Here is a 111,638-nt window from a genome sequence, read left to right as displayed (position 1 = left end):
CTGAGCATCGACGAGGAAGCCTTCGTCGGCAGCGGCATCCACGCCTTTGCCCACATCGTCGAGCGCTTCCTGGCGCTGTACGTGCACGCCAACAGTTTTACGCGCTTGGTCGTGGTCTCCAACAAGTCGGGCGAGGATTTATGGACATGTTCACCCCGAAGCGGCGATTTGAGCCTGCTGTAATCCAGTGCCTATTCCAGGCGCCCTGGCGCTTCGACTATTTCCAGGCAGTGCGCATGCTCGAGCTCTGGCTCAGGAAACATGGCCTGCCGCAGCAGGGCGTGGTCGCCAACTACCTGCGCTTCCAGAACTCGACCTCGCTCGGCTTCCCGCCCAGCCAGCTGGAAGCGATCGGCACCGAGCCGCCCGAGCTCCTTCGCGACGCACGTTCGCTAGGTGAAGCGCTGCAGGCGGGCACGCTGCGCTACGTGCGCGTCACACCTGCCTTCATGGGCTTGCTGGGCGGCCACGGCGTACTGCCGGCCCATTACACCGAGCGCATCGCCGAGCACCAGGCTGCGCAGCGCGACGAGGGCGCGCGGGCCTTGCTGGACACCTTTTCGAACCGCTCGCTGGCGCTGTTCTACCAGGCATGGTGCAAGTACCGGCTGGCCCTGAAATACCAGGCCGATGGCAAGGATGGCTTCCTGCCCCTGCTGCTGAGCCTGGCGGGCGTGGGCAGCGCATCGCTGCGCCGGCGCCTGGCGCACGAGGACGATGGCGCGGTACTGGACGAATCGATCGGCTATTTTGCCGGCTCGCTGCGGCACCGGCCGGCGTCGGCGGTGCAGATGGCGCGCGTGCTGTCCGAATATTTCGGGCAACCGGTGCATGCCGAGCAGTTCGTCGGCAGCTGGTACGACGTGCCGCTGGCGCAGCAGACCGTGCTGGGCTGCCCGACCGCGGTGCTGGGCAGCAGCGCCATGGCCGGCGGCCGGGTGTGGCAGCGCGACCTGCGCCTGCGGCTGGTGATCGGCCCGCTCGACCATGCGGGTTTCACCGCCTTCCTGCCCGGCGGGCGCGCGGCGCGGGCCCTGGCCAGCCTGGTGCGGATGTTCACCGGGGTTACGCTGGAATACGAGGTGGAGCTGGTGCTGCGGGCGGCGGACGTGCGCAGCGTCACGATGGCACCCGGACAGCAGCGCGGGCGGCTGGGGTGGGATGCCTACCTGGTGGAGGGACCGCAAACGCGGGATCGGCATGATGTCCACTACGACATCCACGCTACGTGAGAACGATCCGTAAACGTAAAAACGTCGTCCCCGCCTGCGCGGGGACGACGTTCTGAAGCCGACGCTTAACGAATCAGGCCGCCGAACCGATGATCTGGTTGAAGGTCGCGCTCGGACGCATCGCAGCCTTCACCTTGGCCGCATCCGGCTGGTAGTAACCGCCGATGTCGACCGGCTTGCCCTGCACTTCCAGCAGCTCGGCGACGATCTTCTGCTCGTTGTCCGCCAGTTGCTGCGCCAGCGGCTTGAAGAAGGCGGCCAGTTCGGCATCCTCGGTCTGCGCGGCCAGTTCCTGGGCCCAGTACAGCGACAGGTAGAACTGGCTGCCGCGGTTGTCCAGTTCGCCGGTCTTCGGCGACGGCGACTTGCGGTTGTCCAGCAGCTTGCCGGTGGCCGAATCGAGGGTCTTCGACAGCAGCTTGGCGCGTGCGTTGCCGGTCTTGATGCCCATGTCTTCCAGGCTCACTGCCAGCGCCAGGAACTCGCCCAGCGAATCCCAGCGCAGGTGGTTTTCCTCGGTCAGCTGCTGCACGTGCTTCGGTGCCGACCCGCCGGCGCCGGTTTCGTACATGCCGCCGCCAGCCATCAGCGGGACGATCGACAGCATCTTGGCGCTGGTGCCCAGTTCCAGGATCGGGAACAGGTCGGTCAGGTAGTCGCGCAGGATGTTGCCGGTCACCGAGATGGTGTCGAGGCCGCGTGCCACGCGCTCCAGGGTGTAACGCATCGCGCGCACCTGCGACATGATCTGGATGTCCAGGCCTTCGGTGTCGTAGTCCTTCAGGTAGGTCTTGACCTTCTTGATCAGCTCGTTCTCGTGCGGACGGTACGGGTCCAGCCAGAACACGGCCGGCATGCCCGAGTTGCGCGCGCGGGTGACCGCCAGCTTGACCCAGTCGCGGATCGGCGCGTCCTTGACCTGGCACATGCGCCAGATGTCGCCCTGCTCGACGTTCTGGCTCATCAGTACTTCGCCGGTGGCCAGGTCGGTGATGTTGGCGACGCCGTCTTCCGCGATCTCGAAGGTTTTATCGTGCGAACCGTATTCCTCGGCCTGCTGCGCCATCAGGCCCACGTTCGGGACGGTGCCCATGGTGCGCGGGTCGAAGGCGCCGTGCCATTTGCAGAAGTTGATGATCTCCTGGTAGATACGGGCGAAGGTCGATTCCGGAATGACTGCCTTGACTTCCTTCAGGCGGCCGTCGGCGCCGTACATCTTGCCGCCGGCGCGGATCATTGCCGGCATCGACGCGTCGACGATCACGTCGTTCGGCGAGTGGAAGTTGGTGATACCCTTGGCCGAGTCGACCATCGCCAGCGCCGGACGGTGTTCCTGGCAGGCGTGGATGTCACGGATGATTTCTTCGCGCTGCGAATCGGGCAGGGTGGCGATCTTGTTGTACAGGTCGGCCATGCCGTTGTTGACGTTCACGCCCAGGCTGTCGAACAGGGCGCCGTGCTTCTCGAACGCATCCTTGTAGAAAGTGCGCACGCAGTGGCCGAACACGATCGGGTGCGAGACCTTCATCATGGTCGCCTTGACGTGCAGCGAGAACAGCACGCCGGTGTTCTTGGCGTCTTCGATCTGCTGCTCGTAGAAGGCCAGCAGGGCCTTGCGGCTCATGAACATCGAATCGATGATCTCGCCGTCCTGCAGCGAGACCTTCGGCTTCAGCACGATGGTCTGGCCGCTCTTGGTCACCAGTTCCATCTTGACGTCGCGCGCCTTGTCCAGCGTCATCGACTTTTCGCCATGGTAAAAATCGCCACCGGTCATGTGCGACACGTGGGTGCGCGAGGCCGGCGACCATTCGCCCATCGAGTGCGGGTTCTTGCGTGCGTATTCCTTGACGGCCTTCGGTGCGCGGCGGTCGGAGTTACCTTCGCGCAGGACCGGGTTCACGGCGGAACCGGTGCACTTGCTGTAACGGGCCTTGATCGCCTTTTCTTCGTCGGTCTTCGGATCGGCCGGGTAGTCCGGCAGGTTGTAGCCCTTGGCTTGCAGTTCCTTGATGGCGGCCTGCAGCTGGCCCACCGAGGCGCTGATGTTCGGCAGCTTGATGATGTTGGCTTCCGGGGTCAGCGTCTTCTTGCCGAGGTCGGCCAGGGCGTCGGGGACGCGCTGCTCCGGGGTCAGGTAGTCGGCGAAGTTGGCCAGGATACGGGCGGCAACGGAAATGTCGCTCTGCTCGATCGTGATGCCGGCCGGCTTGGTAAAGGTTTCGATGACCGGCAGGAATGCGTGGGTCGCCAGCAGGGGCGCCTCGTCGGTCAAGGTGTAGATGATGGTCTGATCGCTGCTCATGCGCATTTTCCTCGGTTGGTACTCAAAATTCATGGCCTGCTCGCCAGACGTCGATCCTAACCGATCCCGGATCGCAAACATAGCGGGGTTTGGAGGCCAAGTCTTATATAAGACAGAAGACAAGCGCCATATTATGCCCGACCTTTGGTGCGGATACCACCTTTTACGCACCCGGCCGCTTCAGGCGTCGCCATTCCGGCATCCATGGCGCGCCCATGCCGCACCACCACAGTGCAGTTTTGATCATGTTTTCTTGGCACGTTTCTTGATACGAAGAACCTGTCGATACAGGAGGAGCAGCATCATGGCGGCATATTTCAACGAAATGGTCGGTGGCGAATCGGCCCAGGTCCGCGCGCACTACCAGGCCTTCGACGCCTGGCTGCAGCGCCAGCCGCCGGAGCGCATCGAACGCAAGCGCGCCGAAGCCGACCTGACCTTCCGCCGCGTCGGCATCACCTTTGCCGTGTACGGCGACGGCGCCGGCACCGAGCGCCTGATTCCCTTCGATACCATCCCGCGCATCATCCCCGCGCACGAGTGGACCGCGCTGCAGGCCGGCCTGGCCCAGCGCGTCAAGGCGCTCAACATGTTCGTGCACGACATCTACCACGACCAGAACATCATCAAGGCCGGCATCATGCCGGCCCAGCAGATCGTCCAGAACGCCCAGTACCGCCCCGAGATGCAGGGCATCAGCGTGCCGTCCGACATCTACGCCCACATCGCCGGGGTCGACATCGTGCGCGCCGGCCAGGGCGAATTCTATGTGCTGGAAGATAACCTGCGCGTGCCCTCGGGCGTCTCCTACATGCTGGAAGACCGCAAGATGATGATGCGCCTGTTCCCGGAACTGTTCGCGCACCACCGCATCGCGCCGGTCGAGCATTACCCGGACATGCTGCTGGAAAATCTGCGCTCGGTGGCGCCGACCGGGGTCAACGATCCGACCGTGGTCGTCATGACGCCGGGCATGTACAACTCGGCCTATTTCGAGCACGCCTTCCTGGCGCAGCAGATGGGCGTCGAGCTGGTCGAAGGCAAGGACCTGTTCGTCGACGCCGACCAGGTCTGGATGCGCACCATCCGCGGCCCCAAGCGCGTCGACGTCATCTACCGCCGCCTCGACGACGATTTCCTCGATCCGCTGGCGTTCCGCCCGGATTCGAGCCTGGGCGTGCCGGGCCTGCTGTCGGCCTACCGCGCGGGGCGGGTCACGCTGGCGAACGCGATCGGGACCGGCGTCGCCGACGACAAGTCGATCTACCCCTTCGTGCCCGACATGATCAAGTTTTATCTGTCCGAGGAACCGCTGCTGAACAACGTGCCGACCTGGCAATGCCGCAAGCCGGACGACCTGTCGTACACGCTGGCCAATCTCGACAAGCTGGTGGTGAAGGAAGTGCACGGCGCCGGCGGCTACGGCATGCTGATCGGCCCGGCCGCCAGCAAACAGCAGATCGAGGATTTCAGGCGGCGCTTGAGCGCCAAGCCGGAAGGCTACATCGCCCAGCCGACGCTGGCCCTGTCGGCCTGCCCGACCTATGTGGAAAACGGCATCGCGCCGCGCCACATCGATCTGCGGCCGTTCGTCCTGTCGGGCAAGACCATTTCGATGGTGCCGGGCGGACTGACCCGGGTGGCGCTGCAGGAAGGTTCGCTGGTGGTGAACTCGTCGCAGGGCGGCGGCACCAAGGACACCTGGATTCTCGAGGAATAAGGAGCAACAAGCATGCTGAGCCGAACCGCAGACCACCTGTACTGGATGGCGCGCTACACCGAGCGTGCCGAAAACACCGCGCGCATGCTCGACGTGGCATTGCAGACGGCGATGTTGCCGCAATCGCAGTTCGACGCCGAACAGGCCTGGCGCGCCATGCTCGGCATCTCCGAACTGCAGGGCGCCTTCGATGCCGAATACGCGACTCTGGATGCGAAAAACGTGCTCGCCTTCATGGTCAGCGACACGGCGAATCCCTCGTCGATCGTGTCCTGCCTGACGGCGGCGCGCGAAAACGCGCGTGCGGTGCGCGGCGTGCTCACCACCGAAGTGTGGGAAACGCAGAATGCGACCTGGCTCGACCTGCGCGAGCGCGTGGCCCACGACGGCGACCCCGGCGAATTCTTCGAATGGGTCAAGCACCGCTGCCACCTGGCGCGCGGCGTCACGCTGGGCACCATGCTGGCCGACGAGGCGATGGTGTTCATCAGCCTCGGCACCTTCCTGGAACGGGCCGACAGCACCGCGCGCATCCTCGACGTCAAGTACCACGCCGTCAAGGGCAATGCGACCCACGAGATGCTGACCCAGCGCGAGTTCTATTATTGGGCCGCGCTGCTGCGCTCGGTGGCCGGCTTCGAGACCTACCGCAAGGTCTACCGCGATTCGATCACGCCGGCGCGCGTGGCGGAACTCCTGATGCTGCGCGCCGACATGCCGCGCTCGCTGCTGGCCTGCATGGAACGGGTCGTCCACAACCTGAAGGCGGTGCGCAACGACGTTTCCGCGGACACCGAAAGGCTGGCCGGCAAGATGCATGCGGAACTGCAGTTCGCGCGCATCGAAGACATCCTGGAAACCGGACTCGACCAGACCCTCGGCCGCTTCATGGAAAACATCTACAAGCTGGGCAACGGCATCAGTCGCGATTTCCTGGTCCCGCTGGGCGAGTGATGCCCCCTGGTTGCGCACGGCTTCGGTGCAGTCGAGTACCGAAGTGGTGCGCCACTTGTGCGCGGAATGCGACACGGCGGGGGTGAAGACAGTCACCATGGCGCAGCCTGCATTGTGCCGGCCTGAAATGCCCGTGTAGAATAAAAATTTCAATTAGGAAATCCCAGCCATGACTTATTGTGTAGGCATGCGCCTGGAGGCCGGCCTGGTCTTCCTGGCCGATTCGCGCACCAATGCCGGTATCGATCAGGTCAGCACGGCGCGCAAGCTGAGCGTCTTCGAAAACCCGGGCGAGCGCATGATGGCCCTGATGACGGCTGGGAACCTGTCGATCTCGCAAGCGGTGCGCCAGACCGTTTCCAGCTACGTCAGCCAGGATGGCACTACGATCTGGACCGCGCCCACCATGTACGAAGCGGCGCGCATCGTCGGCGAGGCCGTGCGCAGCGTGCACAAGGAAGACGCCGCCAAGCTGACCGCGTTCGGCGTCGATTTCAATATCAGCCTGATCTTCGGCGGCCAGATCGGCGCCGAACGCTGCCGCCTGTTCTATATCTACTCGGCCGGCAATTTCATCGAGTCGCACGACGAGAACCCGTATTTCCAGATCGGCGAAGCCAAGTACGGCAAGCCGATCCTGGACCGCGTGATCACGCCCCAGACCTCGCTCGACGATGCCGCCAAGTGCGCGCTGGTGTCGATGGATTCGACGCTGCGCTCGAACGTCGCGGTCGGCCTGCCGCTCGACCTGCTGGTGTATGAAAACGGCAGCCTGGCGCTCACGCGCTTCGTCACCATCGACGAACAGAACCAGTATTTCCAGCGCCTGCGGATCGCCTGGGGCCAGCAGCTGAAAGCCGTGTTCGAAGGCATCGACGCGCCGGTCTGGGATGCCGCGCCCGCCATCACGGACAAGGTGCCGTCCTCGGTCACCCCGCACAGCCGCCCGGTACGGGTGCCGCTGCCGGCCGGGCTGACGCCCTTGCAGGCATCGAAACCGCTGCAATCGCTGGCCGAGCAGCCGGCCCTCAACACCCAGCACTGAGCGCAGCACGAGCTCGGCACTGAGGCTGGACCGTCCGCGCACACGCTGTCGTGCGCGTATGGACAAGGGAAAAAATCGGAGTATGGTTGAGGCAAAGCCAGCCTGAGGAGGCCGCGATGTCGATCAAGCCCTTGTCTTTTACGCTACCCCTGGCCGCCGGCCTGCTGGTCTCGTGCGGCGGCGGTGGTGGCGGCGGTGGCGGCACAGGTGGCGGCACGACGCCACCTGTCGCTACTCCCTCCCCGCAACCGGTGACGATCAACCTGGCGCTCGGTCCCTTCGCCAGCGGCCTGAACGCGCCCACCTACCTGACCGCCCCGCCCGGCGATACGCGCCAGTTCGTCACCGAGCGCGCCGGCCGCATCCTGGTCATGCGCAGCGGCAGCGCGCTGGCCCGGCCTTTCCTCGACATCCGTACGAGCGTCAGCACCGCCGGCGAAGGCGGCCTGCTGTCGATGGCCTTCGATCCCGGCTATGCCACCAACGGCCGCTTCTACGTCTACCGCACCGATCTGAGCGGCGACATCGTGGTCGAGCGCTATACGGTCTCGAGCAATGCCGACGTGGCCGATCCGGCCTCCGCGCTGACCATCATCCGGATCCCGCACCCGACTTACCAGAACCACGTGGGCGGCACGGTCGCGTTCGGCCCCGACGGCTACCTGTACCTGGGCACCGGCGACGGCGGCGGCGCCGGTGATCCGAACCGCAACGCCCAGAACCTCGGGTCGCTGCTGGGCAAGCTGCTGCGCCTGGACGTCAGCGCCGCTGGCGCCGCCGAACCCTATCGCATTCCGCCGACCAACCCCTACGTCAGCGGGGCCGGCAACCGTGGCGAGATCTGGGCCGCCGGCCTGCGCAATCCGTGGCGCTTCAGCTTCGACCGCGGCGCGGTCGCCGGCGGCCAGATCTATATCGCCGACGTCGGCCAGGATGCGCGCGAAGAGGTCGACGTCGAAGCGGCGACCCAGGCCGGGCTGAATTACGGCTGGCCGCGCATGGAAGGCACGGCCTGCTACGGCGCGCAGACCTGCGACCAGAGCGGCCTGACCCTGCCGGTATTCGACTATCCCCATACGAGCGCCACCGGCAGCCCCTGTTCGATTACCGGCGGCTTCGTCTACCGCGGCAGCGCCATGCCGGAACTGGCCGGACACTATTTTTATTCGGACTATTGCGCCGGCTTCGTGCGCAGCTTCCTGGTAAGCGGCAGGACCGCAACCGAGCAGCGCGACTGGAATCTCGCCAACGTCGGCCGCATCGTCTCGTTCGGCCAGGATGGCCAGGGCGAGCTGTATCTATTGACCGATAACGGCGCCATCTGGACCATCATCAAAGCGCGCCAATAAGGCCAGTCCTACAACAGTAGGGCACGCGCGCCGATTGGAATGGTCGCCCAGGTGGCTACCATCATGTCTACTCACAGTATGCAAAGGAGATCATGATGGCTGGAAATCAACACAACGACTGGGGTCACAGCGACGTCGGCAGCAACAAGGTGGCCGACAAGAGCGGTGTCGGCTTCACCGGTAACGAGCAATCGGGTCAGCAGCAGGGCAATGCGGGTGGCACGCCGGCAGGCGAAGCCAACCGCCAGAAAGACGATCTGGGCCAGGATGCCGGCGCTTCCAGCGGCCAAGCCTGGCGTCCGGACGTGCCGGACCAGAGCGGCGTCGGATTCACGCCCGAAGACGGCGCCAATGCCGGCAGCGGTAGCCAGAACCGCCAGAGCGGCGCCCGCGCCTCGTCGTCCGGTGTCTACACCAACTTCCAGCATGCCAACCCGGAAAGCAACGTCAACCCGCCGGGCGCTCCCCAGAACAGCCACGGCAGCGCCACCGGACCGCTGCCGGGCGGCGTCGAGGGACAGTACCAGGCCAGCCGTAACGCCCAGGCCGGCATGGGAGCCGCGGCCGCAGGCGGCAACCCGGGCACGCGCCAGGGCGCCGACGACGACGCTTCCAGCCAGGGCATCCATGGTGCCGGCCCCGACGGCGGCGCGCCGGCCGGCAACGGTTCGCGCTGAGCTGAGCTAAGCTGCGCAGCCGTCAACGCAGGAATGGACCCACATCTTCGCGGGTCCAGCCGCCACTGCCCGGCACCTTGGTCACCTTGACCAGCCTGGCGCCGGACTGCGCAAACAGCGTGTAATCGGCACCGTCTCCGTCCGGTGACGGCGCGATCGCCTCCACATCCGACAGGATCGCCACCGGGACGCTCCAGGCGTCCGGATCGGCCAAGTAGACCTGGGGTGCGCCGGTGCAGATCACCTGGCCCGCCCTGTTCAATCCCCATACCGTAACCCACTCGCCGGTGGCCGCCGCAAACAGGCTGCGCATGCCGTCGAAGGCCGGCGCGCTGCCGAGCGCCAGCGCCTGTGCGCCTTCGTTCTGGTTGGTGGCGGAAAAATAATACAGCGTGCCCTGCGCGGCGACGTACAGGCCGGAGGTATTGTCCGCATTGCGGCAGGCGGCGATCGCGTCGGCGCTGCGGCCGCGCGGCAGTTCCAGATGGCGTGCCCAGCGCGGCTGCATCGGATTGAAGGGGTTGTACAGCGGCGCGTACAGCAGCTGCGCGTCGGTCCCGGCCATGCCTGCCAGGTACAGCCCGTCCACGTCCCAGCCGCCGCGGCAGCGCCCGAGGCAGGATGCCAGCACGCGGCCGCCGTCGAGCGGCAGCCTGTGCTCGATCCAGCGCGGCCCCGCGCTGTGGCTGGCGCCGCGGCCGAGATCGATCGCATAGCGTGCCGGCCGGCGCGCGCCGTCCGCATCGAGCACGGCGTCGACCACCACGAAGGCGCGGTCGCTGGCGTCGCCGATCTGCACCCGGGTAATCGCCAGCCGCCCCGGCACCGGACCCGTATCGAAAGGGCAGGCGGTCCAGGCTGGCGCCGCGCCCTGCACCACGCTGTGCGCCGCCGTGGCCGGCAGGTCGGCCGCCGGATTCGACAGGCTCAGGTACAAATGGTCGCCCGCGCCATCGCTCACCACCAGCGCCAGGTGCAGCATCTGCATGCGCCAGGGCACCGCCACCGACAGTGCGCTGGCGAAGGCCGTGCTGCGGCCACCCGGCAGGTCGCGCGCGATGCGCGCACTGCTCAAGTCGTGGCACTGCCACCCGCGCACCGGATAAAAGACTTCGCGCGTCATGCACAGCTTGCCGGCTTCGATATGGAACAGCAGCGCGCTGCCGGCGGCGGGCTGGCGCACTTCGAATCGGGGGGCTGGCGGGGGCTTGGCCAGGGGGGCGTGCATCGGTTCACCTGTTGTTTCGGGTCGATCGACAATCGTGATGCAGTCGTCGGGCATGCACGGACAAACGCGTGGCGGCGCTTGCCGTGTTGCGCGCTTCTTCTTTTGCAAATCACATGCCACCCCAAAAACCGGTGTACCGGGCTCATTGAAGACTGGATCGGCCGTCAAAACGACCAAATTGACATGTCAACAGCCACGCTTTACATTGTTTTTTACACGTGGAAATAATGGATTTACAACAGCGATGTTCGACTCGGACCACACTTTTACCTCGCCGCTGACCGGCACCCCGTATGCCGGCGCACCGGTGCTGACGCTGACCGTGCTCTGGCATCCGGACCTAGCGCGCATCGGCGAGCAATACCTGCAGGTGGACGCCGAGCAGGCGCTGGAAGTGAGCCGCTTCTTCCCGCCCTTCGCCCATCCCGGCCGCGATGGCCTTGGACTCGGCCACGGCAGCGTCTCGCGCCAGCCCTTGCGCCTGGCGCGTGAAACCGGCGGCCGGCTGGCGCTGACGCCGCCCGACAGCCGCATGACGGTCGAAGTGAACGGTAGCGAGATCGCGCAAGCGGTCATGCTCGAACGGGCGCAGCTCGACCACGGCATCGTGCTCGGGCTGGGCCGTTCGATCCTGCTGTGCGTTCACTGGACCGACCGCCTGCCGCGCGATAACCCGGTGGCCGGCCTGCTCGGCGTCAGCGCGGCCGCGATCCAGGTCCGCGAACTGATCCGCACCGTGGCGCCGACCGAACTGCCGGTGCTGCTGCTGGGCGAGACCGGCACCGGCAAGGAAGTGGCGGCACGTGCGATCCACGCCCTCGGCCAGCGTGCCGATCGGCCGCTGGTGGCGGTCAACATGGCGGTCATGAACGAAGGCCTGGCGGCGGCCGAACTGTTCGGCACCGCGCGCGGCGCCTACACCGGCGCCCAGTCGGCCCGCAGCGGCTTGTTTGCCGAGGCCGACGGCGCTACCCTGTTCCTCGACGAAATCGGCAACACCCCGGCCGCGGTACAGCCGATGCTGCTGCGCGTGCTGGAAAGCGGGCAATACCGCGTGGTCGGCGGCGACACCGAGCGCCGCAGCAGCGCGCGCGTGATCGCCGCCACCGACCAGGATCTGTCGGGCCAGGATTTCAGCCAGGCCCTGCTGCGCCGGCTGGAGCGTTTCGTGATCACCTTGCCGCCGCTGCGTGCGCGGCGCGAGGATATCGGGGTATTGATCGTGCATGCGCTGGCACAGGCGCGCAGCGCCGGTGGCGCCGCGTTGCCGGCATTGCCGTTCGCCTTCGTCAGCGCCTGCGCCAACTACGACTGGCCCGGCAATGTGCGCCAGCTGTCGCACGTGCTGGCGCGCGCCCTGCTGCTGGCGCAGGCGGGACAGCTGCCGCTGTTCGAGGCGCTGGTGGGCGTGCGCCATGCGGCGTGGCCGGCATCGCTACCGGTATCGACAGCGGCGGCGCCAGGTCCGGCGGCAGTGCCGGCCAGGCGGCGTGCCCTGGACGAATTCAACGATGAGGAAGTGGTGGCGGCACTGCACAACAATGGTTGGCAGGTGCAGGGGGCGGCGGCCGAACTCGGGATTTCGCGGCCGTCGATGTACAAGCTGATCGAAGCGCACCCGGCGATCCGGCGGCCCGAAGCGATCGGGCAGGAAGAATTGCAACAGGCCATGGCGCAGGGCGGCGCCGACATCGAGCGCTGCGCCGCCCTGTTGCTCGTGCCGGCCGAGGCCTTGCGGCGCCACCTGCGCGGGCTGGGCCTGCTGGGCTAGCGTAACATTGGATGGAAACCGCGCGCCTGCGCATGCACCCTGGTCATCATTATGGCCCCTTGTGCTCGGGGTCGTTCAACTTGGTGCCGTCGCCGACATTGGCTTCGGGATCGAACGAGAACACGCGATACGCGAGGCCGTTCGCGCGCTCGATCGCCACGGTCATGATGAACGACATCTGCCAATTGCCTTTGTTACGGTAGATCAGCTCGACATCCGAATCCCAGGTCATTTTCATGCGTCCACCCTGGGCGGCGCCATGGCCAAAACTCGCGGTTGCGCCCTGGCCATTGATCAACTCGGCCGGATCGAAGAAAGGCGATGGGTACGGGTATTCGCCGGCCAGTTCAGGGGCTGCACGCTTCGAGTACAGGATTGGACGCGTGATCAGGTGGCAATCGATGATATGCACGCCGACCAGCTCTTCCAGATAGCTGTTGGCGACCACGTTCAGGCGCATCCTCTCGCCCGTGTTGAACACGAACAGGCCGGTTTCCACGCCTTTCGACTTTTCCAGCGGCTGGTGTTCCGAGTCAAGGAAAGTCCAGTTCAGCTTTTCGCTTTGCTGGCAGATGTCAAAACTGACCATCAGATAATAATTTTTGTCCGACATTTCAGGATCCATTTAATTTTTCAACGGGGATAACGCGCATCGCGCCGCAGCGCGACGAAATCCGGTTCAGTGTCGATGGCACTGGCCGGGTAACCGAAGTGCTTGGCTTGCGCCAGCGCGTGCAGCGCCAGTTCGCGCTGGTGCAGCAATTCATAGACGAGCGCCGCGCGGAAATGGACACTCGGGCTGCGCGGCGCCGCGGCCAGTGCCTTCGTGATCAAGTCCATCGCCTCATCGGCGTCGGCGCTGCGCGCCGCATACAGGCCCATGCGCGACAACAGGGTTGCATCGGTAGGCGCACGGTTCAGCTTGATCGCAAGCAGCTGCCTGGCTTTGCGGTAGGCATCGCGTGCGCGGGCTTCACGCCCGGGTATCCACAACAAGGCATCACCCAGGTTGGCCCAGTTCAAATAAAAGTTGGGATTGCCCGCGGGCGGGGTGACGGAACGCTCGTAAGCCCTGGCCGCACCGACGTAATCGCCGCGCTGGAACAGGGCCAATCCCAGGTTCGCATACAGGGCGGCATTCGGACGCACCTGCAAACCCTGCTGCACCACCTGCAAGGCCTCGTCCTGGCGGCCCTGGCGCAACAGCGCGGCGTTCAGGTTGGCATAGGCCAGCGTCGAATCGGGCTGCAGCTTGATGCTGAGACGGAAGGCTTGTTCCGCGGCCTTGTCGTTGCCCTGCTCGTAGTACAGGGTGCCCAGCGCATCGGCAAACGCGCGCTGTTTCGGGAAACGGTGCAGCATGGCTTGGCCCCAGGCAATCGCCTCGTCCGTGCGGCGCATGTCGCCCAACAGGCCAACCTTGCGCAGGCATGCAAAATAATTGTTCGGATCGAGTACCAGCGCCTGCTCGATTTCGCGCAGCGCCTGCTCGCGCGCGCCCTGGTGCATCAACACCCAGGCACGCGCCACGTGGCTCAGCGCCAGTGTCGGTTCCAGCCGCATTGCCTGCTGGGCGGCCGCATCGGCACGACGCAGCCAGGTCTCGTCCTGGGTGTCGGCGGTGTAGCGTAAACTGGCCACCAGCGACATGCCGGCCACCGCAGCGGCATTGTTCGGATCCTTGGCCAGCAGGGCTTCGAAATCGGCGCGTGCCGCGTCCAGGCGCTCGGGCTGGTCGAAGGATTCCAGCGCATGCAGGGCGCGGGCGATGGTCGCCGAACGCGAGAACGGTGCCGGTGCCTGCCCATGCTGCGTCGCATACCAGCCGCCCAGGCCCAGCGCCAGCAACAGCGCGGCACCGAGCCCGGCCTTGCGCCAGCGTGTGCCGGACGGCATGCCGGCGGCCGCGGCTACCGGTTGCGCCCCGGTGTCCGCCTCTTGCCTGGGCGTGGATGCCGGCTCGGCGGCGGCTTGTGCCGCCGGCACGGCTGCTGTCGCCGCGCTGTCCGCCCGCAAGGCCGCCAGCCCGGCCATGACCTCCTGCATGCCGGCCAGGCGCTGTTCCAGCCGGCGCGCCGTCATCGCCCGCACCAGCGCGATCAGCGGCGCCGGCGTCGCCGCCGGGAACACCCATGATGCCGAGCTCGACTGCATTTGCGCGGCCGCCAGCGCCAGCCCGGACAGATTGCCGAAGGGGCGCTCGCCGCAGATCATCTCGTAGCACACCACGCCCAGCGCGTACACGTCGGACTGGCGGTTCGGCGCCTGCCCCAGCAGGCACTCGGGCGCCATGTAGGCGATCGTACCCTGCTGCTCGAGCTGCATGACGGAGGTGGTGGCCTGCGGATCGTCGTGGAAAGCCAGGCCGAGGTCGAGGATGCGCAGCCGCCCGCCGGCGTCGACCATCAGGTTCGACGGCTTCAGGTCGCCGTGCACCAGTCCGCACGCATGGGCCGCCGCCATGGCCGCCGCTGCCTGCTCGGCCAGATCCAGCACGGTGTCGAGGGCCAGCGGGCCATGCCCGAGCAGCTCGCGCAGCGTGGTGCCGGCGATCAGCTCCATGACGATCGCGTGGCTGCTGCCGTCTTCCTCGATCGAATGGATCCGGACGAAGGCCGGGTGCTCGAGCGAGGCGGCCAGGCGCGCTTCGCGCAGCAGGCTGTCCGACCGGCCGAGGACGGCGCCGCTCTTGAGGCGCTTGATCGCGACCTTGCGCCTCAGGTGTTCGTCCCAGGCTTCGCGCACTTCACCGAAACCGCCGGCGCCCAGTTGCCGGCCCAGGCGGTAATGCCTGAACGGCTGCGCCTGCTCAGGGGTGTCGTGTTCGGTGTCGGTGGAGGCGTCCATTTTGAATGAGCAGAACCAGTTATGGTCTACATTGAGGAATAACAAACAATCTACAGTCTGGCATAAGCCGCTGTGTAGAGCCACTAAAATCTTGCCCTAGCGCCACAAAATGACACCACGATCCGTCTGCGCCAGTGCAAAAAAAAAAGCCGCCCGGGCGGGCGGCTTCAGCATCCTGGCGGCGGCAAGCTGGCCGCCGCCAGGGCAGGGTAGCGGTTTACTTTTGTGCAACCACCGGCGTCGGCGTGGCGGCCGGCACTTGCGCCGCGGCCGGTGCCTGTGACGGATCGGCCACGTTCAGGTTGAACGCCTTCAGGCCCAGCACGCCGCTGCTGTACTGGCGGATCTGGTTGGCGAACGCCGCGTCCGGGTTCAGCTTGCGGCCGTACGACGGCACCATTTCATGCATCTTGGCTTGCCATTCGGGCGTCTTGAGCTGGTCGCGGAAAGCCGACTTCTCGAGCACCTTCAGCATGATCGGCGCGGCGGTCGATGCGCCCGGCGAGGCGCCCAGCAGCGCGGTCACGGAACCGTCGCCCGATGCCACGACTTCGGTACCGAACTGCAGGATGCCGCCCTTCTTCGGATCGTCCTTGATGATCTGCACGCGCTGGCCGGCGTTCTGCAGGGTCCAGTCTTCCATCTTCGCGTTCGGCAGGTACTCGCGCAGGGTGGCCAGGCGCTCTTCCGGCGTCAGCTGCACCTGCTGGATCAGGTACTTGGTCAGCGGGATGTTGTCCCAGCCGGCCTGCAGCATCGGACGGACGTTGCTGGTGTTGACCGAGGACGGCATGTCGATCCAGGAACCGTTTTTCAGGTACTTGGTCGAGAAGGTCGCGAACGGGCCGAACAGCAGGGCCGGCTTGCCGTTGACCAGGCGGGTATCCAGGTGCGGTACCGACATCGGCGGCGAACCGACCGAGGCCTTGCCGTAGACTTTCGCCCAGTGCTGCTTGATCACTTCCTGGTTGGTGGTGACCAGCCACTGGCCGCCGACCGGGAAGCCGCCGTAGCCCTTGGCTTCCGGAATCTGGGTCTTCTCGAGCAGCGGCAGCGCGGCGCCGCCGGCACCGATGAAGACGAACTTGGTGCGCACGTTCTGGGTGGTGTTGTCGGCCAGGTTCTTGATGCTGATGTTCCAGATGCCGTCGGCGCCGCGCTTGATGTCCTCGACCTGGTGGCGCAGTTTCAACGTCATGCCGGTGTCGGTCAGGTGCTTGACCATGCTGCGGGTCAGCACGCCGTAGTTGACGTCGGTGCCGATGTCCATGCGGGTGGCGGCGATGCGCTGGTTCTTGTCGCGGCCGTTCATCACCAGCGGTGCCCACTGGCGGATCTGTTCCGGGTCTTCGCTGTACAGCATGCCCTTGAACAGGTTTTCATGGGTCAGCGCGGCGTAGCGCTTGCGCAGGAAGTCGACGTTGTCGCCCCAGACAAAGGCCATGTGCGGCACGTTGTTGATGAAGGTGCGCGGGTTGCCCAGGTAATTCTTTTGCACCTGGTAGGCCCAGAACTGCTTCGAGATCTCGAACTGCTCGTTGATCTCGACCGCCTTGCTGGCGCCGACGCTACCGTCCGGATTTTCCGGCGTGTAGTTCATTTCGGCGAAACCGGAGTGGCCGGTGCCGGCGTTGTTCATGGTGTCCGAGCTCTCGGCGCCGACCGAATCGAGGCGCTCGACCATCTCGATGGACAGGTTGGGCTGCAATTCCTCGAGCAGGGTGCCGAGGGTGGCGCTCATCACGCCGCCGCCGATCAGGACCACGTCGAGCGGCTTGTCCGAGGAGGCGGGCGGGGTGCGGCTGCAGGAAGTCAGGGCCAGGCAGGAGAGGGCGACTGCTAACGATAGTGTCTTACGCATACGTCTTATTAACTAATTAACTAGCAAGCTGATTGAAGAAACGGGCTTCAATGGCTTTAGTACAGACGGAAGTCCTTTAGCTAAAGCATGGGGCAGAGCCACGAGGCTCGCGACACGACGCGTAACGAGGGCGACATCGCCGGCCAGGCCTGGGAACCGCTGTGCCAGGTGGGGCCGAACAAGAGGCGAACGAGACAAGAACGCTTCGACCACGAAGGCCAGGCATGCACGTTCTTGGCGTCCATTGAGCAGGACAAATCCCTTAAGGATGCGAAATTATATTCGTCCAAATACCTGAATAAAAATTATATTTGTGAATAACGGATATATTTAGCGTTTTATTCGTATTAATACGTATGGGTCGATATTTTTTGTCAGTGTCGACAAGCTTGTCAATTTGATTCCCTGATACATTCATCGTTGCCGTTTCAAACGCGCGCCTCTTTCAGAATTATTTTGTGACAATTTGACAGTGTGCGTGTGGAAAGTACCCGTTACCATTTCCCGCACCCTTATACCCAACAACACTGAACTACGCTTCCGCCCTGCCCACGCCGGCCAAGGCGTGCGTCATTAAAGAGAGAATAACTATGAACAAACCACTCCTGGTCCTTGCCCTCGGTTCCGCTATGGTGCTGTCCGCTTGCGGTGGTGGTGGTGGCGGCGGCGGCAGCACGGGCGGCAGCACCACCACGCCGCCGGTGACGACCACGCCGCCCGCGTCGACGCAATCGTCGATCACCGCCACCAATGCGACCAGCGCGGCCAGCAATGCCTACGCCGCCACGACCTCGGTCGGCTCATCCTCGACTCCGCTGACCGGTATCCTGACCGGCGTGAGCGTGACCAATATCAACAACAATGTCGTGGCGCCGCTGCTCAAGCTGGTCAATCTAGCCTATAGCGGTCAGCACTTGCTGACCGGTGTCACGGTCAGCAAAACCGACAATTGCAGTGGCGGCGGTACCTTGGTAACCACCGGTACGGTCAGCAACCCAGATACCTTCAGCAATGGCGACACCCTCACGATCACTGCCAATAGCTGCATTCAAGGCACCCAAACCGTGAGCGGCGCGTTAAAGATCAATTTTTCCGGTGTGACCGGAGACGTTAGCAAGCGCATCTTCGGCGTCACGATGGACAGCACCTTTACCGACTTCAACATCGTCAGCGGCACCAACAAGGTCGGCGTCAACGGCGACATGAAGATCGTACTGAACCAGACCACTGCCCCCACCGTAACCACGTCCGGCAACACCATACCGGGCAATAACACCATCGCGCTGTCGGGTAACTCACTTAAAACTACCGAACAGCAGGGTAGTGCGGCCGCTGTGGAACGCAACATCACTGCCTATACCGTTACCGGCAAGACCGAAAACGGCGTCAGCTCCAGCGCTGCCAACTTCGGCCTGTCCGGCACCAGCCCGAAACTCGGCACCTTCTCGTACACCGTCAAGAGCCTGGCAGATTTCGTCTTCAGCAGCCCGACCGCCACGGTACCGAGCAGCGGCTCGCTGATCGTCACCGGCAACGCCTCGTCGGTCACCGCGACCGTCGTCTCGAACGGCGTGCGCGTGGACTTCAGCGCTTCGGGCAACGGCACGATCACGAACACCGAAACGGTGGCGTGGGCTGCCTTCCTGTCGTCGATCTGATCGATCCGCTCGACTCCCGGCCGGCTTGAGCCGGTCGGACCGATGCCAGCCAGCCAGGACGCCATGCGCGTCCTGGCTGGCTGTGTCGTTTCATGTGCCCCGCTTTTCCTCACCCTATAATCAGCAAATGACATCGATCCTTCGCGCCGGCCTTGCCGCAGCCCTCTACGCTTCGCTGATCCATCCCGCCTGTGCCCAGTGGCAGGGCAGCATTGGCCCGAGCGTGCGCAACGTGACGCATACCGAAACCGCCCCCGGCGGGCGCCGCCTGGTGAAAGAAGACGGCTGGCTGCCCGGCGTGGCGCTGCAGGCCGGCTACCGCAGCGGCAACATCACCTGGTTCGGCGGCGCAGACTGGTACCACGGCAACATCGACTACCAGGGCCAGACCCAGAACGGCGCCGCAGCGTCTTCCAAGACGGCGACCGGGCTGGCGGCGGGGCGCATCGGCGCCGCCTACGCGCTGACGGGCGATTATGCGGTGCAGGCCGCGATCGAGGTCGACCGCTGGAAGCGCGACATCCGCGGCACGGCCGCCGCCGCCGGGCTGCAGGAAAGCTACCGCTCGACGCGGCTGGTGGCTGGTGCCAGTAAAGCCTGGCAGCCGGCGGCCGGCAAGGTCAGCGTCGATGCCGCCGCGGTGCTGGCTGCACCGGAACGCCTGCACGTCGGCTTTTCCGGCGTGCTCGATCCGGTGGCGTTCGACACCCGGCGTTCCTACGGCGTGCGCCTGGGCGCCGCCATGCGGCCAGCGGTTGCGCCCTGGCTCGAAGTGCGCGGCCGTTACGACTGGCTCAAGACGCCGCGCAGCGGCGATGCAAGCGTGACCGCCAACGGCCAGTACGCCGGCACCGTGGCCCAGCCCGAACACGAGCGCAAGGGGTTTACCCTGACCGTGGCGGCCGTGTTTTAAAAGCCAGCCTGCCCGCGCACAATTGAATTCGGGTAGGCGAGAGCTATGCCACACTGGGGCAACCAAGAAAGGCATGCTCAATGACGAAACGAAACGAAAACCTGGCCCTGGCCGCCGGTGCGCTGGGGCTGCTCGGCGGCTATGCGCTCGGCAGGATGGCGGCGGCATCGCGCACGCAAGCGCCTGACACGCTGCCACAGGCCAGCCTGCTCGATACCGTGGCGCTCGCCGTCGACGTGCTGGCGCCGACCTTCACCAAGGGCGTGATCATCCGCCGCCCCGGCGCCGTGGCGCTGGCCGAGCAATGGCAACTCGATACGCGCGCGGTGCAGCGCCTGCAAAAGCTGCGCAACAAGTACGGCCAGGGGCCGCTGATGCTGCCGCTGCCGATCCGCAAGCAAGCGGTCGTGCTGTCTCCGGAACACGTCTACCGCGTCCTCAACGAATCGCCAGACCCGTTTTCGCCGGCCAGCAGCGAAAAGCGCGCCGCGCTGTCGCACTTCGAGCCGGAAGGCGTGCTGATCTCGCAAGGCGCGCTGCGCACTGAGCGCCGCGAGTTCAATGACGCCGTGCTCGAATCGAACCAGGCGGTGCACCACATGGCCGAGCGCTTCCTGCCGGTGGTCGACGAAGAAGCCGCACGCATCCTGGCGGCGGCGCGCGCTAAAGGCGAACTCGACTGGGATGCCTTCGCCCAGGGCTGGTACCGCCTGGCGCGGCGCGTGGTGTTCGGCGACGGCGCCAGCGATGACCAGGAACTCAACGACATCACGGTCGCCCTGCGCAAGGCGGCCAACTGGGCCTTCCTGCACCCGAAGAAGAAGGCGACGCAGGCGCGTTTCTTCGCCCGTATCCAGCACTACCTCGAGCGCGCCGAACCCGGCAGCCTGGCCGCCGTCATCGCGCGCACGCCGTACAGCGCCGACACCAAGCCGGAGCAGCAGGTGCCGCAATGGCTGTTCGCCTTCGATGCCGCCGGCATGGCCACCTTCCGCGCGCTCGCGCTGCTGGCGACCCATCCGGAACAGGCGCAGGAAGCACGTGCCGAAATCCGCGCCAAGCCCGGCATCGAACGCAAATTCCTGCCGCTCCTGCGTGCGACCCTGCTGGAAGCGGTGCGCCTGTGGCCGACCACGCCGGCCATCCTGCGCCAGACCACCCGGGATACCGAATGGGAAGGCGGCACCATGCCGGCGCGTACCGGCGTGCTGGTGTTCGCGCCCTTCTTCCACCGCGACGACCAGCGCCTGGCGTATGCGCACCGCTTCACGCCGGCCTTGTGGCTGCATGCGCGCAGCGACCAGGAATGGCCGCTGGTACCGTTCAGCGCGGGGCCGGCGGTGTGTCCGGCGCGGCATCTGGTGCAGATGCTGTCGAGTGCGCTGCTGGCGGCGCTGATCGATGGACGCGAACTGGCGCTGGTATCGGGACAGAAAATGGTGCCGGGGCGGCTGCCGGGAACCTTGAACAATTATGGCTTGCGCTTTGCGCTGGATGCCCAGGGCTGATCAGGCACCGTCCCGGTCCGGCAGGCCGGCGGCGATCCGGGCCACCCGCGCCATGAAATCCTTGAGTGCGAACGGCTTGGTGAGCAGTCCCATGTACGGCGCCGGCGCACCTTGGTCCAGCGCGCTCGACTCGGCATAACCGGTGATCAGCAGCACGCGGGTCGCGGGGCTGGCGCCACGGACGGTCTCGGCCAGCTGGCGCCCGTTCACGCCGCCCGGCAAGCCGATGTCCGACACCAGCAGGTCGACGCGGTCGATGTGGCGCAGTTTCGCCAGCGCCGTGGCGGCATCGCCGGCTTCGAACACGGTGTGGCCGGCATCCCGCAACACCTCGGCCAATACCTGGCGCAGCGCGGCTTCGTCGTCGACCAGCAGAATGGTCATGCTGCGCGGTGTGCCGGGCTGGTCTGCCGCCGGCGCGGCGTCCGGCGTCACCGGCAGCGCGTCGTCACAACGCGCCAGGTCGATATGCACCGTGGTACCGCGTCCCGGCGCCGAGTCGAGGCTGACGTGGCCGTTGCTCTGGCTGACGAAGCCGAACACCATCGACAAACCCAGGCCGGTACCCTGACCCAGGGGCTTGGTCGTGAAAAAAGGATCGAAGGCGCGGGCGGCGGTATCGGCATCCATGCCGGTGCCGGTATCGCTGACGCTGATGCGGATGAATTCGGCGGCTGCAAGGCCGGCCGGGTGTTGCGGCAACTCGCGGCCGAGGTCGCAGGTGCGGATCAGGAGACGGCCGCCGCCGGGCATGGCATCGCGCGCATTGATCACCAGATTGAGCAGGGCATTCTCGAGCTGGTTCGGGTCGCACGACGTGACGCGCCATGCGCTGTCCAGTGCCAGGTCGATGGCGATCGCCGGCCCCACCGTACGCGCGATCATCTCGTTCATCGACGTCACCAGCTGGTTGACGTCGGTCGGCTTGGGGTCGAGGGTCTGGCGGCGCGCGAAGGCCAGCAGGCGATGGGTCAGCGTCGCGGCCCGGTTGGCCGAATGCGAGGCGCCGTCGAGGTAACGGTACAGCTTGTCGGCGCGCCCCGCCTTCAGGTGGAAACGGGCCAGCTCGATGTTGCCGACGATGGTGCCCAGCATATTGTTGAAATCGTGGGCGATGCCGCCGGTGAGCTGGCCGATGGCTTCCATCTTTTGCGCGTGGCGCAGCGCGTCTTCGGCCTGGCGCAAGGCTTCCTGGCCCTGCTTTTCCTCGGTGACGTCGCGTCCCGCCATGTACAGCAGCCTGTCGCGCGGCACGACCGTCCACGACAGCCAGCGGTAACTGCCATCGCGGTGCCGGGTGCGGATTTCGTAGCGCGTGACGGTCTTGCCGGCGGCCAGCTGCGCCATGACGCCGGCCAGTTCTTCGATCTGATCGGGATGGGCAAAACCCGAGAACGGCACCACTTGCAGCTCGCGTTCCGTCCAGCCGAGGGTCTCGGTCATCGCCGGATTACAGTTGAGGAAATAGCCTTCCGTGGTGGCGATGGCCAGGATCTCCTGCGCCATGTCCCAAAGCCGGTCGCGCTCGGCCGTGCGTTGGCTGAGCAGGTCTTCCAGCCGGTAGTTGGCCTCGTGCAACGCGGCTTCGGCGCGCGCGCGCTCGACCGCATTCCAGGTGCGTTCCGCCATGTCTTCCACCAGTTCGATTTCGTAGGGTGTCCAGGCGCGCGGCGCGCGGTCGTTGACGATCAGGATACTGGTCAGCCGGCCTTCGCGCAGCACCGGCACGCTGATCTCGGCCCGCGTGTCGAGGGCACGGAACTGGCACGCCGCCTGGGGGTCGGTTGTGCCAAGCTCGGCATCGATGTCCTTGTGCACGCTGGTGCGGCCGCTGCGTAGCGTGGCGAACAGGCTGGCGCCGAAGTTTCCCGTATCGAACATGCCATGCAATTCATCCAGCGAACCGTCGGTATGGTTCGAGTGAAAGACGCCATGGGCACCGTCTTCCAGGATTTCGCCGAACAGCACCCGGCTGGCCCCGAGTTCTTCGCCCAGCAGGCGGCTGCCGCGCCGCGCGACCTCGAGCGGATCGGCCAGTCCACGCAGCTGGTCGGCCATGCGCAGCTGGAAGGCGAGGCGGCGCTCGGTCGTCACCCGCCGCGTGGTGTCGGTACCGGTGCCGTACAGGCCGACGATGGCGCCGCCGTCATCGTAGATCGGCGAATAGGAAAACGTGAACCAGGTCTGTTCGTCACGGCCGTTCCTGAACATCACCAGCGGCATGTCCTCGATGTAGATCGACTCGCCGGCGAGGGCACGTTCAATCAGGGGCCCCAGCTGCGGCCACAATTCCGGCCAGGTGTCGCGAAAAGGGCGTCCCAGCGCCCGCGGGTGCTTGTCCTGCAAGAACTGCACATACGGCTGGTTGTAGACCAGGCCGAGTTGCGGTCCCCAGAACACGAACATCGCATGCTTGGCGTCGAGCATGAGGCGGACCACGGTCCGGATCGCGGCCGGCCAGGCCTCGGGCACACCGAGGACGGAGGCGGCCCAGTCATGCTGCGCCATGCGTAAAGCGAGTTCGTCGTTACCCGAGAACAGGGGAGCAGAAGCCATCGTGGACGAGAGGGGGCGCCGGTTGGCGCTGTCATGATGGGGTGATTCTACCCGACCTCTGCGCCAGAACCCGTTCCATGCGGTGGCGCCGCCATGCGTGTGAAGCGGCGACATCATTGGCGCATTACTATGGCGGATCATTGTCCCCATACAGAAGGTATCGATATGACCACGTTCCAACGCATCGTGCTGGCCTCGCGTCCCACGGGAGAGGCCACACCAGAGAATTTTCGGCTCGAAACGGTCGAGGTGCCCGCACTGAAGGATGGCGAGGTGCTGGTCCGCAACGAATACCTGACGGTCGACCCGTACATGCGCTCACTCATGAACGAAGGCAAAAGCTACCGGCCGCCGGCGCCACTGAATGCCACCATGCCCGGCGGCACGGTGGGCGAAGTGGTGGGGTCTAACAACCCGGCATTCGCCATCGGCGACAAGGTCGTCGCCCAGTTTGGCTGGGCGGAGATGGGCGTCTCGGACGGCAGCGGCATGCGCAAGGTCGATGCCGGCAAGGTGCCCTTGCAGGCCTATCTCGGCGTGGTGGGCATGCCGGGCATGACCGCCTGGTACGGCCTGAACCAGATCATGGCACCGCAACCCGGCGAGACCGTGGTGGTGTCGGCCGCCAGCGGTGCGGTCGGCAGCGCCGTTGGCCAGTTGGCCAAGCTGAAGGGCTGCCGCGTGGTCGGCATCGCGGGCGGCAGGGAGAAGTGCGATTACGTGGTCAACGAACTGGGATTCGATGCCTGTGTCGACTACAAGGCGGGCAAGCTGGCGGCCGACCTGGCGGCGGCCACGCCGGACGGGATCGACGCGGTGTTCGAAAACGTCGGCGGCGCGGTGCTGGACGCCTCGCTGGCGCGCATGAATCCGTTCGGCCGGATCGCCGTCTGCGGCCTGATCGCGGGGTATCAGGGCGAGCCTGTTCCACTCCATCATTTCAGCGCGGTGCTGGTCATGCGCCTGACCGTGCGCGGCTTCATCGTCGGCGAGCACATGGAATTCTGGCCCCAGGGCTTGGACGAGCTGGGCACGCTGGTCGCATCGGGCAAGCTCAAGTACCGCGAAACGATCGCGCAGGACCTGGCCAACGCGCCCGCGGCCTTCCTGGGCCTGCTGAAGGGCCAGAACTTCGGCAAGCAGCTGGTCAAGCTGAGGCGGTAAGAAATGCGGCACAGGTGAACAGCGCAGCCCTCTCCTTGATCGCGGCAATGTGAACGAATGCAAGTGACTGGTGCTACAGCCCCTGGCGATATACCGCAGGCGTTTGCCCGAACGTCTTTCGGAACAAACTGATATACACGCTGGCTGTGGAATACCCTAGCTCCAGGGCGATGGTATTCACGGGTACGTCTGCTGCCAGCATCTCAAGCGAGCGCATCAAGCGTGCGCGCTGGCGCCAGGCCGAGAATGTGAAACCGGTCTCGCTGACGAAGCGCCTGCTCAGGGTACGCGCGCTCATGGCCGACCACTCCGCCCACTGCTCTAGATCGCGCGGATTGGCGGGGTCGGCGATCAACGCGCTGGCGATCCGCTGGAGGCGGACGTCGTTGGGCAGAGGCAAGCCAAAAGGCTCCACCACCATGCTACGAATTTCATCAAGGATAACGGCGGCGACATGCGCATTGGCGAGGTCGAGTGGGCCCATCGGCCAGGCGGTGGCACGAAGCACCGCTTCGCGCAGCAAACCCGAAATACGCAAGGTGCAGGGCTTTTGTGGCAGGTCCACACACGCCGACTCGGCAACATAGGCGCCCCAGCCATGAAACGGGCCGTGCGAGCGGATCGAATGCGTGGCATGGGGTGGCATCCACACAGCATGGATAGATGGAACGATCCACATTCCGTCATCTAGTCCAACAGACAGCAAACCGCGTAGCGACGCAAACAATTGGCCGCGCGCGTGACTGTGCTTATCCGTAAAACGTTCCATGTCCGCGCTGGCAGTCAGCGCAAGCAGTACCGGCCCGTCGTCCGAATTAATGGTGTTGTAGTTGAATTTCAAGTCGTGTATGGCGGCTTTTCGTTATTCTTTGGCGCGGTTATTGTACTGCCGCCACGGGAGCGAAGCTTAAGATTGTGTTTCCCATCAATAGGAGACTCGCCGCATGACAGACCGTACCCCTTCCATCCCCACCCCGGCGTCCGCTATCGATCTAGACACGCTGTACGCTCCCCCTTCCGAACGTATCCAGAAAGCAGTACTCGATCATTTAGTCGATTTCCACATTGCCTACCTGAAGGTGGCGACATTCTTTTGCCTGGCCACCAGCGGCCCGCACGGCCTTGATGCCTCGCCGCGGGGAGGCCCATCGGGCTTCGTGCACGTGCTTGATCCTCATACGGTCGCGTATGCCGACTGGCCTGGCAACAACCGCATCGAGTCGATGCGAAACCTGCAAAGCGACAACCGTGTCGGCCTGTTGTTTATTTTCCCCGGACTGGAAATCTTCATGCGCATCAATGGCCGCGCGCGTGTCGTCACTGACAGTGACCTGCTCGCCGAACTCAAGGAAGGAGAGCGCGTGCCAAAAACGGCCACCGTGGTGCTGGTCGACGAGGTGCTGATGCATTGTGGCAAAGCCATCAACCGCGCTGGATTGTGGGAGCCGGAAGCGCAGTTGGAGCGCGACATGGTGCCAACGATCGGCACCATGATGGTGGCCTTGACAAAAATGGCTGATCCCGCGGCACAGTTCGATGCTGACCAGATCGCGCACATGAACGCGCATTATGCGCAGAGCGTGCGCAACGATCTGTACTGATGCTTTTTGGTCGGCCTGGGGCGCCTATGGCCAATCAAACAATGAACAAGTGTGGAAAAAATAAGCAGGTGGAGGTGATGTACGACTGCTCATGGTCGAAAGCTACCGGTCAACACGGCCGGTGATCTGTTTAACCCGGCGAGCTGCTATCCGGCAGTGAACGGCCAAATGCTGTCAGTCAACTCGCTGCCTCTTCTTGAATAGCAAGTCGTCACTTTCTTCTAGACTCAGAGTCATCTCCCATCGATCAAGTCCCGGCCCATATCCATCAGGAATAATACGCTCCGGCACAAAACCGAATCGCGCATAGAAACCTTGGGTGTGCTGGCTGGTGTCTAACCGAACTCTTGTAACGCTACCGAGAGCACTGGCTGTCTCCAGCCTCGCGATGGTCAGCATTTTCCCAATCCCAGTGCTGTGAAGATTGTTGGCAACCATACCCCAACAAAAGCTGGCCGACTTCGCATCCTTATCGACGTTGTGCCCGCCACAAGCAACGATGCTACCGTTGTCTTCGATGACTAGATAATCCCAAACAACAGCGTCATTGACCAAAAAATTTTTGAAATCCTCACGTTCCACAAGCGAGAAAAACCGCGGGGTGTTGCCATCGAAGATATGCAGACATGCCTGCATGTCCGAAGACTGATAACGTCGAATAAGCCTCATAACCTTGCTCAGTGGGCCGGACCGAACCAGCTGCCGTTGGAGAAGTCTGCTGTTGGCAGATCGCTGATGGTCAATACGACGCAGTGTACGACCTTGTTGCTACCTCGACAAGCCACCAGGGGACGGGATTGGCTGCGGTTTTTGTGGCAGTTAGTGGCGGACTTTATTAGTCCGCCACAGAGGGTATAAAAGGCGTGGTCGAACTTATTCCACCGTCACCGACTTCGCCAGGTTACGCGGCTTGTCGACATCGGTACCACGCGCCAGCGCCGTGTGATACGCCAGCAGCTGCAAGGCCGCCACGTGCAGGATCGGCGACAGCAGGCCGTAGTGCTCCGGCAGACGGATCACGTGCAGGCCGTCGCTCGAGGTGATCTGGGTGTCGACGTCGGCGAACACGTACAGCTGGCCGCCGCGGGCGCGTACTTCCTGCATGTTCGACTTCAGCTTTTCCAGCAGCGCGTCGTTGGGGGCGATGGTCACCACCGGCATCTCTTCGGTCACCAGCGCCAGCGGGCCGTGTTTCAGCTCGCCTGCCGGGTAGGCTTCGGCGTGGATGTACGAGATTTCCTTGAGTTTCAGCGCGCCTTCGAGGGCGATCGGGTAGTGGATGCCGCGGCCCAGGAACAGCGCGTTTTCCTTGCGCGCGAAATCCTCGGCCCAGGCGATGATCTGCGGCTCCAGCGCCAGCACCGCGCTCAGCGCGACCGGCAGGTGGCGCATCTGCTTGAGGTAATTCGCTTCCTGCTCGTCGTCGAGGCGGCCGTTGACTTGCGCCAGCGTCAGGGTCAGCAGGAACAGCGCGGCCAGCTGGGTGGTAAACGCCTTGGTCGAGGCGACGCCGACTTCGACGCCAGCGCGGGTGATGTAGGACAGCTTGCACTCGCGCACCATGGCGCTGGTGGCGACGTTGCAGATGGTCAGCGTGTGCTGCATGCCGAGGCTGCGTGCGTGCTTCAGCGCGGCCAGGGTGTCGGCCGTCTCGCCCGATTGCGAGATCGTCACCACCAGCGTCGACGGATGCGGCACGCTGTCGCGATAGCGGTATTCGCTGGCGATCTCGACGTTCACCGGCACCTTGGCCACCGACTCGATCCAGTACTTGGCGGTGAGGCCGGCGTAATAGCTGGTGCCGCAGGCCAAGATCAGGACGCGGTCGATTTCCTTGAACACGCGATAGGCCTGGTCGCCGAACAGTTCCGGCATGATGCCGGTGACGCCTTCCAGGGTGTCGCCAACCACGCGCGGTTGTTCAAAAATTTCTTTCTGCATGTAGTGGCGGTACGGGCCCAGTTCGGCGGCGCCGGTGTGCGCATGCACGGTCTTCACTTCGCGTTCGGCCGGGCGGCCTTCGGCGTCGACGATCCAATATCTCGCCAGCTGCAGGTCGACCACGTCGCCTTCTTCCAGGTAGATGATCTGGTCGGTGGTGCCGGCCAGCGCCATCGCATCCGAGGCGACGAAATTCTCGCCCTTGCCGACGCCGACGATCAGCGGCGAGCCCTGGCGCGCGGCCACCACGCGGTGCGGTTCTTCGCGGCAGAACACGGCGATCGCGTAGGCGCCATGCAGGCGCTTTACGGCCTGCTGCACCGTCTCGAACAGATCGCCGCTGTACATGTGGTCGACCAGGTGGGCAATGACTTCGGTGTCGGTCTGGCTCTGGAACACGTAGCCAAGGCCGGTCAGTTCGGCACGCAGCTCATCGTGGTTTTCGATGATGCCGTTGTGGACAAGCGCGATGCGGGCGTTCTCTTCACTCGGCGAGAAGTGCGGGTGGGCGTTGCGGGTGGCCGGGGCGCCATGGGTGGCCCAGCGCGTGTGGGCGATGCCGGTAAAACCCTGCAACTGGGTTTCGGCGATTTGCGTTTCGAGATCGGCCACGCGCGAGGTGCTGCGCGAACGCGCGAGGTGGCCGTCCACGTGCAGGGCAACGCCGCAGGAATCATAGCCGCGGTATTCGAGGCGCTTCAAGCCTTCGATCAGGATGGGGGTGATGTTGCGTTGGGCAACTGCCCCGACGATGCCGCACATGATAAATCTCCGAAAAGTTGTCTGATGTCACTACTGTAGAACAGTTGCCATGAAATAAGCTGTCGTACTTTAGTAAATTTTGAAAGAATATTTCATGCTATCCTGATGATGAAATTTCCTTTCATATTGTGAAGATATTTTTATAAAAATGCCGAAAGAAACGCAAACGCTGGACGAAATCGATCGTCGCATTCTCAACGTCTTGCAGGTTGACGCCTCGCATACCAATGCCGAGTTGGCAGCCCTGGTACACGTGTCGCCGCCGACTTGCCTGCGTCGCGTCAAGCAGCTGATGGATAACGGTGTTATCGAACGGCAAGTTGCGCTGGTGACACCGGAACAGGTGGGTGCGCGCCTGACTGCCATCGTCGAGATCACGCTGGACGTGCAGGCGGCCGATCGCATGGAAGAGTTCGAACGCGTGGTGGCGCTGGAAGCGGCCGTGCTGCAGTGCTACCGCGTTGCACCCGGCCCCGACTTCGTGCTGGTGGTGCAGGTGGCCGACATGCCGGCCTACCACGCGCTGGCACACCGTTTATTTACCACCCACAGCAACGTGCGCAACGTGAAGGCGTATTTCTCGACCTTCCGTAGCAAGTTCGAGACACGCATTATCGTATAAGTTGCCATTGCGCACGCTCAACCGTGCGCCACGGCAAACCGGTTCTACTGAAGGTTCTTCCTGTATCCGGCGAGGCGATCGTGCACACCGAAGCGATGGGCGGCGCATCGACGCTGCTGAGCTTATCCGGCATCCACAAGCACTACCCTCATGGCGGATCCGGCGTGCATGCCCTGTGCGGCATCGACCTGCAGGTCGGTGCCGGCGAGATGGTGGCCATATGTGGCCCCTCCGGCCACGGTAAAACCGCCTTGACCAATGTCATCGGCCTGCTCGAACCGCCCAGTAGCGGCCGCCTGCTGCTCGACGGCGTCGAGGCCGCCGGGCTGGGCGAGGCCGAACGTGCCGCCCTGCGCGTACGCCTCATCGGCCCCGTCTACCAGTGTTTTACATTGATACCGGGCCTGACGGCATGCGACAACGTCCTGTTGCCGCTGCTGTTGCGGCGCCGCCTGACGCGTGCGGAGCGTACCGATGCCCAGGCCCTGGCCACCGAACTGCTGGCCCGGGTCGGCCTGGCGTCGCACCTGCACCACCGGCCCGCGCGCCTCGATCCGGGCCAGTGCCAGCGGGTGGCGATCGCGCGCGCCCTGGTCACGCGGCCGCGTCTGGTGGTCGCCGACGAACCGACCTCGCGCCTCGACGGCAGCGCGCTGCGCATGGTGCTGGAACTGTGGACTGCCTGCCAGCGCGAGCAGGGCACGGCCTTCGTGATCACCACCCGCGACCAGCGCCAGCTGGTGCGCGCCTCGCGCACGCTGCAGCTCAGCGACGGCCGGATCGGCGCGCGCCAGGCCGACTTGCCGCGCCATTATCCGCGCACGGCATCGTCCTACGCTACGCGGGTGGGGGCATGACGCCGGCGCGCCTGGCGCTGTGCACGGTGCGCCGCGGCTGGCTGCGCGCCTGGGCCGCGCTACTGGCGATCGGCGCCGCCGCTTGCATGCTCGAGCTCGGTGTCGGATGGTTGCACGCGCTGTCGCTGGCCGCCTGCGCCAGCGCCGCCCACATGGCACTGCAGACGCTGGCGCGCCGGCGCGAACTCGCGACGCTGCGTGCGCTCGGCATGTCGAAACCTTCCCTGGTGTGGATGCTGGCGCTGGAAGCGCTGTGGATAACTTGCGGCGGCGCGTTGCCGGGACTGGCGCTCGGCGCCATCGCGGCCTGGGGTAGCGGGCGCAGCGTCGGTCCGTCGGAACAGGAGGCGGCGCTGCGCGCATCCGGCGCCTGGCTGCCGCTGGCGGCACTGCTGGCGCTAGCGGCGGCCTGCCTGCTGGCGGCGCTGGTGCCGGCGATCCGCGCCGCACGCCATGAGGTGGCGCGCGGGCTGGCGCTGCTGCCGCCCCAGCAGGACGGCTGACAGCCTGTGGACAAGGATGTGGACAGGATTGTGGAAGAGGGTAAGCAAGCCCTGTGCACAGCCTGTGGTTTTGCTGTGCACAAGTGGATTACGCGCTTTACTTCTTGACCTTGACCGGACGCTGCCAGCCTTCCACGGTCAATTGCTTGGGCCGCGAAATGGTCAGCTTGCCGGCCGGCGCATCCTTGGTCAGCGTGGTGCCGGCGCCCAGGGTCGCGCCCTTGCCGACGGTGACCGGCGCCACCAGCTGGCTGTCGCTGCCGATGAAGGCATCGTCTTCGATGGTGGTGCGGAATTTATTCGCGCCATCGTAGTTGCAGGTGATGGTACCGGCGCCGATGTTGACGCGCGAGCCGACGTCGGCATCGCCGACATAGGCCAGGTGATTCGCCTTGCTGTGGGCGGCGATCTTGCTGTTCTTGACTTCCACGAAGTTGCCGATGTGGACATCCTGGCCGAGTTCCGTGCCCGGGCGCAGGCGCGCGTACGGGCCGATGACCGATTGCTCGCCGACCACGGCATCTTCGAAGTGGCAGAACGGTTTGACCTGGGCGCCGGCCGCGACCGTCGTGTTCACCAGCACGCTGTGGGCACCGATCGTCACCCCATCGCCGAGCGTGACATTGCCCTCGAACACACAGCCGACGTCGATGGTGACGTCGCGTCCGCATTGCAGGGTGCCGCGCACGTCGATGCGCGCCGGATCCATCAGGGTCACGCCCCCTTCCAGCAGGGCATGGGCGATGTTCAGCTGGTGGCGCCGTTCCAGTTCGGCCAGCTGCACCTTGGAATTCACGCCCGCCACTTCCCACTCGGCCGCAGGTTGGGCCGACACCACCGGCACCCCGGCGGCCACGGCCTTGGCCACGATATCGGTCAGGTAATACTCGCCCTGGGCATTGTTGTTCTGCAAGGAATCGAGCCAGCCGCCCAGGTACTGGGTTGGAATGACCATGATGCCGCTGTTGATTTCCTTGATCGCGCGCTCGGCTTCGGTGGCGTCCTTTTCTTCCACGATGCGCACGATGCGGCCATCCTCGCGCACGATGCGGCCCAGGCCGAAGGGATTGTCCTGGACCACGGTGAGGATCGCCAGTTTATCGCTGCCCGCCGCTTCGACCAGGCGCTGCAGCGAGGCGGCGGTGGTCAGCGGCACGTCGCCGTACAGCACCAGCGTCGGCGCGCTCGGATCGATCTGCGGCAGCGCCTGCATGACGGCGTGACCGGTGCCCAGCTGCGGCTGCTGCAGGGCGGTATCGATGGCGAGACTGCTGCTGCCGTTCCACCCGGCAACCGCACTCGGCACCGCTGCGCCGCCGTGCCCGTAAATCACGCATAATTTGCCGGGCTGGAGGCTCAGTGCGGTGTTGATAACATGCTGCAACAGCGGCTTGCCAGCCAGCGGATGCAAGACTTTCGGCAGTGCGGATTGCATGCGCTTTCCCATGCCTGCGGCGAGGATGACAACGTTCATAAGCCGATCTCGGATGAATTGAATAAGTTGAAGTGATTACTAAATGAAAAAGTTTAACACGCACCCCCAATTGCTCCAGCGCGTGCGCCTGCTGTTTCTGGCGTTTGTCGTGGTGTTGGCCGCCGGCTGCAGCTCGATCCGGTTTACGTACAACCACGGCGACACCTTGTTGTACTACTGGTTGAATGCTTACATCGATATCGATAGTGACCAGTCCGACTGGGTCAAGAAAGACATCGACAGCCTGTTCCAGTGGCACCGCAGCACCCAGCTGCGCGACTACGCCGGGCTGATGACCAAGATGCAGCGCCAGCTCGGCGACGGCAACGTGACCCAGGACGAATTGCTGGCCGATTACCGCGACATCAAGGCGCGTACCGAATTGCTGGCCTTCAAAGCCTTGCCGCAACTGGCCGATCTGGCCATGTCGATCAAGCCCGACCAGATCGCCCAGATGGAAAAGAAATTCGCCAAGAATAATGCCGACTTCCGCAAGAAATTCATGAGCGGCAGCGTGCAGGACCAGCAGGATGCGCGTTTCAAGAAATCGATGGAACAATTCGAACTGTGGTTCGGCAGTTTCAGCCGCGACCAGGAAGCGGCGCTGCACAAGGCGTCCGATGCGCGTCCGCTGGATAACGAGATCTGGCTGCAGGAACGCACGCTGCGCCAGAAGAAAATCGTGGCGCTGCTGCGCCGCGTGCAGCAGGAAAAGATGAACAAGGAACAGACCATGTCGGCCATTCACAACCTGCTGCGCGACATGTTCGACCGCATGGATGCGCCCGACCGCAAAGCCTTCTTCGACGCTTATGTGGACAACACGGCGAAATTCATCGTCACGGCGATCCGCCTGACCACGCCGGAACAAAAAGCCCATGCGCAAAAACGCATGCAGGGCTGGATCAGCGATTTCAACGCGCTGGCCCAGGGCAAATAAGTTATCAAGTCAATCGACAACGCGGCCGTAATGGCCGCGTTTTGCATGGGGCCGTCGATGCGTCAAACGCGCATGCTATAGTCGCCCCATGCAAAAGAAGAAGTCCTCCTCCCCCTCGTATCCCCGCCGTCCCGGCCCGCCGCAACAAGTCCGCATCATCGGCGGCACCTGGAAACGCACCCCGCTGCCCGTCCTCGACGCCTTCGGCCTGCGCCCGACCCCGGACCGCGTCCGCGAAACCGTGTTCAACTGGATCACGCACCAGATCGACGGCGACTGGGACAAGCTCGACTGCCTCGACCTGTTCGCCGGCAGCGGCGCCCTCGGCTTCGAAGCCGCCAGCCGCGGCGCCAACGCCGTCACCATGATCGACACCCTCGGCCCGGTCGTGCGCCAGCTGGAAACGATCAAGGACAAACTGAAGGCCGATACCGTGCGCGTGCTGCGCGCCGATGCCTTGACCGCGGCGCGCGACTTGGCGCAGCGCGGCCAGCGTTTCGACCTGATCTTCCTGGACCCGCCTTACCAGCAGGATTTCCTGAGCCAGGCCTTGCCGCTGTGCGCGCCGTTGCTGAAGCCTGGCGGCCTGGTATATGCGGAGTCGGGCGACCGCCTGCCATTCGCGGAAACCGCCGCTGCAGAGGACAGCGTGCCCGCATGGCTGGCACAATGGGAACTGGTGCGTGGCGACAAAGCCGGCATGGTGCACTTCCACCTCTTGAAGTTGCACTAAAACACCGCAACATCCGCCCTGAACCGGGGCGGCTGCCGAAATTTCAGGCATAATGCGCGTCTATTCAGGTGCATTTTCCAGGGAGCCGCAATGGTTGTAGCCGTTTATCCAGGTACTTTCGATCCGCTGACCCGCGGCCATGAGGATTTGGTGCGTCGCGCATCGGGCCTGTTCGACACCCTGGTGGTGGGCGTGGCCGACAGCAAGAACAAGAAACCCTTCTTTTCGCTGGACGAGCGCCTGGAAATCGCCAACGAAGTGCTCGGGCACTATCCGAACGTGCAGGTCGAAAGCTTTTCCGGCCTGCTCAAGGATTTCGTGCGCAAGCACGATGCCCGGGTGATCGTGCGCGGCCTGCGCGCCGTGTCCGACTTCGAATACGAGTTCCAGATGGCGGGCATGAACCGCTACCTGCTGCCCGATGTCGAAACGCTGTTCCTGACCCCGTCCGACCAGTACCAGTTCATCTCGGGCACCATCGTGCGCGAGATCGCCATGCTGGGCGGGGATGTCTCCAAATTCGTCTTCCCTTCGGTCGACCGCTGGCTGCAGAAGAAAATCGCCGCGAATGCAGCAATCGCATCCGCAGCGGCGGCATCGACCGCTCCGAAGGCATAACGACCGAGTTATCCCATGGCTTTGCTGATTACCGACGACTGTATCAATTGCGACGTGTGCGAGCCCGAGTGCCCGAACGACGCCATCTCGATGGGCGCGGAGTTTTACCAGATCGATCCGCACAAGTGCACCGAGTGCGTCGGCCACTTCGACGAACCCCAGTGCCAGCAACTGTGTCCCGTCGCCTGCATCCCCTTCGATCCCGCGTGGCGCGAAAGCCGCGAACAACTCCAGGCCAAGTACGAACGCCTGACCGCTGCCAAGGCAGCCTGAAGCTTCAAAACATGCCGGTCCTTCGAGGCCGGCATTTTTTTGTCTGCCGTTTTCGCTGTCGATCCCAAGTCCGCTCCATGCAAGAGGCATAAGCATGCCAACTTTGATTGCGTGCGCAATTCAATTTTGATTGTGCTCGCAATATACAGGATATAAAGGGGTTTCTTGCTTCGTGCTATGCTGGTTCCATGAAAGACGAAACCGACCAGCACTCTGCGCTGCCGTCTTCGGTCAGCGAAAACATCGGCACCATTGCCGATTTTTATGCACGTCATGAAGAACATGTCACGACCACCCAACGTGCCATGGAAAAGGTCGCGCTGTTTCTCGGTAGCCCGGTTTACATCGCCGGCAACATCGGCTTCATCCTGTGCTGGATCCTGATTAACATCACTGCCACCGACCTGCATTTCAAGACCTTCGACCCGCCACCGTTTTCGCTGCTGCAAGGCATCATCACACTGAATGCCTTCGTCATCTCGACAACCGTGCTGATCCGCCAGAACCGCATGTCGCGCCTGGCCGATCATCACGCCCACCTTGACCTGCAAGTCAATCTGCTCACCGAAGAAAAGACCAGCAAGATCATCGAGCTGATCGACCAGCTGCGGCGCGACCTGCCGAATGTCCGCTCGGAAGTCGACAGCGAAGCCGAGGAACTGGCCAAGCCGGCTGATCCGAAAGCCGTGCTCGAAGCGATCGAAAGCAAGAACGACGCCCCCTACGGCGAAGCAGGCGAGCGCGCCCGCAAGTCCGATGAGTGAGACCAGGGTGTTGCCGATTGGCTGCGCTGTGGATAGAGTGCGCTAGAGCAGCATTTTGCTTGCTTGAATACACTAGAAGGAGACACCCCATGCGTTGGATGCACACCCTCGCCGTCGGCGCCGTTCTCAGCGTGACGATGGCCCTGCCTGCCGCCGCTGCCGTCGATGTCAGCGGTTATAAATTCGAGGACACGAACAAGGTCGCGGGCAAGGATTTGAAATTGAACGGTGCCGGCATGCGCACCAAGTTCGTCATCAAAGTCTATGCCGCCGGCCTGTATCTGCCGGAGAAATCGAAGGCGCTGGCCGAGATCCTGAAACAGGACGGCCCGCGCCGCATCACCCTGCAGATGGCGCGCGACGTCTCTTCCGAGGATTTCGGCAAGGCCTTCATGGATGGCCTCAACGATAACGTCGACAAGGCCGAAAAACAGAAGATCGTGGCCCAGATCGGCAAGTTCGGCGAAATGTTCGCCGGCGTCGACGGCCTCAAGAAGGGCGACGTGCTGCACATCGACTGGATTCCGGGCAGTGGCACCGTGTGCGAGCTGAACGGCAAAAAACTGATCGAAAACGTCCCCGACATCAATTTTTATAACGCGCTGTTGCGCATCTGGCTGGGCGACAAGCCGGTCGACCGCTCGCTCAAGCCGGCGCTGCTGGGCGACGTCCGCTAAGCTTTTACTTTTCCCATCAAAAACGCGGCCCCGGGCAACCGGTAGCCGCGTTTTTTTCGTCCCGATTTTTTGACTGCGTGGCTGCCATTTTTTCGGGGTGGGGATCCCCTGCACCCGCCATGTCGAGGGCGCCAACGCGCTCGATCTTCGATGTTATCGAAAGTGACCGTATCTCATCCATAATCCACGACTTTATATGAACTTCATTCAAACTCTACGATAATGACCCTATATTTCATCCATATTCCAGCAATTATTCTTGTTGATGATTTTCATATGGCCTCATACTAAAATATCCGGAAAACAGCAATAGCTCATCAATATCGACTATTTTAGCGCGATGATCTGTCATTGATCATTCATCTTTCAATTGATCACATAATCGAATTTATGCATACTACCTTTCGTATCGACTAATTGTTAAATCATCCGGGCGAAAAAATCCCACCAAAACCCGGGTAACCGGAAATCAGGGGCGGATGGCGAGAATGACTTACCCTGGCCGGTAGACGAGGCCAACGGTGGCAGGCTGAAGAGGAGATGGGAGCGGCGGCGCCGGCAGGCGAAAAAAAACGGCGCCCGTTACCGGACGCCGTTTTCTTGGAGGAAGCGAGTAAATTCTATCAGGAGCGCGAACCCATGGCCCGCACGCTTGGGGTATCGAGCTCGAGGTCGGCATGCTTGGCCGCGTTCAGCTTGCGGCGGGCCGCCAGTTGGTCCTTGGTCGGACGCGGGCGTACCACCAGCACCAGCGCACGGGCGATGCCGATCAACAGCGGGCGGAAGAACATCAGCACGGCGCCCAGTACGGTCAACTGCACCATGCCGGTCACCAGATGAGTAAAGGGAACGGCGGTCAGGGGCGCTTGGAACAGGGTGTCGGCGAAAGACATGGCTTATATATATAGGATATCGATGAGTTCCAGATCACTATAGTGCAACGCAACATATAAATCTAATTACGTTCCCTGATAGTGCTCATGCTGTTCGTGAATGGGAAATCAGGTACACTGTCATCACCTTGTTTACCCTTTAGCGCCGAATCGCCATGAGCTTTCTTACGCTTGACCTGAACCTGCTCCGTGTCTTCGACGCTGTCATGACCGAGCAAAACCTGACCCGAGCCGCCGGCCACCTGGCCATGACGCAACCTGCCGTCTCGAACGCCATCAAGCGCCTGCGCGAGAGTCTCGGCGACGAATTGCTGATCCGGACCGCCTATGGCGTGAAGCCGACGCCGCGTGCCGAAGCGCTGTGGCCCTCGGTGCGCCAGGCGCTGGCCGCGCTGGAAGCGGCCGTGATGCCGGAAACCTTCGACGTCTCCAAGGCCCAGGCCACCTTCCGCCTGGCCATGGCCGATGCCACCGCCGCGCTGTGGCTGCCGTCGCTGGTGCGCTCGATCGAAAAAGAGGCACCGGGCGTCAACATCCGCATGGTGCCGCTGACCACACGCGAGCCGCGCCCGATGTTGCTGCGCGGCGACATCGACCTGGCCGTCGGCTTCTTCCCCGGCGTCGCCGCCCAGCTGTCGTATGAAACCGGTTCGCCGATCCGCCACGAGCGCCTGTATTCGGGAGAATATGTGGCCGTGATGCGCAAGAACCACGCGCTGGCGCAGGGCAGGCTGGACCTGGACGAGTACTGCAAGGCCGACCACCTGCTGGTGAGCTTCTCGGGCCGTGCACACGGCCTGGTCGACGAGGCACTGGCCCAGATCGGCCGCGAACGGCGGATCCTGTTAACGGTGAATCAGTTCTTCACCGCCGGCCGCGTGGTCGCCAATTCCGACCTGGTCACCGTGCTGCCCAAGCACCTGATCGCCTCCACCGGCGCCGCCGACGCGCTGGTCTGGCGCGAACTGCCGTTCCAGCTGCCGGCCGTGCACCTCGACATGCTGTGGCACGAACGCGATGGCCGCAGCCCGGCCCACCGCTGGCTGCGCAACAACCTGGAAAGCATGTCGGCCTCGGCCCAGAAGACGCTGCCGCAAAAGTCGGAGACGAATGAGCGGATGGAGAAGGTGGCGTAATTCGTCATTCCCGCGGAAGCGGGAATGACGGCTATAAGGCTTATTTGATCGGCAACTTGGTCGTATTCTTGACCTCTTCCATCACCGCATACGTGTGCGTCTCGCGCACCCCCTTCTGCAGCAATGTCTTACCAAGGAACTCGCGGTAAGCCGCCATGTCCTTGACACGCGCCTTGACCAGGTAATCAAAGCCGCCCGCCACCATGTGGCACTCGAGCACTTCCGGAATCAGCTGCACGCTCTGTTTGAAGGCGTCGAACACCTCGGGCGTCGTGCGGTCCAGCACCACTTCGATGAAGACCAGCAGCGACACGTCCAGCAGCTGCGGATTCAACTGGGCCGTATAGCCCATGATGTAGCCGGACTCGTGCAACTTGCGCACCCGTTCCAGGCAGGCTGCCGGCGACAGGTTGACCCGTGCCGCCAGTTCGACGTTGCTGATGCGTCCGTCGCTCTGTAGCTCGGCAAGGATTTTCTTGCTGATCTTGTCCAGCATCTTGGTTCACTCTCCACTATAAATATTATTTGGTGAAATTCTCTCACCAAAAACTATCTATTGCTAGTCTTCTGTAAAAACAGAATTAATCAAGAAGAATTCTCTCTACAATCGAATCATGTTTCCGCATTCCGACTCGCGCCGGCCGTATTTACGGTGCGGCGCGTTTTGCCATGCGCAGCCAGCCCCCGATTGCTCCCGATTTTTCACTTTTTTTTCGAGTTTCCATGAACATTGCCGCCGCCCCGGCCACCACCTTCGTTCCTTTCGACGCCCTGCAGGCCGAGACCCGCAGCGCCCAGGCGCCCTTGCGCGCCGCGATCACCGCCGCCTACCGCCGCGACGAGACCACCGCGGTGGAATGGCTGCTGGCGCAGGGTGCACGTGCCCATGCGGATGCGCATGGCCTGGCGCATCGCCTGGTGAGCGCGGTGCGTGCCAAGCGCACCCGCGCGTCCGGCGTGGATGCGCTGATGCACGAATTCTCGCTGTCGTCCGAGGAAGGCGTCGCCCTGATGTGCCTCGCCGAAGCGCTGCTGCGCATCCCGGACAGCGAGACCGCCGACCGCCTGATCGCCGACAAGATCAGCAAGGGTGACTGGAAAAAGCACCTGGGCGAATCGCCGTCGCTGTTCGTGAACGCCGCCACCTGGGGTTTATTGGTCACCGGCAAGCTGGTGGGGTCGAGTAGTGAAAAAGGCCTGGGCGCGGCGCTGACGCGGATGATCGCGAAGGGCGGCGAACCGCTGATCCGCAAGGGCGTCGACCTGGCGATGCGCATGCTCGGCAACCAGTTCGTGACCGGCCAGACCATCGAGGAAGCGCTGAAGAACAGCCGCGACAACGAAACCCGCGGCTACCGCTACTCCTACGACATGCTGGGCGAAGCCGCGCTGACCGAGCTCGATGCGCAGAACTATTACGCCTCGTATGAAGCGGCGATCCACGCGATCGGCAAGGCCTCGAATGGCCGCGGCATCAAGGACGGTCCGGGCATTTCCATCAAGCTGTCGGCGCTGCATCCACGCTACAGCCGCGCCCAGTATGCGCGCGTGATGGCGGAACTGCTGCCGCGCGTGCGCCAGCTGGTGCTGCTTGCCAAGGAATACAACATCGGCATCAACATCGACGCCGAAGAAGCCGACCGCCTCGAGATTTCGCTCGACATGCTGGAAGCACTGGCCTTCGACCCCGACCTGGCCGGTTTCGAGGGCATCGGCCTGGTGGTGCAGGGCTATCAAAAACGCTGCCCGTTCGTGATCGATTTCGTGGTCGACCTGGCGCGCCGCAGCGGCCGCAAATTCATGGTGCGCCTGGTCAAGGGTGCGTACTGGGATGCCGAGATCAAGCGCGCCCAGGTCGATGGCCTGCCGGGCTACCCGGTGTACACGAGAAAGGTCTACACCGACGTTTCCTACCTCACCTGCGCGCGTAAGCTGTTGGCCGCGACCGACGTCATCTACGCCCAGTTCGCCACCCACAACGCCCACACCTTGTCCGTGATCTACACCTGGGCCAAGGCGGACAATGTACAAAATTACGAATTCCAGTGCCTGCACGGCATGGGAGAGACGCTGTACGACCAGGTCGTCGGTGCCGACAACCTGAACAAGGCTTGCCGCATCTATGCGCCGGTCGGTTCGCACGAAACCCTGCTGGCCTACCTGGTGCGCCGGCTGCTGGAAAACGGCGCCAATTCGTCGTTCGTGAACCAGATCGTCGACGAAAGCGTGCCGATCGAGACGCTGCTGACCGACCCGTTCGACGCCGCCCGTGCCGCCAACTGCCTGCCGCATCCGCGCATCCCGCTGCCGCAGGCGCTGTACCCGGACGGCCGTAAAAATTCCGGTGGCCTGGATCTCGCCAACGAAGACGTGCTGGCGGCCCTGGCAGGCGAACTGGGCACTGCGCGTCCCTACGTGGCAGCGCCATTGATCGATGGCCAGCGCGAAGCGGCGGGCAGCGTGAATATCGTGAATCCGGCGCAGTCGGCTGATATCGTCGGCCACATTACCGAAGCCACAGTCGGCGACGTCGATACCGCCCTGGGCGCCGCCGTGGCCGCCGCGCCGGCGTGGGAGGGTCTCGGCAACGCCGCGCGTGCCGACATCCTGCTGCGCGTGGGCGATCTGTTCGAACAGCACCAGGCCGAACTGATGGCGCTGGCGGTGCGCGAAGCCGGTAAATCGCTGCCGAATGCGATCGCCGAAATCCGCGAAGCCGTCGACTTCCTGCGTTATTACGCAACCGAGATCCGCAGCGCCAGCACCATCCGGGCGCTGGGACCCGTGACATGCATCAGCCCATGGAACTTCCCGCTGGCGATTTTTACCGGCCAGGTCGCGGCCGCACTGGCCGCCGGCAATACCGTGCTGGCAAAACCGGCCGAGCAGACGCCGCTGATCGCCTTCCGCGCGGTGCAGCTGTTCCACGAGGCCGGCGTGCCGGCCGGCGCGCTGCAGCTGCTGCCGGGCCGCGGCGAAACCGTCGGTGCCGCCTTGACCGGCGATGCGCGCGTAAAAGGCGTGATTTTTACCGGGTCGACCGAAGTCGCCCAATTGATCAACCGCACGCTGGCCCAGCGCGCCGTGCGCGAGGGCTGCGACATTCCGCTGATTGCGGAAACCGGCGGCCAGAACGCCCTGATCGTCGATTCCTCGGCGCTGCCGGAACAGGTGGTGCAGGACGTATTGAGCTCGGCCTTCGACAGTGCCGGCCAGCGCTGCTCGGCGCTGCGCGTGCTGTTCCTGCAGGACGATATCGCCGATAAGACGATCCACATGCTGAAGGGCGCGATGCAGGAATTGCGCGTTGGCGTACCGGACCGCCTGGCCACCGACATCGGTCCGGTGATCGATGCCGAAGCACAGGGCAACCTGCTGGGCCATATCGAGCGCATGAAGGCGAACGCGAAACAGCATTTCTCGCTGTCGCTGCCGGATGGCCTGGCGCAGCAGGGCACCTTCGTGCCGCCGACGGTGCTGGAAATCGGGTCGCTGGCCGAGCTGCAGCGCGAAGTGTTCGGTCCGGTGCTGCATATCGTGCGCTACCGCCGCGCCGACCTGGCGCAAGTGGTCGACACCATCAACGCCACCGGCTATGGCCTGACGCTGGGCGTGCATTCGCGTATCGACGAGACCATCGACTTCATCGCCACGCGCGCCCACGTCGGCAACATCTACGTCAACCGCAACATCGTCGGTGCCGTGGTCGGCGTGCAACCCTTCGGCGGAGAAGGCAAATCCGGTACCGGTCCCAAGGCCGGCGGTCCGCTCTACCTGAAGCGCCTGCAACAGGATGCGGCGCCGCTCCTCACCCACGAGCGTCGCAGCAATGCCGCGCTGGACGCGCTGTTGGCCTGGGCGCGCGCCAACGGCCATGCCGCGCTCGCCACGCTGGCCGACGGCTACATGCAGACCACGCTGAACGGCATCGAGCTGGAATTGCCGGGCCCGACCGGCGAGCGCAACCTGCTCGCCTTTGTCCCGCGCGGTACCGTCCTGTGCGCCGCCGCGTCGACCGCCGGCCTGCTGAACCAGCTGGCGGCGGTGTTCGCTACCGGCAACCGTGCGCTGGTGCTGGAAGAGGGCCGCGCGCTGCTGCCGGCCAACCTGCCGGCCGGCGTCCAGGCGCAGCTGCGCGTGATCGGCGCCGCCAGGCTGGAAGGCAGCGATATCGCGATGGCGCTGGTCGAGGCCGGCGCGTCGAGCACGCTGCACGACCGGCTGGCAGGCCGTCCGGGCGCCATCGTCGGCATCGTCGACACCCGCGAGAGCGCGCCGGTCGCCCTGTGGCGCCTGGTGGCGGAACGCGCACTGTGCGTCAACACGACCGCGGCTGGGGGTAACGCAAGCCTGATGACGCTGGGAGTGTGATCATCCGGGAGCCCCGAATTCTGTAGTCCCCGCGGGGGCCTCGAAAGCCGTCGCGAGCGGCAGCAGGTTTGCGAGGTCCCCGCCGTATGCAATGCATAACTTGGAGGAAGACATGCTAGTAGGCGTTCCCAAAGAAATCAAAAACCACGAGTACCGGGTCGGCCTGACGCCGCCCAGCGTGCATGAGCTGGTGGCGCGCGGCCACCAGGTGATGGTGCAGACCGGCGCCGGTGCCGAGATCGGCTTGTCCGACGCGCAATACCAGGCGGCCGGCGCCAGCATCGCCGGCGATGCGCGCGACATCTTCGCGCAGGCCGACATGATCGTGAAGGTCAAGGAACCGCAGCCGGGCGAATGCGCCATGCTGCGCCCGGGCCAGATCCTGTACACCTATCTGCACCTGGCGCCGGATCCGGAGCAGACCGCGGCGCTGATCGATGCCGGCGCGGTCTGCATCGCCTACGAAACCATCACCGGCCCCGGCGGCGGCTTGCCGCTGCTGGCGCCGATGAGCGAAGTGGCGGGGCGGATGGCGATCCAGGCCGGCGCCAGCCACCTGGAAAAATCGAAGGGCGGCATGGGGCTGCTGCTGGGCGGCGTGCCCGGCGTGGCGGCCGGCCACGTGGTCGTCATCGGCGCCGGCGTGGTCGGCACCAATGCGCTACAGATGGCGATCGGCAGCGGTGCCCGCGTCACCGTGCTCGATAAGAACGTCGACCGCCTGCGCCAGCTCGACCTGGTGTTCGGCAACCGCATTTCCACCCTGTATTCGAATGCGCACGCGATCGAGGAAGCGGTGCTGTCGGCCGACCTGGTCGTCGGCGGCGTGCTGGTCCCGGGCGCGGCGGCACCGAAGCTGGTCACGCGGGCGATGGTGGCACGCATGAAAAAAGGGGCGGTCATGGTCGACGTCGCGATCGACCAGGGCGGCTGCTTCGAGACCTCGCACCCGACCACCCATGCCGACCCGACCTTCATGGTCGATGGCGTCGTCCATTACTGCGTGGCGAACATGCCGGGCGCAGTGGCGCGAACCTCGACCTTTGCGCTGAACAACGCCACCATCGCGCACGCGATCGCGCTGGCCAACAAGGGCTGGCAGGAGGCGCTGCGCGACGATCCCCACCTCAAGAATGGCCTGAACGTCTGCCAAGGCAGGATCACGCACCAGGCCGTGGCCTGGGACCTCGGCTACGACTACATGCCGGCGGATACCTTGCTGGCCTGAACGCCGGCTCCCAGTTGGCGACAAAACTGGCGCACGATACAAAATGCATAACGCGCGGCCACCGATTTCACGAAACGCATGAAATCGGTGGCCGCGTTTTCATTGGCATTGTCGGAAATCGTGCGGATCACGCCGAACGGTATGCCGAGCTCGAAACACACCTGGGCCACGGCAGCGCCTTCCATCTCGACGGCCAGCAAACCCGGCAGAGCCTCGCCAAGGGCCTGTATGCGCTCTCTGCTGCCCACGAACTGGTCGCCGCTACCGATGAGGCCACGATGGATGCGCGGCGACTGGAGCGCGAATACGGCCCTTTCTTGGACATCGATGGTGGTCGCCAGTTCGGTGTCGAGGAAATCGCCGGCAGCTTGAAGCAATTGCAGCGCCATGGTCTGGTCGGACGCGAAGTGGCTGATGCCGGTTAACGGCACCTCATGACGTGGAAACAAGGGACTCGCATCCATGTCGTGCTGGACCAGCGATTCCGCGACCACGATGTCGCCGACATGCACCGATTTGTCGGCACTGCCGGCCACGCCCGTGAACAGGATGTGGGTAACCCCGAATTTTTCCACAAGCAGTGTCGCAGTCATGGCAGCTGCAACCTTGCCAATTCGCGATAGAACGCACACAGCGTCGATTTCCCACAGTTGTCCGACCCAGACCTCACGCATGCCATGGATGAGCTTGTAGGGGCTCTGCATGGCTTCTACGAGGCCCTGCTGTTCTTCGTGCAAGGCGCTGATGATGCCTAACCGCATAGTTGATCGTCCTGGAAGGGATTGAAGGTGATGTTAACGGTGTATACGCCGGACGCATACATGCTTGTTGTCGTGCTCATACGCCGGATGTATAGGTGCTTTATCGCTGACCTATGCGTCCGGCGTATACGCATGTTTACGCAGGTAGTCGTCGTTTATGCCGTTTGGCGTCCTGCGTCCTGCATTCCCTGCTTGCCGGTTTTTGTTTTAATAGACCAAAGATATATATAAAACTGGTAGTAGATAGTAAACGCGGCTCCTTCTGTGGATAAAGCCGGATTTGTCTACAGCATCAATGGTTTACGTGACGACGTATACGCTGGAAAAGGATTGTATCTAAGTTGAACCGTTCGTGGACAAAAAGCGGTGTTAACCAGAAAAGGCGTCTTCTGCACATCCAGTCCTGTGGATATGCAGGGCTTTCTCCACAGGCGCCAGCCTGAAGAGCTGGTTTTGTTGTCTTCAGAACCAGTTTTTCAGGGAGGACGCTCCCGTAAACCATGCCGGTCAACCCGCCAGCGCTTTGAACTGGTCGTCCTGGTTTTGCATGCATGTGCGACAACCCGTCTTCGATCAGCCGTTAACCACATTCCCTGCGATGAGTTCGCATCGCGTTCTTCCTGTAGACAAACAAAAGCATGCAGTCACGCGGCATGGCCGCAGCCGTTTGTCCACGCGCACCGCGTCTTTGTTTTAGTTAACTTGGATAAATATATAAATTGGTAGTGATAGTAAACGCCTGCCTATCTGTGGATAAGCCGGATTTTCTTCACAAGCTCAATGGTTTACCTGCGTTCGAACCAGCTGAACAAGCCTTGCGTCTGGCGAGGACGTTAACTGGACAAAAATCAGGCTGTGGACGGGCAGGGCAGTTCCGCACATTCGATCCTGTTGATATGCATGGGCTTATCCACAGCGGCGCTGATTTTTCTTGGTAAACACGGTTTTTCAGATGGCCGGCAAGGCCGTCGAAGCCCGAATGCAGTCCAGGCCGGCAGTTGGATCGGCGCCTGGATATGTTTCTTCGGTGACGCCCGCTTTTTGGTTAACCAATTCGACGGCGAAGTTGAGCAGCACGGTTCGCCAATGTTAACGCTGCCGCGAGGCGGCTTTTTTTTCGCACGCCTTCGGCATACGCGAAGCAGGTCGTCAGGTTTACAACCAAAAGCTTGTATACAGAATGATGGTAATAGTTAACACCCCCCATTCTCTGTGGATAAGCCCGGTTTTGTTCACAAGATCAAATGTTTACGTACCGTATAAGGCAGTGTGCTGTTCCTGTATGTGCCTGGTGGAAAAACTGGACAAAATTTTTGCTCGTGGAAAAACACGGCGTTCCTCACAATCGATACCTGTGGATATGCAAACCCTTATCCACAACGGATGAGTGCCTGTAAACCTTAATCATCTGGTAAGCTTGCCTCCACGAAGTTCTGATCTGCATCCTGAGCGGCATTACCTGATCGACGTATACGGATCGAGAGGCGCGGCATGGAATCGGCGGGAGAATACGATTACGTCATCGTCGGCGCCGGCACCGCCGGCTGCCTGCTGGCCAACCGCCTCACCCGCCAACCCGAGACCCGGGTCTTGCTGCTCGAAGCCGGCGGCAAGGATGACTACCTGTGGATCCACATCCCGGTCGGCTACCTCTACTGCATCGACAATCCGCGCACCGACTGGCTGTTCCGCACCGAACTCGAACCCGGCCTGGGCGGCCGTGCCCTCCTGTATCCACGCGGTAAAGTATTGGGCGGCAGTTCCTCGATCAACGGCATGATCTATATGCGCGGCCAGGCCGGCGATTACGACCGCTGGGCCGCGTTCACCGGCGATCCATCCTGGCGCTGGGATGCCGTGCTGCCGGTTTTTAAACGCAGCGAAGACCATCATGGCGGCGCCAGCGCCATCCACGGCAGCGGTGGCGAGTGGCGCGTCGAGCGCCAGCGCCTGTCCTGGAAAATCCTGGACGCCTTCCGCGAAGCGGCGGCCGAGAACGGCATTCCGAAAATCGACGATTTCAATGGCGGCGATAACGCCGGCTGCGCCTATTTCGACGTCAACCAGCGCCGCGGCATCCGCCTGAACACGGCCAAGGCCTTCCTGCGGCCGGCGGCGCGGCGCCCGAATCTGACCATCATGACCGGCTGCCACGTCGAGCGGCTGCTGATCGAGGACGGCGAACACGGCCAGGTCTGCCGCGGCGTGCGCTTTACGGGCGGGGGCAGGGCGTTCAGCGCCGCGGCGCGCCGCGAAACCCTGCTCGCCGCCGGCGCCATCGGCTCGCCGCACATCCTGCAATTGTCCGGCATCGGGCCGGCCGACTTGCTGCACGCGCACGGTATCCGGCCCCGGGTCGATGCCCCCGGCGTCGGCGCCAACCTGCAGGATCACCTGCAATTGCGCATGGTCTACCGCATCAGCGGCGCGCGTTCGCTGAACACCAGCGCCGCTTCCTGGTACGGCAAGATGATGATCGGGATGCAATACGTGCTGTCGCAGAGCGGGCCGATGTCGATGGCGCCGTCGCAGCTGGGGGCGTTTGCCCGCTCCGATCCATCCCAGGCCACGCCCAACCTGCAATACCACGTGCAGCCCCTGTCCCTGGAAAAGTTCGGCGATCCGCTACACGGTTTTCCCGCGTTCACCGCCAGCGTCTGCAACCTGCGCCCGAGCTCGCGCGGCCATGTGCGCCTCGCTTCGAACGACAGTCACGTCGCGCCGAAGATCACGCCGAATTACCTGAGCACGGCCGAAGACCGCAAGGTCGCGGCCGATGCGCTGGCGCTGACGCGGCGCATCGTGGCTTCCAGGGCGCTGGCGGCCTACCGGCCCGAAGAGTTCAAGCCGGGGCCGCATTACCGTACCGAGGAAGAGCTGGCCGAAGCGGCCGGCCTGATCGGCAACACGATTTTCCACCCGGTCGGCACCTGCCGCATGGGGCCCGCCGGCGATCCCTTGTCGGTGCTCGACAGCCGCCTGCGGGTCAAGGGCGTGGCCGGGTTGCGCGTGGTCGACGCCTCGGTCATGCCCTGGATCACCTCCGGCAACACGAATTCACCGACCCTGATGATCGCCGAACAGGCGGCGCAATGGATTCTCGACACCACCGCGCAGACGACAGCGGAGATGACAATATAAGGAGACGACCGGCATGGCCGACGCGGACATCATTCTCGAAACGCGCAAGCTCAGCAAGGAGTTCAAGGGGTTCACGGCGGTCGACGCCGTCGATCTGCAGGTGCGGCGCGGCCATATCCACGCACTGATCGGCCCCAATGGCGCCGGCAAAACCACCTGTTTCAATTTGCTGACGCGCTTCCTGGCGCCGACGTCGGGCAAGATTTTGTTCAACGGCCGCGACATCAGCCGGGTGCCGCCGGCGCGGGTGGCGCGCATGGGCATCGTGCGTTCGTTCCAGATTTCGGCGGTGTTCCCGCACCTGACCGTGTTGCAGAACGTGCGCGTCGGCCTGCAGCGCCGGCTCGGCACCAGTTATCAGTTCTGGCGCAGCGTGCGCTCGCTCGGGGTGCTCGACGAGCGCGCGCGCGAATTGCTGGCCGAGGTCGACCTGGCCGGCTTTGCCGACACCGTCACCGCCGACTTGCCCTACGGCCGCAAGCGTGCACTCGAGATCGCCACTACGCTGGGCATGGAACCGGAACTGATGCTGCTCGACGAGCCGACCCAGGGCATGGGCCATGAAGACGTGCACCGGGTGACGGCGCTGATCAAGAATGTGGCGCAGGGGAGAACGGTGCTGATGGTCGAGCACAACATGAACGTGGTGTCCGGCATCTGCGACCGTATCTCGGTGCTGCAGCGCGGCGCCATCCTGGCCGAGGGCAGTTATGCCGAGGTGTCGAAGAATCCACAGGTGATGGAAGCCTATATGGGCAGTGCCGATGCGGTCTTGCAGGGAGGGCACGGATGACGGCCGCGCTCGAATTGACGGGCGTCCAAGCCTGGTATGGCGAATCGCACATCCTGCACGACGTCAGTTTCAGCGTCGCCCGCGGCGAAGTCGTGACCCTGCTCGGGCGTAACGGCGCCGGCCGCACCACGACTTTGCGCGCCGTTATGGGCCTGACCGGTGCCCGCTCGGGCTCGATCAAGGTCGACGGCGTCGAGGCGATTTCCCTGCCGACCCACCGGATCGCCCATCTCGGCATCGGCTATTGCCCGGAAGAGCGGGGCATCTTCTCGGCGCTGTCGACCGAGGAAAACCTGATGCTGCCGCCGCGGCTGCAGGGCAGGAACGCCTCGGACGGCGTGGCCATGAGCGTCGACGACATTTACGGAATGTTCCCCAACCTGTACGAGCGCCGCCACAGCCAGGGCACGCGCCTGTCCGGCGGCGAACAGCAGATGCTGGCGGTCGCACGCATCCTGCGCACCGGTGCGCGCCTGCTCTTGCTCGATGAAATCTCGGAAGGACTGGCGCCGGTCATCGTGCAGGCGCTGGCGCGCACCATTCTCATGCTGAAGGAACGCGGCTACACGATCGTGATGGTGGAACAGAACTTCCGCTTCGCGGCGCCGCTGGCCGACCGCTTTTATGTCATGGAACACGGCCGCATCGTCAGCACGGTTGCGGCTTCACAACTGCAGGCCAGCATGCCGGCACTGACGGAACTGCTCGGCATCTGAACCGAGGCAAGAACACGACAAGCGATTTTTTTACAACGGAGACGAGAATGAACATCACAGCGATCGCCCTTGCCGCCAGCGCGGCCCTGTCCCTGCCGGCCCAGGCCCAAGTCTCGGGCGACACCATCAAGATCGGCATGATCACCGATTTGTCCGGCGTGTATTCCGACGTCGACGGCAATGGCGGCGCGGAAGCGGTGCGCATGGCGATCGCCGACATGGGGGGCGCCATCAACGGCAAAAAAATCGAGTTCGTGGTCGCCGACCACCAGAACAAGCCGGACATCGCCGCCAGCCGCGCACGCGAATGGTTCGACCAGCAGGGCGTCGACATGCTGATCGGCGGCACCAATTCCGGCGCCAGCCTGGCCATGGCGAAAGTCGCACGTGAAAAGAAAAAAGTGTTCATCGCGATCGGGTCCGGCACCGCACAATTGACCAACGAACAGTGCTCGCCCTACACCGTGCACTACGCCTACGACACCGTGGCGCTGGCGCGCGGCACCGGCGCCACCATGGTGAAGCAGGGCGGCAAGTCCTGGTATTTCCTGACCGCCGACTATGCCTTCGGCCAGTCACTCGAAAAGGACACCACCGACGTCGTCAAGGCCAACGGCGGCAGCGTCCTGGGCAGCGTACGCCACCCGCTGTCGGCTTCCGACTTCTCGTCCTTCCTGCTGCAGGCGCAGGGGTCCAAGGCGCAGGTGCTGGGCCTGGCGAACGCCGGCGGCGATTTCATCAACGCCGTCAAGGCGGCCAACGAATTCGGCCTGACCAAGAAAATGAAAGTCGCCGGGCTGCTGGTCTTCATCAATGATATCCACACGCTCGGCCTGAACACGACCCAGGGCCTGTACCTCACCGACGGCTGGTACTGGGACCAGAACGATGCTAGCCGCGCCTGGGCCAGGCGCTACTTTGCCAAGATGAAGAAGCAGCCGTCGATGCTGCAGGCGGCCGATTATTCGGCCGCCACCAACTACCTGAACGCGGTCAAGACGCTCGGCAGCGACGATGCCGACAAGGTCATGGCCCAGCTCAAGAAGACCCGCATTAACGACATGTTCACCAAGAATGGCGAGATCCGCCCGGATGGCCGCATGGTCTACGACATGTACCTGATGCAAGTCAAAACGCCAAAGGAATCGAAAGGGGCGTGGGATTACTACAAGGTGGTGGCGACGATCCCGGGCGCGCAGGCCTACACCACCAAGGCCGAAACCAAGTGCGCGCTGTGGAAGTAGGGCGATGGAACTCTTCGGCGTTCCCCTGCCGGCCCTGCTGAGCCAACTGCTGCTGGGCCTGGTCAACGGCTCCTTCTATGCGATGCTGTCGCTCGGCCTGGCCGTCATCTTCGGCCTGCTCAACGTGATCAATTTCGCGCACGGGGCGCTGTACATGATGGGTGCGTTCGCCGCCTTCATCGGCGTCACCAGCTTCGGCCTGAACTACTGGGCGATGCTGGTGCTGGCGCCGCTGGCGGTGGGCCTGTTTGGCATCCTGGTCGAGCGCGCCATGCTGCGCCGCCTGTACCGGCTGGATCACCTCTACGGTTTGCTGCTGACCTTCGGCATCACGCTGCTGCTGGAAGGCTTGTTCCGCTCCTTTTATGGGGTGTCGGGCCAGACCCTCGACGTGCCCGACATGCTGGCCGGCGCCACCGACCTCGGCTTCATGATCTTGCCGAACTACCGTGCCTGGGTGGTGGTGGCTTCCCTGGCGGTCTGCCTGGCGACCTGGTTCGTCATCGAAAAGACGCGCCTGGGCGCCACCCTGCGCGCCGGCACCGAGAACCCGAAACTGGTCGAAGCCTTCGGCGTCAACGTGCCGCGCATGGTGATGCTGACTTACGGCTTCGGGGTGGCGCTGGCCGGCCTGGCCGGGGTGCTGGCGGCGCCCGTCATCAACGTCACGCCGCTGATGGGTTCCAACCTGATCATTGTCGTGTTCGCCGTGGTCGTGATCGGCGGCATGGGTTCCATCCTCGGCGCCATTTTGACCGGCCTCGGCCTGGGCGTGATCGAGGGCTTGACCCGGGTCTGGTATCCGGAAGCGTCGGAAGTGGTGGTGTTCGTGGTGATGGTCATCGTGCTGCTGCTGCGTCCCGCCGGCCTGTTCGGCAAGGAAAAATAATGTCCAAGAAAATCGTCTATGCCCTTGTCCTGCTGGCGGCCCTGGCGGCGCCTTTCGTCGGCTACCCGGTATTCCTGATGAAGCTGCTGTGCTTCGGTCTGTTCGCGTGCGCGTTCAATTTGCTGATCGGCTATGCCGGCTTGCTGTCCTTCGGCCACGCCGCCTTTTTCGGCGGCGCCGGCTACGTGGCCGGTCATGCGCTGGCGACGCTGGGGCTGCCGTTCGAGCTCGGCATCCTGCTCGGCGTGCTGGCGGCGGCGCTGCTCGGCCTCGTGATGGGCGCGCTGGCAATCCGGCGCCAGGGCATTTACTTTGCGATGATCACGCTGGCGCTGGCACAGATGGTGTATTTTTCGGCGCTGCGCGCACCGTTCACCCACGGAGAAGACGGGCTGCAGGGCATACCCCGCGGCCGCCTGCTGGGTTGGCTTGAGCTCGGCAGCGACCTCACTCTGTACTACGTGGTGCTGGCGATCACCGCCGCCGGCTTCGCCCTGATCGTGCGCACGGTGCACTCGCCGTTCGGCCAGGTGCTGCGCGCGATCAAGGAAAACGAGGCGCGCGCGATCTCGCTCGGCTACGACGTCGACCGCTACAAATTGCTGGCCTTCGTGTTGTCGGCCGCGCTGGCCGGGCTGGCCGGTGCGCTCAAGGCGGTCGTGCTCGGCTTCGAGACCTTGACCGACGTCCACTGGACCATGTCCGGGCTCGTCATCCTGATGACCCTGGTCGGCGGCATGGGCACGCTGGCCGGACCGATCCTCGGCGCCTTCCTCGTCGTGGCGCTGGAAAACAAGCTGGGCGACCTCGGGAACTTCCTCGCCGGGGCGACCCATGTAGAATGGTTTGCGTCGCTGGGCGAATCGGTGGGCATCGTCACCGGGCTGATCTTCGTTGCCTGCGTGCTGTTGTTCCGGCGCGGTATCGTCGGCGAACTGGCCCATGCCTACTCGAGGAGACGCGCGTGATCGACGAATCCCTGATGCTGGATGTAAATGGCATCCGCATGCATACCACCATGACCGGGCAGGGGCCGCCGGTGCTGCTGCTGCACGGCTTTCCCGACACCCACCTCGTCTGGCGCAAGCAGGTCGGGGTACTGGCCGCCGCCGGCTACCGCGTGCTGGCGCCGGACTTGCGCGGCTACGGCCGCACGGATGCGCCCGGCAGCATTGTCGACTACACGCTGGAAAAGCTGCGCGGCGATGTGCTTGGTTTATTGGATGCGCTCAAGATCGACAAGGTCAGCCTGGTCGGCCACGACTGGGGCGGCCTGATCGGCTGGCAGCTGGCGGCACTGGCGCCGCAGCGCATCGAACGCCTGGTGGCGCTGTCGACCGGGCACCCGTCGGCCATCGCACGCGCCGGCCTGATCCAGCACTTGCGCATGACCTACGTGCTCGGTTTTATCTTGCCCGGCATCGCCGAGCATACGCTGCGCGCCGGCGACTGGTTCATGATGCGCCAGTTCACCGGCGAGCCTGGCCAGGCCGACCATTGGAAACGCGACCTGTCCCCACCGGGCCGCCTGACGGCGGCGCTCAACTATTACCGCGCGAATGTCGGGCTGGCGCTGCCCAAAGGTTATCCAAAGGTGCGCGTGCCGGTGATGGGGATCTGGAGCGATGGCGATCCGGCCCTGGGCGAAAAGCAGATGCGCGACTCGGCACGCTACGTCGACACCGAATTCCGCTTCGAGCGCATCCATGACGCAGACCACTGGCTGCAGCTGACGGCGCACGAACAGGTCAATCGCCTGCTGCTCGATTTTCTCGGCAGCCGCTCGCATTCGGCAGCGGCCGCCTGAGGTGGAGGAGGGAACAGCAAAGCTGACGGTTGCGATGTTTGCTTACCGTAAAATATCGCTTTTCCCTCCCTCCGCCTTCTCATGTTCGATTTCACCCTGCTGGCCTGCGCGGCCTTTCTTGCCGGTCTCGTTGATGCTGTCGTCGGTGGTGGTGGCTTGATCCAGATCCCGGCCATCTTTGCCGTGTTCCCGAAAGAGGTACCAGCCACGCTGCTCGGTACGAATAAGCTGGCATCGATGTGCGGCACCGTGGTGGCGGCGGCCAAGTACACGCGCCGGGTGAATGTAGCGTGGAGCACGGCGGCGCCGGCAGCGGTAAGCGCTTTCCTGTTTGCCTGTGTCGGTGCCTTTGCCGTGACACGCGTGCCGGGCGACTTCGTGCGCAGCCTGCTGCCCTTGATCTTGCTGGCGGTCGCGGTCTACACGTTCAAGAAAAAGGATTTCGGTTCGATTCACGCGCCGTTGCACAGCGGCATGAAAGAGCGTTGGCTGGCGATGGGTGTCGGCGCCGCTATCGGTTTTTATGACGGCTTCTTCGGCCCGGGCACCGGCAGCTTCCTGCTGTTCCTATTCGTGCGCTTTTTCGGCTTCGATTTTCTGGGCGCCTCGGCGGCGGCCAAGGTCGTCAACGTCGCCTGCAATGTGTCGGCTCTGCTGTGGTTCGGCTACAGCGGGCACCTGATCTGGAAGCTGGCAGGATTGATGGCTGTATGCCAGATTGGCGGTTCCCTGATCGGCACGCGGCTGGCACTGAAGCACGGCAGTGGCTTCGTGCGCAAGCTGTTCCTCGTGGTCGTCTCGGTGTTGATTGTAAAGACGGCTTATGACACGGTCAGGCATTTGGGGTTCTGACTGTTTCACGTGAAACAGCGAGGGGTCGATATGGACGTCGGTTCCATGGTTTCACGTGAAACAAAATGTGTCGTTTTCGAGCCCATGTCGAAGCCCGATAGAAAAAAGAATCTATAATCCGGGCTTAACTCCCGCAACTCCTCCTTGCAGCACAATCCATCATGCTATATCCGACAGAATTCGACGTGATCGTCGTTGGCGGCGGCCATGCCGGCACCGAAGCGGCACTTGCGTCCGCACGCATGGGGCAGAAGACCCTGTTGCTCACTCACAATATCGAAACCCTGGGTGCGATGTCTTGCAACCCATCCATTGGCGGCATCGGCAAGGGCCACCTTGTCAAGGAAGTCGACGCCATGGGCGGCGCGATGGCGATCGCCACCGACGAAGCCGGCATCCAGTTCCGCATCCTGAATTCTTCCAAGGGTCCTGCCGTGCGCGCGACCCGTGCCCAAGCTGATCGTGCCCTGTACAAGCAGGCGATCCGCTCGCGCCTGGAAAACCAGAACAACCTGTGGCTGTTCCAGCAGGCAGTCGACGACCTGATCGTCGAAGGCGAACGCGTGGTCGGCGCTACCACCCAGATCGGTCTGCAGTTCCGCGCCCGCGCCGTGGTCCTGACCGCCGGTACTTTCCTCGACGGTAAGGTGCACGTCGGCTTGCAGAATTATGCCGCCGGCCGTGCCGGCGACCCGACCGCGCTGTCGCTGTCGGCGCGCCTGAAGGAACTCAAGCTGCCGCAGGGCCGCCTGAAAACCGGTACGCCGCCGCGCATCGATGGCCGCAGCATCGATTTTTCGGTGATGAGCGAACAGCCGGGCGACCTCGATCCGGTCCCGGTCTTCTCGTACATGGGCAATGCCGCCATGCATCCGAAGCAGGTCCCGTGCTGGGTCACGCACACGAATGCCCAGACCCACGACATCATCCGTGCCGGTCTCGACCGCAGTCCGATGTACACCGGGGTGATCGAAGGCGTCGGCCCGCGCTATTGCCCGTCGATCGAAGACAAAATCCACCGCTTCTCGTCGAAAGAGTCGCACCAGATCTTCCTCGAGCCGGAAGGTCTCACGACCAACGAGTTCTATCCGAACGGGATCTCGACCAGCCTGCCGTTCGACGTGCAGCTGAACCTGGTGCGCTCGATGCGAGGCCTGGAAAACGCCTTCATCCTGCGTCCCGGCTATGCGATCGAATACGATTATTTCGACCCGCGCGGCTTGAAGGCGTCGCTGGAAACCAAGGCGATCGGTGGGCTGTTCTTCGCCGGCCAGATCAACGGCACCACCGGTTACGAAGAAGCCGCAGCCCAGGGCATGCTGGCCGGTATCAACGCCGCCCTGCAAACCCAGGGTAAGGAAGCCTGGACCCCTGGCCGTTCGGAAGCCTACCTCGGCGTGCTGGTCGACGACCTCACGACCCAGGGCGTGGCCGAGCCCTACCGCATGTTCACCAGCCGCGCCGAGTATCGCCTCAGCCTGCGTGAAGACAATGCCGACATGCGCCTGACGGAAATCGGCCGCAAGCTGGGCGTGGTCGGCGATGCGCAATGGGAAGCCTTCGAGCGCAAGCGCGAAGCTGTCGCCCTCGAGCTGGAGCGCCTGCGTTCGACCTGGGTCAACCCGCGCATCCTGGCCGCGGCCGAATCCGAACGCGTGATCGGCCAGGCGATCGAGCGCGAGTACAACCTGGCCGACCTGCTCAGACGGCCGGGCGTGGATTACGAAAAACTGATGAGCATGCAGGGCAACGAGGGCCAGCCGCTGGCCGGTCCCGGCGTCGCAGATCCTGCCGTGAAGGAGCAAGTCGAGATCCAGCTGAAATATTCAGGTTATATCGACCGCCAGGCGCGTGAAGTCGAACGCCACGACTACTATGAAAACCTCAAGTTGCCGGAAAACCTGAATTACCACGAGATCACGGCGCTCTCGATCGAGGTGCGCCAGAAACTCGACAAGCAGCGTCCGGAAACCCTCGGCCAGGCTTCGCGCATTTCCGGCGTGACCCCGGCAGCGATCTCGCTGCTGCTGGTGCACCTGAAAAAACGCGGCGCCAAGGGATTTACCCAGGCGCCGCCCACCGAGGAAGTCACCGGATGAAGAATTTCGATCGACAAGGCCTGCAGACGCTGCTGGCCGAAGGCATCCGCGACATGGGGCTGGACCTCAGTGCGGCGCAGCAGGACCGGCTGATGGATTACCTGGCCCTGATGTTCAAGTGGAACTCGGTCTATAACCTGACGTCGCTGCGCGACCCGGTGCAGATGGTGACTCACCACCTGCTCGATTCGCTGGCGGCGGTGCCCGCGTTCAAGGATGCCGTCAATGTGCTCGACGTCGGTTCCGGCGGCGGCCTGCCCGGCATCGTGCTGGCCATCGTACGCCCGGACATGAAAGTGTCGATGATCGACACCGTGCACAAGAAAACCGCGTTTTTGAACCAGGTCAAAGCGGAACTGGAGCTTGCCAACGTCACCGTGTACACGATGCAGGTGCAGCAGCTGCAGGCGAGCGACAAAACCGGCGGGGCATTCGACGTCATCACCTCGCGCGCTTTTGCCGACCTGTCCGATTTCGTCAACTGGTCTGCGCACCTGCTGGCGGAGCAGGGCAGGTACATCGCCCTGAAAGGCACGGCGCCAAAGGATGAGCAGGAGCGGGTGCCCCAGGAATGGAAGGTGACGAAAGTGGAGCCTTTGCAGGTGCCCCGGCTGGGTGCGGAACGCCACCTCGTTTATATAGAGCGCAGCTGAGCAAAACCGAACGAGCAAACGAAATTCCAAATAACTGTATAAACGATATAAACCGTTTATACAGTTAAAACCATACAAACCGTATAAATCGTTTTAACGATATGAACGGTATATATGTAAAGAGCATACATGGCGAAAATATTTTGCGTAGCAAACCAGAAGGGCGGGGTGGGCAAGACTACCACCAGCGTCAACCTCTCGGCCGGCCTCGCCAAGCTGGACCAGCGCGTGCTGCTGGTCGACCTCGACCCGCAGGGCAACGCCACCATGGGCGCCGGCATCAACAAGGCCGGACTGGAGGCATCCATCTATGAAGTGCTGCTGGGCGAAGCCGACGTGGCGGGTGCGCGCCTGCGCAGCGAGGCAGGGCGCTTCGACGTGCTGCCGGCCAACCGCGAGCTAGCCGGCGCCGAAGTCGAGATGGTGGAACTGGCCAACCGCGAGCGCCGCCTGAAGGAAGCGCTGGCGAAGGTCGACGCCGACTACGACTTCATCTTGATCGACTGCCCGCCGGCCTTGTCGATGCTGACCCTGAACGGCCTGGTGTCGGCGCACGGCGTGATCATCCCGATGCAGTGCGAGTACTACGCGCTGGAAGGCCTGTCCGACCTGGTGAACACCATCAAGAAGGTGCACGCCAACCTGAACCACGACCTGAAGATCATCGGCCTGCTGCGCGTGATGTTCGATCCGCGCATGACGCTGTCGCAACAGGTCTCGAGCCAGCTCGAGCAGCACTTCGGCGACAAGGTTTTCAAAACCATCATCCCGCGCAACGTGCGCCTGGCCGAGGCGCCGTCGTACGGCATCCCGGGCGTGACCTTCGATCCCTCGTCGAAGGGCGCGCAGGCGTACATCGCCTTCGGTGCCGAGATGGTCGAGCGCATCAAGACGATGTAACCCAGTCGAACGGAGCGGAATCCAATCATGGCAACCAAAAAACTCAAGGGGCTCGGCCGCGGTCTCGACGCCCTGCTCGGCGGCGGCATGGCCGACGACGCCCCGGCCGCGCCCGAACGCGCGCCGTCCACGCTGCATGTGACCCAGATCCAGGCCGGCAAGTACCAGCCGCGCACGCGCATGGACGACGGCTCGCTGTCCGAACTGGCGGCCTCGATCAAGACCCAGGGCATCATGCAGCCGGTGCTGGTGCGTCCGATCGCAGGGCAGGGCAGCGTCGCTTACGAAATCATCGCCGGCGAACGCCGCTTCCGCGCGGCCCAGCTGGCCGGCCTGGACGAGATCCCGGTGCTGGTGCGCGAAGTCGACGACCAGAACGCCGCCGCGATGGCACTGATCGAGAACATCCAGCGCGAAGACCTGAATCCGCTGGAAGAGGCACAGGGCATCGCGCGCCTGATCTCGGAATTCGATTTTACGCACGAGCAGGCGGCGAATGCCGTGGGCCGCTCGCGCAGCGCGGTGTCGAACCTGCTGCGCCTGGTGAACCTGGCGTCGCCGGTGCAGACCATGCTGATGGCGGGCGACATCGACATGGGCCACGCGCGCGCGCTGCTGGCGGTCGACAACGCCAGCCAGATCGCGCTGGCCAACCAGGTCATCGCCAAGCGCCTGTCGGTCCGGGAAACCGAAAAACTGGTGGCGCGCGCGCTGGAAGAGCAGAACGCGCCGGCGGCCAGCGCACGCCAGAAGGAAAAGTCGGGCGACATCGCCCGCCTCGAGGAAGAACTGTCGGACCGCCTGGCGACGCCGGTCGTATTCAAGATGGGCAAGGCGGGCAGGGGACAGATGATCATCGATTTCGCCGACCTCGACATCCTCGACAGCGTGCTGGCACGCCTGCGCACCTGACCTTTCGCGGGCACGCCAGAGCGCCCGCATCCCTCCCCACGCTTGTGCATAAAACCACAGTTGTGCACAAGCGTGGCGCAGAAAACAACAATGCCACGTATGTATCGGCGCAGCGCGCGGATTGTTGGCGATGTTGCAAAAAGACCGAATTTCGTAGGAAAGTTCCGATTTTCTTCACGATTTTCTTTGTCGTTTTTACATTCCTTCCTGGTATACGCTCGGACGGAACAGTTTGACTGTAGCTGTTATCACCCCTTATAATCCCGCTGATTCATGTAATTACCATTCCGTAATACGGTTCCACCACGGCTGGCGCGAAAGAACAACAACAATGCTGCGCTTGGTCTCCCTGCAAATGATCGCAACACTGATCACCGGCGTCATCGCCGGACTGCTCGGTGGGTGGAGTGCGATGTTATCGGCGGTACTCGGCGGAATCTGTTGTGTCGTACCCAACGGCATCATGGCCTTGCGCCTGTTCGCCGGTACGCAGAAAGTCGGCGGTGCCAACCCCGCCACTTTCTTCATCTGGGAATTTGTAAAGATTGCTTTAACGCTCGCGCTGCTGATCGCAACGGCGCGGCTGTATCACGATCTGAACTGGCTGGCACTTTTGTGCGGGTTCATCGTGGCGCTTAAAAGTTACATTATTTTATTATTTAGGCACTGACAATGATGAGTCCAACGGCAGAAACCGCGACGGCGCACGCGCCGAACGCAGGCGAGTACATTACCCACCACCTGGGTCACCTCACCAATATCCACCAAGGTTTTATCGTCGACTTCAGTGTCATCAACTATGACACCGTGTTCTGGTCGATCCTGATGGGCGTGGTCGGCGTGTTCGTCCTGTGGCTCGGCACCCGCCGCGCCACCTCGGGCGTACCGGGCCGCTTCCAGGGCGCCATCGAAGCCGTCGTCGAAATGGTCGAGGACCAGTCGAAGTCGATCATCCACGGCGACCGCCGCTTCATCGCCCCGCTGGCGCTGACCGTGTTCGTCTGGGTGTTCCTGATGAACTGCCTGGACTTCCTGCCGGTCGACATGTTCGCAGGCATCTTCCGCGCACTGGGCCTGGGCGAACCGCACTTCCGTATCGTCCCGACCGCCGACCTGAACGGTCCGCTGGGCATGGCGCTGGGCGTGCTGGCCGTGGTCCTGTACTACAACGTGAAAATCAAGGGTATCGGCGGCTGGATCCATGAACTGTTCGCGGCCCCGTTCGGCATCTACCTGGCACCGTTCAACTTCCTGTTGAACCTGATCGAATACGCAGCCCGCACCGTGTCGCTCGGTATGCGACTGTTCGGCAACATGTATGCCGGCGAGCTGTTGTTCCTGTTGATTGCGCTGCTCGGCGCCATGGCAACCCCGTTCGGCATCGTCGGACACGTGATTGCCGGTTCGATCTGGGCAATCTTCCACATCCTGATCGTGCTCCTCCAGGCATTCATCTTCATGATGCTGACGTTGGTGTATATCGGTCAGGCCCACGAGAGCCACTGACCGACGCGATCGCAAGACGTACAAGATAGTGGTAGTAAAGAAGTTGTAAATTTCTTAGTTTTTTAATTTTACTTTTGGAGTAATTCTCATGACTGACGTTTCTTTCGTTGCACTGGCTTGCGGTCTGATCATCGGCCTGGGTGCTATCGGCGCATGTATCGGTATCGCGATCATGGGCGGTAAATACCTGGAAGCCTCGGCTCGTCAGCCTGAACTGATGAACACCCTGCAGACCAAGATGTTCCTGCTGGCCGGCCTGATCGACGCGGCATTCCTGATCGGTGTTGGTATCGCAATGCTGTTCGTGTTCGGCAAGCCGTTCACCAGCTAATAGATTCTCAAGACGATGATCTGAAGCGCCGAACCCGAACCGGTTCGGCATCCGTTTTTGTAAGAAGGAATCTAACCGTGAACTTGAACGCAACCTTGATTGTTCAGTTCGTGGTCTTCTTCGTCCTGGTGTTCGTCACGATGAAATTCGTGTGGCCGCCGGTGATGAAAGCGCTCGACGAGCGCGCCGAGAGGATCGCGAATGGCCTGGCCGCAGCTGATCGTGGCAAGGCAGAAATGGCCGCCGCCGAAAAGCGCATCGCCGCCGAACTGGCCGCGACCCGTGACGAAAGCGCCAAGCGCATCGCCGACGCCGAAAAACGTGCCCAGGCGATCATCGACGACGCCAAGCAGACCGCCAACGTCGAAGCTGCCCGCATCGTCTCGGCTGCCCATGCCGACGCCGAGCAGCAGGTCACGCGTGCGCGCGAAGAACTGCGCGGCCAGGTGGCTGCCCTCGCCGTCAAAGGCGCCGAGCAGATCCTGAAGCGTGAAGTGAACGCAGCGGCCCACGCCGACCTGCTGTCGCAACTGTCGACCGAGCTCTGATCATGGCTGAACTCGCAACCGTCGCCCGCCCTTACGCCGAAGCGCTGTTCCGTGTCGCCCAGAACGGCGACCTGAACGCCTGGTCCGGCCTCGTCGCTGAACTGGCGCAGATCGGCGCCAACCCGGATCTGCAGGCTTTCGCCAGCAATCCGAACGTCACGCCGGCCCAGCTGGCCGAGACGATTGCGTCGCTGGTCAAGTCGCCGCTGAATGCCGAAGCGCACAACTTTATCGCGATGCTGGCCGAAAACGGCCGCATCGCACTGCTGCCGGAAATCGGAGCCCAGTACGCCGTGCTCAAAAATGCACTGCAGGGTGCCGCCGACGCGATCGTCTACAGTGCCTTCGACCTGTCGGCCGACCAGCTCAACCCGCTGGTCGCCTCGCTGGAAAAGAAATTTGGCCGCAAGCTGAACCCCACGGTCGAAGTCGACCCCTCGCTGATCGGTGGTGTGCGCGTGGTGGTCGGTGATGAAGTGCTCGATACCTCGGTCCGCGCCAAGCTGCAGCAGATGCACGCCGCGCTGGTAGCCTGAGATCGCACAGTCACCGCATCCGCGCCCTTGCCCTACGCATCAAGAAACTATTAGGAGTTAGCACTCATGCAACTTAATTCATCTGAAATCAGCGAACTGATCAAGAGCCGCATCCAGGGCCTCGAAGGTCAGGCTGATGTTCGCAACCAAGGCACGGTGATCTCCGTCGCCGACGGTATCTGCCGCATCCATGGTCTGTCGGACGTGATGCAGGGCGAGATGCTGGAATTCCCGGGCAACACCTTCGGTCTGGCGATGAACCTCGAGCGCGACTCGGTCGGCGCCGTGATCCTGGGCGCCTACGAGCACATCTCGGAAGGCGACACCGTCAAAACCACCGGCCGCATCCTGGAAGTGCCGATCGGTCCGGAACTGCGCGGCCGCGTCGTCAACGCACTGGGCCAGCCGATCGACGGCAAGGGTCCGGTCACCACCCAGCTGACCGCCCCGATCGAAAAGATCGCCCCGGGCGTGATCGCCCGCGAATCCGTGTCGCAGCCGCTGCAGACCGGTATCAAGTCGATCGACGCGATGGTGCCGATCGGCCGTGGCCAGCGCGAGCTGATCATCGGCGACCGCCAGACCGGTAAATCGGCTGTCGCAGTCGACGCGATCATCAACCAGAAGGGTCAGAACGTCACCTGCGTGTACGTCGCGATCGGCCAGAAGGCCTCGACCATCAAGAACATCGTGCGCTCGCTGGAAGAGCACGGCGCGATGGAATACACGATCGTGGTCGCCGCATCGGCATCGGAATCGGCCGCCATGCAGTACATCTCGGCCTACTCCGGCTGCGCGATGGGCGAGTACTTCCGCGATTGCGGCGAAGACGCGCTGATCGTGTACGACGACCTGTCGAAGCAAGCTGTCGCCTACCGCCAGATCTCGCTGCTGCTGCGCCGTCCGCCGGGCCGCGAAGCGTATCCGGGCGACGTGTTCTACCTGCACAGCCGCCTGCTCGAGCGTGCCGCCCGCGTGAACGCCGACTACGTGTCCGCCTTCACCAACGGCGCCGTGACCGGCAAGACCGGCTCGCTGACCGCACTGCCGATCATCGAAACCCAGGCGGGCGACGTCTCGGCCTTCGTGCCGACCAACGTGATCTCGATTACCGACGGCCAGATCTTCCTGGAGACCTCGCTGTTCAACGCCGGTATCCGTCCTGCGATCAACGCCGGTATCTCGGTGTCGCGCGTTGGTGGCGCGGCCCAGACGAAGGTCATCAAGAACCTGTCCGGCGGTATCCGTACCGACCTGGCGCAGTACCGTGAGCTGGCTGCGTTCGCGCAGTTCGCATCGGACCTGGACGAGTCGACCCGCAAGCAGCTGGACCGCGGCGCACGCGTGACCGAACTGCTGAAGCAGAAGCAGTACTCGCCGCTGCCGATCTCGCTGATGGCGGCATCGCTGTTCGCGGTCAACAAGGGCTATTTCGACAGCATCGACGTCAAGCGCGTGCTGGACTTCGAACATGGCCTGCACAACTACCTGAAGTCGAGCCACGCCGACCTGCTGTCGAAGATCGAACAGGCCAAGGCGCTGGACAAGGATGGCGAAGCGGCACTGGCCGCCGCCGTCGCCGACTTCAAGAAGTCGTTCTAAGCGCATTCTGACGGAATGCGGGATGGGGGGCGTCATGCCCCCGTCCTCACAAGGAGTAAGGGCTCATGGCAGCAGGCAAAGAGATACGTGGCAAGATCAAGAGCGTAGAAAATACGAAGAAGATCACCAAGGCGATGGAAATGGTCGCCGCATCCAAGATGCGCAAGGCGCAGGACCGGATGCGCGCCGCCCGTCCCTACAGCGAGAAGGTCCGTAACATCACGGCCAACCTCGCCACTGCGAACCCGGAGTACACCCACGCGTTCATGGCGCAAGCCAAGGACGTCAAGGCGAAAGCCGTCGGCTTCATCGTCGTCACGACCGACAAGGGTCTGTGCGGCGGCATGAACACCAACGTGTTGCGCCAGGTGACGCAGAAGACCCGCGAGCTGGAAGCCGCGGGCAATCGCATTGAAGTCGTTGCAATCGGCAACAAGGGTCTGGGCTTCCTGAACCGCATCGGCGTGAAAGTGGTTTCGCACGTGACGCAGATCGGCGACACCCCGCACCTGGAAAAGCTGATCGGCCCGATCAAGGTCATGCTCGACGCTTACCAGGATGGTCAGCTGGACGCGGTGTACCTGTGCTACACCAAGTTCATCAACACCATGCGCCAGGAACCGGTGGTCGAGCAGCTGCTCCCGCTGCCGGCCCAGCACCTGGAAGCCGACCGCGGCACCCACGCTTGGGATTACATCTACGAGCCGGACGCGCAAGTGGTCATCGACGAGCTGCTGGTGCGCTACGTCGAAGCGCTGATCTACCAGGGCGTGGCCGAGAACCTGGCGTCCGAGCAGTCGGCGCGCATGGTGGCGATGAAGGCCGCGACCGACAACGCGGGCAGCGTCATCGGCGAACTGAAGCTGGTCTACAACAAGACCCGCCAGGCGGCGATTACCAAAGAACTCTCCGAGATCGTGTCGGGCGCAGCCGCAATCAGCGGCTAAGCGGCACCGGCGATCTCCCGAAACGACATTAAAACTATATCTGAAGGAACGAACATGGCTGATGGCAAAATCGTTCAGTGTATCGGCGCTGTGGTTGACGTGGAATTCCCGCGCAACGCGATGCCGAAGGTGTACGACGCACTGAAAATGGAAGGCTCCGCACTGACCCTGGAAGTCCAGCAACAGCTGGGCGACGGCATCGTCCGTACCATCGCGCTGGGCAGCTCGGAAGGCCTGCGTCGCGGCATGATGATCCAGAACACCGGCAACCCGATCATGGTGCCGGTCGGTACCGCGACCCTGGGCCGCATCATGGACGTGCTGGGCAACCCGATCGACGAGCGTGGCCCGGTCAGCGCCGAGACCACCGCCTCGATCCACCGCAGCGCGCCGCAGTACGACGAGCTGTCGCCGTCGCAAGACCTGCTGGAAACCGGCATCAAGGTGATCGACCTGGTGTGCCCGTTCGCCAAGGGCGGTAAAGTCGGCCTGTTCGGCGGCGCCGGCGTCGGCAAGACCGTCAACATGATGGAACTGATCAACAACATCGCCAAGGCGCACTCGGGTCTGTCCGTGTTCGCCGGCGTGGGCGAGCGTACCCGCGAAGGTAACGACTTCTACCACGAAATGGCCGATGCCAAGGTCGTCGACCTGGACAACCTGCCGAACTCGAAGGTCGCGATGGTCTACGGCCAGATGAACGAACCGCCGGGCAACCGTCTGCGCGTCGCGCTGACCGGCCTGACCATGGCCGAAGCCTTCCGCGATGAAGGCAAGGACGTGCTGTTCTTCGTCGACAACATCTACCGCTACACCCTGGCCGGTACCGAAGTCTCGGCACTGCTGGGCCGTATGCCGTCGGCGGTGGGCTACCAGCCGACCCTGGCCGAAGAGATGGGCCGCCTGCAAGAGCGCATCACCTCGACCAAGACCGGTTCGATCACCTCGATCCAGGCCGTGTACGTCCCTGCGGATGACTTGACCGACCCGTCGCCGGCCACCACCTTCGCCCACCTGGACTCGACCGTCGTGCTGTCGCGTGACATCGCGTCGCTGGGTATCTACCCGGCCGTCGACCCGCTGGATTCGACCTCGCGCCAGCTGGACCCGCTGGTCGTCGGCGAAGAGCACTACGCCACCGCGCGCGCCGTGCAGGGCACCCTGCAGCGCTACAAGGAACTGCGCGACATCATCGCGATTCTGGGCATGGACGAACTGGCACCGGAAGACAAGCTGGTCGTCGCCCGTGCTCGCAAGATGCAGCGTTTCCTGTCGCAGCCGTTCCACGTCGCTGAAGTGTTCACCGGCGCGCCGGGCAAGTACGTTTCGCTGAAAGATACGATCAAGGGCTTCAAGATGATCGCATCGGGCGAACTGGACCACCTGCCGGAGCAGGCGTTCTACATGGTCGGCACCATCGAAGAAGCGATCGAAAAGGCCAAGAAGCTGGCTGCCGGTTAATTCCGACCGCCTCTTCAAAGGACACTTATGGCAAACACACTTCACGTAGACGTCGTTTCGGCCGAAGAGTTGATCTTCACGGGCGAAGCCGAATTCGTCGCGTTGCCGGGTGAATCGGGTGAGCTGGGTATCTACCCGATGCACACCCCCTTGATCACGCGCATCCGCCCGGGTGCCGTGCGCATCAAAGTTGCTGGCCGCTCGGACGAGGAATTCGTCTTCGTGGCCGGCGGCATCCTGGAAGTCCAGCCGAAAGGCGTGACCGTCCTGGCCGACACCGCGATCCGCGGCGCCGACCTGGACGAGGCGAAAGCCCAGGAAGCCAAGCGCAAGGCCGAAGAGCTGATGCAGTCCAAGGACACCCAGATCGACTACGCCAAGGCGCAAGCCGAACTGGCGGCGGCGATTGCCCAGCTGGCGGCCATCGCCAAGCTGCGTCACAAGGGACGCTGATCGCAGGCTATCTATGCCGCAAATAAAAGGGGCAGCGTCAGCTGCCCCTTTTTACTTTTTGCTTAAAATATAGATCAGCGATGCTATCTAATACGGTACAGACCGTAAAATTCACTACCATACGACCAAGTAACCATACTGTTATATCGACTGGCAGAAGAGCATAAAGATCGCAGTACGCGCTTTTTCTTCTGAGTCATCGAAGGCTCCTTACTCTGATAACGGTAAATGTTAAGTTCGTGTTCTGAGCAAACCTTACGTGCGAAAGAAAACACGCCTACCTTATCTAAAGCCACTGCTTTTCTTGGGTCGATGGTCGAGATGAGCAGCTCTATCCGGTTAATCTTCTTACGCACCGTATCTATTGCTGTTCGGGCGTTCGTAACTCCCGGATCTTTGATCCAGATCGGCTCATGGTGGAACAGCCGATTTCGGTAGTCACGAATCTCTTTGACTATATTGATCAGCTGCCTCCTGGCCTCGTTCGGCTTTTTGTCTACGTTTGAGAACTGTCGAAAAACGTCTGGCATGGATAATGGCCACAAATACTGTTGATGGGTAGTTTGAGTCTTTGATGCAAACGCATCATGTAAGACAAATTGCCACACACTAAAGTCTGTTGCAGCAATGATTTCTTCATGTTTCCATACAGGTCTCACTGTAGGTATCGGCATAATTCGTCGTAATCCTAGACGTTTCCGCTCCTTATCTTCCCACGACTTGTCCAACTTCCTCGCAGCTGAAGTAATTCCATCTTGAAACAACTGTGTCCCAATACCGTTAAAAGAAGAGAGTTTCCACCAGTATTGGCCGAACCGTTGAGTAGCCACGTTGTCAATGGCATTTCGCAGAGTAATCTCCGCATTTTGAGTCAACGGGTACAAAGACCCCGCAGCATGTTGAGCCCAGACATAGATTCCGTACACTTCAGCATCATTCGCTGGAGAGAATATGAGACGGTAGCTTCCCAAACGTGGGGAAGAAATCAACGGAATTATTGAGGAGTAATTGTGGTTCTTCGGCATCTAACTTCTCGCAGCGAGGTAGAACAAAGCACTTCACAGAAAGGTACATAGTTACGTTTGACCTTCTTCACTCGATAGGGTATAGTTGTACCCATATCGCCTGTACGCGCCTCATCCCCTTTCTAGGTTCTAGTCGCCGTACGTTATAGGCAAAGCGTATTCGGAAAGCCCACCTCTGGTGGGCTTTTCCATTTCTGACGTTGCGTAAGCACAATATGATGTACTGCCTAAGGCTCCTAAGGCTCCAGTTGTACCGGAAGACTTATTTCTCATAGCTGTTACGCAATGTTTCGAGTTTAGTTCTACCATGTGGATGCGAATGATCACCACTGACAATCATAAACTCTTTTCCCTCTAAACAAGGCTTAATACGCTGCTCGAGCCAATCACTCACTGATGTAGTGCCTGCCGCTTTGCGAGCGTAGTCATAGTCATATACAGTCTCGGAAGCTGCTGCTCTAACAATGAGAACAACTTCTTCTCGCTCTAAGACTTTTTGCTCGAATTCACGTACAGAAATTTTAGCCACAAGAGCTCCATAGCATTTTTACTGATTTTGACAGCAAATCGATACTTTGTACAGGCCTTATTTTATAGTTATTTGGCAGTTAAAAACGTCTTAAAGTAGAGTTATGTGGACGTGTACGCTTAGGAAAAACGAGGTCACGCCAGTCGAAGCCACGGAAACCGACAGCGAAAGAGCGGTCAGCGCCGGAAAAAATATACAGAAAAGTGGCTTGAGCCAGACCGCTTGCAGTCCCACGCCGGCTAGGCTGCGCTGCCCAACGATATGAATCTGCTACGCTGATGCCAACGACAACAGCGTCATCAGAATACGGGAACCCCATGCGCACCATCGAACAAATCCTCCGCACCGGCAGCAACGTGGCGGTGGTCGGGTTGTCCAGCAACCCCGAACGCACCAGCCACCACGTGGCGGAATACCTGCAGCAGCAGGGTTACCACATCATCCCGGTGAACCCGGTGTATGCCGGCCAGCAGATCCTCGGCGAGACCGTGCACGCGACCCTGCAGGACGCGGCCGACGCGCTGGCGCAGAACGGCCAGCGCATCGACGTCGTCGACTGCTTCCGCAAGTCGGAAGACATTCCGCCGATCGCCAAGGAAGCCATTGCGGTGCGCGCAGGCACCCTGTGGATGCAGCTCGACATCGAGAACCAGAAGGCGGCCGACCTGGCGCGCGCGGCCGGCCTGGACGTGGTGATGAACCACTGTATGTTGATCGAGCACCGCAAGCTGGACGCAGGTGCCGCATGAAGATGCTGGAACGCTTCCGCGCCCCCAAGAACCTGGTGCTGGACGATGCCCGTGCCGGCGACAAGCCGCTACGCGACGATGACAACGGCAAGCTGAAAAATGGCGCCATCAAGGAGCGCGAGCGGGCGCTGACTGCCGAGCTGACCGCGCAATCCGCCCAGCTGCAGGAAAAACTGTACGCCGCGCGCGAGCGCAAGCTGCTGTTGATCCTGCAGGGGATGGACACCTCGGGCAAGGACGGCACCGTGAGCGCGCTGTTCTCGCACATCAATCCGATGGGGTTGCGCGCCACCGCCTTCGCCGCCCCGACCGTGCGCGAGAAGTCGCGCGACTACCTGTGGCGCGTGCATGCCCACGTCCCCGGCAACGGAGAAATCGCGATCTTCAACCGCAGCCACTACGAGGACGTGCTGGTGCCGCGCGTGCTGGGCGACATCGACGGCAAGGAGATCAAGCGCCGCTATGCCCACATCCGCGACTTCGAACGCATGCTGCATGAAACCGGCACCACGATCATGAAGGTGTTCCTGCACATCTCGAAGGACGAGCAGCGCAAGCGCCTGCAGGCCCGATTGGACGATCCGGAAAAGCACTGGAAGTTCGACCCGGCCGATCTCACCGCGCGCGAGAAATGGGACGATTACCGGCACGCCTACCAGGACGCGATCGAAGCCACCGACGCCGACCACGCGCCCTGGTACATCGTGCCGGCCGATTCCAAGACACACCGCAACCTGATCATCGCCCACCTGCTGCTCGAGACCATGCAGGGCATGAAGCTGGACTGGCCGCAACCGAAGGCCGACTTGTCCAAGGTCAAGATAGACTAGGATAGAATAAGAGCGTCTAACAAAACCTTCAGGGCAAGGCGCATCGTCGAAGACAGTACGCTAGTACGGCGAGACGATGCAACGCAGCCATGGAGGTTTTTTTAGGCGCTCTAAAGCTCCTTTACCGTTCGTCAACGCTACCGGCTGACCATCCCATGTCCAAGACCACCGCTCTGCTGCTGTCCCTCGGCGCCGCCATCGCCGCCACCTCCACGCCGGCGCCCGCCCTGGCCCAGGCCGCGGCACCCGCCGTGAAATCGGCGCCGGCCTCGTGCCCGGCCGTGCTGAAGCACAGCTTCAAGCGTCTGCAGGATGAAGCGCCGCAGGACCTGTGCCAGTACGCCGGCAAGGTCGTGCTGGTGGTGAACACAGCCAGCTACTGCGGCTTCACCAAGCAGTACGAAGGCCTGGAAAAGTTATACAGCAAATACGGCACCCGCGGCCTGGTGGTGCTGGGCTTCCCGTCGAACGACTTCAAGCAGGAAGATGCCGATTCCAAAAAGATCGCCGACCTGTGCTACAACACCTATGGCGTGAAATTCCCGATGTTCGCCACCACCGTGGTGAGCGGGACCGCGGCCAACCCGCTGTATGCGGAGCTGATCAAGGCGACCGGCAACCAGCCGAAGTGGAATTTCAATAAGTACCTGATCGACCGTAACGGCAAAGTGGTCGAGTACTTCCCGAGCAAGGTGACGCCGGAGGACCCGGCGCTGGTGGGCAAGATCGAGCAGGCGCTGGGCGGTTGATAGCACGTCGTCCCCGCGCAGGCGGGGACCCATGCTGAAGCACCGATCAGGTTGTCGTTGAATCTGCCTGGCTACCTTTGATGACGGGCTTCCGATGCTCAGTTCGACAATACGGCCCGCAGCGGCCCCCGCAGCGCATTGCACACCACGATCTCCTGCGCCCGCAACAAGGTCTCGCGCGTGATCGGCACTTCGATCGCGTTCCAGGCCGGATCGTCCAGCAGCACGCCGCGTAGTACGCCCGGCAGCACGCCGGCCGACAGCGGCGGCGTGTACCAGCGCCCTTTTACGCGCACGAACACGTTGCTGCGGCCGCCTTCGGTGAGCTCGCCGCGTGCGTTGAAGAACAGGGTGTCGAAGGCGCCCATGCTTTCGGCGGCTTTCCAGGCGGCGTCGTAGCGGCTGCGGACGCTGGTTTTATGGCGCAGGAACAGGTCGTCGGCATCGACCGGATCGTCCGCCAGCAGCAGGCGCACCGGTTCCTGCAGCGGCGCCAGTAGGCCGCTCTGCACCACGATCTCGCCATCCGGCCGCAGCGCCAGGCGCAGGCGGTGCGGCTGGCCGGGCGGCAGCACGCTGCAGGCGGCCTGCAAGCCGGCGCGCGCCAGCTCAAGGCGCAGCGGATAGCCGAAGTAGCCGCTCGAGGCCTGCAGCCGCGCCAGATGGCGTTCCAGGTGGCGGCAGCCGTCCTCGCGCGTGGCATACATCGTCTCGAACAGCTCGAAATCGTTCGGCAGCCCGGTCAGGAAGCCGGCCTTCAGCTGGCATTCGGCGTATTCGGCGCCGGCATCGCTGTCGTGGACGATGCCGGCGCCCACGCCCAATTCGCCATGGCGCACGCCGCCGTGCACCGGCTGCAGCACCAGGGTGCGGATCGGCACCGCCAGGCAGAAGTCGCCGACCTCGGCGCCACCGTCCGGAGGATCGATCCAGCCCAGTCCCCCCGTATAGATGCCGCGCGCGGCCGGTTCCAGTTCGCGGATGATTTCCATCGTGCGCCGCTTGGGGGCGCCGGTGATCGACCCGCACGGATACAGCGCGTCGAAGATGCCGGCCAGGCCGACGCCGGGCGCGAGCTGGGCCTGGACGGTAGAGGTCATCTGCAGCACGCGGCCGTAGGGGCGCACCTCGAACAGCGCCGGCACGCCGACGCTGCCGGTGCGCGCGATGCGGCCCAGGTCGTTGCGCAGCAGGTCGACGATCATCAGGTTTTCAGCGCGGTTCTTGGGGTCGGCGGCCAGCGCGGCGGCGCGCACGGCAGTCTCGGCATCGTCGCTGCCGGCGCGCGCCGTGCCCTTCATCGGCCGCGCCATCAGCCGCCCGGCGTCGTGGCGCACGAACAGTTCCGGCGACAGCGACAGCACCGTGCGCCCGTCGGGCAGGCCGACCAGCGCCCCGTAGGGCACCGGCTGGCGCGCGCGCAGGCGAGAATAGAGCGCGAACACCGAACCGAAGGCGTCGAAGCGCAGCCGGTAGGTGTAGTTCACCTGGTAGGTGTCGCCGGCCTCGATGTAGGCGTGGATGGCGTCGATGGCGCGTGCGAACGCGGCGTCGTCGACGTTGGGGCGCACCGCGGCGATGCCGGCGGGGCCGCCGCCGTCTGCCGCGGCACGCGCTTCGAGCCAGGCCGCCACGCCGTCCGCATCCAGCGCCTCGTAGCGCTCGAACAGCAGCACCTGCGCCAGCGGCGCGTCGGCGGCGCGCGGCGCGCCGGCCGCCACGCCGAGCAGCTGCTCGCCCAGTTCGTAGCTCAGCACCGGCACCGCGTACAGGCCGCGCGCCAGCGCCGCCTGCAGGCGCGCCAGCAGGGACGGCCACTCGTCGACCGTGTGGCAGGCCAGGGTGCCGGCGTGATCGCGGTACAGGCGCGAACGGGCCTGCTGCCAGCCGCCGGAGCCGGCGCTCGGGCCGGCGTTGTCGAGCAGGGCGTAGATGGCGGGATGGGTGTCCATGGCGGCGTCCACAGCGTGCTTCAGGCGGCCAGCAGCAGCGACAGCTGCAGCGCGCTGTTCTCGGCCGGGTGCTGCTTGAAACCGCTCTTGGCATAGCGGTGCCAGCGGCCGGCCACGTAGGACACCAGCAGCGCGGCGCGCGCGGCGACGTCTTCCTCGCGGCCCTGGCCCTGGCTGGCGGCCACGCGCAAGGCCTGCTTGAAGGCCAGTTCGACCTTGTCGTAGAACCCGTTCATGCGCAGCTGCAGGCGCTCGTCTTCGCCGACCAGCGCATCGCCGATCAGTACCCGCGTCATGCCCGGGTTGCTGGCGGCGAAGGTCAGCAGCATCTGCAGCATCGCATGGGCCTGCGCCATGCCCTGTTCTTCGCGTTCGCTGATCTGGTTGATCACGCCGAACACGCTCGATTCGATGAACTCGATCAGGCCCTCGAACATCTGCGCCTTGCTGGCGAAATGACGGTACAGCGCGGCTTCGGAGACGGTCAGCTTGGCGGCCAGCGCCGCGGTCGTGATCTTGTCGCCTTTCGGGTGTTCGAGCATGGCCGCCAAGGCCTGGAGAATTTGGAGTTTGCGCTGGCCCGGCTTGGTGCTTGGCATATCTGTTTCGGATTCCCTGGATGTTTTATTTATAGGCGCGCAGCCGGTGCAGTTGCGCCGGCAGGCGCAGCACGGATTTTACTTTGACATCGACGTAACCGGGGCGTTTGAGCATCTTCGGCAGAGGTGCTTTTCCGATTGGATCGCTGTAGCGCAGGTACTGGGTGACCCAGGCGGTGCGCAGGCCGAGCTGCTTGGCATGCTTCAGGTTGACCAGCGTGTCCTCGACCAGGATGCAGCGCTGCGCCGCCAGGCCGTGGCGGCGCAGCAGCCGGCGCAGCATCAGCTTCGACGGTTTCGGACGCAGCTGCCCATGCACGCGCATGTCCTCGATCGCGATGTGGTGGGCGAAGTGGCGCTGCAGCCCGAGGTGGCGCATCACGTCGGTCGAATAGTCGAGCGGCGCGTTGGTCAGCAGGATCTTGCGGCCGGGCAGGCGCCGCAGCAGGCGCGCCAGGCCGCGCTCGAAGCGGACCATCTCCTGCAGCGCACCGAGGTCGTGGGTTTCACGCAGGAAGTCGGCGGCGTCGACCTGGTGGTGGCGGATCATGCCGAGCAGGGTGGCGCCGTACTTCTTCCAGTAGCCGATGCGCGCCGCGTTCACCGCCTCGCGGCTGGCCGGCGTGACGCCGTCGCCGAGCACGCGCGCGATATACGTGTTCATGTTGGCGCTGATCGCCGGGAAGATCGCGTGCGAGGCATCGTGCAGCGTGTTGTCGAGGTCGAACAGCCAGACAGGGGAGGGGAGCTTGGGCACCGGAGGACGAAGATAAAAGGGAGCAGCCGCGATTATATCGGCTGCGCGCAGGCGCCTCGCAGATGCTGATCCGGCTCTGGGCCGGGTCTGCGCTGGCGCAGGTCGCTACGGATGAGCTTGCTGATAATCGACAGGAGGGCTTACCCGATATGGATACCCTCAGGAAATATTTCCAACTGTCAGGAGTGTCCCATGCGTCGCCCTGTCCTTGCCTTCTTCCTTCTCTTGTTCTGCCTGGCCGCGCACGCGGCTGACCGTGGCCCGGCCGAGCGCGGCCCGGCCGATCGCGGCGCCCTGTTCAGCGCCACCCTCAACGGCCATACGATGCTGCTGTTCGGCACCCTGCACGTCGGCCAGTCCGGTTTTTATCCGCTCGAGCCGCGCATCGCGCAGGCGCTGGCGGCGGCGTCCACGCTGGCGCTCGAGATCGACCCGGCCCAGCCGCGCGCGGCCCTGCAGCGGGCCGTGCGCAGCCGCGGCATGCTGGTACCGGGGGAAGACGATTACGGCGCCATGCCGAGCGCGCAGAAGCGCCGCCTCGATGCACTGATCCTGCAGGGCGGCCTGGATGCCGGCACCGTGCTCGACTACAAGCCGGTGCTGCTGGCGACCCTGCTGGCGCTGGCCGAATACACCAAACAGGGATATCGCGGCGACTGGTCGAGCGAAGCCTGGCTGGCCCGTAGCGCGCGCGCCGCCGACGTGCGCGTGCTCGAGCTGGAATCGCTGCCGGCCCAGTTGTCCCTGCTCGACCGCTTGAGTGTGCCGGACCGCTGGCGCTTCCTCGACGAGATGATGGGTGCGATCGAATCCGGCGCACTGCGCAGCGATGCGCGCGCCATGGTGCAGGCCTGGAGCACGGCCGACCGCACTGCGCTGGATGCGATCGCGGCGCGCTGCGAGGCCGACCGCAGCGTGTCGGGGCAGTTCGTGAATGCGGTCCTGCTGAAGGAGAGGAACCAGAAGCTTGCAGACAAGCTGGTGCGGCTGCTGGAGGCGGAACAGAAGACGGTGGCGGCTGTGGGCGTGCTGCACCTGCTGGGGACGGGCAGCGTGCCGGCGCTGTTGCAGGAGCGTGGCGTCAGCGTCGAAAGAATTTATTAGAAAAGAAGTAAAAAAAATGCCTCCGCAAGCGAAGGCATTTTTCTTACAGCTTTTACTTCATGTTCTGGCGGAGCGGACGGGGCTCGAACCCGCGACCCCCGGCGTGACAGGCCGGTATTCTAACCAACTGAACTACCGCTCCAGACTGGTGCCCTTGACGTGGATTGAACACGTGGCCTCTCCCTTACCAAGGGAGTGCTCTACCACTGAGCTACAAGGGCATTTACATTCTGCGGCGACTTGTCGCCACAAAATTTCAGTGCGAGCGGATCATAGTGCCAAAAGCCTGTTCGGTCAAGACTTCCAGCAATAAAGAGTGCTCGATACGGCCGTCGATGATGTGGACCGTATTGACGCCGGACTTGGCGGCATCGAGTGCCGACGAGATTTTCGGCAGCATGCCGCCCGAAATCGTACCGTCCGCGAACATCTCGTCGATTTCGCGCGCCGACAGGTCGGTGACCAGGTTGCCCTGCTTGTCCTGCACGCCGGCGATGTTGGTCATCATGATCAGCTTTTCGGCTTTCAGGATTTCCGCGATCTTGCCGGCGACGACGTCGGCGTTGATGTTGTAGGCTTGCCCATCCTGGCCGAAGCCGATCGGCGAGATGATCGGGATGAAGGCGTCGTCCTGCAAAGCTTTCACCACCGCCGGATTGATCGCCTCGATTTCGCCGACGAAGCCGATGTCGAGGAACTCGCCCGGCTTTTCCTTGTCCGGCATGGCCATGCGGCGTGCGCGGATCAGGCCGCCGTCCTTGCCGGTCAGGCCGACTGCCTGGCCGCCATAGTGGTTGATCAGCATGACGATGTCCTGCTGGACTTCGCCGCCCAGCACCCATTCGACCACTTCCATGGTCTCTTCGTCGGTGATGCGCATGCCTTGCACGAAGGTGCCTTGCTTGCCGATCTTTTTCAGGGCGTTGTCGATCTGGGGACCGCCGCCGTGCACCACCACCGGGTTCATGCCGACCAGCTTCAGCAGGATGACGTCGCGCGCGAAGCCATGCTTCAGGCGCTCGTCGGTCATCGCGTTGCCGCCGTATTTGATGACGATGGTCTTACCGTGGAAATTACGGATGTAGGGGAGTGCTTCGGCCAGGATCTGCGCCTTGATCTGCGGCGAGACCGCAGTCAGGTCATTGTTCTGGTCGTCGCCCAATGGGTTCAGCGTAGCGTTCATGGGGGTCCAAAAAGAATTTGCGAGATTTTACAGGCAACAGGCCATCGCAGTGGGCATTATAGAGACATCTGTTGAAATTTTTTGCAGGCCCCGTTAAGGTGAACCGGCCATGAATCCCCTTTCACCTCCATGAGTACATGTACCCGCTGCGGCGCGTCCTTCGGCTGTGCAATGGCCGACGGCAGTGCCGGCCCGTGCTGGTGCACGGCACTGCCGCCGGTCGTCGCGCTGCCGTCCCTGGACGCCGGCGCGACGGCACCCGGCTGCTGGTGCCCGACCTGTCTGGAACAGCATATCGCGCAATCGCATGCGGTGGCGCCTGCCACGACGCCACCCGGATGACGCCGCCGTCTCAACGTGCTGTGCGGAAAAAGCGCATCATCGCCTGGCTGGCGCTGGGGCCCCTGCCGTCGGTATAGCTGCCGCGCGCATCGCCGCCGGACCAAGCGTGGCCTGACCCGTGCACCACCCAGTGCTCGGCGTGGATGCTGCCGTCGGGACGGCGGTGCAGCGTGCGCGTATAGGCATGGCCATGCGGCACCTGGCCCGGCTCGATTTCGACCGCTTCCGCCGGGTGGCGCCGCCGCCGCTGGATCAGCTCGTCGCCATTGGCCGGATGCACGGTGGTGTCGCGGTCGCCGTGGAACACGATGATCGGGAGCGGGCGTCCGGGCGCACGCATCGACCCGTGATGGCGCCGCACATCGCCCTTCATGGCGGCCACCGCCGACGCGAGGTCGTGCGCCGCCGCGAACGGCAGGCCGGAATGCACGCCGACCGCCGCGTACAGGTCCGGGTACAGCGTGCCCAGGATGGCCGCCATCGCGCCGCCGGCCGACAATCCCGCCACGTACACCTGCTTCGGGTCGACCGCGTAGCGCGCCATGATGTCGCGCGTCAGGCCGGCGATGATCGACGGTTCGCCTTGCCCATGCTGCTGGTCGAAGGCGTTGAACCAGTTCCAGCAGCGCGACGGATTGGCCTGCTGCGACTGGGCCGGGTAGGCGACCAGGCAGCCGCACTCCTCGGCCAGCGCGTTCATGCCGGTGCCGAGCGCGAAGTCGTCGGGGTTCTGGGTGCAGCCGTGCAGCATCACCAGCAGCGGGCCGGGACCTGCCGTATAGGTGGCGGGCACGTACAGCTTGTAGCTGCGGGTGCCGGCGTCGTTGGTATAAGAGGCGTCGACGACATGGCCGGGCAGCCCGGCGGCGCCGGCTCCGCCCGCCAGTGGCGGAAAATAAAACGGATTGCTGCCGGGCTGGCCGATACGGCCGAGGGTGGCGAGCAGGTCGGAAACGGGATCCTCGTGGGATGGATGCGGGGCGGCGTCGGTACGATCGTGCGGCATCACCGCCTGTGCCGCGGCGCGTAGCTGCGCCAGCAGTTTATGGCTGAGACTCATGGGGCGCTCCTTTCCGGTGGGCCGGCGCCCAGTCTTTGTTGTTAAGCTTGCGTCAACCTTACAAAGTGTATGCGTGGCGCGACTGTGCCGAATGGGTTACGCTGCGCGCATGAATCCGGAAGACCAGAGCCCCGTTCCTTCTCCCTGCATCAGCCTGTGCAAGATGTCGAATGACACCGGCTTGTGCGAGGGCTGCCTGCGCACCATCGACGAGATCGTCGCCTGGGGCACCGCCGACGACGCTTTCAAGCGCCAGGTGTGGGCCGCGATCCGCCGCCGCGAACGGGATATCCCCTTCGACGACTGAATCCGCTGCGTAACTGATTTAGAGTCGGAAATCTAGCACGGTCGTTCTTTTCTGCGCCATAATCGCCGGGCTGCTTCGATCAACCTACCGTGAGAGACCTCCATGGCGCTGCCCACCGTCCTGCAAGACCTGTCCCTACCCGTCATCGCCTCGCCGATGTTCATCGCCAGCGGCCCCGCGCTGGTAGCCGCGCAGTGCAAGGCCGGCATCGTCGGCTCGTTCCCGGCCCTGAACGCGCGCCCGGCCGAGCAGCTCGACGTGTGGCTGACCGATCTGCAGAACGAATTGCAGGCCTATCAGGACACCCACCCCGACAAGAAAGTGGGGCCGATCGCGGTCAACCAGATCGTGCACCAGTCGAACGACCGCCTGGCGCACGACGTCGAGGTCTGCGTCAAGCACCAGGTGCCGATCATCATCTCCTCGCTGCGCGCGCCGCCGCCGGAGATGCTGGACGCGGTGCACAGCTATGGCGGCATCGTGCTGCACGACGTGATCTCGATCCGCCACGCCGAAAAGGCGCTGGAGGCGGGCGTCGACGGCCTGATCCTGGTGGCGGCCGGCGCCGGCGGCCATGCCGGGGCGCTGTCTCCGTTCGCGCTGGTCGGCGAGGTCCGCAAATTCTTCGATGGCCCGATCGCCTTGTCCGGCGCCATCGCCACCGGCGACGCCATCCTCGCGGCCCAGGCCATGGGCGCCGACTTCGCCTACATCGGCTCGCGCTGGCTGGCGACCCGGGAATCGAACGTCAGCGATGCCTATCGGGATGCGATCGTCGACTCCAGCGCGGCCGACGTGGTGTACACCAACCTGTTCACCGGCGTGCACGGCAACTACCTCAAGAAATCGATCGTGGCGGCCGGGCTCGATCCGGACAACCTGCCGGTGTCGGACAAGAGCAAGATGAGTTTCGGTTCGGCCAGTGCCAAGGCCTGGCGCGATATCTGGGGCGCGGGGCAGGGCGTGGGCTTGATGGAGGATGTGCCGACCGTGGAAGAGATGGTGGGGCGGCTGAAACAGCAGTACGAAGCGGCGCGCTCGCGTTTGAAAATCTGAGTTAACCCCTAAACGTCGTCCCTGCGAAGGCAGGGACCCAAGTTCGGCGATCAGCGCAAACGTATGTGGCTGTTCGTGCAAATTGGGTCCCTGCCTGCGCAGGGACGACGTTGTTTGGCGTGAGCGTAATTCTAGTAGTGCGACGCCGGCTCAAGTAACAGGCGTCTCCGCCTCCACCTTCTTGTCGGTATCCTTAATCACCCACAAGCCCGGCAAATTCCGCCAGTACCCATGCGCATCCATCCCGAACCCGACCACGAAGCGGTTCGGAATGCTCAGGCCGACGATATCGGCCTGTACCGGCTTGGTCTTGCCGAGGTCCTTGTCGGCGAACACGGCCAGGATCACCTCGGCCGCGCCCATGTCGAGCAGGCGCTGTTTCACGTGGGCCAGGGTCTCGCCCTCGTCGAGGATGTCGTCGACCACGATGATGATGCGGCCGGCCACGTTCTGGCGCGGGATGACTTTCCAGACGACTTCGCCGCCCTTGTCCAGGTCGCCGTAGCGGGTCACGTGGATATAGTCGAATTCGAGCGGGAAGCTCAGCTGGGGCAGCAGGTTGCCGGTGAATACCACCGCGCCGCCCATCACGCCGAGCACCAGCGGGAAGGCGCCGGTCTCGTCGTTGTCGAAACGCTGGTTCAGCACGGCGGCCACGTTGCCGACGGCGGCCGCCACCTTGTCGGCGCTGACGATTTCCTCGGCATTGGCCATCAATTCGCGCGCACGGGTGTAATGAAAGTCTTGCATGGTCTGTCTGTCTAAAAAGAGTCGAATGAATTATCCGCCAGAATGATGGGAACCGTGTTCCGCCTGGAGGCGCGTATGATACGGGGCTTGGAATAACATTTGAATATCGCCTTTTTTTGACCATGCCAGCTCCTGACACCACCGGCGTGCGCGCCGCCCGCCTTGCCCAGCTGCGCGCCGCGATGGCGCGCCACCAGGTCGATGCCTTCATCGTGCCGTCCGCCGACCCGCACCTGTCCGAATACCTGCCCGGCCGCTGGCAGGGCCGCGAATGGCTGTCCGGCTTCACCGGCTCGGTCGGCACCTTCATCGCCACCGCGGATGTTGCGGGTGTCTGGACCGATGGCCGCTACTACACCCAGGCCGAGAACGAACTGGCCGGCACCGACATCCAGCTGATGAAGATCCCGTCCGGCGCCAGCCTGCTGCACATCGACTGGCTGGCCGAGAACCTCGAGGCCGGCCAGACGGTGGCGGTCGACGCCCGCGTGCTGGGCCTGGCCGTGGCGCGCCTGCTGGGTGACGCCTTGACGGCGCGCGGCATCAAGCTGCGCACCGACCTCGACCTGCTGGACGACATCTGGACCGACCGTCCCGGCCTGCCGCCCGAGCCGGTGTTCGAACACGCGGCGCCGTACGCGGTGCAGGCGCGCGCCGACAAGCTGCACGCCACCCGCAACGCGATGGCGAAGCTGGGTGCCCAGGTCCATTTCATGTCGACCCTGGACGACATCGCCTACCTGTTCAACCTGCGCGGCGCCGACGTCAGCTACAACCCGGTGTTCCTGGCGCACGCGCTGGTCGAGTCCAGCCGCGCCACGCTGTTCGTCGCCGACGGCAAGGTGCCGCCCGAATTGCGTGAACGCCTCGGGCGCGACGGCGTGCAGGTCGCGCCGTACGCCGATGCCGCCGCCGCGCTGGCGACGCTGCGGGAAGACGCGACCCTGCTGGTCGATCCGCGCCGCATCACCGCCGGCATGCGCGCCGCCGTGCCGCAAGGCGTGCGCGTGGTGGAAGCGATCAACCCGACCACCTTCGCCAAGTCGCGCAAGCTGCCGCAGGAAGCCGACCATGTGCGAGAGACCATGGAACAGGATGGCGCCGCCCTGTGCGAATTCTTCGCCTGGCTCGAGCAAGCCCTCGAAGAAGGCACGGCGCTGACCGCGCCGTTGACTGAACTCACGATCGACGAACAGATCACGGCCGCGCGCGCCCGCCGTCCCGGCTTCGTCAGCCCCAGCTTCGGCACCATCGCCGGCTTCAATGCCAACGGCGCCATCATGCACTACCGCGCCACGCCGGCGTCGCACGCCGCCATCGAAGGCGACGGCCTGCTCTTGATCGATTCCGGCGGCCAGTACCTGGGCGGCACCACCGACATCACGCGCGTGGTCCCGGTCGGCACCGTCTCGGCGGCGCAGAAACGCGACTTCACGCTGGTGCTGAAAGGGATGATCAACCTGTCGATCGCGCGCTTCCCGCGCGGTACCAAAGGACCGATGCTGGATGCGCTGGCGCGCGCGCCGATCTGGGCCGCCGGCATCGACTACGGCCACGGCACCGGCCACGGCGTCGGCTACTTCCTCAACGTGCACGAAGGTCCGCAGGTGATCTCGCCGACCGCGCTGCCGGAACCGCATACGGCGATCGAGCCGGGCATGATCACCTCCAACGAACCGGGCATCTACCGCCCCGGCCACTGGGGCATCCGCATCGAGAATCTGGTGTTGGCGCAGCCGGTTGAAAACGGCGAGTTCGGCGAATTCCTCGGCTTCGAGACGCTGACCCTGTGCCCGATCGACACCCGCTGCATCGACGTCAAGCTGATGCGCGGCGACGAAGTCGCCTGGCTGAACGATTACCACCGCTCGGTCCGGGCGCGCCTGCTGCCGCGCGTGAGCGGCGCCGCGCGCGACTGGCTCGAATTGCGTACGAAGGAGATCTGATCATGGCCAGTTCCCGTTCCACCCGCGCCAGCGCCGCCGTCGACCGCCTCAAGCGCCGCAGCGGCATCACCTCGTATTCGATGGCGCGCACCGGCGACGGCCTGTTCTTCCTGTCCGAAAAGCCGGGCGCGCCGCCGCTGTGCGCGCCGCTCGAGATGGACGACTTCGTGGCCTTCGTCAACGGCCTCGGACCGCAGGAAGTCAAACGCGTCAGCAAGAACGATCTCGAGTTCGAGAAGCAGCTGGTCAGGAAAAAGATTGACTAACCAGGCGATCGTGAACGAGTCGGGCCTGACGATGTCGAGCCTGGTCGCGGCCTACTGGTCGCCGGCCGAACTGGTGACCAATGGCCTGATCCTGCTGAACCTGGCCGGCGCCCTGCTGCTCGGCCTGATGGTCGGCTACGAGCGTTCCTATCACGGCCGCGCCGCCGGCATGCGCACCTATGGCCTGGTGTGCATGGCCTCGGCCGGATTGACCATCATCGCCGGCTACCCGAATTACTGGTACGGCGGGCATGGCGCCGCCACCGCGCTGGTCGACCCCACGCGGGTGATCCAGGGCGTGGTGACCGGCATCGGCTTCCTTGGCGCCGGCGTCATCATGCGCTCCGGGTTTACCATCAGCGGCCTCACGACCGCCGCCTCGATCTGGGCCTCGTCGGTGATCGGCATCATGGTCGGCGTCGGCTTTTACCTGGCCGCGATGGGCCTGGCCTTCTTTTCGGCGATGATCATGATCTACCTGAACCGCGCGGTCGGCATGCTGCCTTCGCGCCGCGCGGTGGCGGTGACGCTGCGCTTCAAGCCCGGCATCCGCCCCGAAGAAGAAGTATTGCGCAAGGCCGCGCTCGAGCGTGGCTACGAGATCGCCGGCGGCTCGCTCACCATCGGCAGCGAAAAGAATGCCCAGGAATGGCGCTTCGTCGCGCTGGCGTTGGCCGGCCAGAACGGGGCGCCGCTGTCGTCGCTGGCCGGCGAGCTGTCGTCGGTCGAAGGCGTGGACGGCTTCTCGCTGTCGCACGCCCGTAATTAACCATATGGGACACCGCATGACCCCACACGAGGTACGCGATTTCTGGTTCGGCGCGCCCGGCAGCGCCCTTGACGGACAGCCGCGTCGCGAATGGTTCGTCAAGAACGAGGCCTTCGATGCCGTCATCCGCGAACGCTTCGGCGCCGCCATCGACGCCGCCGTCGGCGGCGGCCTGCGCGAGTGGGATGCGACCGGCCCGGACGGCGTGCTGGCGCGCCTGCTGGTGCTCGACCAGTTCACTCGCAACGCCTGGCGCAACACCCCGCGATCCTTTGCCGGCGATGCGCTGGCGCTGGCCGCCGCCCAGCAACTGGTCGACAGCGGCGCCGACCGCCAACTGCCGCCGCTGCGGCGCGCCTTCGTCTACATGCCGTTCGAGCATGCCGAAGACCCGTATATGCAGGAGCGGGCGGTCGAACTGTTCTCGATGCTGGCCGCCGCCCATCCGGGCTTCGACGAGATGCTCGACTACGCGCACCGCCACCGCGGCGTGATCGCCCGCTTCGGCCGCTTCCCGCACCGTAACGCCATCCTGGGCCGCGCCTCGACGCCGGAAGAGCTGGCCTTCCTGCAGCAGCCGGGTTCGCGCTTCTGACATGGCGCCTTCGCTCAACATCGTCGGCGCCGGCCACGTCGGCCGCGCCCTCGGGCGCGTGTTCAGCGCGCGCGGCATTTATACCGTGCAGGACGTGCTGACCCGCTCCCAGGCCGGCGCCCAGGCCGCCTGCGCCTTCATCGGCGCCGGCCACCCGGTCGACGCGCTCGGCTGGATGCGGCCGGCCGAGGTCTGGATGCTGGCGGTGTCCGACGACCGCATTGGCGACGTCGCCACGGCGCTGGCGCGGGACCATGCGGTGGGTGGCGCCGTCGTGTTCCACTGCAGCGGCGCCAAGGCCTCCAGTGAACTCGAACCGCTGCGCCTTGCGGGCGCCGCCGTCGCCAGCGTGCATCCGGTGCGCAGCTTTGCCGACCCGGCCGGCGTGGCAGCGCAGTTCGACGGCACCTGGTGCGGGGTCGAAGGCGACGCTGCCGCGCTGGCGCGGCTGGTACCGGCCTTTGAAGCGGCCGGCGCGCGCATCGTCGCCATCGACGCCGCCGCCAAGACCGTCTACCACGCGGCTGCGGTGTTCGCCTCGAACTACCTGACCACGGTGTTGGACGCCGCGCTGCGCGCCTACCAGGCGGCCGGCATCCCGGAACCGGTGGCGCGCGAACTGGCCGGCCCGCTGGCCGCCGAGACCCTGGCCAACGTCCTGCGGCTGGGCGCCGCGCAGGCGCTGTCGGGCCCGATCGCGCGCGGCGACGAGGCGACGGTCTCTCGCCAGCAGGCCGCCGTCGACGCCTGGGACGGCGCCAGCGGACGCCTGTACGGCGCGCTGGCCGAGGCCACCCGCAACCTGGCCCGGCGCCGGCCCTGATTCTTCCGTTTTATCAAAAGGAACTTCTAAAATGCAACTAACCGAGTGGACCATGCTGGCCGTACTTGGCGTCTACTTCTGGACCGGCGTGATGGCCGGCTGGGCGCGCGTCAAGTATGGCGTGGCGGCGCCGTCGATGGATGGCCCGCTGCCGTTCCAGAGTGCCCAGCGGGTGCAGGCGAATACCCTCGAACAGCTGCCCCTGGTGCTGGTGCCGCTGTGGCTGTGCGGGCAGGCGCTGGGCGACACCTGGGCCGCCGCCGGCGGGCTGCTGTGGTGCTGCGGCCGCATCCTGTATGCGCTCGGGTATTACCGCGATCCGGCCAAGCGTGAAGCCGGTTTCATCATCGGCATGCTGGCCTGCGGCGCGCTGGTGGCCGGCAGTGCGATCGGCCTGTTGCAGCAAGCCTAGTCTGACATCTGTTGCACCAAAGCAAAACTCGATCAGCAAAACGTCGACAAAGCCCGTCCGCTGCAATAAGCTTGTTGCCTCAGTTCAACTAACTTATTCAATACCCCGCGGGCCGGTCAAGCCGCTTGGCGGATGGAGGAGGGCAGCATGCTTTTTTTGAAGAGCACCAGTGTCACCAAGGCACCCGGCATTTATGAAGTCGACGTGGCTGCCAAGCCGCCGGGCAAGACCTTCGGCATCTTCATGGCGACCGATCCCGACAATCCGCCGAACGCCGTGCTGACCGCGCTGGCCGAACTCGGCTTTGAACCCACCCACCAGCAAAACTATGTCCACAGGGACAAAGGCAAGGTGCTCGACCTGCATTTCCAGAAGAACGGCACCGATCTGTTCAACGGCTGGAAGACAGACGAGTGCAGCAACAACCTGGCGGCCATCGATTGCCTGTTCGGTAACGTCGGCATCAAGGTGGTGCCGCGTGTAATGAGCCTCGCCGAAGCCTACGCTTGAGATAGGGTCATGCGCGCACCTCGATGTGGTAGAGCGCCCATGGGCAATCCGTAAAACGCTGTGCCAGCGGCAGCGCCGCCATCTCCGGGATCCGGTCGGCATCGTAGACGGCCCACAGCGGTCCCAATCCTCCCAGCGGCATCGGCGCCCCATCGATATGGGTGGCCACGATGACGCGCCGCGTACCTGCCTGCGCGCCGTTCAGTTCGACGCTGTAGCCATCCACCGCCCGCAATACCAGGGTGGTGCGGTCGCCGACCTTGGCGCCGGCACTTCCCATTACGTCCAGCAGCAGCGGTCCGCGCAGCGTGTGCGGCTTGCCGTCGTATTCGAGCGTCGGCCGGATCGTGTGCGGCACCAGTTGCAGCAGGGCGGCATGGTCGAAGGTGTAAGCCTTGGCGAAGCCGAGGCCCTGCTTGTGCATCATCTGGTCGAGTACCGGGTCGAACGGCCCGCGGTTGGCACGGGCGATGGCGCCGGTGACGGTCAGCAGGGCCGGGCCACGAGAGGCCGGGCCGCGCGAGGCCGGGCCGCGGTCGGCCGCTGCGGCATCGGCGGCAAGCGGCAGGGCACCGGCGATGGCCGCGCCCAGGAACTGGCGTTTTTTCATAAAATACGCATGAGAAAATACGAAGTCGATGGCGGGTCCATCATAGTCTTATAAGTGTCTCAATGGATTTATTCTCCGACGATGCCAGCCTGGTGCCGATCCCGATCGAAGACGGCGAGCTGGCCATGCTGGCGCGCATGCCGCTGCCGGCCAGTCCGGCCCAAGTGCTGGAACAACTGATTCAAGAAACACCGTGGCGTGCCGAGACGATCGTCCTGTACGGCAAGCGCTACCTGCAGCCGCGCCTGACGGCCTGGTTCGGCGAAGCGGCCTACACCTATTCCGGCCTGACGCTGGCGCCCGCGCCGATGACGCCGCTGTTGAACGGCTTGCGCAGCACGGTCGAAGACCTCACCGGTCACCGCTACAACAGCGTGCTACTGAATTACTACCGCGATGGCGCCGACAGCATGGGCATGCACAGCGACGACGAGCCGGAGCTCGGGCCGGCGCCGGCCATCGCGTCGCTCAGCCTGGGGGCAACCCGCACCTTCATCCTGCGTCACAAGCTGACTAAACGCACCGTCAAAATCGATTTGACCGACGCCAGCCTGTTATTGATGGCAGGTGAGCTGCAGAAATACTGGTTGCATGGCATAAATAAGACTGCAAAGCCGATGGGTGCACGGCTTAACCTCACTTTTCGTTACGTCGCTTAAGTATCGCTTAAGTTTCGACATCCATCGGCAAAAAATAACTGAACGGAGAGTCATTAAGTTACAGCTGCTTACAGTTCTTACCAAATGGGCACGGACGCAAACGAACCCTAGTGCTATCTTGCCTACATCGCGATTCACTTTGCATCGCGAACCAGACCAACAAAGCAAAAGGATTCGTCATGAAAAAGCTCATCGTTGCCCTGATCGCCAGCGCCGCCGCCATGTCCGCAGCACAAGCACAGGACACCACCACCCCTGGCCACGCCTACCTGGGTGTGGGTGTCGCCAGCGCCGATCATGAAGACGGCAACGGTTTCAACAGCGACGGCTACAAGGCCTCGGGCAAGATCTTCGGTGGTTATGAATTCAACCAGAACTGGGGCGTCGAAGCTGGTTACACCGACTTCCGCAAGGCTGACGTGAACACCGCCACCGCCCGTGGCGAAACCAAGGGCTACGGCTACTACGTCGCTGCCAAGGCAACCGCACCGATCAACGAGAAATTCGACGTGTACGGCAAGCTGGGCCTGCAGAACAGCCAGCGTGAGTTGAGCATCGCCGGCCTGACCACCAAGGACCACGCGACCGATGCCTACGGCGCAGTCGGCGTGCAATACAAGGTGAACCAGCAGGTTGGCCTGGTTGCCGAATACGAGCGCTACGGCAAGAGCAAGGACTTCGGCGCCAGCCCGAACGTGCTGACCGTGGGTGCACGCTACAGCTTCTGATGCCGGCGTAAGCGGTAAATAGAAAAAGGGACCTGCGGGTCCCTTTTTTATTGCTTGCTGCGCTTGAGCATCAACGCAGGGGATTCGCGTAGGGCAGCGCCTGCGACACGCCCGAGCGCATCCACGGCGGTGGCGGCAGGGGCGATTCGGGCGGCTTGAAACCGGAGGCGACGAAGCGGTGCACCGACGACCACTGCCACTCGGCCGCATGCTGGCACAAACCGTGGCGTACCGGGTTGCCGTGCAGGTAATCGATCAAGGCCGTGTATTCGTCGTCGTCGGCAATCAAGTGATCGTGGTAATGGCGTTCCCAGATCGCTTCACCGCTGCCGGCCACGCGCAAGCCCGGCAGGCAGGCTTTGTTCAGGGCTTTGGAAAAGGCGATTTTCACCGCGCGCCAGCGCATCGCGCAATCCTGGTCGCCCGGGGGCAGGGTCCAGATCGTGTGAGCATGATCGGGCAGTACGACCCAGGCATCGACGTGGAAGGGCTTGCGGGTCCGGGCCTGGCGCATGGCTTCGCCAAATGCCGAGAAGTGGTCTGTCAACAAGGTGCTGTTGCGGTCCAACAAGCGCACCGTGAAGAAGAACGTCCCGCCTGGAACGCGGTTATCGCGGTAATGGGTCATGAACCTGGTGTCAAGCGAGGCTTGAACAATCTCAACGTCGGTCGATTCTACACATGGCTTCAAAATGAGGCCGGTTCATTTCCGCGCAAAAATTATCTGCAGATGCGGCGCATATCGATGTATTTAATAACAAAAAAACCCAGGCACCGGATCGATGCCTGGGTTTTTTTCGGATTTCGACTCCGCTGTGGCGCGGATACGACTCGGCTTATGCGGTCAGCGGCTTGTAGCGGATACGCTTCGGCTTGGCGCCTTCTTCGCCCAGGCGCTTCTTCTTGTCAGCTTCGTATTCCTGGTAGTTACCGTCGAAGAAGGTCACTTGAGAATTGCTTTCGAAGGCCAGGATGTGCGTGGCGATGCGGTCCAGGAACCAGCGGTCGTGCGAGATCACCATCACGCTGCCGGCGAATTCCAGCAGCGCATCTTCCAGCGCGCGCAGGGTTTCGACGTCGAGGTCGTTCGACGGTTCGTCCAGCAGCAGCACGTTACCGCCCTGCAACAGGGTTTTCGCCAGGTGCAGGCGGCCGCGTTCGCCGCCGGACAGGTTGCCGACCACCTTCTGCTGGTCGCCGCCCTTGAAATTGAAGCGGCCGAGATAGGCGCGCGACGGCATCTCGAAGCGGCCGACGCTCAGCATGTCGGCGCCGCCGGTGACGTCCTCGAACACGGTCTTGGTGTTGCTGAGGTCTTCGCGGGTCTGGGCGACCAGCGACACCTTCGCGGTCTGGCCGATCTTGACTTCGCCGCTGTCCGGCTGCTCGAGGCCGGCGATCATCTTGAACAGGGTCGACTTACCGGCGCCGTTGGGGCCGATGATGCCGACGATCGCGCCCGGTGGGATCGTGAACGAGACATTGTCGATCAGCAGACGGTCGCCGAAGGCTTTCGACACGTTCTTGAACTCGATGACTTCGTTGCCCAGGCGTTCCGCCACCGGGATGAAGATCTCCTGGGTTTCGTTGCGCTTCTGGTATTCGTATTCGCTCAGCTCGTTGAAGCGGGCCAGGCGCGCCTTCGACTTGGCTTGCCGCGCCTTCGGATTCTGGCGTGCCCACTCCAGCTCCTTGGCCAGCGCTTTCTGGCGTGCCGATTCGGTCGCTTCTTCCTGCTTCAGGCGTGCCTGCTTCTGGTCCAGCCACGACGAGTAGTTACCTTTCCACGGGATGCCCGCGCCGCGGTCCAGTTCCAGGATCCATTCGGCGGCGTTGTCGAGGAAGTAGCGGTCGTGGGTAATGCCGACCACGGTGCCCGGGAAGCGCAGTAGGAACTGCTCCAGCCACTCGACCGATTCGGCGTCCAGGTGGTTGGTCGGCTCGTCCAGCAGTAGCATGTCGGGTTTGCTCAGCAGCAGCTTGCACAGCGCCACGCGGCGCTTCTCGCCGCCGGACAGCACGCCGACCTTGGCATCCCACGGCGGCAGGCGCAGCGCATCGGCCGCCATTTCCAGCTGCAGGTTCAGGTTGCCGCCGTCGGCCGCGGCGATGATCGCTTCCAGGCGTTCCTGCTCTTTCGCCAGCGCGTCGAAGTCGGCGTCTTCTTCCGCGTACGCCGCGTACACGGCTTCCAGCTTGGCTTGCGCCTCGAAGGCTTCGCCGAGGCCGCTTTCGACCTCCTGGCGCACGGTCTTTTCCGGATCCAGCTGCGGTTCCTGCGGCAGGTAACCGATGTTCAGGCCCGGCATCGGGCGCGCTTCGCCCTGGATGTCGGTGTCGATGCCGGCCATGATCTTCAGCAGCGTCGATTTGCCGGAGCCGTTCAGGCCCAGCACGCCGATCTTCGCGCCCGGGAAGAAGGACAGGGAAATATCCTTCAAGATCTGACGCTTCGGTGGGACGATCTTGCCCACGCGGTTCATGGTGTAGACGTAATTGGCCATGTGATGAGTGATTCGATGTGAAATAAGGACGACAGGATACTGTAAAAATTCGGGGTCAGAGCACAAGTTTTACGCTTTGCGGCAGCGACTTCGCTCTGGAAGGCAGCCGTAACAAGCCAACAATTGTGCTCTGACCCCGAATTGTGTTTCGTCAAGCCTGGGCAGGGGCAGGGCGGCGCAGCAAGCCTTCGATGGCGAACAGGGCCAGCGCCAGCCAAATGAGCGCGAAGCCGACCAGGCGGTCCGCCGTAAACGCTTCGTGGAACAGCCAGACGCCGAGCAGGAATTGCAGCGTCGGCGACAGGTATTGCAGCAGGCCCAGTACCGATAACGGGATCTGGCGCGCGCCCGAGGCGAACAGCAGCAGCGGGATCGCGGTGATCGGCCCGGCCGCGATCAGGAGCAGGCGCGTGGTGTCGGACGGGGTGTTGATGAAGGCGTTCTGGCCATGTATGGTCAGCCAGGTCACGTAGCCGGCCGCCAGCGGGAACAGCACCATGGTCTCGAACGACAAGCCTTCCAGGGCGCCCAGCTTGGCCGTCTTGCGCAGCAGGCCATAGCCGCCGAAGGACGCCGCCAGCGCCAGCGCGATCCAGGGCACGGTGCCGGCCTGCCAGGTCAGCCAGGCGACGCCGAGGGCGGCCACCGCGATCGCCATCCACTGGGCGCGACGCAGGCGTTCGTTCAGCAGCAGGTAGCCGAACATGATGTTGACCAGCGGGTTGATGAAGTAGCCCAGGCTGGCCTCGATTACGTGGCCGTTGTTCACGGCCCAGATGTAGATCAGCCAATTGATGCTGAGCAGCAGGGCGGATGCCGCAAAGCTGCCGAACACGCGTGGCTGACGCACCAGCGCCAGCCACGCCCACTGGCGGCGCAGCACCAGCACGATCACCAGGAACAGCAGCGACCACAGCATGCGGTGGGCCAGGATCTGCAGTGGCGGCACTTCGCCGATGGCGTGGAAATACAGTGGAAACAGGCCCCAGCACAGGAAGGCGAGGGCAGCGGACAGGATGCCGGTGCGCATGGAAAGATGAAAAAATTATCGGGTCGACATTATCCCCGAAGCGGCGCCACTCTGCTGGAACCCCGTATTTATGCGGCAGGGGTCGCCGCCGAGCCGCGCGCCCATGCCTCGGCAGATGGGGCAGACTGCGGTCTTGCCTGAACAAAAACTTTGAGAAAATGTTGGAAAATAAGCCGCGTGCCGGAAGGCCTGGCTTGTCTTTCCTTGTCTATTATTCTATTGTGCAACGCACCGGAACAACCAAGGTGAAAACTTGTCGCAACATAACAAAAGCAGCCTGGCCGCGCTGACCCTGGCGGCGGTCGGCATCGTCTATGGCGACATCGGCACCAGTCCGCTGTACACGCTGAAAACCATCTTCGATCCGACCCACGGCCTGCCGCTGAACACGCCGAACCTGCTGGGCATCGTGTCACTGATCTTCTGGGGCTTGACGATGATCGTGTCGCTCAAGTACGTGACGCTGGTGCTGCGCGCCGACAACCGCGGCGAGGGCGGTGTCATGGCGCTGATGGCGCTGGCCATGAATTCGGTCACGCGCCACTCGCGCTGGCATTACGTCTTGATGGTGATCGGCGTGATCGGCGCCACCATGTTCTACGGCGACAGCGTGATCACGCCGGCCATTTCCGTGCTGGGCGCGATCGAAGGCCTGGAAGTGGCCACGCCGGGCCTGGAAAAATACGTGGTGCCGCTGACCATCGCCGTGCTGCTGGTCCTGTACAGCGTGCAAAAACACGGCACCGCCGGCATCGGCCGCTTCTTCGGTCCGATCATGATCGTCTGGTTCGTCGTACTGGCGGTGATGGGCATCATCAACATCGTGCAGGCGCCGGTGATCCTGCAGGCGCTGAATCCGTGGCACGCCATCGAATTCATGGTGCGCAACAAGTTCATCGCCTTCGTCGCATTGGGCGCGGTGGTGCTGTCGCTGACCGGCGCCGAGGCCCTGTACGCCGACATGGGCCACTTCGGCAAGAAGCCGATCCGCGTGGCCTGGTTCCTGGTCGTGTTCCCGGCGCTGGCGCTGAACTACCTGGGCCAGGGCGGCCTCTTGATCATGCATCCGGAAACGGTCGAGAACCCATTCTTCCACCAGCTCGGCAGCTGGAGCGTGCTGCCGCTGGTGGTGCTGTCGACCATGGCGGCGGTGATCGCCTCGCAGGCGACGATTTCCGGCACCTTCTCGATGACCAAGCAGGCGATCGCGCTGGGACTGCTGCCGCGCATGCGTGTGATGCACACCTCGGAAAGCGAGATCGGCCAGATCTACATCCCGGCCGTGAACTGGCTGCAGCTGATCGTGGTGCTGATCGCGGTGGTCGGCTTCGGCTCGTCGGACAAGCTGGCCGGTGCCTACGGCATCGCGGTGACAGCGACCATGTTCGCCACGACCTTCCTCACCTTCTTCGTGATCCGCTACCGCTGGCACTTGCCGCTGTGGCTGTGCATCGGCGCCACCGGCTTGTTCATGGTGATGGACATCGCGCTGTTCTCGGCCAGCACGCTGAAACTGCTGCACGGCGGCTGGTTCCCGCTGCTGCTGGGCGCGGTGCTGCTGACCACCATGCTGACCTGGAAGCGTGGCCGCGAGCTGGTGTTCGAGAACCTGGAAAAGCATGCGATCCCGCTCGACGACTTCCTGCAGTCGCTGTTCGTGGCGCCGCCGGCGCGGGTGGCCGGCACCGCCATCTTCCTGCGCGGCGAAACCGACGGCGTGCCGCACGCGCTGCTGCACAACCTGCTGCACAACAAGGTGCTGCACGAGCGCGTGGTGTTCCTGACGGTGCACATCCGCGAAGAGCCCTACGTGCCCCAGTCCGAGCAGCTGCAGGTGACGGCGCTGGGCCACAACTGCTTCCAGCTGAACGTCAGCTACGGCTTCAAGGACGAGGCCAACATCCCCGACATCATGCGCCTGTGCGCCATGAAAGACCTTGAATTCGAGATGATGGAAACCTCGTTCTTCATCGCGCGCCAGACCGTGATCTCGGTGCCGGGCCAGGGCATGATGCCGTGGCGCGAACACCTGTACGTGGCGATGCAGAGGAATGCGCGCACCGCCGCCGACTACTACCAGATCCCGGCCAACCGGGTGATCGAGCTGGGGACGCAGGTGGAAATTTAAGGACGCTTGGACGACACGGCATTACAAAAAATGTACATGTGGCATGCGGTCTGCAGGTAAGGTTGAGGTTTTCTTACCAAGGACCCGCATGAAACTGAAGTCTCCCCTCGCCGGCGTGCTGCTGGCCGCCTCCCTCGCCCTCAGCCTGACCGCCTGCGGTGGCGGCGATAACGATGCCGGCAGCAACGTGGTGGTCGCCAACCCGTCCGCCTTCACCAAGACCGACACCACGGTCGGCACCGGCGCCGAAGCCACCAGCGGCAAGACCGCCACCGTCACCTACACCGGCTGGCTGTACAGCGCCACCGCGACCGACCATAAAGGCACCCAGTTCGATACCGGCTCGCTGTCCTATGTCGTCGGTTCGACCCAGCTGATCGCCGGCTTCGACCAGGGCGTGCAAGGCATGAAAGTCGGCGGCAAGCGTACCGTGCTGGTGCCGTCGAACCTGGGCTACGGCAGCACCGGGCAGGGCAAGATTCCGCCGAACGCCGGCCTGGTGTTCGACATCGCGCTCACCGCCGTCAAATAAGCTCTTCCCTGAGCGCCAGCGCCGGCCGGATCCGTGCCGCCGCCGGCGCATGGCGCATGGCGCAGCGTGGACAGCAGCGCCACGCCGCCCGCTCCGTGATAACTTTCTGACACGGTACATACAGCGTCGATCATATGGAAATGCTATCCTAGGCCGCCTGGCCGCGTCGGCCGTAGCGGATCCACCCGGGAATTCGTCAGCCACGCCCTGGCGTACCAACGAAAACCTGGAGATCGCAATGACAGCAAGAGACAGTACGGAAGCCCAAGCCATCCACGACCTCACGCCGCGCCAGCGGGTGTGGGCCATCGTCGGCGCCTCATCGGGCAACCTGGTCGAGTGGTTCGACTTCTATATCTACTCGTTCTGCGCGCTGTACTTCTCGTCGGCGTTCTTCCCCAAGGGCGATCCCACCACCCAGCTGCTGAACACGGCCGGCGTGTTCGCCGCCGGCTTCCTGATGCGCCCGATCGGCGGCTGGATGTTCGGCCGCATCGCCGACCGCTACGGCCGCAAGAATTCGATGATGATTTCGGTGCTCATGATGTGCGGCGGCTCGCTGATGATCGCCGTACTGCCGACCTATGCCATGATCGGCACCGCGGCGCCGGCGCTGCTGCTGCTGGCGCGCCTGTTCCAGGGCCTGTCGGTGGGCGGAGAATACGGCACCAGCGCCACCTACATGAGCGAGGTGGCAGAACCCGGCCGCAAGGGTTTTTATGCGTCCTTCCAGTACGTGACCCTGATCGGCGGCCAGCTGTCGGCGCTGCTGGTGCTGGGCATCCTGCAACTGCTGCTGAGCCACGAGGAACTGGTGGCCTGGGGCTGGCGCATTCCGTTCGTGGTCGGCGCCGCGTCGGCCCTGGTGTCGCTGTGGCTGCGCCGTTCGCTGCATGAAACCACCACCTCGACCGAACGCAAGAGCGAAGCCGCGGGCAGCGTCAGCGCGCTGCTGCGCAACCACGGGCGCGCCTTCGTCACCGTGCTCGGTTTTACCGCCGGCGGCTCGCTGATCTTCTACGCGTTCACCACCTACATGCAGAAGTACCTGGTCAACACGGTCGGCATGAGCACCAAGACCGCCAGCGGCGTGATGACCGTCTGCCTGCTGATCTACATGGTCCTGCAGCCGGTGTTCGGCGCCCTGTCGGACCGCATCGGCCGCAAGAACGCGATGATCGGCTTCGGCGTGCTGGCCACGCTCTGCACCGCACCGATCATGTTCGCGCTGCGCGGCGTGCAAAGCCCGATCATGGCGGCCGTGCTGATCGTGTGCGCACTGGCGATCGTCAGCCTGTACACCTCGATCTCGGGCCTGATCAAGGCCGAGATGTTCCCGGTCGAGGTGCGTGCGCTGGGCGTGGGCCTGTCCTACGCGGTCGCCAACGCCATCTTCGGCGGCTCGGCCGAATACGTGGCGCTGTGGTTCAAGCAGGCCGGCACCGAATCGCACTTCTACTGGTACGTCAGCTTCATGTGCCTGCTGGCCGCGATCGTGGCGTTCCGCATGCCGGATCCGACCCGCTCGGGTCACCTCAAATAAAAGGAACCTCTAGAAACCGTAGCGAGCGGCCGCAGATTTGGTCGAGAAGCGCAGCTGTACGGATGTACAGCGAGCATCGCAGGCCGAATATGCAACGCGCAGCAGGTTTATAGAGGTTCCGCGGCGCGGATCATGTCGATGTGCATGATCCCGTCTTCGTCGTAGGGTGCGGACACGGTGACGAACCCGAAGTTGCCATAGAAATTCTCCAGATGCGCCTGGGCGCCGATGCGGATCGCGTGGCCCTGGTGCAGGCGCACCGCGCAGGCGATGCCCTGGGCGACCAGCTCGCGTCCCAGCCCGGTGCCGCGCATGGCCGGACTGGTGACCACGCGGCCGAGCGACATCTCGGCGTACTTGGCGCCCGGCGCCAGGCAGCGCAGGGTAGCCGCCAGTTCGCGTTTCCCGTTCACCGTTCGCCAGCCGAGCAGGTGGTGGGCGCCCGGGTCCAGGCCGTCGATGTCCGGATACAGGCAAGTCTGCTCCAGCACGAACACTTGCTGGCGCAGCGCCAGCATCTCATACAGCTGCGCCGCCGTCAGGTCGGCGAAGCGGCTCCACTGCCATTCAATCATCGTTCTCGTTCTATCAGGTTGGGGTTGTCAGAGCATACTCAAGCGACAGTCTCGAAGCCGTCGAGCACGTTCACCACGTCGACGCCGAGCGCCGGGCCGGCGTCGCCGCCTTCGAGCATGAAGGCAGTGGGCAGGCCGAGGTAGCCGAGGCGTTCGCCGAGGCGCAGGAAGTCGGCCGTCCCCAGTCCGAAGTGCGACTGCACGCCGAGCGAGACCACCAGCGCCTGCGGCGCGAAGCCCGCCATTTTAAGGCATGCCGTCTCCAGCGCCGCAAACCACTGCGTGCTGCCGGCGCCGCGCGCCAGCGGCAGGTTCATGTTGGCGCCGGCCCCCGGTCCGGCCCCGGTCTCGTCGGCGTGGCCCGAGTAATACGGGTAGGCAGCGTGCGGGTCGGCGTGGATCGAGACGAACAGCACGTCGCCGCGGCCATAGAAAATGCCCTGGGTGCCGTTGCCGTGGTGGGCGTCGAGGTCGAGGATGGCGACGCGCTCGAGGCCATCGTCCAGCAGGTGCTGGGCCGCCAGCGCCGCATTGTTGAGGAAGCAGCCGCCGCCGAAATGGTCGGCGCCGGCGTGGTGGCCGGGCGGGCGGGTGAGGGCGAAGCTGGCATGTTCGCCCAGGCGCAGCGCGTGCGCCGCATTGATCGCGCAATCGGCCCCGGTCTTGGCGGCGATCCAGGTGCCGGCCGTGAGCGGGGTGATGCCGTCCATCGCATACAGGCCGAGGCGGCCCGTGAAATCGTCCGGTTCGATGTCGTGGCGCTGCATCCGCGCCGGCCACACGGCGGGCTGGATGTCCCTGCCGGCGTTGCGCGGATCGAGGGCCAGCCAGCCGCTCCAGGCGCTGCGCAGGAAGTGCAGGTAGCGCGGCGTGTGCACGCGCTCGAGCGAGGCCAGGGACACGCCGTGCGGGGTGACGATCTGGCCCAGGCCGCGGCCGTGCAGTTCGGCCACGATGAGGTCGAGGCGCTCGGGTTTCTCGGAACACGGGAGCGGCGCGCCGGGCCGGGGGACGGCGCGCGGGCTGTGGTGGGCGTGGTGTTCGTTGAAGAAGGTGAGCAAGGTATTCTCTCGGCCGGGACTTCGAAAAACTGCTGCGCTGATCCTGCTGCTTACATCAGCACGTCGCCCCCGTGCAGGCGGGGATCCAAGTTCTGCAAGCGCACCGGTCGCTTGTGCAAACTTGGCGCGAACAGTGCCAGTGGCACTGTTCGCGCCTTCGCGGGGGCGACGGTTTTTAAGCTAACGGTGCGTCGGGCGCTCGCCGCTGCGTCAGCCCTGGTGATTACTGCACAGTGTACTGCTGTTGTACGCCGCCACGAAATCGTCGAAGCTGCCGCTGTCGGCCGCCTCGATCCTGGCCTGCTCGTCCAGTGACGCTTGCGCGGTCTCGTCGAACAGCGCCACTTCCGCCGCCATCAGCGGTTCGGCGCGCAGCGCCCGGGCGTGCAGTTCGCTCTGTTGCAGGCCGAATTTGGCAAACGAGCCGAGCGCGCGCACTTCTTCCAGCACGCGGGCGGACGGGGTCTTGTCCGGGTTCGCCACCTTGGCCTTCTGCAGCTCGAGCGCGGACAGGTGCGCGCCGGCGTAATTGTGTTCGCTGTCGAGCAGTTCGGCCAGCGGGCGGATGCGTTCGAGCAGCTCGGCAGCCCACTCCAGCAGCGGCACTTCGGCGTCGTTGCGGGTGAGTGTGAGGCCCGGGCGGCGGCCTTCCTTGACGGTGCGCGCGAAGTTGCGGGCGTGGACCTGTCCTTCCATCGCATTGATCATCGGGCTTTCCTCGAGCGCGCAGAACAGCAGGAAGGCGTCCAGGAAGCGCCCGGTTTCCAGCGCCACGCCGACCGGCTCGAACGGGTCGATGTCGAGGCAGCGCACCTCGATGTACTGCACGCCGCGGTTGCACAGCGCCTGCACCGGACGCTCGCCGGTACGGATCACGCGCTTGGGGCGGATGGTCGAATAGTATTCGTTCTCGATCTGCAGGATGTTGGTCGACAGCTGCACCCATTCGCCATCCTTCTTGGTGCCGACGTCGGCGTACGGCGGATACGGGCGGTTGACCGCGTCCATCAGCGAGGTGACGTAGCTTTCCAGGCTGTTCTCGTGCGGACGCAGGCCGGACTGGGCGTCGTTCTGGTAACCCAGGTCGCTCATGCGCAGGCTGGTGGCGTACGGCAGGTACAGGGTGTCGTCGGACAGCGTCTCGAGATTGTGCTCGCGGCCGCGCAGGAAGCCCGTGGCCAGCACCGGGGAAGCGCCGAACAGGTACATCAGCAGCCAGCTATAGCGGCGGAAGTTGCGGATCATCGCGATGTAGCTTTCGGACTGGAAATCGCGCAGCGCATGGCGGCGTTCCTCGGCGATGCCTTCGCTCTCGGCCAGCACTTTCCACAGCTGCTCGGGCAACGAGTAGTTGTAGTGGATGCCGGCGATGCATTGCATGGCCTTGCCGTAGCGCAGGGCCAGGCCGCGCCGGTACACGTGCTTGAGCATGCCGATGTTCGATGTGCCGTACCAGGCGATCTCGATGTCTTCTTCGGACGGCAAGTCGCACGGCATCGACTGGCTCCACAGCATCTCGCCGTCGAGCTTGGTGTAGGCGTAGCGGTGGATCGCGTCCAGGCGGTTCAGGGCCAGGCCGATGTCGTGCTCGGCCGGCGTGATGAATTCGAGCAGGGCTTCCGCGTAATCGGTGGTGATCTGCGCATGGGTCAGGGCGGCGCCGAGTTGGACCGGGTGCGGTGTCCGCGCCAGACGGCCCTGGCTGTCGACGCGCAGCGTCTCGCGCTCGATGCCGCGCAGGCCCTGCAACAGCAGGCCGCGGTGGGCATCGTCGTCCAGCAGGGCCAGGCGGCGGGTCAGTTGGTTCGACACGGAATTTCCTTTCTTATACTGTACTGCTTTGAAGGTGCAGAGAGTAACCGAAAACGGCCAAGCGCGCCGGGCACCGCGCAATATGACGATTGTATTAACCTGGCGCCAGCTGCGGCGCTCCGAACAGCGCCTGATCGGGCACCTGTTCGGGCACCTGGGCGCTGCCCTGCGGGGGCGCCGGCGGCGGCGCTGGATCGGCTCCCTGGGCGGGCGGCTGCGCCGGCGGCGGCGTGGCCTGGGCCGCGATCCAGCGTTCGACTTCCCGCTCCAGCAGGTCGAGCGGTAGCGCGCCCTGGCCCAGCACGGCCTCGTGGAAGGCGCGCACGTCGAAACGCCCGCCCAGCACCGCCTGGGCCTTGCGGCGCAGCGCCAGGATGCGCAGCTGGCCGATTTTATACGCCAGCAGTTCGCCCGGATGGTCAATCGCGCGGTCGACTTCGGCCTCGTTGTCGAACGGCGGGTTGGCGGTGGTCGCGTTCAAGTAGTCGAGCGCCTGCTGCCGGGTCCAGCCGCGCGCATGGATGCCGGTGTCGATCACCAGGCGGGCGGCGCGCAGCAATTCGTCGGCCAGGCGTCCGAAATCCGAAAACGGATCGCGCATCAGGCCCAGTTCGGGGCCGAGGCCTTCGGCATACAGCGCCCAGCCCTCGCCGTAGGCGCCGTACCAGGCATTGCGGCGGAACGGCGGCAGGTCGGGAATCGACTGGGCGCGCGCCACCTGCAGGTGGTGGCCGGGCACGCCCTCGTGCAGGGCCAGGGTCTCGACTTCCCACAGCGGACGCGTATCCAGGCGCGCCGTGTTGACCACCAGCGCCGCCACGCGCGCGGCGTTGCCCGCCTCGTAGGCAGCGCCGCCCTGGCCGGCCTGCGCATCCAGCAGCGGCTTGACCGCCAGCTCGTCGGGCGGAATCGTCGCGAACAGCAGCGGCAGGTGGGCGTAGACGCGGGCCAGGGTGCGCCGGTAGCGGTTCAGCAATGCGTCGGCGTCGGTGGTGAACAGGCGCGGATCGCTGCGCGCAAAGACGAAGAACTGGGGGAGGGTGCCGCGAAAACCGGTGCGCTGGATGGCCGGCGCCATCTCGGCGCGGATGCGTGCAACTTCCTTCAGGCCGAGTGCGTGGATCTCGGCCGGCGTCAGGGCGGTGGTGGTGGCGTTCCTTACCAGCAGCGCGTACCAGGACGGACCGCCGGGCAGGCTCGATGCGGCGATCGTCGGGCGTGCCGCCGGCAGATAGTCGTTGCGGATCACGTCTTCCAGCTTTTGCAGCGCCGGCGCCAGCGCCTGCAGGGCAGCAGTGCCGTCGGCGGCCAGCTGGGCGCGCACCTCGGCGGGGATGGTGGCCGGCAGGCGCCGCAAGGGGGCGGAGACGGCGCCGTCGGCCAGGTGCTCGCGCAGGTTGCGCAGCTGGTCCGGCACGCCGGCCATGACGCGCTTCGGCGCGACCCAGCCGGTGCGCATCCCTTCATGCAGCTGCTCGACGATGCCGTCGATGTGGCGCGGCAGCGCCTGCAGGCGCGCCAGGTAGTTGCGGTAGTCGGCTTCGGTGACGAAGGGCATCTGGGCGACCAGGCGAGGGAAGCGCAACTGGATGCCGTCCTGGACGCTGATCGGCTGCGGATCGAAGGGCACGAAGCTGGCGACCGCCAGGCGCCTTTCCTTGTCGGCCACGAACAGCTCCCAGGACAGGCGCTCCTGGCCTGTCAATTGGGCCGGGTCGAGCTGGCGCGCCAGCTCGAGCATGCGGCGTTCGTGCTCGACCGCTTTCAGCGCGCCGGCCAGAGAGCTGTCGGCCAGCTGGGCATCGTAGCGGTGGTCGCCGACGGCGGTGGCGAATGCCGGCTGGTGCTTCAGGCGCCATTGCCAGTCGCGTTCGAACAGGGCGCGCGCCTGGCCGGGGACGTCGGCAGGGAGTTCGGTGGCGCTTGCCGGCAGCGGCGCCAGCAGCAGAAGGATCGACAACGGCGTCGACAGCGGCGTCGACAGCAGCGGGGTCAGCAACAGCGGCAGCGCGGCCGCCAGCAGCCGCGCCGCGCGCTGCCGGGCCGCGGGCAGTCGGGTTCGAGGCATGCGGGGCTCCGGGGATGGGGCACCCATTGTAACAAAGGCGCACAACGGGCTGCGCCGGGTGGCCTGCGCCATCCCGTGCGTGCGCATTGTGTGGCACACTGCGCCGGATTGAATATTTGTCAGGAAACCATGAGCATCATTAAAGACATGCCCTATGAATGGTGGGTCGGCCTGCGCTACACGCGCGCCGGCAAGCGCAGCGGGCGTAACCGTTTCATTTCCTTCATTTCGTGGATCTCGGTGGCCGGCATCGCGCTCGGCGTGGCGGCGCTGATCGTGGTGCTGTCGGTGATGAACGGTTTTCAGAAGGAAGTCACCGACCGCATGCTGTCGGTGGTGGCGCACATCGAAGTGTTCGACGCGCGCGGCGTGCTGCCGGACTGGCGCCGCTCGGCCAGCGAGGCGCTGCGCAATCCGGGCGTGCGCGCCGCCGCGCCCTTCGTCGACATGCAGGGCATGCTGGTGGTCGAAGGCACCATGAAGCCGGCGCTGGTGCGCGGCGTGCTGCCCGCCGAGGAAGCCAAGGTGTCGAAGGTGGCGCAGCACTCGACCGCATTCGCGGCGTTGCAGCCAGGGTCGTTCAACATCGTGCTGGGCAATGAGCTGGCCGAAGCGCTCGGTGTCAAGGCCGGCGACCGCCTGACGATGCTGCTGGCGCCGGGCGGCGCGCAGGGCGGGCAGTTGGCCGGTGCGCCGCGTTCGCGCACCTTCACGGTGGCCGGTACCTTCAAGGCCGGGCACTTCCAGTTCGATTCCTCGCTCGCCTTCGTCAGCCTGGAAGACGCGATGGCCGTGCAGGGCTTGCCGGCGCCGTCTGGCCTGCGCCTGCACCTGGCCGACCTGTATGCAGCGCCCCAGGTGGCAGCCGAGCTGCAGCACAGCATGTCCGGGGAGCTGATCATGCGCGACTGGTCGCAGGTGAACGCGATCTGGTTCGCGGCGGTCGGCTCGCAGAAGCGCATGATGTTCATCATTATCACGATGATCGTGGCGGTGGCCGCCTTCAACCTGGTGTCGACGCTGGTGATGGCGGTGCGCGACAAGCAGGCCGATATCGCGATCCTGCGCACGCTGGGCGCATCGCCGCGCTCGATCATGAAGATCTTCGTGGTGCAGGGCACGCTGGTCGGCGTGCTGGGGACGCTGCTTGGGGTCGGCCTCGGGGTGCTGGTGGCGCTCAACGTCGACGTGATCGTGCCCTTCATCGAACGCGTGTTCGGCCTGCACTTCCTGTCGAAGGACATTTATTTCATCAGCGAGATCCCGTCCCAGCTGCGCTGGGCGGACGTGGGCTGGAGCGGCGGGGTGTCGATCCTGCTGGCGTTCGTGGCGACGCTGTATCCGAGCTGGTCGGCGTCGCGCCTGCATCCGGCCGACGCGCTGCGTTATGAATAGGCGTTAGCGCGGCGCGCGGCCGCCGCTGACGCGCTCGATATCACCGAGGTCGCGCCAGCTCTGCACCTCGCTGTAGCCGTGTTCCTGCAGCAGCGCGCGCACCGCGGCCGCCTGGTCATAGCCGTGTTCCAGCAGCAGCCAGGCGCCCGCTTCCAGGCGCGCCTGCGCGCCCTCGATGATGATGCGCAGCGCCGACAGGCCGTCGGCGAAATCGGTGAGGGCGCCGCTCGGTTCGAAGCGCAGGTCGCCCTGCGACAGGTGTTCATCCGCGGCCGCGATGTAGGGTGGATTCGAGGCGATCAGATCGAAGGTCTCGCCCGGCGCCAGGGCCGCGAACCAGTCGCTTTGCAGGAAGCGGACGCGCACGCCGTTGGCATCCGCATTCGCCTGCGCCACCGCCAGCGCCGCCGGGCTGAGGTCGAGCGCGCTGACCGCGGCATCTGGCCGGGTGTGGGCCAGTGCCACCGCGATGGCGCCGCTGCCGGTGCCCATGTCGAGCACACGGCAACGCTGTCCCGGTTGCGGCAGACGTTCGAGCGCCAGTTCGACGATCAGTTCGGTGTCGGGGCGCGGGATCAGGACGGCCTCGCTGACCTGGAAGTCGAGGCCGAAGAATTCGCGCTTGCCGACGATGTAGGCGATCGGCTCGCCGTCAAACCGGCGCCGCACCAGCGCATTCAGGCGCGCCGTTTCATCCTGGTCCAGCGCGCGTCCGGCCTGGGTGATCAACTGGACCCGCGTCATCCCGGTCGCATGGCACAGCAGGATGCGGTTTTCGAGCGGGTCGAGCGGCAGCGCTGCCTGCGCCGCGCCGACCGTGGTGCCGGGAACGAGTGGAGACGGCGCGGCCATCAGCGTGCGCGGCGCGCCAGCACCCAGACCAATGCCAGGCCCAGGAGCACGAACCACAGCGCCGACCACTGCGGCACCGACAGCCCGAGCACGTTGTCCAGCGCCGCTTCGCACAGGCCGTCGGCGCGGAACGCCCAGGGCAGCAGGGTCGCGGTCGGGATCTTGTTCAGCACCGTCTCCATCGGATCGATACCGCAGGAAAAGCCCGGGTGCGCGAGCACGTACAGGTGCTTGCCGGCCACGCCGAGCCCGCCCAACGCCGACAGCAGTGCCACGCCGGTCCACAGTTTGACCTTGCCGGCAAAGGCGCCGACCAGGCTGAAGATGGCCACGCCCAGGAACAGGTAGCGCTGGATAATGCACAGCGGGCAGGGCAGCATGTCTTTCGCGTGCTGCAGATACAGGGCGGCACCGACCAGGGCGAGGCTGACGGCAGCGATGAGAAGCAGGATCTTGCGGGAGGCGGGCATGAAGCTTTTCCTGATGTAAGTGATCTTGCGATTTTCGCACATTGCGACCCCAATTCGGGGTCAGAGCACAATCGGTGAAAAATTCGGGGTCAGAGCAAAAATTCTGCTCTGACCCCGAATTGTCAATCGCCGAGGGCGGCCAGCAGTTCGGCCTGGTGCTCGGCCGACAGCGCGGTCGTCAGTTCGTTCAGGTCGCCGTCCATGATCATGTCGAGCTTATACAGCGTCAGGTTGATGCGGTGGTCGGTCAGGCGGCCCTGCGGGAAGTTGTAGGTGCGGATGCGCTCGCTGCGGTCGCCGGAGCCGATCAGGCTTTTACGGGTCGCGGCTTCTTCCCTCTGCTGTTCGCGCAGTTGCACGTCCTTGATGCGCGCGGCCAGGACTTTCATGGCCTGCGCCTTGTTCTTGTGCTGGCTGCGGTCGTCCTGGCACTCGACCACGATCCCGGTCGGCAGGTGGGTGATGCGCACGGCCGAGTCGGTCTTGTTGATGTGCTGGCCGCCGGCGCCGGACGCGCGATAGGTGTCGATGCGCAGGTCGGCCGGGTTGATGTTGACGTCCTCGACTTCGTCCGCTTCCGGCATCACCGCCACCGTGCAGGCCGAGGTGTGGATGCGGCCCTGGGTCTCGGTGGCCGGCACGCGCTGCACGCGGTGGCCGCCGGATTCGAATTTCAGTTTCGAATACACGCCGTTGCCGATGATGCGCGCGATGACTTCGCGGTAGCCGCCCAGGTCCGAGCTCGACTCCGACACGATTTCCACCTGCCAGCGGTTGCGCTCCGCATAGCGCGTGTACATGCGCAGCAGGTCGCCGGCAAACAGCGCCGATTCGTCGCCGCCGGTGCCGGCGCGGATCTCGAGGAAGATGTTGCGCTCGTCGTTCTCGTCCTTCGGCAGCAGCATGGTCTGCAGCTCGAGATCGAGCTGGGCCAGGCGGCCCTTGGCGGCCTCGATCTCGTCCTGGGCGAATTCCTTCATCTCCGGGTCCGCCAGCATGTCCTGGGCCGCGGCGATGTCGCCCTGGGCGGTCTGGTACTGGTGGTACACGGCCACCAGCGGCCCCAGTTCGGCGTGCTCGCGGTTCATCTTCCTGAAATTGTCCATGTTGGCGGTGGCGCCTTCGGACATCAGGAGCTCGTCCAGTTCGACGAGGCGGTTGGCCAGTTGGTCCAGCTTGGCCAGCATGGATGGTTTCATAGTGTAGTAGACGAGAGAGAACGGACGGGCCGCGCAGGGCGGCAGGGCGCGCGGCACGATCGCTGCCGCGCACATGGCAAACGACAGAGGAGGACGCTAACGGCGGCCGCGGAATAGTTGGGGCAGCAGGCTGGCCAGGCGCGCGCGCTCGTCGCCCTGGGCACGGTGCAGCGCCTGCTGCGGGCCGTGCAGGAACTTGGCGGTGAGACCCTTGGACAGCGCTTCGAGCACCGCGTCGATGTCTTCGCCCTTGGCCAGCAGCTTTTTCGCGCGCTCCAGTTCGGCCAGGCGCAGGACTTCGCTGGATTCGTGCAGGTCGCGGATGACCGGCACCACGGCGCGGTCGCCGACCCAGTGCATGAACGATTGGACGCGCGTGTCGATGATGGCTTCGGCCTGGGCCACGGCGGCTTGCCGGCTTTCGACGCCGCTGCGCACGACGTCGGCCAGGTCGTCGACGGTGTACAGGAACACGTCGTTCAGCTTGCCGACTTCGGGTTCGATGTCGCGCGGGACCGCCAGGTCGACCATGAACATCGGCCGATGGCGGCGCGCCTTGATGGCGCGTTCGACCAGGCCCTTGCCGATCAGCGGCAGGGTCGACGCCGTCGACGAGATCACGATGTCGAACTGCGGCAGCAATTCCGGCAAATCGGCGAGGCGGATCGCACGGCCGGAAAAACGGTTGGCGAGCAGCTCGCCGCGTTCCAGCGTGCGGTTGGCGATCGTGATCGATTTCGGATTCTGGGCCGCGAAGTGGGTGGCGCACAATTCGATCATTTCGCCGGCGCCGATGAACAGCACGTTCTGTTCGCTGACGCTGTCGAAAATGCGCTCCGACAGGCGCACCGCCGCCGCCGCCATCGACACGCTGTGGGCGCCGATCTCGGTGGTGCTACGCACTTCCTTCGCCACCGCGAAGCTGCGCTGGAACAGCTGGTGCAGGTAGGTACCGAGGCCGCCGGCCTGGTCGGCCACGCGCACGGCATCCTTCATCTGGCCCAGGATCTGGGCTTCGCCGAGGACCATCGAATCGAGGCCGGATGCGACGCGGAAGGCATGGCGCACGGCGTCGTGCTGCGGCAGCATGTACAGGTGCGGACGCAGTTCGGAAAAATTCAGCCGGTGGTAATCGGCGAGGAAGCGCGCGGAGGCGTCGAGCGGATCGGGCGCGCCGCTGGCCGCATACATCTCGGTGCGGTTGCAGGTCGAGAGCAGGGCCGCTTCGTCTTCGCCGTGGGTATTGAAGCGCGAAAACCAGCCGCGCGCCGCCTGTACCGCCTCGCCCAGCTGCTCAGGCGCCAGCGCCAGTTGCTCGCGTAGCGAGACCGGGGCGGTGGTGTGATTGAGGCCGACGGCGAGGAGTTGCATGGGTGATCAAAAAACGGGCAGTTTGCTCATTATACCCGGATGTGCGCAGGGTTTCAGGGCAGCCTCAAGCCAGGGGCGAGGGCGCCCCTCAGGCGCCCAGTTTTTCCAGGCGGTAACCATAGCTGTACACCGGCACCAGGCGGAAACCGTTCTCCGGACGCAGGCGCAGTTTGTTGCGCACGCGCGAGACATGGGTGTCCATGGTGCGCGACGGCACCGCGGTTTCGCGCACCCAGATCGACTCGTGGATGTAGGCGCGCGACAGCGGACGGCCGAGATTCCGGAAAAACAGCAATGCCAGGTTGAATTCCTTGTGGGTCACATCCACTTGCTCACCATCCATCATCAGGCGGCCAGGACGGGTTTCAAAGATATAAGGACCAAATTGCAATTGCTCAGCGCCATTCTGGGACGGGTAGGCACGGCGCAGCAGGGCTTGGACGCGCGCCACCAGTTCGCCGCGGCGCAGCGGCTTGACCAGGTAGTCGTCGGCACCGGCGGTCACGCCGGCCACGATGTCGTCCTCGGCGGCGCTGCCGGCCAGGAACATGGTCGGGGTATTCGCCGCCATTTTTTCCTTGGCGCGGCGCAGCACTTCCTGGGCCGGCACGTCGTTGATCTGCCAGTCGAGGATCAGCAAATCGGTGCTGTCCTTGCGAAGGTTACCAAGAAGCTCTTTGCCACTGTCAAACGATTGGCAGCTGTGGCCGGCGCCATTCAGGACTTGGCAGATCAAATCTGCCTGGGTGGTGTCGTTATCCAGTACTGCAATTCGCATAATAAGGCGGTCTCGGCTTGGGGGTGGGACAGCGTGAAGCCCAGGTGTAGGATCGATCCTACAACTTATTTCCGAATATAACAGACTTTTAAAATAAAGCCACACACCCGCAATCAAAATTCACATTTCCGTTGGTGAATTGCGTCACACTTGTGTCCATTTGACATCAAACTCGTGGTTACAATGATATCGACCATCAGGATAGGAGTTTTACATGTTTCTAAAAAAGAAGAAAGATACTGAACAGGTTTTGCTGCCGGTGGCCAGCCAAGACATCGAGCGGGTACGCGCGCATTGCCGTGCCCTGGTGCGCAAACGCGCCATGATTTCGGCCGGCGTGGGCGCGGTGCCGATCCCCGGGATCGACATGGTGGCCGACCTCGGCAGCTTCGCCTCGATGGTCGAGGATATCAACCGCGCCTTCGGCCTAACGCCGGCACAGATCGAACGCCTGCAGCCGCGCATGCGGGTGGCGGCCTACGAGGCGGTGGGGGCGCTGGGCGGGATGCTGGTGGGTAAGCTGGTGACGCGTGAACTGGTGCTCAAACTGCTGCAGAAGTCGGGTGCCAAGCTGGCCGCGAAATCGGCCGCCAAGGTGGTGCCGCTGGCCGGCCAGATCGCTTCGGCCGCGATCGGCTTTGCGCTGTTCCGACAGATGGGGAACCAGCACGTGGAAGCCTGCGTCCGGGTCGCGCGCGAGGTGGCGGACAAGGTACCGCAGGGGCCGGCCTGAAATGGAAAAACCGCCGGCAGCTGGGGCTGGCGGCGGTCGGTGCGTCAGGCGGCGGATGCGGTGTACGGCCGGATCAGGCGTCCGGCAAGACAACGTTGACGTCGAGCACTTCCAGGTTGCCCTGGCGGTCGAGCGAGATCTTGATGTCTTCGGCACTGACCTTGGTGTACTTCGAGATCACTTCGATCAGTTCACGGTGCAGAGCCGGCAGGAAATCCGGACCGGCGCGGTCGGTGCGCTCGCGGGCGATGATGATCTGCAGCCGTTCCTTGGCCGCTGTCGCACTTTTCTGTTTCTGAGGAAACAGGAATGAAAGCAAAGCCATATCACTTTACTCCAAACAGGCGCTTCATCAGGCCTGGTTTTTCGTAATTGGTGAAGCGCAACGGAATCTCTTCTCCGAGGAAGCGGCCGACCACGTCCTGGTAGGCTTGCGCGACGTCGGTATCCTTGAAGTGGATTGCCGGATTGCCCTGGTTCGACGCGTGCAGCACGGCTTCCGATTCCGGAATGATGCCGATCAGCGGGATGCGCAGGATTTCCTGCACGTCCTGGTAGGACAGCATTTCGTCGGCTTCCACGCGGCGCGGCGAATAGCGCGTGATCAAGAGGTGCTCCTTGACCGGCTCGCCGCCGCTCTGGGCGCGGCGCGACTTGGCCTGCAGGATGCCGAGGATGCGGTCGGAATCGCGCACCGACGACACTTCCGGATTGGTCACGATGATCGCCTCGTCCGCGAAGGTCAGCGCCATCAGCGCGCCATGCTCGATGCCGGCCGGCGAATCGCAGATGATGTATTCGAAGCCCATCTGCACCATTTCGTTCAGCACGCGCTCGACGCCGTCTTCGGTCAGCGCATCCTTGTCGCGCGTCTGCGAGGCCGGCAGGATGAACAGGTTCTCGCAGTGCTTGTCCTTGATCAGCGCCTGGGTCAGCGTGGCTTCCTTGTTGATCACGTTGATCAGGTCGTACACCACGCGGCGTTCGCAGCCCATGATCAGGTCGAGGTTACGCAGGCCGACGTCGAAGTCGAGGACGGCGGTCTTGTGACCGCGCAGCGCCAGGCCGGTCGAGAAGCTCGCGCTGGAAGTAGTCTTGCCCACACCGCCCTTGCCGGACGTTACAACGATAATTCTTGCCATGACAAATAGATGTCCTTAATTATTTTGGATCTGGTCAATGCTGGATGCGTAAGCACTCAATGCCGATTGGCCGAACCCAGCGATGATATATCGATTCGGTCGCCGACCAAACGGATTTGTACCGGCGTGCGCGCCATGTCGGCCGGCACGCCTTCGTCGAAGGTCCGGTACACGCCCGCGATCGACACCAGTTCCGGTTCCAGCTGCAATGCGAAGATACGCGCATCGGCATTGCCCGAGGCGCCCGCCAGGGCGCGCCCGTGCAGCGGCGCGTACACGTGGATACTGCCGTCGGCGATGATTTCGGCGCCGTTGTTGACCACTGCGGTGATGATCAGGTCGGTACCGCGCGCATAGATGCGCTGGCCGGCACGCACCGGGGTGTCGATGATCAGGGCCTGGGCCGGGGCCGACGGCGCGGTCGGGGCAGGCGCGGGGACCGGCACCACCGGCGCCGGCGCGGACTCGGCGACAGGCGCGGCGGCGCTCGCCGCCGCCGCCGTGGCATGGTCGCGCGCGCCGCCGGTTCGGGCGCCGCTGGAGCCATCGTCCAGGAACAGGTCGTGGGCACGGATGATGTCGTGCAGCCCGGCCGGCGCGCCGCGCACGGCGACCGCATTCAGGCGGTATTTCTTGAGCAGGCGAACCAGGGATTCCCAATCGATCTGCCCTGCCTCGTCGGCGATGGCGGCAATGTCGATGACGGCAAACTCATCTTCGAAAAAGTCGGCCACGCCGCCGGTCATCTGCTTCAGCGCGGCATCGATCGCGATCGGATCGGCCGAATGCAGAATGGTCGAAATGGCGACGACCGTGGAGATCTTGATTTCGATGGGAAGGGATGTCGGGGTCTTGGACATAGATAGTTCTGGTTGGCACAAGCTCGTGCATTCTACTTTGAAATTTCCATGAACGGGAAAGGCTTTTGACCCTTTGGTAATAGAAGGCAATGAGTATTTCCATGAAAAAAAATGAACAGGGAAAAGTTCCTCTTTTCATAGGAGAATTGACCTAAATGCAGAGTTTGTTTGATAAATAAGCTGATAAGATTGATATTGCTCAAACAATGTATAAGCTGAATATCTAACATTGTTGGCTTTCCAACCCGCGTCCCAATATGGGGTGCGCAAGGACATCGGCCAGCTGGCTGCATTTACTACAACCCCGGCCCCAGGCCGGGTACTCGGAGATCATCATGGAAGACGTCGTTATCGTGGCCGCCGGCCGCACTGCAATCGGCAAGTTCGGCGGTACGCTCGCCAAAATTCCGGCAACCGAGCTGGGCGCACAGGTCATCAAGCAGCTGCTGGCCAAGACCGGCATCGACCCGGCATCGGTGAGCGAAGTCATCATGGGCCAGGTGCTGACCGCGGGCGCCGGCCAGAACCCGGCGCGCCAGGCCGTGATCAAGGCCGGCCTGCCGGACAGCGTGCCGGCCTCGACCCTGAACGTGGTATGCGGCAGCGGCCTGCGCGCCGTCCACCTGGCGGCGCAAGCCATCAAATGCGGCGACGCCGAGATCGTGATCGCCGGCGGCCAGGAAAACATGAGCGCCTCGCCGCACGTGCTGAACGGCTCGCGCGACGGCTTCCGCATGGGCGATGCCAAACTGACCGACACCATGATCGTCGACGGCCTGTGGGACGTCTACAACCAGTACCACATGGGCGTCACCGCCGAGAACGTCGCGCGCAAGTACGAGGTCGCGCGCGCCGAGCAGGACGAATTCGCGCTGCAGTCGCAGAACAAGGCCGAAGCCGCCATCAAGGAAGGCCGCTTCAAGGACGAGATCCTGCCGATCGAGATCGCGTCCAAGAAGGGCACCACGGTGTTCGACACCGACGAGTATCCGAAGCACGGCGCCACGCTGGAAGGCCTGGCCAGCCTGCGTCCGGCCTTCAACAAGGAAGGCACCGTCACCGCCGGCAACGCCTCCGGCCTGAACGATGGCGCCGCCGCCGTGATCCTGATGTCGGCTTCCAAGGCCCAGCAGCTCGGCCTGACCCCGCTGGCCCGCATCAAGGCATATTCTTTGTCCGGCCTGGATCCGTCGATCATGGGCATGGGCCCGGTGCCGGCCGCACGCGCCTGCCTGGAAAAGGCGGGTTGGACCCATGAAGACGTGGACCTGATGGAAATCAACGAAGCCTTCGCCGCCCAGGCTGTCGCCGTCAACAAGCAGATGGGCTGGGATACCTCCAAGATCAACGTCAACGGCGGCGCGATCGCGCTCGGCCACCCGATCGGCGCCTCCGGTGCGCGCGTGCTGGTGACCCTGCTGCACGAAATGGTGCGCCGCGACGCCAAGAAGGGCCTGGCCAGCCTGTGCATCGGCGGCGGTATGGGCGTGGCGCTGGCGGTGGAGCGCTGAAACGGACAAGTGCGTTACCGCAGTATTGGATAGGACAGGGCGATTACCAGAACAAGCAGTTCCTAAAACAGTTTTTTGAAAAACTAGGAGAAGACAATGACGAATCGAGTGGCATTGGTAACGGGCGGAATGGGCGGCCTGGGTGAAGCGATCTGCATCAAGCTGGCGGCGCTCGGCTATACGGTCGTGACGACGTATTCTCCGGGCAGCAAGAAGGCGGAAGGCTGGCTGGCCGCGATGCGCGAGCAGGGCCAGGACTTCAAGGCCTACGAGTGCGACGTGGCCGACTACGATTCGGCCCAGGCGTGCGTGGCCAAGGTGAGCCAGGAAGTGGGACCGGTCGACGTGCTGGTGAATAACGCCGGCATCACGCGCGACATGACTTTCAAGAAGATGGACAAGGTCAATTGGGACGCGGTCATGAAGACCAACCTGGATTCCGTGTTCAACATGACCAAGCCGGTCGCCGACGGCATGGTCGAACGCGGCTGGGGCCGCATCATCAACATCTCGTCGGTGAATGGCCAGAAGGGTGCTTTCGGCCAGACCAACTACTCGGCGGCCAAGGCCGGCATCCACGGTTTCAGCAAAGCCCTGGCGCTGGAAGTGGCGCGCAAGGGCGTGACCGTGAACACGATTTCGCCGGGCTATATCGGCACCAAGATGGTGACCGACATCCCGAGCGAAGTCCTGGAAAGCAAGATCCTGCCGCAGATCCCGATGGGGCGCCTGGGCAAGCCGGAAGAAGTCGCTGGCCTGGTCGCGTATCTGTCCTCGGACGAAGCCGCATTCGTGACCGGAGCCAACATCGCCATCAACGGCGGCCAGCACATGCAGTAAGTCGTTAGCGTAGGGTAGTGCCACTCGACACCGCCTGCGGGCGGTGTTTTCTTGTCTGGAGCGCTTTCAAGCCTGCTATGCCACTCAGTGCCAAACCCTATCTGCGTTCGGTCGCCATCGATCCACAGGCCCAGATCGATCCCGCCAGTTATCCGTTCACGATTCCGGCGGTGCGCGCGCTGGGCGTGCTCGAGCCGCATCCGGACGTGACCTTTTTCGTCGGCGAGAACGGCGCCGGCAAGTCGACGGTGCTGGAAGCGATCGCGGTGGCGCTCGGGATGCCGGCCGAGGGCGGCACGCGCAACGTCCACCGCGCGCAGCAGGACGTGTCGCCGCTGCATCGCATGCTGAAGCTGGTCAAGGGCTGGAAGATGCCGCGCGCGGCCTATTTCCTGCGTGCGGAAAGCCTTTTTAATGTATTCACTTACATCGACCAGCTCGGGCCCGGCGGCCCGCCTTCGCTGCACCTGAAATCGCACGGCGAAGCCTTCCTCGAGGTACTGCAGGATTTCCGGCGCGACGGCCTGTACCTGCTCGACGAACCCGAGGCGGCGCTGTCGCCCAACCGCCAGCTGGCGGCGCTGGCGCTGAT

The 111,638-nt window shown here is 63.9% G+C and carries 108 protein-coding genes and 2 tRNA genes (2 of these 110 cut by a window edge); 70 read left to right on the top strand and 40 right to left on the bottom strand.

Going from position 1 to position 111,638, the window contains the following annotated elements:
- Together tssF and tssG are read left to right on the top strand one after the other, a co-directional pair.
- Positions 1–183, top strand: the final stretch of a protein-coding gene (gene tssF / locus U1H99_RS14395; protein ID WP_323142413.1) for a type VI secretion system baseplate subunit TssF. The gene continues 1,662 nt to the left of window position 1, outside the view; only the last 183 of its 1,845 coding nucleotides appear in the window; the start codon falls outside the window, past its left edge; the stop codon is at positions 181–183.
- Complete coding sequence (tssG, locus tag U1H99_RS14390) at positions 147–1,232, top strand: type VI secretion system baseplate subunit TssG (protein ID WP_323142412.1); 1,086 nt, start codon at positions 147–149, stop codon at positions 1,230–1,232. The genes tssF and tssG overlap by 37 nt, the downstream gene beginning before the upstream one ends.
- A gap of 73 nt (positions 1,233–1,305) precedes the next feature.
- Here tssG and U1H99_RS14385 read toward each other — a convergent pair whose 3' ends face one another.
- Positions 1,306–3,537, bottom strand: coding sequence for an NADP-dependent isocitrate dehydrogenase (locus U1H99_RS14385; RefSeq protein ID WP_323142411.1), 2,232 nt, complete (start codon positions 3,535–3,537; stop codon positions 1,306–1,308).
- 304 nt (positions 3,538–3,841) lie between these two features.
- Between U1H99_RS14385 and U1H99_RS14380 the strand changes: the two genes are divergently transcribed.
- The 5 genes from U1H99_RS14380 to U1H99_RS14360 all read left to right on the top strand — a co-directional run bounded on the left by U1H99_RS14380 (position 3,842) and on the right by U1H99_RS14360 (position 9,282).
- On the top strand, positions 3,842–5,257 hold the full coding sequence (locus U1H99_RS14380; protein ID WP_323142410.1) for a circularly permuted type 2 ATP-grasp protein: 1,416 nt from the start codon (positions 3,842–3,844) through the stop codon (positions 5,255–5,257).
- Positions 5,258–5,269: 12 nt separating this feature from the next.
- Complete coding sequence (locus tag U1H99_RS14375; RefSeq protein ID WP_323142409.1) at positions 5,270–6,211, top strand: alpha-E domain-containing protein; 942 nt, start codon at positions 5,270–5,272, stop codon at positions 6,209–6,211.
- A gap of 169 nt (positions 6,212–6,380) precedes the next feature.
- On the top strand, positions 6,381–7,256 hold the full coding sequence (locus U1H99_RS14370) for a proteasome-type protease (protein ID WP_323142408.1): 876 nt from the start codon (positions 6,381–6,383) through the stop codon (positions 7,254–7,256).
- Between the two features lie 116 nt (positions 7,257–7,372).
- Positions 7,373–8,605, top strand: a complete 1,233-nt coding sequence (locus U1H99_RS14365) for a PQQ-dependent sugar dehydrogenase (protein WP_323142407.1) — start codon at positions 7,373–7,375, stop codon at positions 8,603–8,605.
- Positions 8,606–8,697: 92 nt separating this feature from the next.
- Positions 8,698–9,282: a hypothetical protein gene (locus U1H99_RS14360; protein ID WP_323142406.1), complete on the top strand. Its 585-nt coding sequence runs from the start codon at positions 8,698–8,700 to the stop codon at positions 9,280–9,282.
- A 22-nt stretch (positions 9,283–9,304) separates the two neighbouring features.
- Here U1H99_RS14360 and U1H99_RS14355 read toward each other — a convergent pair whose 3' ends face one another.
- Positions 9,305–10,510, bottom strand: a complete 1,206-nt coding sequence (locus U1H99_RS14355; protein ID WP_323142405.1) for a hypothetical protein — start codon at positions 10,508–10,510, stop codon at positions 9,305–9,307.
- 244 nt (positions 10,511–10,754) lie between these two features.
- Between U1H99_RS14355 and U1H99_RS14350 the strand changes: the two genes are divergently transcribed.
- The gene (locus U1H99_RS14350; RefSeq protein WP_323142404.1) at positions 10,755–12,281 is read left to right on the top strand and encodes a sigma 54-interacting transcriptional regulator; all 1,527 of its coding nucleotides are present in this window, start codon (positions 10,755–10,757) and stop codon (positions 12,279–12,281) included.
- Positions 12,282–12,330: 49 nt separating this feature from the next.
- Here U1H99_RS14350 and U1H99_RS14345 read toward each other — a convergent pair whose 3' ends face one another.
- From U1H99_RS14345 to mqo, 3 genes are all read right to left on the bottom strand, one after another.
- Positions 12,331–12,894 (bottom strand): hypothetical protein, encoded by a 564-nt coding sequence (locus tag U1H99_RS14345; protein WP_323142403.1) that lies wholly within the window; start codon positions 12,892–12,894, stop codon positions 12,331–12,333.
- Between the two features lie 20 nt (positions 12,895–12,914).
- The gene (locus U1H99_RS14340) at positions 12,915–15,128 is read right to left on the bottom strand and encodes a protein kinase domain-containing protein (RefSeq protein ID WP_323142402.1); all 2,214 of its coding nucleotides are present in this window, start codon (positions 15,126–15,128) and stop codon (positions 12,915–12,917) included.
- Positions 15,129–15,345: 217 nt separating this feature from the next.
- Entirely contained in the window at positions 15,346–16,989 is a 1,644-nt protein-coding gene (gene mqo, locus U1H99_RS14335) for a malate dehydrogenase (quinone) (RefSeq protein ID WP_323142401.1), read from the bottom strand.
- A gap of 590 nt (positions 16,990–17,579) precedes the next feature.
- On the opposite strand from mqo, the gene U1H99_RS14330 reads away from it, so the two are divergent.
- From U1H99_RS14330 to U1H99_RS14320, 3 genes are all read left to right on the top strand, one after another.
- Positions 17,580–18,647 carry a hypothetical protein gene (locus tag U1H99_RS14330; protein ID WP_323142400.1) on the top strand — a complete coding sequence of 356 codons (1,068 nt, stop codon included), beginning with the start codon at positions 17,580–17,582 and terminating at the stop codon, positions 18,645–18,647.
- Positions 18,648–18,774: 127 nt separating this feature from the next.
- Complete coding sequence (locus tag U1H99_RS14325; protein WP_323142399.1) at positions 18,775–19,560, top strand: hypothetical protein; 786 nt, start codon at positions 18,775–18,777, stop codon at positions 19,558–19,560.
- A gap of 80 nt (positions 19,561–19,640) precedes the next feature.
- A complete protein-coding gene (locus U1H99_RS14320; RefSeq protein ID WP_323142398.1) occupies positions 19,641–21,068 on the top strand; it encodes a cytochrome P450 in 1,428 nt (475 codons plus the stop codon).
- On the opposite strand, the gene U1H99_RS14315 is transcribed toward U1H99_RS14320, so the two are convergent.
- The gene (locus U1H99_RS14315) at positions 21,069–23,624 is read right to left on the bottom strand and encodes an ATP-binding protein (RefSeq protein ID WP_323142397.1); all 2,556 of its coding nucleotides are present in this window, start codon (positions 23,622–23,624) and stop codon (positions 21,069–21,071) included.
- Between the two features lie 165 nt (positions 23,625–23,789).
- On the opposite strand from U1H99_RS14315, the gene U1H99_RS14310 reads away from it, so the two are divergent.
- Positions 23,790–24,788: an NADP-dependent oxidoreductase gene (locus U1H99_RS14310; RefSeq protein ID WP_323142396.1), complete on the top strand. Its 999-nt coding sequence runs from the start codon at positions 23,790–23,792 to the stop codon at positions 24,786–24,788.
- A 73-nt stretch (positions 24,789–24,861) separates the two neighbouring features.
- On the opposite strand, the gene U1H99_RS14305 is transcribed toward U1H99_RS14310, so the two are convergent.
- A complete protein-coding gene (locus tag U1H99_RS14305; protein ID WP_323142673.1) occupies positions 24,862–25,638 on the bottom strand; it encodes an AraC family transcriptional regulator in 777 nt (258 codons plus the stop codon).
- Between the two features lie 94 nt (positions 25,639–25,732).
- Here U1H99_RS14305 and U1H99_RS14300 point away from each other — a divergent pair, with 94 nt between their 5' ends.
- Complete coding sequence (locus U1H99_RS14300) at positions 25,733–26,389, top strand: MSMEG_1061 family FMN-dependent PPOX-type flavoprotein (RefSeq protein ID WP_323142395.1); 657 nt, start codon at positions 25,733–25,735, stop codon at positions 26,387–26,389.
- 174 nt (positions 26,390–26,563) lie between these two features.
- Here U1H99_RS14300 and U1H99_RS14295 read toward each other — a convergent pair whose 3' ends face one another.
- Both U1H99_RS14295 and glmS read right to left on the bottom strand, forming a co-directional pair.
- On the bottom strand, positions 26,564–27,058 hold the full coding sequence (locus U1H99_RS14295) for a GNAT family N-acetyltransferase (protein WP_323142394.1): 495 nt from the start codon (positions 27,056–27,058) through the stop codon (positions 26,564–26,566).
- Positions 27,059–27,262: 204 nt separating this feature from the next.
- Positions 27,263–29,092: a glutamine--fructose-6-phosphate transaminase (isomerizing) gene (glmS, locus tag U1H99_RS14290; protein WP_323142393.1), complete on the bottom strand. Its 1,830-nt coding sequence runs from the start codon at positions 29,090–29,092 to the stop codon at positions 27,263–27,265.
- Positions 29,093–29,240: 148 nt separating this feature from the next.
- Between glmS and U1H99_RS14285 the strand changes: the two genes are divergently transcribed.
- The 3 genes from U1H99_RS14285 to U1H99_RS14275 all read left to right on the top strand — a co-directional run bounded on the left by U1H99_RS14285 (position 29,241) and on the right by U1H99_RS14275 (position 31,074).
- Positions 29,241–29,714: an Lrp/AsnC family transcriptional regulator gene (locus U1H99_RS14285; RefSeq protein WP_323142392.1), complete on the top strand. Its 474-nt coding sequence runs from the start codon at positions 29,241–29,243 to the stop codon at positions 29,712–29,714.
- An 80-nt stretch (positions 29,715–29,794) separates the two neighbouring features.
- Entirely contained in the window at positions 29,795–30,571 is a 777-nt protein-coding gene (locus U1H99_RS14280; RefSeq protein ID WP_323142391.1) for an ABC transporter ATP-binding protein, read from the top strand.
- Complete coding sequence (locus U1H99_RS14275) at positions 30,568–31,074, top strand: FtsX-like permease family protein (protein WP_323142390.1); 507 nt, start codon at positions 30,568–30,570, stop codon at positions 31,072–31,074. The genes U1H99_RS14280 and U1H99_RS14275 overlap by 4 nt, the downstream gene beginning before the upstream one ends.
- 97 nt (positions 31,075–31,171) lie before the next feature.
- Here U1H99_RS14275 and glmU read toward each other — a convergent pair whose 3' ends face one another.
- Complete coding sequence (gene glmU, locus U1H99_RS14270) at positions 31,172–32,548, bottom strand: bifunctional UDP-N-acetylglucosamine diphosphorylase/glucosamine-1-phosphate N-acetyltransferase GlmU (protein ID WP_323142389.1); 1,377 nt, start codon at positions 32,546–32,548, stop codon at positions 31,172–31,174.
- 43 nt (positions 32,549–32,591) lie between these two features.
- Here glmU and U1H99_RS14265 point away from each other — a divergent pair, with 43 nt between their 5' ends.
- From U1H99_RS14265 to U1H99_RS14240, 6 genes are all read left to right on the top strand, one after another.
- Entirely contained in the window at positions 32,592–33,488 is an 897-nt protein-coding gene (locus U1H99_RS14265; RefSeq protein WP_323142388.1) for a DUF6279 family lipoprotein, read from the top strand.
- Between the two features lie 88 nt (positions 33,489–33,576).
- On the top strand, positions 33,577–34,221 hold the full coding sequence (gene rsmD, locus U1H99_RS14260) for a 16S rRNA (guanine(966)-N(2))-methyltransferase RsmD (RefSeq protein ID WP_323142387.1): 645 nt from the start codon (positions 33,577–33,579) through the stop codon (positions 34,219–34,221).
- Positions 34,222–34,311: 90 nt separating this feature from the next.
- Positions 34,312–34,839, top strand: a complete 528-nt coding sequence (gene coaD / locus U1H99_RS14255) for a pantetheine-phosphate adenylyltransferase (protein ID WP_323142386.1) — start codon at positions 34,312–34,314, stop codon at positions 34,837–34,839.
- 15 nt (positions 34,840–34,854) lie between these two features.
- Positions 34,855–35,112, top strand: a complete 258-nt coding sequence (locus U1H99_RS14250) for a YfhL family 4Fe-4S dicluster ferredoxin (protein WP_141836464.1) — start codon at positions 34,855–34,857, stop codon at positions 35,110–35,112.
- Positions 35,113–35,300: 188 nt separating this feature from the next.
- Positions 35,301–35,876, top strand: a complete 576-nt coding sequence (locus tag U1H99_RS14245; RefSeq protein WP_323142385.1) for a DUF1003 domain-containing protein — start codon at positions 35,301–35,303, stop codon at positions 35,874–35,876.
- An 89-nt stretch (positions 35,877–35,965) separates the two neighbouring features.
- A complete protein-coding gene (locus tag U1H99_RS14240; RefSeq protein ID WP_323142384.1) occupies positions 35,966–36,553 on the top strand; it encodes a chalcone isomerase family protein in 588 nt (195 codons plus the stop codon).
- Between the two features lie 623 nt (positions 36,554–37,176).
- On the opposite strand, the gene U1H99_RS14235 is transcribed toward U1H99_RS14240, so the two are convergent.
- The gene (locus tag U1H99_RS14235) at positions 37,177–37,446 is read right to left on the bottom strand and encodes a hypothetical protein (RefSeq protein WP_323142383.1); all 270 of its coding nucleotides are present in this window, start codon (positions 37,444–37,446) and stop codon (positions 37,177–37,179) included.
- A gap of 155 nt (positions 37,447–37,601) precedes the next feature.
- On the opposite strand from U1H99_RS14235, the gene U1H99_RS14230 reads away from it, so the two are divergent.
- Positions 37,602–38,582 (top strand): LysR family transcriptional regulator, encoded by a 981-nt coding sequence (locus U1H99_RS14230; protein WP_323142382.1) that lies wholly within the window; start codon positions 37,602–37,604, stop codon positions 38,580–38,582.
- 40 nt (positions 38,583–38,622) lie between these two features.
- Here the strand turns inward: U1H99_RS14230 and U1H99_RS14225 are convergent, their stop codons facing one another.
- Positions 38,623–39,078, bottom strand: a complete 456-nt coding sequence (locus U1H99_RS14225; RefSeq protein ID WP_036171419.1) for an Lrp/AsnC ligand binding domain-containing protein — start codon at positions 39,076–39,078, stop codon at positions 38,623–38,625.
- Positions 39,079–39,305: 227 nt separating this feature from the next.
- Here U1H99_RS14225 and putA point away from each other — a divergent pair, with 227 nt between their 5' ends.
- Both putA and ald read left to right on the top strand, forming a co-directional pair.
- On the top strand, positions 39,306–42,953 hold the full coding sequence (gene putA / locus U1H99_RS14220; protein WP_323142381.1) for a trifunctional transcriptional regulator/proline dehydrogenase/L-glutamate gamma-semialdehyde dehydrogenase: 3,648 nt from the start codon (positions 39,306–39,308) through the stop codon (positions 42,951–42,953).
- 112 nt (positions 42,954–43,065) lie between these two features.
- Positions 43,066–44,181 (top strand): alanine dehydrogenase, encoded by a 1,116-nt coding sequence (gene ald, locus U1H99_RS14215; protein ID WP_323142380.1) that lies wholly within the window; start codon positions 43,066–43,068, stop codon positions 44,179–44,181.
- Here ald and U1H99_RS14210 read toward each other — a convergent pair.
- Both U1H99_RS14210 and U1H99_RS14205 read right to left on the bottom strand, forming a co-directional pair.
- Positions 44,151–44,942 (bottom strand): 5'-methylthioadenosine/adenosylhomocysteine nucleosidase, encoded by a 792-nt coding sequence (locus U1H99_RS14210; protein WP_323142379.1) that lies wholly within the window; start codon positions 44,940–44,942, stop codon positions 44,151–44,153. The genes ald and U1H99_RS14210 overlap by 31 nt on opposite strands.
- Before the next feature lie 948 nt (positions 44,943–45,890).
- On the bottom strand, positions 45,891–46,019 hold the full coding sequence (locus U1H99_RS14205; RefSeq protein ID WP_323142378.1) for a hypothetical protein: 129 nt from the start codon (positions 46,017–46,019) through the stop codon (positions 45,891–45,893).
- A gap of 414 nt (positions 46,020–46,433) precedes the next feature.
- Here U1H99_RS14205 and U1H99_RS14200 point away from each other — a divergent pair, with 414 nt between their 5' ends.
- The 21 genes from U1H99_RS14200 (at position 46,434) to U1H99_RS14100 (ending at position 66,332) form a co-directional block, all read left to right on the top strand.
- The gene (locus tag U1H99_RS14200) at positions 46,434–48,083 is read left to right on the top strand and encodes a GMC family oxidoreductase (protein ID WP_323142377.1); all 1,650 of its coding nucleotides are present in this window, start codon (positions 46,434–46,436) and stop codon (positions 48,081–48,083) included.
- Positions 48,084–48,096: 13 nt separating this feature from the next.
- Entirely contained in the window at positions 48,097–48,876 is a 780-nt protein-coding gene (locus U1H99_RS14195; RefSeq protein WP_323142376.1) for an ABC transporter ATP-binding protein, read from the top strand.
- Positions 48,873–49,592: an ABC transporter ATP-binding protein gene (locus tag U1H99_RS14190; protein WP_323142375.1), complete on the top strand. Its 720-nt coding sequence runs from the start codon at positions 48,873–48,875 to the stop codon at positions 49,590–49,592. Before U1H99_RS14195 ends, U1H99_RS14190 begins: the two co-directional genes overlap by 4 nt.
- A gap of 47 nt (positions 49,593–49,639) precedes the next feature.
- On the top strand, positions 49,640–50,836 hold the full coding sequence (locus U1H99_RS14185; RefSeq protein ID WP_323142374.1) for an ABC transporter substrate-binding protein: 1,197 nt from the start codon (positions 49,640–49,642) through the stop codon (positions 50,834–50,836).
- A gap of 4 nt (positions 50,837–50,840) precedes the next feature.
- Positions 50,841–51,725, top strand: a complete 885-nt coding sequence (locus U1H99_RS14180; RefSeq protein ID WP_323142373.1) for a branched-chain amino acid ABC transporter permease — start codon at positions 50,841–50,843, stop codon at positions 51,723–51,725.
- Positions 51,725–52,693 (top strand): branched-chain amino acid ABC transporter permease, encoded by a 969-nt coding sequence (locus U1H99_RS14175; protein WP_323142372.1) that lies wholly within the window; start codon positions 51,725–51,727, stop codon positions 52,691–52,693. Before U1H99_RS14180 ends, U1H99_RS14175 begins: the two co-directional genes overlap by 1 nt.
- The gene (locus U1H99_RS14170) at positions 52,690–53,532 is read left to right on the top strand and encodes an alpha/beta fold hydrolase (RefSeq protein ID WP_323142371.1); all 843 of its coding nucleotides are present in this window, start codon (positions 52,690–52,692) and stop codon (positions 53,530–53,532) included. Before U1H99_RS14175 ends, U1H99_RS14170 begins: the two co-directional genes overlap by 4 nt.
- A gap of 81 nt (positions 53,533–53,613) precedes the next feature.
- On the top strand, positions 53,614–54,384 hold the full coding sequence (locus tag U1H99_RS14165) for a sulfite exporter TauE/SafE family protein (RefSeq protein ID WP_323142370.1): 771 nt from the start codon (positions 53,614–53,616) through the stop codon (positions 54,382–54,384).
- 161 nt (positions 54,385–54,545) lie between these two features.
- Positions 54,546–56,483 (top strand): tRNA uridine-5-carboxymethylaminomethyl(34) synthesis enzyme MnmG, encoded by a 1,938-nt coding sequence (gene mnmG, locus U1H99_RS14160; RefSeq protein WP_323142369.1) that lies wholly within the window; start codon positions 54,546–54,548, stop codon positions 56,481–56,483.
- Entirely contained in the window at positions 56,480–57,136 is a 657-nt protein-coding gene (gene rsmG / locus U1H99_RS14155) for a 16S rRNA (guanine(527)-N(7))-methyltransferase RsmG (protein ID WP_323142368.1), read from the top strand. Before mnmG ends, rsmG begins: the two co-directional genes overlap by 4 nt.
- Positions 57,137–57,265: 129 nt before the next feature.
- Positions 57,266–58,036 (top strand): ParA family protein, encoded by a 771-nt coding sequence (locus tag U1H99_RS14150; protein ID WP_141836429.1) that lies wholly within the window; start codon positions 57,266–57,268, stop codon positions 58,034–58,036.
- Between the two features lie 27 nt (positions 58,037–58,063).
- Positions 58,064–58,948, top strand: a complete 885-nt coding sequence (locus U1H99_RS14145; RefSeq protein WP_323142367.1) for a ParB/RepB/Spo0J family partition protein — start codon at positions 58,064–58,066, stop codon at positions 58,946–58,948.
- Between the two features lie 331 nt (positions 58,949–59,279).
- Positions 59,280–59,618, top strand: coding sequence for an ATP synthase subunit I (locus tag U1H99_RS14140; RefSeq protein WP_141836425.1), 339 nt, complete (start codon positions 59,280–59,282; stop codon positions 59,616–59,618).
- A 2-nt stretch (positions 59,619–59,620) separates the two neighbouring features.
- Entirely contained in the window at positions 59,621–60,454 is an 834-nt protein-coding gene (gene atpB, locus U1H99_RS14135) for a F0F1 ATP synthase subunit A (protein ID WP_323142366.1), read from the top strand.
- Positions 60,455–60,542: 88 nt separating this feature from the next.
- Complete coding sequence (atpE, locus tag U1H99_RS14130) at positions 60,543–60,785, top strand: F0F1 ATP synthase subunit C (RefSeq protein WP_141836424.1); 243 nt, start codon at positions 60,543–60,545, stop codon at positions 60,783–60,785.
- 77 nt (positions 60,786–60,862) lie between these two features.
- Positions 60,863–61,333 carry a F0F1 ATP synthase subunit B gene (locus U1H99_RS14125; RefSeq protein ID WP_323142365.1) on the top strand — a complete coding sequence of 157 codons (471 nt, stop codon included), beginning with the start codon at positions 60,863–60,865 and terminating at the stop codon, positions 61,331–61,333.
- 2 nt (positions 61,334–61,335) lie between these two features.
- The gene (locus U1H99_RS14120) at positions 61,336–61,869 is read left to right on the top strand and encodes a F0F1 ATP synthase subunit delta (protein ID WP_141836419.1); all 534 of its coding nucleotides are present in this window, start codon (positions 61,336–61,338) and stop codon (positions 61,867–61,869) included.
- 66 nt (positions 61,870–61,935) lie between these two features.
- Positions 61,936–63,471, top strand: coding sequence for a F0F1 ATP synthase subunit alpha (gene atpA, locus U1H99_RS14115; protein WP_323142364.1), 1,536 nt, complete (start codon positions 61,936–61,938; stop codon positions 63,469–63,471).
- Between the two features lie 65 nt (positions 63,472–63,536).
- The gene (gene atpG / locus U1H99_RS14110; protein ID WP_141836415.1) at positions 63,537–64,418 is read left to right on the top strand and encodes a F0F1 ATP synthase subunit gamma; all 882 of its coding nucleotides are present in this window, start codon (positions 63,537–63,539) and stop codon (positions 64,416–64,418) included.
- Positions 64,419–64,472: 54 nt separating this feature from the next.
- Complete coding sequence (gene atpD, locus U1H99_RS14105; RefSeq protein WP_323142363.1) at positions 64,473–65,879, top strand: F0F1 ATP synthase subunit beta; 1,407 nt, start codon at positions 64,473–64,475, stop codon at positions 65,877–65,879.
- A 27-nt stretch (positions 65,880–65,906) separates the two neighbouring features.
- Positions 65,907–66,332, top strand: coding sequence for a F0F1 ATP synthase subunit epsilon (locus U1H99_RS14100; protein WP_141836411.1), 426 nt, complete (start codon positions 65,907–65,909; stop codon positions 66,330–66,332).
- Positions 66,333–66,415: 83 nt separating this feature from the next.
- Here the strand turns inward: U1H99_RS14100 and U1H99_RS14095 are convergent, their stop codons facing one another.
- Positions 66,416–67,357 (bottom strand): hypothetical protein, encoded by a 942-nt coding sequence (locus tag U1H99_RS14095; protein ID WP_323142362.1) that lies wholly within the window; start codon positions 67,355–67,357, stop codon positions 66,416–66,418.
- Positions 67,358–67,619: 262 nt separating this feature from the next.
- Positions 67,620–67,886 carry a hypothetical protein gene (locus U1H99_RS14090; protein ID WP_323142361.1) on the bottom strand — a complete coding sequence of 89 codons (267 nt, stop codon included), beginning with the start codon at positions 67,884–67,886 and terminating at the stop codon, positions 67,620–67,622.
- 317 nt (positions 67,887–68,203) lie between these two features.
- On the opposite strand from U1H99_RS14090, the gene U1H99_RS14085 reads away from it, so the two are divergent.
- From U1H99_RS14085 to U1H99_RS14075, 3 genes are all read left to right on the top strand, one after another.
- The gene (locus U1H99_RS14085) at positions 68,204–68,635 is read left to right on the top strand and encodes a CoA-binding protein (RefSeq protein WP_323142360.1); all 432 of its coding nucleotides are present in this window, start codon (positions 68,204–68,206) and stop codon (positions 68,633–68,635) included.
- Positions 68,632–69,465, top strand: a complete 834-nt coding sequence (locus tag U1H99_RS14080) for a PPK2 family polyphosphate kinase (protein WP_323142359.1) — start codon at positions 68,632–68,634, stop codon at positions 69,463–69,465. Before U1H99_RS14085 ends, U1H99_RS14080 begins: the two co-directional genes overlap by 4 nt.
- Positions 69,466–69,620: 155 nt before the next feature.
- Positions 69,621–70,214 carry a glutathione peroxidase gene (locus tag U1H99_RS14075; protein WP_323142358.1) on the top strand — a complete coding sequence of 198 codons (594 nt, stop codon included), beginning with the start codon at positions 69,621–69,623 and terminating at the stop codon, positions 70,212–70,214.
- Positions 70,215–70,312: 98 nt separating this feature from the next.
- Here U1H99_RS14075 and U1H99_RS14070 read toward each other — a convergent pair whose 3' ends face one another.
- The 3 genes from U1H99_RS14070 to U1H99_RS14060 are packed head-to-tail and all read right to left on the bottom strand — an operon-like array spanning position 70,313 to position 73,522.
- Positions 70,313–72,166, bottom strand: coding sequence for a chorismate-binding protein (locus tag U1H99_RS14070; protein WP_323142357.1), 1,854 nt, complete (start codon positions 72,164–72,166; stop codon positions 70,313–70,315).
- A gap of 20 nt (positions 72,167–72,186) precedes the next feature.
- Positions 72,187–72,765 carry a nucleoid occlusion factor SlmA gene (gene slmA / locus U1H99_RS14065; RefSeq protein ID WP_323142356.1) on the bottom strand — a complete coding sequence of 193 codons (579 nt, stop codon included), beginning with the start codon at positions 72,763–72,765 and terminating at the stop codon, positions 72,187–72,189.
- Between the two features lie 25 nt (positions 72,766–72,790).
- Positions 72,791–73,522: a pyrimidine 5'-nucleotidase gene (locus tag U1H99_RS14060; protein WP_323142355.1), complete on the bottom strand. Its 732-nt coding sequence runs from the start codon at positions 73,520–73,522 to the stop codon at positions 72,791–72,793.
- A 192-nt stretch (positions 73,523–73,714) separates the two neighbouring features.
- On the opposite strand from U1H99_RS14060, the gene U1H99_RS14055 reads away from it, so the two are divergent.
- A complete protein-coding gene (locus U1H99_RS14055; RefSeq protein WP_323142354.1) occupies positions 73,715–74,626 on the top strand; it encodes a TraB/GumN family protein in 912 nt (303 codons plus the stop codon).
- Between the two features lie 65 nt (positions 74,627–74,691).
- Here the strand turns inward: U1H99_RS14055 and U1H99_RS14050 are convergent.
- From U1H99_RS14050 to argB, 3 genes are all read right to left on the bottom strand, one after another.
- Positions 74,692–74,768: transfer RNA gene (locus tag U1H99_RS14050), tRNA-Asp, on the bottom strand.
- A gap of 4 nt (positions 74,769–74,772) precedes the next feature.
- Positions 74,773–74,847, bottom strand: a tRNA-Thr gene (locus U1H99_RS14045).
- Between the two features lie 35 nt (positions 74,848–74,882).
- Complete coding sequence (argB, locus tag U1H99_RS14040) at positions 74,883–75,809, bottom strand: acetylglutamate kinase (RefSeq protein ID WP_141836396.1); 927 nt, start codon at positions 75,807–75,809, stop codon at positions 74,883–74,885.
- A gap of 129 nt (positions 75,810–75,938) precedes the next feature.
- Here argB and U1H99_RS14035 point away from each other — a divergent pair, with 129 nt between their 5' ends.
- Positions 75,939–76,151: a cysteine-rich CWC family protein gene (locus tag U1H99_RS14035; RefSeq protein ID WP_323142353.1), complete on the top strand. Its 213-nt coding sequence runs from the start codon at positions 75,939–75,941 to the stop codon at positions 76,149–76,151.
- A 10-nt stretch (positions 76,152–76,161) separates the two neighbouring features.
- Here U1H99_RS14035 and U1H99_RS14030 read toward each other — a convergent pair whose 3' ends face one another.
- The gene (locus U1H99_RS14030) at positions 76,162–77,211 is read right to left on the bottom strand and encodes an extracellular catalytic domain type 1 short-chain-length polyhydroxyalkanoate depolymerase (RefSeq protein ID WP_323142352.1); all 1,050 of its coding nucleotides are present in this window, start codon (positions 77,209–77,211) and stop codon (positions 76,162–76,164) included.
- 109 nt (positions 77,212–77,320) lie between these two features.
- Here U1H99_RS14030 and U1H99_RS14025 point away from each other — a divergent pair, with 109 nt between their 5' ends.
- Positions 77,321–77,518, top strand: a complete 198-nt coding sequence (locus tag U1H99_RS14025; protein ID WP_323142351.1) for a DUF1289 domain-containing protein — start codon at positions 77,321–77,323, stop codon at positions 77,516–77,518.
- Positions 77,519–77,620: 102 nt separating this feature from the next.
- Positions 77,621–78,574 (top strand): NAD(P)H-dependent flavin oxidoreductase, encoded by a 954-nt coding sequence (locus U1H99_RS14020; protein WP_323142350.1) that lies wholly within the window; start codon positions 77,621–77,623, stop codon positions 78,572–78,574.
- Between the two features lie 150 nt (positions 78,575–78,724).
- Here the strand turns inward: U1H99_RS14020 and U1H99_RS14015 are convergent, their stop codons facing one another.
- A complete protein-coding gene (locus U1H99_RS14015; protein WP_323142349.1) occupies positions 78,725–79,324 on the bottom strand; it encodes a hypoxanthine-guanine phosphoribosyltransferase in 600 nt (199 codons plus the stop codon).
- 122 nt (positions 79,325–79,446) lie between these two features.
- Here U1H99_RS14015 and U1H99_RS14010 point away from each other — a divergent pair, with 122 nt between their 5' ends.
- The 7 genes from U1H99_RS14010 (at position 79,447) to U1H99_RS13980 (ending at position 84,645) form a co-directional block, all read left to right on the top strand.
- Entirely contained in the window at positions 79,447–81,270 is a 1,824-nt protein-coding gene (locus U1H99_RS14010; protein ID WP_323142348.1) for an aminopeptidase P family protein, read from the top strand.
- Between the two features lie 2 nt (positions 81,271–81,272).
- Positions 81,273–81,536: a hypothetical protein gene (locus U1H99_RS14005; protein WP_323142347.1), complete on the top strand. Its 264-nt coding sequence runs from the start codon at positions 81,273–81,275 to the stop codon at positions 81,534–81,536.
- 31 nt (positions 81,537–81,567) lie between these two features.
- The gene (locus U1H99_RS14000; RefSeq protein ID WP_323142672.1) at positions 81,568–82,305 is read left to right on the top strand and encodes an MgtC/SapB family protein; all 738 of its coding nucleotides are present in this window, start codon (positions 81,568–81,570) and stop codon (positions 82,303–82,305) included.
- 16 nt (positions 82,306–82,321) lie between these two features.
- A complete protein-coding gene (locus tag U1H99_RS13995) occupies positions 82,322–82,900 on the top strand; it encodes a DUF924 family protein (protein ID WP_323142346.1) in 579 nt (192 codons plus the stop codon).
- A gap of 1 nt (position 82,901) precedes the next feature.
- Positions 82,902–83,723 (top strand): Rossmann-like and DUF2520 domain-containing protein, encoded by an 822-nt coding sequence (locus tag U1H99_RS13990; RefSeq protein ID WP_323142345.1) that lies wholly within the window; start codon positions 82,902–82,904, stop codon positions 83,721–83,723.
- Positions 83,724–83,754: 31 nt separating this feature from the next.
- Entirely contained in the window at positions 83,755–84,135 is a 381-nt protein-coding gene (locus U1H99_RS13985; RefSeq protein WP_323142344.1) for an MAPEG family protein, read from the top strand.
- Between the two features lie 147 nt (positions 84,136–84,282).
- Complete coding sequence (locus U1H99_RS13980; protein ID WP_323142343.1) at positions 84,283–84,645, top strand: hypothetical protein; 363 nt, start codon at positions 84,283–84,285, stop codon at positions 84,643–84,645.
- Between the two features lie 7 nt (positions 84,646–84,652).
- On the opposite strand, the gene U1H99_RS13975 is transcribed toward U1H99_RS13980, so the two are convergent.
- Positions 84,653–85,255, bottom strand: coding sequence for a putative pterin-binding protein (locus tag U1H99_RS13975; protein WP_323142342.1), 603 nt, complete (start codon positions 85,253–85,255; stop codon positions 84,653–84,655).
- 62 nt (positions 85,256–85,317) lie between these two features.
- Between U1H99_RS13975 and U1H99_RS13970 the strand changes: the two genes are divergently transcribed.
- Together U1H99_RS13970 and U1H99_RS13965 are read left to right on the top strand one after the other, a co-directional pair.
- The gene (locus U1H99_RS13970; RefSeq protein ID WP_323142341.1) at positions 85,318–85,914 is read left to right on the top strand and encodes an alpha-ketoglutarate-dependent dioxygenase AlkB family protein; all 597 of its coding nucleotides are present in this window, start codon (positions 85,318–85,320) and stop codon (positions 85,912–85,914) included.
- A 179-nt stretch (positions 85,915–86,093) separates the two neighbouring features.
- Positions 86,094–86,642: a porin family protein gene (locus tag U1H99_RS13965; protein WP_323142340.1), complete on the top strand. Its 549-nt coding sequence runs from the start codon at positions 86,094–86,096 to the stop codon at positions 86,640–86,642.
- A 70-nt stretch (positions 86,643–86,712) separates the two neighbouring features.
- Here the strand turns inward: U1H99_RS13965 and U1H99_RS13960 are convergent, their stop codons facing one another.
- From U1H99_RS13960 to rarD, 3 genes are all read right to left on the bottom strand, one after another.
- Positions 86,713–87,270: an REP-associated tyrosine transposase gene (locus tag U1H99_RS13960; RefSeq protein WP_323142339.1), complete on the bottom strand. Its 558-nt coding sequence runs from the start codon at positions 87,268–87,270 to the stop codon at positions 86,713–86,715.
- A 208-nt stretch (positions 87,271–87,478) separates the two neighbouring features.
- Positions 87,479–89,146: an energy-dependent translational throttle protein EttA gene (gene ettA / locus U1H99_RS13955; RefSeq protein ID WP_323142338.1), complete on the bottom strand. Its 1,668-nt coding sequence runs from the start codon at positions 89,144–89,146 to the stop codon at positions 87,479–87,481.
- Between the two features lie 151 nt (positions 89,147–89,297).
- Positions 89,298–90,176 (bottom strand): EamA family transporter RarD, encoded by an 879-nt coding sequence (rarD, locus tag U1H99_RS13950; protein WP_323142337.1) that lies wholly within the window; start codon positions 90,174–90,176, stop codon positions 89,298–89,300.
- Positions 90,177–90,429: 253 nt separating this feature from the next.
- Between rarD and U1H99_RS13945 the strand changes: the two genes are divergently transcribed.
- The 3 genes from U1H99_RS13945 (at position 90,430) to U1H99_RS13935 (ending at position 94,379) form a co-directional block, all read left to right on the top strand.
- Positions 90,430–92,304 carry a potassium transporter Kup gene (locus U1H99_RS13945; protein WP_323142336.1) on the top strand — a complete coding sequence of 625 codons (1,875 nt, stop codon included), beginning with the start codon at positions 90,430–90,432 and terminating at the stop codon, positions 92,302–92,304.
- Positions 92,305–92,392: 88 nt separating this feature from the next.
- Positions 92,393–92,836 carry an FKBP-type peptidyl-prolyl cis-trans isomerase gene (locus U1H99_RS13940; RefSeq protein ID WP_323142335.1) on the top strand — a complete coding sequence of 148 codons (444 nt, stop codon included), beginning with the start codon at positions 92,393–92,395 and terminating at the stop codon, positions 92,834–92,836.
- A gap of 238 nt (positions 92,837–93,074) precedes the next feature.
- Complete coding sequence (locus U1H99_RS13935; RefSeq protein ID WP_323142334.1) at positions 93,075–94,379, top strand: MFS family transporter; 1,305 nt, start codon at positions 93,075–93,077, stop codon at positions 94,377–94,379.
- A 107-nt stretch (positions 94,380–94,486) separates the two neighbouring features.
- Here U1H99_RS13935 and U1H99_RS13930 read toward each other — a convergent pair whose 3' ends face one another.
- From U1H99_RS13930 to U1H99_RS13915, 4 genes are all read right to left on the bottom strand, one after another.
- A complete protein-coding gene (locus U1H99_RS13930) occupies positions 94,487–94,954 on the bottom strand; it encodes a GNAT family N-acetyltransferase (protein ID WP_323142333.1) in 468 nt (155 codons plus the stop codon).
- A gap of 38 nt (positions 94,955–94,992) precedes the next feature.
- Positions 94,993–96,015 carry a histone deacetylase family protein gene (locus tag U1H99_RS13925; protein WP_323142332.1) on the bottom strand — a complete coding sequence of 341 codons (1,023 nt, stop codon included), beginning with the start codon at positions 96,013–96,015 and terminating at the stop codon, positions 94,993–94,995.
- 210 nt (positions 96,016–96,225) lie between these two features.
- The gene (gene gshA, locus U1H99_RS13920) at positions 96,226–97,827 is read right to left on the bottom strand and encodes a glutamate--cysteine ligase (protein WP_323142331.1); all 1,602 of its coding nucleotides are present in this window, start codon (positions 97,825–97,827) and stop codon (positions 96,226–96,228) included.
- A gap of 94 nt (positions 97,828–97,921) precedes the next feature.
- A complete protein-coding gene (locus tag U1H99_RS13915; protein WP_323142330.1) occupies positions 97,922–99,895 on the bottom strand; it encodes a DUF885 domain-containing protein in 1,974 nt (657 codons plus the stop codon).
- Positions 99,896–100,024: 129 nt separating this feature from the next.
- Between U1H99_RS13915 and U1H99_RS13910 the strand changes: the two genes are divergently transcribed.
- Positions 100,025–101,290 (top strand): lipoprotein-releasing ABC transporter permease subunit, encoded by a 1,266-nt coding sequence (locus tag U1H99_RS13910; protein WP_323142329.1) that lies wholly within the window; start codon positions 100,025–100,027, stop codon positions 101,288–101,290.
- Between the two features lie 3 nt (positions 101,291–101,293).
- On the opposite strand, the gene prmC is transcribed toward U1H99_RS13910, so the two are convergent.
- From prmC to U1H99_RS13885, 5 genes are all read right to left on the bottom strand, one after another.
- Positions 101,294–102,142, bottom strand: a complete 849-nt coding sequence (prmC, locus tag U1H99_RS13905; RefSeq protein ID WP_323142328.1) for a peptide chain release factor N(5)-glutamine methyltransferase — start codon at positions 102,140–102,142, stop codon at positions 101,294–101,296.
- On the bottom strand, positions 102,142–102,612 hold the full coding sequence (locus U1H99_RS13900) for a disulfide bond formation protein B (RefSeq protein ID WP_323142327.1): 471 nt from the start codon (positions 102,610–102,612) through the stop codon (positions 102,142–102,144). Before U1H99_RS13900 ends, prmC begins: the two co-directional genes overlap by 1 nt.
- Before the next feature lie 122 nt (positions 102,613–102,734).
- Positions 102,735–103,811, bottom strand: a complete 1,077-nt coding sequence (prfA, locus tag U1H99_RS13895) for a peptide chain release factor 1 (protein ID WP_323142326.1) — start codon at positions 103,809–103,811, stop codon at positions 102,735–102,737.
- A gap of 96 nt (positions 103,812–103,907) precedes the next feature.
- Positions 103,908–105,182 (bottom strand): glutamyl-tRNA reductase, encoded by a 1,275-nt coding sequence (gene hemA / locus U1H99_RS13890; protein WP_323142325.1) that lies wholly within the window; start codon positions 105,180–105,182, stop codon positions 103,908–103,910.
- A gap of 88 nt (positions 105,183–105,270) precedes the next feature.
- A complete protein-coding gene (locus tag U1H99_RS13885) occupies positions 105,271–105,960 on the bottom strand; it encodes a response regulator transcription factor (protein ID WP_141836339.1) in 690 nt (229 codons plus the stop codon).
- A 214-nt stretch (positions 105,961–106,174) separates the two neighbouring features.
- Here U1H99_RS13885 and U1H99_RS13880 point away from each other — a divergent pair, with 214 nt between their 5' ends.
- The gene (locus U1H99_RS13880; protein WP_323142324.1) at positions 106,175–106,693 is read left to right on the top strand and encodes a hypothetical protein; all 519 of its coding nucleotides are present in this window, start codon (positions 106,175–106,177) and stop codon (positions 106,691–106,693) included.
- Between the two features lie 73 nt (positions 106,694–106,766).
- Here U1H99_RS13880 and minE read toward each other — a convergent pair whose 3' ends face one another.
- Genes minE through minC form a run of 3 tightly spaced genes read right to left on the bottom strand, consistent with a single transcriptional unit; the run spans position 106,767 to position 108,695 of the window.
- Positions 106,767–107,018, bottom strand: a complete 252-nt coding sequence (gene minE / locus U1H99_RS13875) for a cell division topological specificity factor MinE (protein ID WP_141836335.1) — start codon at positions 107,016–107,018, stop codon at positions 106,767–106,769.
- 1 nt (position 107,019) lies between these two features.
- Complete coding sequence (gene minD / locus U1H99_RS13870) at positions 107,020–107,835, bottom strand: septum site-determining protein MinD (RefSeq protein ID WP_323142323.1); 816 nt, start codon at positions 107,833–107,835, stop codon at positions 107,020–107,022.
- Positions 107,836–107,891: 56 nt separating this feature from the next.
- Complete coding sequence (gene minC, locus U1H99_RS13865) at positions 107,892–108,695, bottom strand: septum site-determining protein MinC (RefSeq protein ID WP_323142322.1); 804 nt, start codon at positions 108,693–108,695, stop codon at positions 107,892–107,894.
- 335 nt (positions 108,696–109,030) lie between these two features.
- Between minC and U1H99_RS13860 the strand changes: the two genes are divergently transcribed.
- The 3 genes from U1H99_RS13860 to U1H99_RS13850 form a co-directional block, all read left to right on the top strand.
- Positions 109,031–110,206 (top strand): acetyl-CoA C-acetyltransferase, encoded by a 1,176-nt coding sequence (locus U1H99_RS13860; RefSeq protein WP_323142321.1) that lies wholly within the window; start codon positions 109,031–109,033, stop codon positions 110,204–110,206.
- 96 nt (positions 110,207–110,302) lie between these two features.
- A complete protein-coding gene (gene phbB, locus U1H99_RS13855; protein WP_323142320.1) occupies positions 110,303–111,046 on the top strand; it encodes an acetoacetyl-CoA reductase in 744 nt (247 codons plus the stop codon).
- Between the two features lie 77 nt (positions 111,047–111,123).
- A protein-coding gene (locus U1H99_RS13850) for an AAA family ATPase (RefSeq protein WP_323142319.1) crosses the window boundary here: on the top strand, positions 111,124–111,638 show its 5' portion. 205 nt of this gene lie beyond the right edge of the window; 515 of the gene's 720 nt are visible here — the first part of the coding sequence; it begins with the start codon at positions 111,124–111,126; the stop codon falls past the right edge of the window.

Origin of the sequence: Massilia phyllosphaerae, assembly GCF_034659755.1 — a bacterium.
In the GTDB taxonomy this organism is placed as follows: Bacteria; Pseudomonadota; Gammaproteobacteria; order Burkholderiales; family Burkholderiaceae_D; genus Telluria; species Telluria phyllosphaerae.
The sequence above is the reverse complement of the archived record's forward strand: the minus strand, read 5'-3'. Positions and strand labels throughout refer to the sequence as shown.

What these genes read in the sequence shown, in the direction of transcription:
- U1H99_RS13860 (WP_323142321.1), top strand. Translation starts at nt 109,031, where the DNA reads ATGGAAGACGTCGTTATCGTGGCCGCCGGCCGCACTGCAATCGGCAAG.
- U1H99_RS14185 (WP_323142374.1), top strand. Translation starts at nt 49,640, where the DNA reads ATGAACATCACAGCGATCGCCCTTGCCGCCAGCGCGGCCCTGTCCCTG.
- U1H99_RS14030 (WP_323142352.1), bottom strand. Translation starts at nt 77,211, where the DNA reads ATGAGTCTCAGCCATAAACTGCTGGCGCAGCTACGCGCCGCGGCACAG.
- atpB (WP_323142366.1), top strand. Translation starts at nt 59,621, where the DNA reads ATGATGAGTCCAACGGCAGAAACCGCGACGGCGCACGCGCCGAACGCA.
- coaD (WP_323142386.1), top strand. Translation starts at nt 34,312, where the DNA reads ATGGTTGTAGCCGTTTATCCAGGTACTTTCGATCCGCTGACCCGCGGC.
- rsmG (WP_323142368.1), top strand. Translation starts at nt 56,480, where the DNA reads ATGAAGAATTTCGATCGACAAGGCCTGCAGACGCTGCTGGCCGAAGGC.
- minC (WP_323142322.1), bottom strand. Translation starts at nt 108,695, where the DNA reads ATGTCCAAGACCCCGACATCCCTTCCCATCGAAATCAAGATCTCCACG.
- U1H99_RS13980 (WP_323142343.1), top strand. Translation starts at nt 84,283, where the DNA reads ATGCTTTTTTTGAAGAGCACCAGTGTCACCAAGGCACCCGGCATTTAT.
- U1H99_RS14195 (WP_323142376.1), top strand. Translation starts at nt 48,097, where the DNA reads ATGGCCGACGCGGACATCATTCTCGAAACGCGCAAGCTCAGCAAGGAG.
- U1H99_RS14275 (WP_323142390.1), top strand. Translation starts at nt 30,568, where the DNA reads ATGACGCCGGCGCGCCTGGCGCTGTGCACGGTGCGCCGCGGCTGGCTG.
- mnmG (WP_323142369.1), top strand. Translation starts at nt 54,546, where the DNA reads ATGCTATATCCGACAGAATTCGACGTGATCGTCGTTGGCGGCGGCCAT.
- U1H99_RS14285 (WP_323142392.1), top strand. Translation starts at nt 29,241, where the DNA reads ATGCCGAAAGAAACGCAAACGCTGGACGAAATCGATCGTCGCATTCTC.
- U1H99_RS14175 (WP_323142372.1), top strand. Translation starts at nt 51,725, where the DNA reads ATGTCCAAGAAAATCGTCTATGCCCTTGTCCTGCTGGCGGCCCTGGCG.
- U1H99_RS14005 (WP_323142347.1), top strand. Translation starts at nt 81,273, where the DNA reads ATGGCCAGTTCCCGTTCCACCCGCGCCAGCGCCGCCGTCGACCGCCTC.
- U1H99_RS14145 (WP_323142367.1), top strand. Translation starts at nt 58,064, where the DNA reads ATGGCAACCAAAAAACTCAAGGGGCTCGGCCGCGGTCTCGACGCCCTG.
- U1H99_RS14180 (WP_323142373.1), top strand. Translation starts at nt 50,841, where the DNA reads ATGGAACTCTTCGGCGTTCCCCTGCCGGCCCTGCTGAGCCAACTGCTG.
- U1H99_RS14240 (WP_323142384.1), top strand. Translation starts at nt 35,966, where the DNA reads ATGCGTTGGATGCACACCCTCGCCGTCGGCGCCGTTCTCAGCGTGACG.
- U1H99_RS14315 (WP_323142397.1), bottom strand. Translation starts at nt 23,624, where the DNA reads ATGGCTTCTGCTCCCCTGTTCTCGGGTAACGACGAACTCGCTTTACGC.
- U1H99_RS14345 (WP_323142403.1), bottom strand. Translation starts at nt 12,894, where the DNA reads ATGTCGGACAAAAATTATTATCTGATGGTCAGTTTTGACATCTGCCAG.
- U1H99_RS14250 (WP_141836464.1), top strand. Translation starts at nt 34,855, where the DNA reads ATGGCTTTGCTGATTACCGACGACTGTATCAATTGCGACGTGTGCGAG.
- U1H99_RS14375 (WP_323142409.1), top strand. Translation starts at nt 5,270, where the DNA reads ATGCTGAGCCGAACCGCAGACCACCTGTACTGGATGGCGCGCTACACC.
- U1H99_RS14020 (WP_323142350.1), top strand. Translation starts at nt 77,621, where the DNA reads ATGGCGCTGCCCACCGTCCTGCAAGACCTGTCCCTACCCGTCATCGCC.
- U1H99_RS14075 (WP_323142358.1), top strand. Translation starts at nt 69,621, where the DNA reads ATGTCCAAGACCACCGCTCTGCTGCTGTCCCTCGGCGCCGCCATCGCC.
- U1H99_RS14265 (WP_323142388.1), top strand. Translation starts at nt 32,592, where the DNA reads ATGAAAAAGTTTAACACGCACCCCCAATTGCTCCAGCGCGTGCGCCTG.
- U1H99_RS14070 (WP_323142357.1), bottom strand. Translation starts at nt 72,166, where the DNA reads ATGGACACCCATCCCGCCATCTACGCCCTGCTCGACAACGCCGGCCCG.
- tssG (WP_323142412.1), top strand. Translation starts at nt 147, where the DNA reads ATGTTCACCCCGAAGCGGCGATTTGAGCCTGCTGTAATCCAGTGCCTA.
- U1H99_RS14095 (WP_323142362.1), bottom strand. Translation starts at nt 67,357, where the DNA reads ATGCCGAAGAACCACAATTACTCCTCAATAATTCCGTTGATTTCTTCC.
- U1H99_RS14350 (WP_323142404.1), top strand. Translation starts at nt 10,755, where the DNA reads ATGTTCGACTCGGACCACACTTTTACCTCGCCGCTGACCGGCACCCCG.
- U1H99_RS14355 (WP_323142405.1), bottom strand. Translation starts at nt 10,510, where the DNA reads ATGCACGCCCCCCTGGCCAAGCCCCCGCCAGCCCCCCGATTCGAAGTG.
- glmU (WP_323142389.1), bottom strand. Translation starts at nt 32,548, where the DNA reads ATGAACGTTGTCATCCTCGCCGCAGGCATGGGAAAGCGCATGCAATCC.
- U1H99_RS13975 (WP_323142342.1), bottom strand. Translation starts at nt 85,255, where the DNA reads ATGAAAAAACGCCAGTTCCTGGGCGCGGCCATCGCCGGTGCCCTGCCG.
- U1H99_RS14325 (WP_323142399.1), top strand. Translation starts at nt 18,775, where the DNA reads ATGACATCGATCCTTCGCGCCGGCCTTGCCGCAGCCCTCTACGCTTCG.
- U1H99_RS14360 (WP_323142406.1), top strand. Translation starts at nt 8,698, where the DNA reads ATGATGGCTGGAAATCAACACAACGACTGGGGTCACAGCGACGTCGGC.
- atpD (WP_323142363.1), top strand. Translation starts at nt 64,473, where the DNA reads ATGGCTGATGGCAAAATCGTTCAGTGTATCGGCGCTGTGGTTGACGTG.
- slmA (WP_323142356.1), bottom strand. Translation starts at nt 72,765, where the DNA reads ATGCCAAGCACCAAGCCGGGCCAGCGCAAACTCCAAATTCTCCAGGCC.
- U1H99_RS13995 (WP_323142346.1), top strand. Translation starts at nt 82,322, where the DNA reads ATGACCCCACACGAGGTACGCGATTTCTGGTTCGGCGCGCCCGGCAGC.
- U1H99_RS13935 (WP_323142334.1), top strand. Translation starts at nt 93,075, where the DNA reads ATGACAGCAAGAGACAGTACGGAAGCCCAAGCCATCCACGACCTCACG.
- U1H99_RS14385 (WP_323142411.1), bottom strand. Translation starts at nt 3,537, where the DNA reads ATGAGCAGCGATCAGACCATCATCTACACCTTGACCGACGAGGCGCCC.
- U1H99_RS14380 (WP_323142410.1), top strand. Translation starts at nt 3,842, where the DNA reads ATGGCGGCATATTTCAACGAAATGGTCGGTGGCGAATCGGCCCAGGTC.
- U1H99_RS14080 (WP_323142359.1), top strand. Translation starts at nt 68,632, where the DNA reads ATGAAGATGCTGGAACGCTTCCGCGCCCCCAAGAACCTGGTGCTGGAC.
- rsmD (WP_323142387.1), top strand. Translation starts at nt 33,577, where the DNA reads ATGCAAAAGAAGAAGTCCTCCTCCCCCTCGTATCCCCGCCGTCCCGGC.
- atpG (WP_141836415.1), top strand. Translation starts at nt 63,537, where the DNA reads ATGGCAGCAGGCAAAGAGATACGTGGCAAGATCAAGAGCGTAGAAAAT.
- U1H99_RS14120 (WP_141836419.1), top strand. Translation starts at nt 61,336, where the DNA reads ATGGCTGAACTCGCAACCGTCGCCCGCCCTTACGCCGAAGCGCTGTTC.
- U1H99_RS13880 (WP_323142324.1), top strand. Translation starts at nt 106,175, where the DNA reads ATGTTTCTAAAAAAGAAGAAAGATACTGAACAGGTTTTGCTGCCGGTG.
- U1H99_RS14035 (WP_323142353.1), top strand. Translation starts at nt 75,939, where the DNA reads ATGAGTACATGTACCCGCTGCGGCGCGTCCTTCGGCTGTGCAATGGCC.
- U1H99_RS14235 (WP_323142383.1), bottom strand. Translation starts at nt 37,446, where the DNA reads ATGTCTTTCGCCGACACCCTGTTCCAAGCGCCCCTGACCGCCGTTCCC.
- hemA (WP_323142325.1), bottom strand. Translation starts at nt 105,182, where the DNA reads ATGCAACTCCTCGCCGTCGGCCTCAATCACACCACCGCCCCGGTCTCG.
- U1H99_RS14310 (WP_323142396.1), top strand. Translation starts at nt 23,790, where the DNA reads ATGACCACGTTCCAACGCATCGTGCTGGCCTCGCGTCCCACGGGAGAG.
- atpE (WP_141836424.1), top strand. Translation starts at nt 60,543, where the DNA reads ATGACTGACGTTTCTTTCGTTGCACTGGCTTGCGGTCTGATCATCGGC.
- atpA (WP_323142364.1), top strand. Translation starts at nt 61,936, where the DNA reads ATGCAACTTAATTCATCTGAAATCAGCGAACTGATCAAGAGCCGCATC.
- U1H99_RS13990 (WP_323142345.1), top strand. Translation starts at nt 82,902, where the DNA reads ATGGCGCCTTCGCTCAACATCGTCGGCGCCGGCCACGTCGGCCGCGCC.
- U1H99_RS14150 (WP_141836429.1), top strand. Translation starts at nt 57,266, where the DNA reads ATGGCGAAAATATTTTGCGTAGCAAACCAGAAGGGCGGGGTGGGCAAG.
- U1H99_RS13940 (WP_323142335.1), top strand. Translation starts at nt 92,393, where the DNA reads ATGAAACTGAAGTCTCCCCTCGCCGGCGTGCTGCTGGCCGCCTCCCTC.
- U1H99_RS14320 (WP_323142398.1), top strand. Translation starts at nt 19,641, where the DNA reads ATGACGAAACGAAACGAAAACCTGGCCCTGGCCGCCGGTGCGCTGGGG.
- U1H99_RS14190 (WP_323142375.1), top strand. Translation starts at nt 48,873, where the DNA reads ATGACGGCCGCGCTCGAATTGACGGGCGTCCAAGCCTGGTATGGCGAA.
- U1H99_RS14330 (WP_323142400.1), top strand. Translation starts at nt 17,580, where the DNA reads ATGAACAAACCACTCCTGGTCCTTGCCCTCGGTTCCGCTATGGTGCTG.
- U1H99_RS14025 (WP_323142351.1), top strand. Translation starts at nt 77,321, where the DNA reads ATGAATCCGGAAGACCAGAGCCCCGTTCCTTCTCCCTGCATCAGCCTG.
- prmC (WP_323142328.1), bottom strand. Translation starts at nt 102,142, where the DNA reads ATGGCCGCGCCGTCTCCACTCGTTCCCGGCACCACGGTCGGCGCGGCG.
- putA (WP_323142381.1), top strand. Translation starts at nt 39,306, where the DNA reads ATGAACATTGCCGCCGCCCCGGCCACCACCTTCGTTCCTTTCGACGCC.
- mqo (WP_323142401.1), bottom strand. Translation starts at nt 16,989, where the DNA reads ATGCGTAAGACACTATCGTTAGCAGTCGCCCTCTCCTGCCTGGCCCTG.
- U1H99_RS14085 (WP_323142360.1), top strand. Translation starts at nt 68,204, where the DNA reads ATGCGCACCATCGAACAAATCCTCCGCACCGGCAGCAACGTGGCGGTG.
- U1H99_RS14295 (WP_323142394.1), bottom strand. Translation starts at nt 27,058, where the DNA reads ATGAGGCTTATTCGACGTTATCAGTCTTCGGACATGCAGGCATGTCTG.
- U1H99_RS13965 (WP_323142340.1), top strand. Translation starts at nt 86,094, where the DNA reads ATGAAAAAGCTCATCGTTGCCCTGATCGCCAGCGCCGCCGCCATGTCC.
- prfA (WP_323142326.1), bottom strand. Translation starts at nt 103,811, where the DNA reads ATGAAACCATCCATGCTGGCCAAGCTGGACCAACTGGCCAACCGCCTC.
- U1H99_RS14100 (WP_141836411.1), top strand. Translation starts at nt 65,907, where the DNA reads ATGGCAAACACACTTCACGTAGACGTCGTTTCGGCCGAAGAGTTGATC.
- U1H99_RS14165 (WP_323142370.1), top strand. Translation starts at nt 53,614, where the DNA reads ATGTTCGATTTCACCCTGCTGGCCTGCGCGGCCTTTCTTGCCGGTCTC.
- phbB (WP_323142320.1), top strand. Translation starts at nt 110,303, where the DNA reads ATGACGAATCGAGTGGCATTGGTAACGGGCGGAATGGGCGGCCTGGGT.
- U1H99_RS14300 (WP_323142395.1), top strand. Translation starts at nt 25,733, where the DNA reads ATGACAGACCGTACCCCTTCCATCCCCACCCCGGCGTCCGCTATCGAT.
- ald (WP_323142380.1), top strand. Translation starts at nt 43,066, where the DNA reads ATGCTAGTAGGCGTTCCCAAAGAAATCAAAAACCACGAGTACCGGGTC.
- U1H99_RS13915 (WP_323142330.1), bottom strand. Translation starts at nt 99,895, where the DNA reads ATGCCTCGAACCCGACTGCCCGCGGCCCGGCAGCGCGCGGCGCGGCTG.
- U1H99_RS13885 (WP_141836339.1), bottom strand. Translation starts at nt 105,960, where the DNA reads ATGCGAATTGCAGTACTGGATAACGACACCACCCAGGCAGATTTGATC.
- U1H99_RS13910 (WP_323142329.1), top strand. Translation starts at nt 100,025, where the DNA reads ATGAGCATCATTAAAGACATGCCCTATGAATGGTGGGTCGGCCTGCGC.
- U1H99_RS14010 (WP_323142348.1), top strand. Translation starts at nt 79,447, where the DNA reads ATGCCAGCTCCTGACACCACCGGCGTGCGCGCCGCCCGCCTTGCCCAG.
- U1H99_RS14210 (WP_323142379.1), bottom strand. Translation starts at nt 44,942, where the DNA reads ATGCGGTTAGGCATCATCAGCGCCTTGCACGAAGAACAGCAGGGCCTC.
- ettA (WP_323142338.1), bottom strand. Translation starts at nt 89,146, where the DNA reads ATGGCCAATTACGTCTACACCATGAACCGCGTGGGCAAGATCGTCCCA.
- U1H99_RS14370 (WP_323142408.1), top strand. Translation starts at nt 6,381, where the DNA reads ATGACTTATTGTGTAGGCATGCGCCTGGAGGCCGGCCTGGTCTTCCTG.
- U1H99_RS13900 (WP_323142327.1), bottom strand. Translation starts at nt 102,612, where the DNA reads ATGCCCGCCTCCCGCAAGATCCTGCTTCTCATCGCTGCCGTCAGCCTC.
- U1H99_RS14230 (WP_323142382.1), top strand. Translation starts at nt 37,602, where the DNA reads ATGAGCTTTCTTACGCTTGACCTGAACCTGCTCCGTGTCTTCGACGCT.
- U1H99_RS14200 (WP_323142377.1), top strand. Translation starts at nt 46,434, where the DNA reads ATGGAATCGGCGGGAGAATACGATTACGTCATCGTCGGCGCCGGCACC.
- U1H99_RS14055 (WP_323142354.1), top strand. Translation starts at nt 73,715, where the DNA reads ATGCGTCGCCCTGTCCTTGCCTTCTTCCTTCTCTTGTTCTGCCTGGCC.
- U1H99_RS13970 (WP_323142341.1), top strand. Translation starts at nt 85,318, where the DNA reads ATGGATTTATTCTCCGACGATGCCAGCCTGGTGCCGATCCCGATCGAA.
- U1H99_RS14225 (WP_036171419.1), bottom strand. Translation starts at nt 39,078, where the DNA reads ATGCTGGACAAGATCAGCAAGAAAATCCTTGCCGAGCTACAGAGCGAC.
- rarD (WP_323142337.1), bottom strand. Translation starts at nt 90,176, where the DNA reads ATGCGCACCGGCATCCTGTCCGCTGCCCTCGCCTTCCTGTGCTGGGGC.
- U1H99_RS14245 (WP_323142385.1), top strand. Translation starts at nt 35,301, where the DNA reads ATGAAAGACGAAACCGACCAGCACTCTGCGCTGCCGTCTTCGGTCAGC.
- U1H99_RS14140 (WP_141836425.1), top strand. Translation starts at nt 59,280, where the DNA reads ATGCTGCGCTTGGTCTCCCTGCAAATGATCGCAACACTGATCACCGGC.
- argB (WP_141836396.1), bottom strand. Translation starts at nt 75,809, where the DNA reads ATGAACGCTACGCTGAACCCATTGGGCGACGACCAGAACAATGACCTG.
- U1H99_RS13985 (WP_323142344.1), top strand. Translation starts at nt 83,755, where the DNA reads ATGCAACTAACCGAGTGGACCATGCTGGCCGTACTTGGCGTCTACTTC.
- U1H99_RS13960 (WP_323142339.1), bottom strand. Translation starts at nt 87,270, where the DNA reads ATGACCCATTACCGCGATAACCGCGTTCCAGGCGGGACGTTCTTCTTC.
- U1H99_RS14015 (WP_323142349.1), bottom strand. Translation starts at nt 79,324, where the DNA reads ATGCAAGACTTTCATTACACCCGTGCGCGCGAATTGATGGCCAATGCC.
- U1H99_RS14340 (WP_323142402.1), bottom strand. Translation starts at nt 15,128, where the DNA reads ATGGACGCCTCCACCGACACCGAACACGACACCCCTGAGCAGGCGCAG.
- minE (WP_141836335.1), bottom strand. Translation starts at nt 107,018, where the DNA reads ATGGCTTTGCTTTCATTCCTGTTTCCTCAGAAACAGAAAAGTGCGACA.
- minD (WP_323142323.1), bottom strand. Translation starts at nt 107,835, where the DNA reads ATGGCAAGAATTATCGTTGTAACGTCCGGCAAGGGCGGTGTGGGCAAG.
- U1H99_RS14000 (WP_323142672.1), top strand. Translation starts at nt 81,568, where the DNA reads ATGTCGAGCCTGGTCGCGGCCTACTGGTCGCCGGCCGAACTGGTGACC.
- U1H99_RS14365 (WP_323142407.1), top strand. Translation starts at nt 7,373, where the DNA reads ATGTCGATCAAGCCCTTGTCTTTTACGCTACCCCTGGCCGCCGGCCTG.
- glmS (WP_323142393.1), bottom strand. Translation starts at nt 29,092, where the DNA reads ATGTGCGGCATCGTCGGGGCAGTTGCCCAACGCAACATCACCCCCATC.
- U1H99_RS13930 (WP_323142333.1), bottom strand. Translation starts at nt 94,954, where the DNA reads ATGATTGAATGGCAGTGGAGCCGCTTCGCCGACCTGACGGCGGCGCAG.